This window comes from Marinomonas shanghaiensis, assembly GCF_003259175.1.
Lineage (GTDB): Bacteria > Pseudomonadota > Gammaproteobacteria > Pseudomonadales > Marinomonadaceae > Marinomonas > Marinomonas shanghaiensis.
This window is the reverse complement of the sequence record NZ_QGOK01000003.1, coordinates 461,371-576,713: the sequence shown is the minus strand read 5'-3', so window position 1 is coordinate 576,713 and position 115,343 is coordinate 461,371. Positions and strand designations below refer to the sequence as shown.

General features: G+C 43.3%; 113 protein-coding genes and 3 tRNA genes (2 of these 116 only partly in view). 34 read left to right on the top strand and 82 right to left on the bottom strand.

What is annotated here, in order from left to right; all coding sequences use genetic code 11:
• Both fnr and DKT73_RS03130 read left to right on the top strand, forming a co-directional pair.
• Nucleotides 1-94, top strand: the 3' end of a protein-coding gene (gene fnr / locus DKT73_RS03135) for a fumarate/nitrate reduction transcriptional regulator Fnr (protein WP_111637115.1). 671 nt of this gene lie to the left of the window's left edge; 94 of the gene's 765 nt are visible here — the last part of the coding sequence; the start codon falls outside the window, past its left edge; the stop codon is at nucleotides 92-94.
• A gap of 24 nt (nucleotides 95-118) precedes the next feature.
• Nucleotides 119-661: an adenine phosphoribosyltransferase gene (locus tag DKT73_RS03130; RefSeq protein ID WP_111637114.1), complete on the top strand. Its 543-nt coding sequence runs from the start codon at nucleotides 119-121 to the stop codon at nucleotides 659-661.
• Nucleotides 662-726: 65 nt separating this feature from the next.
• Here DKT73_RS03130 and DKT73_RS03125 read toward each other — a convergent pair whose 3' ends face one another.
• The 4 genes from DKT73_RS03125 to DKT73_RS03110 form a co-directional block, all read right to left on the bottom strand.
• The gene (locus tag DKT73_RS03125; protein ID WP_111637113.1) at nucleotides 727-1,299 is read right to left on the bottom strand and encodes a YfaZ family outer membrane protein; all 573 of its coding nucleotides are present in this window, start codon (nucleotides 1,297-1,299) and stop codon (nucleotides 727-729) included.
• 10 nt (nucleotides 1,300-1,309) lie between these two features.
• Nucleotides 1,310-2,149: a tRNA 2-thiocytidine(32) synthetase TtcA gene (gene ttcA / locus DKT73_RS03120; RefSeq protein WP_111637112.1), complete on the bottom strand. Its 840-nt coding sequence runs from the start codon at nucleotides 2,147-2,149 to the stop codon at nucleotides 1,310-1,312.
• Nucleotides 2,150-2,263: 114 nt separating this feature from the next.
• Nucleotides 2,264-2,776, bottom strand: a complete 513-nt coding sequence (locus tag DKT73_RS03115) for a SprT family zinc-dependent metalloprotease (RefSeq protein WP_232827764.1) — start codon at nucleotides 2,774-2,776, stop codon at nucleotides 2,264-2,266.
• A gap of 14 nt (nucleotides 2,777-2,790) precedes the next feature.
• A complete protein-coding gene (locus tag DKT73_RS03110) occupies nucleotides 2,791-4,638 on the bottom strand; it encodes a RecQ family ATP-dependent DNA helicase (protein WP_232827763.1) in 1,848 nt (615 codons plus the stop codon).
• A 15-nt stretch (nucleotides 4,639-4,653) separates the two neighbouring features.
• Here DKT73_RS03110 and DKT73_RS03105 point away from each other — a divergent pair, with 15 nt between their 5' ends.
• Nucleotides 4,654-5,298, top strand: a complete 645-nt coding sequence (locus DKT73_RS03105) for a UPF0149 family protein (protein WP_111637110.1) — start codon at nucleotides 4,654-4,656, stop codon at nucleotides 5,296-5,298.
• A 22-nt stretch (nucleotides 5,299-5,320) separates the two neighbouring features.
• Here DKT73_RS03105 and DKT73_RS03100 read toward each other — a convergent pair whose 3' ends face one another.
• From DKT73_RS03100 to DKT73_RS03070, 7 genes are read right to left on the bottom strand one after another with little or no spacing between them, the layout of a single operon-like run.
• On the bottom strand, nucleotides 5,321-6,472 hold the full coding sequence (locus DKT73_RS03100) for a SpoIIE family protein phosphatase (protein WP_111637109.1): 1,152 nt from the start codon (nucleotides 6,470-6,472) through the stop codon (nucleotides 5,321-5,323).
• Between the two features lie 11 nt (nucleotides 6,473-6,483).
• On the bottom strand, nucleotides 6,484-6,786 hold the full coding sequence (locus DKT73_RS03095; protein WP_111637108.1) for an STAS domain-containing protein: 303 nt from the start codon (nucleotides 6,784-6,786) through the stop codon (nucleotides 6,484-6,486).
• A 27-nt stretch (nucleotides 6,787-6,813) separates the two neighbouring features.
• Nucleotides 6,814-7,119: a BolA family protein gene (locus DKT73_RS03090; RefSeq protein ID WP_111637107.1), complete on the bottom strand. Its 306-nt coding sequence runs from the start codon at nucleotides 7,117-7,119 to the stop codon at nucleotides 6,814-6,816.
• A gap of 11 nt (nucleotides 7,120-7,130) precedes the next feature.
• Nucleotides 7,131-10,547, bottom strand: coding sequence for an SbcC/MukB-like Walker B domain-containing protein (locus DKT73_RS03085; protein ID WP_111637106.1), 3,417 nt, complete (start codon nucleotides 10,545-10,547; stop codon nucleotides 7,131-7,133).
• Between the two features lie 9 nt (nucleotides 10,548-10,556).
• Complete coding sequence (locus DKT73_RS03080) at nucleotides 10,557-11,204, bottom strand: DUF4194 domain-containing protein (protein WP_111637105.1); 648 nt, start codon at nucleotides 11,202-11,204, stop codon at nucleotides 10,557-10,559.
• A complete protein-coding gene (locus DKT73_RS03075) occupies nucleotides 11,204-12,595 on the bottom strand; it encodes a Wadjet anti-phage system protein JetA family protein (RefSeq protein ID WP_111637104.1) in 1,392 nt (463 codons plus the stop codon). The genes DKT73_RS03080 and DKT73_RS03075 overlap by 1 nt, the downstream gene beginning before the upstream one ends.
• Before the next feature lie 39 nt (nucleotides 12,596-12,634).
• Nucleotides 12,635-13,012, bottom strand: a complete 378-nt coding sequence (locus DKT73_RS03070) for a sirohydrochlorin chelatase (RefSeq protein ID WP_111637103.1) — start codon at nucleotides 13,010-13,012, stop codon at nucleotides 12,635-12,637.
• 197 nt (nucleotides 13,013-13,209) lie between these two features.
• Here DKT73_RS03070 and DKT73_RS03065 point away from each other — a divergent pair, with 197 nt between their 5' ends.
• Entirely contained in the window at nucleotides 13,210-14,094 is an 885-nt protein-coding gene (locus DKT73_RS03065) for a TIGR01777 family oxidoreductase (protein WP_111637102.1), read from the top strand.
• 33 nt (nucleotides 14,095-14,127) lie between these two features.
• Here DKT73_RS03065 and DKT73_RS03060 read toward each other — a convergent pair whose 3' ends face one another.
• From DKT73_RS03060 to DKT73_RS03035, 6 genes are all read right to left on the bottom strand, one after another.
• Complete coding sequence (locus tag DKT73_RS03060) at nucleotides 14,128-14,643, bottom strand: DNA topoisomerase family protein (RefSeq protein ID WP_111637101.1); 516 nt, start codon at nucleotides 14,641-14,643, stop codon at nucleotides 14,128-14,130.
• Between the two features lie 3 nt (nucleotides 14,644-14,646).
• Complete coding sequence (locus DKT73_RS03055) at nucleotides 14,647-15,015, bottom strand: hypothetical protein (protein ID WP_111637100.1); 369 nt, start codon at nucleotides 15,013-15,015, stop codon at nucleotides 14,647-14,649.
• Entirely contained in the window at nucleotides 15,012-15,752 is a 741-nt protein-coding gene (locus DKT73_RS03050) for an HAD family hydrolase (protein ID WP_111637099.1), read from the bottom strand. The genes DKT73_RS03055 and DKT73_RS03050 overlap by 4 nt, the downstream gene beginning before the upstream one ends.
• 1 nt (nucleotide 15,753) lies before the next feature.
• Nucleotides 15,754-16,746 (bottom strand): ferrochelatase, encoded by a 993-nt coding sequence (gene hemH / locus DKT73_RS03045; RefSeq protein WP_111637098.1) that lies wholly within the window; start codon nucleotides 16,744-16,746, stop codon nucleotides 15,754-15,756.
• A gap of 118 nt (nucleotides 16,747-16,864) precedes the next feature.
• The gene (locus DKT73_RS03040; protein ID WP_111637097.1) at nucleotides 16,865-17,680 is read right to left on the bottom strand and encodes a TSUP family transporter; all 816 of its coding nucleotides are present in this window, start codon (nucleotides 17,678-17,680) and stop codon (nucleotides 16,865-16,867) included.
• A gap of 92 nt (nucleotides 17,681-17,772) precedes the next feature.
• On the bottom strand, nucleotides 17,773-18,708 hold the full coding sequence (locus DKT73_RS03035; protein WP_111608226.1) for a chemotaxis protein CheV: 936 nt from the start codon (nucleotides 18,706-18,708) through the stop codon (nucleotides 17,773-17,775).
• A 112-nt stretch (nucleotides 18,709-18,820) separates the two neighbouring features.
• Here DKT73_RS03035 and DKT73_RS03030 point away from each other — a divergent pair, with 112 nt between their 5' ends.
• Both DKT73_RS03030 and DKT73_RS03025 read left to right on the top strand, forming a co-directional pair.
• On the top strand, nucleotides 18,821-20,005 hold the full coding sequence (locus tag DKT73_RS03030; RefSeq protein WP_111637096.1) for an EAL and HDOD domain-containing protein: 1,185 nt from the start codon (nucleotides 18,821-18,823) through the stop codon (nucleotides 20,003-20,005).
• Nucleotides 20,002-20,784, top strand: coding sequence for a TatD family hydrolase (locus tag DKT73_RS03025; protein ID WP_111637095.1), 783 nt, complete (start codon nucleotides 20,002-20,004; stop codon nucleotides 20,782-20,784). The genes DKT73_RS03030 and DKT73_RS03025 overlap by 4 nt, the downstream gene beginning before the upstream one ends.
• A gap of 25 nt (nucleotides 20,785-20,809) precedes the next feature.
• Here the strand turns inward: DKT73_RS03025 and DKT73_RS03020 are convergent, their stop codons facing one another.
• The 3 genes from DKT73_RS03020 to DKT73_RS03010 form a co-directional block, all read right to left on the bottom strand.
• Nucleotides 20,810-23,161: a DNA polymerase II gene (locus tag DKT73_RS03020; protein WP_111637094.1), complete on the bottom strand. Its 2,352-nt coding sequence runs from the start codon at nucleotides 23,159-23,161 to the stop codon at nucleotides 20,810-20,812.
• 81 nt (nucleotides 23,162-23,242) lie between these two features.
• The gene (locus DKT73_RS03015; RefSeq protein ID WP_111637093.1) at nucleotides 23,243-25,702 is read right to left on the bottom strand and encodes an ABC transporter permease; all 2,460 of its coding nucleotides are present in this window, start codon (nucleotides 25,700-25,702) and stop codon (nucleotides 23,243-23,245) included.
• On the bottom strand, nucleotides 25,699-26,382 hold the full coding sequence (locus tag DKT73_RS03010; RefSeq protein ID WP_111637092.1) for an ABC transporter ATP-binding protein: 684 nt from the start codon (nucleotides 26,380-26,382) through the stop codon (nucleotides 25,699-25,701). Before DKT73_RS03010 ends, DKT73_RS03015 begins: the two co-directional genes overlap by 4 nt.
• A 25-nt stretch (nucleotides 26,383-26,407) precedes the next feature.
• Here DKT73_RS03010 and DKT73_RS03005 point away from each other — a divergent pair, with 25 nt between their 5' ends.
• From DKT73_RS03005 to DKT73_RS02995, 3 genes are read left to right on the top strand one after another with little or no spacing between them, the layout of a single operon-like run.
• Nucleotides 26,408-27,046, top strand: a complete 639-nt coding sequence (locus tag DKT73_RS03005; RefSeq protein ID WP_111637091.1) for an arylesterase — start codon at nucleotides 26,408-26,410, stop codon at nucleotides 27,044-27,046.
• Nucleotides 27,043-27,987, top strand: a complete 945-nt coding sequence (locus DKT73_RS03000; protein WP_111637090.1) for a D-2-hydroxyacid dehydrogenase — start codon at nucleotides 27,043-27,045, stop codon at nucleotides 27,985-27,987. Before DKT73_RS03005 ends, DKT73_RS03000 begins: the two co-directional genes overlap by 4 nt.
• Nucleotides 27,984-28,766 carry a pseudouridine synthase gene (locus DKT73_RS02995; protein WP_111637089.1) on the top strand — a complete coding sequence of 261 codons (783 nt, stop codon included), beginning with the start codon at nucleotides 27,984-27,986 and terminating at the stop codon, nucleotides 28,764-28,766. The genes DKT73_RS03000 and DKT73_RS02995 overlap by 4 nt, the downstream gene beginning before the upstream one ends.
• Here DKT73_RS02995 and DKT73_RS02990 read toward each other — a convergent pair.
• A complete protein-coding gene (locus DKT73_RS02990) occupies nucleotides 28,729-29,286 on the bottom strand; it encodes a GNAT family N-acetyltransferase (RefSeq protein ID WP_111637088.1) in 558 nt (185 codons plus the stop codon). The two genes, DKT73_RS02995 and DKT73_RS02990, sit on opposite strands and share 38 nt — an antisense overlap.
• Before the next feature lie 136 nt (nucleotides 29,287-29,422).
• Here DKT73_RS02990 and yciH point away from each other — a divergent pair, with 136 nt between their 5' ends.
• The 5 genes from yciH to DKT73_RS02965 all read left to right on the top strand — a co-directional run bounded on the left by yciH (nucleotide 29,423) and on the right by DKT73_RS02965 (nucleotide 33,536).
• Nucleotides 29,423-29,767, top strand: a complete 345-nt coding sequence (yciH, locus tag DKT73_RS02985; protein WP_111637087.1) for a stress response translation initiation inhibitor YciH — start codon at nucleotides 29,423-29,425, stop codon at nucleotides 29,765-29,767.
• Between the two features lie 146 nt (nucleotides 29,768-29,913).
• Nucleotides 29,914-30,942 carry a GGDEF domain-containing protein gene (locus tag DKT73_RS02980; protein WP_111637086.1) on the top strand — a complete coding sequence of 343 codons (1,029 nt, stop codon included), beginning with the start codon at nucleotides 29,914-29,916 and terminating at the stop codon, nucleotides 30,940-30,942.
• A gap of 26 nt (nucleotides 30,943-30,968) precedes the next feature.
• On the top strand, nucleotides 30,969-31,379 hold the full coding sequence (locus tag DKT73_RS02975) for an acyl-CoA thioesterase (protein ID WP_111637085.1): 411 nt from the start codon (nucleotides 30,969-30,971) through the stop codon (nucleotides 31,377-31,379).
• A gap of 13 nt (nucleotides 31,380-31,392) precedes the next feature.
• The gene (locus tag DKT73_RS02970; RefSeq protein WP_111637084.1) at nucleotides 31,393-33,255 is read left to right on the top strand and encodes an alkaline phosphatase D family protein; all 1,863 of its coding nucleotides are present in this window, start codon (nucleotides 31,393-31,395) and stop codon (nucleotides 33,253-33,255) included.
• 50 nt (nucleotides 33,256-33,305) lie between these two features.
• Complete coding sequence (locus DKT73_RS02965) at nucleotides 33,306-33,536, top strand: hypothetical protein (protein ID WP_198666522.1); 231 nt, start codon at nucleotides 33,306-33,308, stop codon at nucleotides 33,534-33,536.
• Between the two features lie 137 nt (nucleotides 33,537-33,673).
• Here the strand turns inward: DKT73_RS02965 and zapE are convergent, their stop codons facing one another.
• From zapE to DKT73_RS02950, 3 genes are all read right to left on the bottom strand, one after another.
• Nucleotides 33,674-35,140 (bottom strand): cell division protein ZapE, encoded by a 1,467-nt coding sequence (gene zapE, locus DKT73_RS02960; protein ID WP_198666521.1) that lies wholly within the window; start codon nucleotides 35,138-35,140, stop codon nucleotides 33,674-33,676.
• A gap of 333 nt (nucleotides 35,141-35,473) precedes the next feature.
• Nucleotides 35,474-35,561 (bottom strand) — tRNA-Ser (locus tag DKT73_RS02955).
• Between the two features lie 91 nt (nucleotides 35,562-35,652).
• Nucleotides 35,653-36,219, bottom strand: a complete 567-nt coding sequence (locus DKT73_RS02950; protein ID WP_111637083.1) for a nitroreductase family protein — start codon at nucleotides 36,217-36,219, stop codon at nucleotides 35,653-35,655.
• Nucleotides 36,220-36,330: 111 nt separating this feature from the next.
• Here DKT73_RS02950 and DKT73_RS02945 point away from each other — a divergent pair, with 111 nt between their 5' ends.
• The gene (locus DKT73_RS02945; RefSeq protein WP_111637082.1) at nucleotides 36,331-37,839 is read left to right on the top strand and encodes a coiled-coil domain-containing protein; all 1,509 of its coding nucleotides are present in this window, start codon (nucleotides 36,331-36,333) and stop codon (nucleotides 37,837-37,839) included.
• A 17-nt stretch (nucleotides 37,840-37,856) separates the two neighbouring features.
• Here the strand turns inward: DKT73_RS02945 and nadA are convergent, their stop codons facing one another.
• From nadA to DKT73_RS02875, 14 genes are all read right to left on the bottom strand, one after another.
• A complete protein-coding gene (gene nadA / locus DKT73_RS02940) occupies nucleotides 37,857-38,906 on the bottom strand; it encodes a quinolinate synthase NadA (protein WP_111637081.1) in 1,050 nt (349 codons plus the stop codon).
• Between the two features lie 40 nt (nucleotides 38,907-38,946).
• Nucleotides 38,947-39,022 (bottom strand) — tRNA-Lys (locus DKT73_RS02935).
• A gap of 27 nt (nucleotides 39,023-39,049) precedes the next feature.
• Nucleotides 39,050-39,125, bottom strand: a tRNA-Lys gene (locus tag DKT73_RS02930).
• A 41-nt stretch (nucleotides 39,126-39,166) separates the two neighbouring features.
• A complete protein-coding gene (gene ybgF / locus DKT73_RS02925; RefSeq protein WP_111637080.1) occupies nucleotides 39,167-39,952 on the bottom strand; it encodes a tol-pal system protein YbgF in 786 nt (261 codons plus the stop codon).
• The gene (gene pal, locus DKT73_RS02920) at nucleotides 39,952-40,497 is read right to left on the bottom strand and encodes a peptidoglycan-associated lipoprotein Pal (RefSeq protein ID WP_111637079.1); all 546 of its coding nucleotides are present in this window, start codon (nucleotides 40,495-40,497) and stop codon (nucleotides 39,952-39,954) included. The genes ybgF and pal overlap by 1 nt, the downstream gene beginning before the upstream one ends.
• A gap of 19 nt (nucleotides 40,498-40,516) precedes the next feature.
• The gene (gene tolB, locus DKT73_RS02915; RefSeq protein WP_111637078.1) at nucleotides 40,517-41,815 is read right to left on the bottom strand and encodes a Tol-Pal system beta propeller repeat protein TolB; all 1,299 of its coding nucleotides are present in this window, start codon (nucleotides 41,813-41,815) and stop codon (nucleotides 40,517-40,519) included.
• Nucleotides 41,815-42,801: a cell envelope integrity protein TolA gene (gene tolA / locus DKT73_RS02910; protein ID WP_111637077.1), complete on the bottom strand. Its 987-nt coding sequence runs from the start codon at nucleotides 42,799-42,801 to the stop codon at nucleotides 41,815-41,817. Before tolA ends, tolB begins: the two co-directional genes overlap by 1 nt.
• Nucleotides 42,801-43,229 carry a protein TolR gene (gene tolR, locus DKT73_RS02905; RefSeq protein WP_111637076.1) on the bottom strand — a complete coding sequence of 143 codons (429 nt, stop codon included), beginning with the start codon at nucleotides 43,227-43,229 and terminating at the stop codon, nucleotides 42,801-42,803. Before tolR ends, tolA begins: the two co-directional genes overlap by 1 nt.
• Nucleotides 43,229-43,909: a protein TolQ gene (tolQ, locus tag DKT73_RS02900; protein ID WP_111637075.1), complete on the bottom strand. Its 681-nt coding sequence runs from the start codon at nucleotides 43,907-43,909 to the stop codon at nucleotides 43,229-43,231. Before tolQ ends, tolR begins: the two co-directional genes overlap by 1 nt.
• Before the next feature lie 9 nt (nucleotides 43,910-43,918).
• Nucleotides 43,919-44,932, bottom strand: coding sequence for a Holliday junction branch migration DNA helicase RuvB (gene ruvB / locus DKT73_RS02895; protein WP_111637074.1), 1,014 nt, complete (start codon nucleotides 44,930-44,932; stop codon nucleotides 43,919-43,921).
• 2 nt (nucleotides 44,933-44,934) lie between these two features.
• Nucleotides 44,935-45,537 carry a Holliday junction branch migration protein RuvA gene (ruvA, locus tag DKT73_RS02890; RefSeq protein WP_111637073.1) on the bottom strand — a complete coding sequence of 201 codons (603 nt, stop codon included), beginning with the start codon at nucleotides 45,535-45,537 and terminating at the stop codon, nucleotides 44,935-44,937.
• Complete coding sequence (gene ruvC / locus DKT73_RS02885; protein ID WP_232827762.1) at nucleotides 45,534-46,091, bottom strand: crossover junction endodeoxyribonuclease RuvC; 558 nt, start codon at nucleotides 46,089-46,091, stop codon at nucleotides 45,534-45,536. The genes ruvA and ruvC overlap by 4 nt, the downstream gene beginning before the upstream one ends.
• A gap of 160 nt (nucleotides 46,092-46,251) precedes the next feature.
• The gene (gene aspS / locus DKT73_RS02880; protein WP_111637071.1) at nucleotides 46,252-48,024 is read right to left on the bottom strand and encodes an aspartate--tRNA ligase; all 1,773 of its coding nucleotides are present in this window, start codon (nucleotides 48,022-48,024) and stop codon (nucleotides 46,252-46,254) included.
• Nucleotides 48,025-48,212: 188 nt separating this feature from the next.
• Nucleotides 48,213-48,704, bottom strand: coding sequence for a transcription elongation factor (locus DKT73_RS02875; RefSeq protein ID WP_111637070.1), 492 nt, complete (start codon nucleotides 48,702-48,704; stop codon nucleotides 48,213-48,215).
• Between the two features lie 203 nt (nucleotides 48,705-48,907).
• Here DKT73_RS02875 and DKT73_RS02870 point away from each other — a divergent pair, with 203 nt between their 5' ends.
• Nucleotides 48,908-49,351 carry a MarR family winged helix-turn-helix transcriptional regulator gene (locus DKT73_RS02870; RefSeq protein WP_111637069.1) on the top strand — a complete coding sequence of 148 codons (444 nt, stop codon included), beginning with the start codon at nucleotides 48,908-48,910 and terminating at the stop codon, nucleotides 49,349-49,351.
• A gap of 10 nt (nucleotides 49,352-49,361) precedes the next feature.
• Nucleotides 49,362-50,105: a siderophore-interacting protein gene (locus DKT73_RS02865; RefSeq protein ID WP_111637068.1), complete on the top strand. Its 744-nt coding sequence runs from the start codon at nucleotides 49,362-49,364 to the stop codon at nucleotides 50,103-50,105.
• 56 nt (nucleotides 50,106-50,161) lie between these two features.
• Here DKT73_RS02865 and cysN read toward each other — a convergent pair whose 3' ends face one another.
• The 3 genes from cysN to DKT73_RS02850 form a co-directional block, all read right to left on the bottom strand.
• On the bottom strand, nucleotides 50,162-51,775 hold the full coding sequence (gene cysN, locus DKT73_RS02860; protein WP_111637067.1) for a sulfate adenylyltransferase subunit CysN: 1,614 nt from the start codon (nucleotides 51,773-51,775) through the stop codon (nucleotides 50,162-50,164).
• A gap of 18 nt (nucleotides 51,776-51,793) precedes the next feature.
• Nucleotides 51,794-52,699, bottom strand: coding sequence for a sulfate adenylyltransferase subunit CysD (cysD, locus tag DKT73_RS02855; protein ID WP_111637066.1), 906 nt, complete (start codon nucleotides 52,697-52,699; stop codon nucleotides 51,794-51,796).
• Between the two features lie 227 nt (nucleotides 52,700-52,926).
• Nucleotides 52,927-53,826, bottom strand: a complete 900-nt coding sequence (locus DKT73_RS02850) for a hypothetical protein (RefSeq protein WP_111637065.1) — start codon at nucleotides 53,824-53,826, stop codon at nucleotides 52,927-52,929.
• 157 nt (nucleotides 53,827-53,983) lie between these two features.
• Here DKT73_RS02850 and DKT73_RS02845 point away from each other — a divergent pair, with 157 nt between their 5' ends.
• A complete protein-coding gene (locus DKT73_RS02845) occupies nucleotides 53,984-54,568 on the top strand; it encodes a superoxide dismutase (RefSeq protein ID WP_111637064.1) in 585 nt (194 codons plus the stop codon).
• Between the two features lie 75 nt (nucleotides 54,569-54,643).
• Here DKT73_RS02845 and DKT73_RS02840 read toward each other — a convergent pair whose 3' ends face one another.
• Together DKT73_RS02840 and DKT73_RS02835 are read right to left on the bottom strand one after the other, a co-directional pair.
• Nucleotides 54,644-55,087: a tellurite resistance TerB family protein gene (locus DKT73_RS02840; RefSeq protein WP_111637063.1), complete on the bottom strand. Its 444-nt coding sequence runs from the start codon at nucleotides 55,085-55,087 to the stop codon at nucleotides 54,644-54,646.
• Nucleotides 55,087-55,554, bottom strand: a complete 468-nt coding sequence (locus tag DKT73_RS02835; RefSeq protein ID WP_111637062.1) for a DUF6942 family protein — start codon at nucleotides 55,552-55,554, stop codon at nucleotides 55,087-55,089. Before DKT73_RS02835 ends, DKT73_RS02840 begins: the two co-directional genes overlap by 1 nt.
• A gap of 231 nt (nucleotides 55,555-55,785) precedes the next feature.
• Here DKT73_RS02835 and DKT73_RS02830 point away from each other — a divergent pair, with 231 nt between their 5' ends.
• The 4 genes from DKT73_RS02830 to DKT73_RS02815 all read left to right on the top strand — a co-directional run bounded on the left by DKT73_RS02830 (nucleotide 55,786) and on the right by DKT73_RS02815 (nucleotide 59,007).
• A complete protein-coding gene (locus DKT73_RS02830) occupies nucleotides 55,786-56,184 on the top strand; it encodes a YeeE/YedE family protein (protein ID WP_111637061.1) in 399 nt (132 codons plus the stop codon).
• A 10-nt stretch (nucleotides 56,185-56,194) separates the two neighbouring features.
• Nucleotides 56,195-56,614 (top strand): DUF6691 family protein, encoded by a 420-nt coding sequence (locus DKT73_RS02825; RefSeq protein WP_111637060.1) that lies wholly within the window; start codon nucleotides 56,195-56,197, stop codon nucleotides 56,612-56,614.
• 267 nt (nucleotides 56,615-56,881) lie between these two features.
• Complete coding sequence (locus DKT73_RS02820; protein ID WP_111637059.1) at nucleotides 56,882-58,048, top strand: type III PLP-dependent enzyme; 1,167 nt, start codon at nucleotides 56,882-56,884, stop codon at nucleotides 58,046-58,048.
• 95 nt (nucleotides 58,049-58,143) lie between these two features.
• On the top strand, nucleotides 58,144-59,007 hold the full coding sequence (locus DKT73_RS02815) for an MOSC domain-containing protein (RefSeq protein ID WP_111637058.1): 864 nt from the start codon (nucleotides 58,144-58,146) through the stop codon (nucleotides 59,005-59,007).
• A gap of 101 nt (nucleotides 59,008-59,108) precedes the next feature.
• Here DKT73_RS02815 and DKT73_RS02810 read toward each other — a convergent pair whose 3' ends face one another.
• Complete coding sequence (locus DKT73_RS02810) at nucleotides 59,109-60,695, bottom strand: ABC-F family ATPase (RefSeq protein WP_111637057.1); 1,587 nt, start codon at nucleotides 60,693-60,695, stop codon at nucleotides 59,109-59,111.
• Between the two features lie 308 nt (nucleotides 60,696-61,003).
• Here DKT73_RS02810 and DKT73_RS02805 point away from each other — a divergent pair, with 308 nt between their 5' ends.
• Nucleotides 61,004-61,498 carry a cyclic nucleotide-binding domain-containing protein gene (locus tag DKT73_RS02805; RefSeq protein WP_111637180.1) on the top strand — a complete coding sequence of 165 codons (495 nt, stop codon included), beginning with the start codon at nucleotides 61,004-61,006 and terminating at the stop codon, nucleotides 61,496-61,498.
• A gap of 46 nt (nucleotides 61,499-61,544) precedes the next feature.
• On the opposite strand, the gene DKT73_RS02800 is transcribed toward DKT73_RS02805, so the two are convergent.
• The 10 genes from DKT73_RS02800 to DKT73_RS02755 form a co-directional block, all read right to left on the bottom strand.
• Complete coding sequence (locus DKT73_RS02800) at nucleotides 61,545-61,898, bottom strand: RidA family protein (protein WP_111637056.1); 354 nt, start codon at nucleotides 61,896-61,898, stop codon at nucleotides 61,545-61,547.
• Between the two features lie 96 nt (nucleotides 61,899-61,994).
• Entirely contained in the window at nucleotides 61,995-62,603 is a 609-nt protein-coding gene (gene cobO / locus DKT73_RS02795) for a cob(I)yrinic acid a,c-diamide adenosyltransferase (protein WP_111637055.1), read from the bottom strand.
• 81 nt (nucleotides 62,604-62,684) lie between these two features.
• On the bottom strand, nucleotides 62,685-66,419 hold the full coding sequence (gene metH / locus DKT73_RS02790; protein WP_111637054.1) for a methionine synthase: 3,735 nt from the start codon (nucleotides 66,417-66,419) through the stop codon (nucleotides 62,685-62,687).
• 155 nt (nucleotides 66,420-66,574) lie between these two features.
• Nucleotides 66,575-68,146, bottom strand: coding sequence for a coiled-coil domain-containing protein (locus DKT73_RS02785; protein ID WP_111637053.1), 1,572 nt, complete (start codon nucleotides 68,144-68,146; stop codon nucleotides 66,575-66,577).
• Between the two features lie 199 nt (nucleotides 68,147-68,345).
• Complete coding sequence (gene pepN / locus DKT73_RS02780; protein WP_111637052.1) at nucleotides 68,346-70,979, bottom strand: aminopeptidase N; 2,634 nt, start codon at nucleotides 70,977-70,979, stop codon at nucleotides 68,346-68,348.
• A gap of 10 nt (nucleotides 70,980-70,989) precedes the next feature.
• Nucleotides 70,990-71,814 carry a DUF2797 domain-containing protein gene (locus DKT73_RS02775; RefSeq protein WP_111637051.1) on the bottom strand — a complete coding sequence of 275 codons (825 nt, stop codon included), beginning with the start codon at nucleotides 71,812-71,814 and terminating at the stop codon, nucleotides 70,990-70,992.
• Complete coding sequence (locus DKT73_RS02770; protein ID WP_111637050.1) at nucleotides 71,814-72,095, bottom strand: YeaC family protein; 282 nt, start codon at nucleotides 72,093-72,095, stop codon at nucleotides 71,814-71,816. The genes DKT73_RS02775 and DKT73_RS02770 overlap by 1 nt, the downstream gene beginning before the upstream one ends.
• Before the next feature lie 53 nt (nucleotides 72,096-72,148).
• Nucleotides 72,149-73,018, bottom strand: a complete 870-nt coding sequence (locus DKT73_RS02765; RefSeq protein ID WP_111637049.1) for a rhomboid family intramembrane serine protease — start codon at nucleotides 73,016-73,018, stop codon at nucleotides 72,149-72,151.
• Between the two features lie 62 nt (nucleotides 73,019-73,080).
• Nucleotides 73,081-73,962: an NAD(+) kinase gene (locus DKT73_RS02760; RefSeq protein ID WP_111637048.1), complete on the bottom strand. Its 882-nt coding sequence runs from the start codon at nucleotides 73,960-73,962 to the stop codon at nucleotides 73,081-73,083.
• Nucleotides 73,963-74,093: 131 nt separating this feature from the next.
• A complete protein-coding gene (locus DKT73_RS02755; RefSeq protein ID WP_111637047.1) occupies nucleotides 74,094-75,032 on the bottom strand; it encodes a 1-aminocyclopropane-1-carboxylate deaminase/D-cysteine desulfhydrase in 939 nt (312 codons plus the stop codon).
• 156 nt (nucleotides 75,033-75,188) lie between these two features.
• Here DKT73_RS02755 and ydiJ point away from each other — a divergent pair, with 156 nt between their 5' ends.
• The 3 genes from ydiJ to DKT73_RS02740 all read left to right on the top strand — a co-directional run bounded on the left by ydiJ (nucleotide 75,189) and on the right by DKT73_RS02740 (nucleotide 80,275).
• Entirely contained in the window at nucleotides 75,189-78,266 is a 3,078-nt protein-coding gene (gene ydiJ / locus DKT73_RS02750) for a D-2-hydroxyglutarate dehydrogenase YdiJ (protein WP_111637046.1), read from the top strand.
• Nucleotides 78,267-78,345: 79 nt separating this feature from the next.
• Nucleotides 78,346-79,086, top strand: coding sequence for a spermidine synthase (locus tag DKT73_RS02745; protein ID WP_111637045.1), 741 nt, complete (start codon nucleotides 78,346-78,348; stop codon nucleotides 79,084-79,086).
• A 145-nt stretch (nucleotides 79,087-79,231) separates the two neighbouring features.
• Complete coding sequence (locus DKT73_RS02740; RefSeq protein ID WP_111637044.1) at nucleotides 79,232-80,275, top strand: Fe(3+) ABC transporter substrate-binding protein; 1,044 nt, start codon at nucleotides 79,232-79,234, stop codon at nucleotides 80,273-80,275.
• Nucleotides 80,276-80,360: 85 nt separating this feature from the next.
• Here the strand turns inward: DKT73_RS02740 and DKT73_RS02735 are convergent, their stop codons facing one another.
• The 5 genes from DKT73_RS02735 to DKT73_RS02715 all read right to left on the bottom strand — a co-directional run bounded on the left by DKT73_RS02735 (nucleotide 80,361) and on the right by DKT73_RS02715 (nucleotide 87,622).
• Nucleotides 80,361-81,455 carry an alpha-hydroxy acid oxidase gene (locus DKT73_RS02735; protein WP_111637043.1) on the bottom strand — a complete coding sequence of 365 codons (1,095 nt, stop codon included), beginning with the start codon at nucleotides 81,453-81,455 and terminating at the stop codon, nucleotides 80,361-80,363.
• Complete coding sequence (locus tag DKT73_RS02730; RefSeq protein ID WP_111637179.1) at nucleotides 81,456-82,139, bottom strand: Fe2+-dependent dioxygenase; 684 nt, start codon at nucleotides 82,137-82,139, stop codon at nucleotides 81,456-81,458.
• 82 nt (nucleotides 82,140-82,221) lie between these two features.
• Nucleotides 82,222-84,435 (bottom strand): TonB-dependent receptor, encoded by a 2,214-nt coding sequence (locus DKT73_RS02725; RefSeq protein WP_111637042.1) that lies wholly within the window; start codon nucleotides 84,433-84,435, stop codon nucleotides 82,222-82,224.
• Nucleotides 84,436-84,706: 271 nt separating this feature from the next.
• Nucleotides 84,707-86,350, bottom strand: coding sequence for a phosphoglucomutase (alpha-D-glucose-1,6-bisphosphate-dependent) (gene pgm, locus DKT73_RS02720; RefSeq protein WP_111637041.1), 1,644 nt, complete (start codon nucleotides 86,348-86,350; stop codon nucleotides 84,707-84,709).
• Between the two features lie 147 nt (nucleotides 86,351-86,497).
• On the bottom strand, nucleotides 86,498-87,622 hold the full coding sequence (locus DKT73_RS02715; RefSeq protein ID WP_111637040.1) for a beta-ketoacyl-ACP synthase III: 1,125 nt from the start codon (nucleotides 87,620-87,622) through the stop codon (nucleotides 86,498-86,500).
• A gap of 248 nt (nucleotides 87,623-87,870) precedes the next feature.
• Here DKT73_RS02715 and DKT73_RS02710 point away from each other — a divergent pair, with 248 nt between their 5' ends.
• Nucleotides 87,871-89,016 carry a patatin-like phospholipase family protein gene (locus DKT73_RS02710; protein WP_111637039.1) on the top strand — a complete coding sequence of 382 codons (1,146 nt, stop codon included), beginning with the start codon at nucleotides 87,871-87,873 and terminating at the stop codon, nucleotides 89,014-89,016.
• Here the strand turns inward: DKT73_RS02710 and murI are convergent.
• Genes murI through DKT73_RS02670 form a run of 8 tightly spaced genes read right to left on the bottom strand, consistent with a single transcriptional unit; the run spans nucleotide 89,013 to nucleotide 95,637 of the window.
• Entirely contained in the window at nucleotides 89,013-89,822 is an 810-nt protein-coding gene (gene murI, locus DKT73_RS02705; protein WP_111637038.1) for a glutamate racemase, read from the bottom strand. The genes DKT73_RS02710 and murI overlap by 4 nt on opposite strands.
• Nucleotides 89,819-90,916, bottom strand: coding sequence for a UDP-N-acetylmuramate dehydrogenase (gene murB, locus DKT73_RS02700; protein WP_111637037.1), 1,098 nt, complete (start codon nucleotides 90,914-90,916; stop codon nucleotides 89,819-89,821). The genes murI and murB overlap by 4 nt, the downstream gene beginning before the upstream one ends.
• A gap of 8 nt (nucleotides 90,917-90,924) precedes the next feature.
• Nucleotides 90,925-91,404, bottom strand: coding sequence for a low molecular weight protein-tyrosine-phosphatase (locus DKT73_RS02695; protein WP_111637036.1), 480 nt, complete (start codon nucleotides 91,402-91,404; stop codon nucleotides 90,925-90,927).
• Nucleotides 91,401-91,598 carry a Trm112 family protein gene (locus DKT73_RS02690; RefSeq protein ID WP_111637035.1) on the bottom strand — a complete coding sequence of 66 codons (198 nt, stop codon included), beginning with the start codon at nucleotides 91,596-91,598 and terminating at the stop codon, nucleotides 91,401-91,403. Before DKT73_RS02690 ends, DKT73_RS02695 begins: the two co-directional genes overlap by 4 nt.
• Complete coding sequence (lpxK, locus tag DKT73_RS02685; RefSeq protein WP_111637034.1) at nucleotides 91,591-92,628, bottom strand: tetraacyldisaccharide 4'-kinase; 1,038 nt, start codon at nucleotides 92,626-92,628, stop codon at nucleotides 91,591-91,593. The genes DKT73_RS02690 and lpxK overlap by 8 nt, the downstream gene beginning before the upstream one ends.
• Entirely contained in the window at nucleotides 92,625-93,047 is a 423-nt protein-coding gene (locus DKT73_RS02680; protein ID WP_111637033.1) for an ExbD/TolR family protein, read from the bottom strand. Before DKT73_RS02680 ends, lpxK begins: the two co-directional genes overlap by 4 nt.
• Nucleotides 93,044-93,670 carry a MotA/TolQ/ExbB proton channel family protein gene (locus tag DKT73_RS02675; protein ID WP_111637032.1) on the bottom strand — a complete coding sequence of 209 codons (627 nt, stop codon included), beginning with the start codon at nucleotides 93,668-93,670 and terminating at the stop codon, nucleotides 93,044-93,046. The genes DKT73_RS02680 and DKT73_RS02675 overlap by 4 nt, the downstream gene beginning before the upstream one ends.
• Nucleotides 93,671-93,684: 14 nt before the next feature.
• Nucleotides 93,685-95,637: a ComEC/Rec2 family competence protein gene (locus tag DKT73_RS02670; RefSeq protein WP_157959142.1), complete on the bottom strand. Its 1,953-nt coding sequence runs from the start codon at nucleotides 95,635-95,637 to the stop codon at nucleotides 93,685-93,687.
• A 44-nt stretch (nucleotides 95,638-95,681) separates the two neighbouring features.
• On the opposite strand from DKT73_RS02670, the gene DKT73_RS02665 reads away from it, so the two are divergent.
• On the top strand, nucleotides 95,682-96,203 hold the full coding sequence (locus tag DKT73_RS02665; protein WP_111637030.1) for a DUF2062 domain-containing protein: 522 nt from the start codon (nucleotides 95,682-95,684) through the stop codon (nucleotides 96,201-96,203).
• A 56-nt stretch (nucleotides 96,204-96,259) separates the two neighbouring features.
• Here the strand turns inward: DKT73_RS02665 and DKT73_RS02660 are convergent, their stop codons facing one another.
• The 5 genes from DKT73_RS02660 to dapA form a co-directional block, all read right to left on the bottom strand.
• Complete coding sequence (locus DKT73_RS02660; protein WP_111637029.1) at nucleotides 96,260-96,958, bottom strand: ABC transporter ATP-binding protein; 699 nt, start codon at nucleotides 96,956-96,958, stop codon at nucleotides 96,260-96,262.
• Nucleotides 96,951-98,195 (bottom strand): lipoprotein-releasing ABC transporter permease subunit, encoded by a 1,245-nt coding sequence (locus tag DKT73_RS02655; protein WP_111637028.1) that lies wholly within the window; start codon nucleotides 98,193-98,195, stop codon nucleotides 96,951-96,953. Before DKT73_RS02655 ends, DKT73_RS02660 begins: the two co-directional genes overlap by 8 nt.
• 66 nt (nucleotides 98,196-98,261) lie before the next feature.
• Complete coding sequence (purC, locus tag DKT73_RS02650) at nucleotides 98,262-98,978, bottom strand: phosphoribosylaminoimidazolesuccinocarboxamide synthase (protein WP_111637027.1); 717 nt, start codon at nucleotides 98,976-98,978, stop codon at nucleotides 98,262-98,264.
• 38 nt (nucleotides 98,979-99,016) lie between these two features.
• The gene (locus tag DKT73_RS02645) at nucleotides 99,017-100,090 is read right to left on the bottom strand and encodes a hypothetical protein (protein WP_111637026.1); all 1,074 of its coding nucleotides are present in this window, start codon (nucleotides 100,088-100,090) and stop codon (nucleotides 99,017-99,019) included.
• A complete protein-coding gene (gene dapA, locus DKT73_RS02640; protein ID WP_111637025.1) occupies nucleotides 100,087-100,968 on the bottom strand; it encodes a 4-hydroxy-tetrahydrodipicolinate synthase in 882 nt (293 codons plus the stop codon). The genes DKT73_RS02645 and dapA overlap by 4 nt, the downstream gene beginning before the upstream one ends.
• A 182-nt stretch (nucleotides 100,969-101,150) precedes the next feature.
• On the opposite strand from dapA, the gene bcp reads away from it, so the two are divergent.
• On the top strand, nucleotides 101,151-101,600 hold the full coding sequence (gene bcp, locus DKT73_RS02635; protein ID WP_111637024.1) for a thioredoxin-dependent thiol peroxidase: 450 nt from the start codon (nucleotides 101,151-101,153) through the stop codon (nucleotides 101,598-101,600).
• An 83-nt stretch (nucleotides 101,601-101,683) separates the two neighbouring features.
• Here bcp and DKT73_RS02630 read toward each other — a convergent pair whose 3' ends face one another.
• Nucleotides 101,684-102,664, bottom strand: a complete 981-nt coding sequence (locus DKT73_RS02630; protein ID WP_111637023.1) for an aldo/keto reductase — start codon at nucleotides 102,662-102,664, stop codon at nucleotides 101,684-101,686.
• Between the two features lie 105 nt (nucleotides 102,665-102,769).
• On the opposite strand from DKT73_RS02630, the gene DKT73_RS02625 reads away from it, so the two are divergent.
• Nucleotides 102,770-103,666, top strand: coding sequence for a LysR family transcriptional regulator (locus DKT73_RS02625; RefSeq protein WP_198666520.1), 897 nt, complete (start codon nucleotides 102,770-102,772; stop codon nucleotides 103,664-103,666).
• A 45-nt stretch (nucleotides 103,667-103,711) separates the two neighbouring features.
• Nucleotides 103,712-104,596, top strand: coding sequence for an AEC family transporter (locus DKT73_RS02620; RefSeq protein ID WP_111637021.1), 885 nt, complete (start codon nucleotides 103,712-103,714; stop codon nucleotides 104,594-104,596).
• Between the two features lie 2 nt (nucleotides 104,597-104,598).
• Here the strand turns inward: DKT73_RS02620 and DKT73_RS02615 are convergent, their stop codons facing one another.
• A complete protein-coding gene (locus DKT73_RS02615) occupies nucleotides 104,599-105,492 on the bottom strand; it encodes a choline sulfate utilization transcriptional regulator (protein ID WP_111637020.1) in 894 nt (297 codons plus the stop codon).
• 141 nt (nucleotides 105,493-105,633) lie between these two features.
• On the opposite strand from DKT73_RS02615, the gene betC reads away from it, so the two are divergent.
• Both betC and choX read left to right on the top strand, forming a co-directional pair.
• Nucleotides 105,634-107,157 carry a choline-sulfatase gene (betC, locus tag DKT73_RS02610; protein ID WP_111637019.1) on the top strand — a complete coding sequence of 508 codons (1,524 nt, stop codon included), beginning with the start codon at nucleotides 105,634-105,636 and terminating at the stop codon, nucleotides 107,155-107,157.
• 40 nt (nucleotides 107,158-107,197) lie between these two features.
• Entirely contained in the window at nucleotides 107,198-108,142 is a 945-nt protein-coding gene (gene choX, locus DKT73_RS02605) for a choline ABC transporter substrate-binding protein (RefSeq protein ID WP_111637018.1), read from the top strand.
• 75 nt (nucleotides 108,143-108,217) lie between these two features.
• On the opposite strand, the gene queF is transcribed toward choX, so the two are convergent.
• From queF to DKT73_RS02590, 3 genes are read right to left on the bottom strand one after another with little or no spacing between them, the layout of a single operon-like run.
• Nucleotides 108,218-109,033: an NADPH-dependent 7-cyano-7-deazaguanine reductase QueF gene (gene queF, locus DKT73_RS02600; RefSeq protein ID WP_111637017.1), complete on the bottom strand. Its 816-nt coding sequence runs from the start codon at nucleotides 109,031-109,033 to the stop codon at nucleotides 108,218-108,220.
• Nucleotides 109,034-109,044: 11 nt separating this feature from the next.
• Nucleotides 109,045-109,818, bottom strand: a complete 774-nt coding sequence (locus tag DKT73_RS02595) for an ABC transporter permease (protein WP_111637016.1) — start codon at nucleotides 109,816-109,818, stop codon at nucleotides 109,045-109,047.
• A gap of 4 nt (nucleotides 109,819-109,822) precedes the next feature.
• The gene (locus tag DKT73_RS02590) at nucleotides 109,823-110,737 is read right to left on the bottom strand and encodes an ABC transporter ATP-binding protein (protein WP_111637015.1); all 915 of its coding nucleotides are present in this window, start codon (nucleotides 110,735-110,737) and stop codon (nucleotides 109,823-109,825) included.
• Between the two features lie 64 nt (nucleotides 110,738-110,801).
• On the opposite strand from DKT73_RS02590, the gene DKT73_RS02585 reads away from it, so the two are divergent.
• Complete coding sequence (locus DKT73_RS02585; RefSeq protein WP_111637014.1) at nucleotides 110,802-111,209, top strand: PA2817 family protein; 408 nt, start codon at nucleotides 110,802-110,804, stop codon at nucleotides 111,207-111,209.
• 41 nt (nucleotides 111,210-111,250) lie between these two features.
• Here DKT73_RS02585 and fabF read toward each other — a convergent pair whose 3' ends face one another.
• From fabF to DKT73_RS02560, 5 genes are all read right to left on the bottom strand, one after another.
• Nucleotides 111,251-112,492 (bottom strand): beta-ketoacyl-ACP synthase II, encoded by a 1,242-nt coding sequence (gene fabF, locus DKT73_RS02580; RefSeq protein ID WP_111637013.1) that lies wholly within the window; start codon nucleotides 112,490-112,492, stop codon nucleotides 111,251-111,253.
• Between the two features lie 103 nt (nucleotides 112,493-112,595).
• The gene (gene acpP, locus DKT73_RS02575) at nucleotides 112,596-112,829 is read right to left on the bottom strand and encodes an acyl carrier protein (RefSeq protein ID WP_012069834.1); all 234 of its coding nucleotides are present in this window, start codon (nucleotides 112,827-112,829) and stop codon (nucleotides 112,596-112,598) included.
• A 131-nt stretch (nucleotides 112,830-112,960) separates the two neighbouring features.
• Nucleotides 112,961-113,695 (bottom strand): 3-oxoacyl-ACP reductase FabG, encoded by a 735-nt coding sequence (fabG, locus tag DKT73_RS02570; protein ID WP_111637012.1) that lies wholly within the window; start codon nucleotides 113,693-113,695, stop codon nucleotides 112,961-112,963.
• A 59-nt stretch (nucleotides 113,696-113,754) separates the two neighbouring features.
• Complete coding sequence (fabD, locus tag DKT73_RS02565) at nucleotides 113,755-114,678, bottom strand: ACP S-malonyltransferase (protein WP_111637011.1); 924 nt, start codon at nucleotides 114,676-114,678, stop codon at nucleotides 113,755-113,757.
• Nucleotides 114,679-115,343, bottom strand: the 3' portion of a protein-coding gene (locus tag DKT73_RS02560; protein ID WP_111637010.1) for a fatty acid synthesis protein. 292 nt of this gene lie beyond the right edge of the window; 665 of the gene's 957 nt are visible here — the last part of the coding sequence; the start codon falls outside the window, past its right edge; the stop codon is at nucleotides 114,679-114,681.

Here is a 115,343-nt window from a genome sequence, read left to right as displayed (position 1 = left end):
TGTGGATGGCAAAGAAATTGAGATAATTGACTTCCCTGAAATACAAAAACTCGTTGGGGTTGCGAGTGATTGTGGTAAAATCGCTAACATTTGATTGATATAATGAGGCGTTACCAACATGCTCTATGACGATTTTTACGTTAAGTCACTAATACAAACCGTTGAAGACTGGCCAAAAAAAGGCATCAGCTTTCGAGATATCACGCCTATTTTCAGTGATCCTAAAGGGATGAGAATGGTCGTCGATGCCTATGTTCATCGATATATCTCTACGGATATCTCACACATTGCTTGTATTGACGCGAGAGGCTTTTTAATTGCGGCTGTCTTAGCTTATGAGCTACAGAAACCCCTCATTTTGGTGCGCAAAAAAGGCAAGCTGCCTGGAAAAACTATTTCGCAAAAATACGCGCTAGAATATGGTGAAGCAGAATTGGAGATCCAAGAAGGCGCCGTTAGTGAAGGTGATGAAGTCTTACTATTTGATGACCTAATTGCAACGGGTGGAACCTTATTCGCAGCGATTGAACTTTTAACAAAACAAGGGGCAAATATCAAAGAGGTGGCGGCCATTATCGATTTGCCAGACCTTGGTGGCAGTCAGAAGCTAAGAGACAGTGATATTCCTGTTTTTAGCCTTTGTGCCTATAATGGCGACTGAGTTGAGTTAAACTCACAAATAAAAAAGGTGGCCTCGGCCACCTTTTTTATTTGCCTGAAGCACAATTAGAAATCTACGGTTGCGCCAACAGAAAGACCTTTATCAAGTTCTTTGCGGCTATTATCTTCGTATACAGTTACCGTTTTGCCATAACGCACATAGGCTCTGGCATTACGCATCGTCATGTATTCTGCACGAAACTCATAAGTATACATGTGATCCAGGTTAGATAGCGCAAGTACCTCTGGAGTATAGTAAACAGAGCCATAAATGCTAACACGGTTTGCCTCTGGCAATGTGTAGCGGTACCAGCCACCTAACGCTAAGGCAAGAGAAAGATCATCATTACCTGTATCACTGTCTAAATTGGCATCGATTGCATAAAAACGAATCCCCAAACCCGCCTGAAGTGGGCCGCTCGTATCTGAATCTTCAACGGTTACACCAATATGTGCTGTCGAAGTATTTTGATCATCGTTGTGTGTAATACCACCATTCACACCGAAAGCGCCCATATTTAGATCAATATCACCCTTCACTGTGTCATTATTTAAGCTGACCCCTGCTGAGGACGCATTAACGATAGATGACCCTAAAATGCCGGCGGTTAGTAATAGTGCTTTTTGTGTAAGATTCATTTCTATTATCCTATAATGAAATAATATTTAATCGGTCGAAGGCCGCTGGCGACTGCTTCAACCCTTTAAAGTCAAACAATTCAGTATCTGCTAAGTGAGATGGAACTACATTTTGTAAAGCAGAGAACATCGTCTCGATTCTTCCCGGAAACTCTTTTTCCCATTTTTGTAACATATCTTTGACCACTTGTCTTTGAAGATTCTCTTGAGAACCGCAAAGATTACAAGGAATAATGGGGTATTCCTTCATAAGAGCAAATGCCTCTATGTCAGACTCTTTGCAATAAGCGAGAGGACGAATCACGATATGCTTCCCATCATCGCTCAACAGCTTCGGAGGCATAGATTTTAATTTACCACCAAAAAACATGTTTAAAAATAATGTTTCTAGAATATCGTCTCTATGATGACCCAATGCTATCTTAGTCGCGCCAATTTCTTCCGCGAAACCATATAAAGAGCCACGACGTAAACGAGAACACAAACCACAAGTTGTCTTGCCCTCTGGGACAATCTCTTTCACTATGCTATAGGTATCGCGCTCTAAGATATGGAAGTCTACCCCCTGCTCTTCCAAATAGGCAGGCAAAATATGCTCAGGAAAACCAGGTTGTTTTTGATCCAAATTAACAGCAATAATGCTGAACTTTATTGGTGCGCTAGCCTGCAGATTTCGTAAAATCTCAAGCATAGTGTACGAGTCTTTCCCTCCTGACAAACACACCATGACCTTATCGCCATCCTCAATCATATTGAAGTCCGATATGGCTTGGCCCGTTAATCTGCGAAGGCGTTTTTGGAGTTTATTAAGCTCCAATTTTTCTTTAGGTCGATTCGATAAATCCATCATATATACGCTGTAAGTAAAACGCGCTTATCTTACTATAAGGATGATGTTATCGCATCAAAAATGGATGATTTAAGGTCAATTGCATGAAGAATGCTTCTTTATACGTTGAGCAAGTTACGCTGTGCCAATCGTTTTCTTGGTCACAAATTGCAATGAAGAACGACACTTTTTACAAATGTACTCGGTGCCTCTTTGTGCTCTGGTATGTCGTTGCTTACTAAAATCATGCTTTTGACAGGCACAACGGTACTCATAGCTATTTTTTTGTGGTGGTACATCAAACGTATGGGTGCGGCTTGGTCGAATACCATATACCTTAAACATAACCGCTTGCCATTCTTTACCATGGGGTTTTACGCTATTGCCGTATATTTGGTACACCACAATGTGCGCCACTTCATGAGGAACGACCTGGCTGAGAAACGCAGTAGGATCCTGCTGGTACATAAAAAGATTAAAACGCAGTTCGTTTTTTTGTAAATGCGCGGTGCCAGCAGCTTTGCCTTTTTGCTTAAAATTACAGCTTGATCGCTTGAATTTAGCGCCAAAAAAAGTATCCGCGGTCGTAAAACATTGGTTTACCCGATCAAAAACATAGGCAAGTGCGTCAGCCTCATAATCTGGCATTGCTTTTCTTGAGTTCAAGGGCATAGAGTATGGGCCTTCTCAGAGTATGTATCATGAAGCACTTGCATTAAAGAGCCTGCAAAAGTCGCGACACTTTCTTTTGACAACCCTGTTAAACGGCTCAACGAAGCAACAGAGGCAGGTTTATGCAGACAAATCAATCTAAGCTGAGTGTCACTTAATGTAATACTGGCATTGGAGTATTTCCAAGCTAAAATTTTATGCCAATTGGCACTGTCTAACGCCAATTCCTCTTCTGACAAAGTAGGATAATAATATTCTGTCGGAATGATAATTTGTGTCTTACCTTGCAGTACCGCTCGTGCTTTTTCATTAATATACAAGGTAAAAACACTCGCCGTTCCGACGGAAATATACTCGTATGCCAGCAGGTAACGAATGACGGACTTCCACTGAGCCTCATTGAGCTCTTTACCTTTGCCAAATAAAGATGAGGATTCCCCTTTGATAGCCGCAACCGCTTTCGTTTTCTTACCCAGTAGAATTTGAATAAGCGAGGAAAATGGCTGCAGACCTTTTGTATGATAAATTAAAGACAAAAGTTTTTGGCTCGCCGTTGTCATGTTCTGCTCTGAACGATTCGAAAGGCATCGGTCACAATACTGACAAGCAGGAATTTCTTCATCAAAATGAGACAGTAAATTTTGTCGACGACACCCCCTGTTCTCTAGAATGCGAAACAAACTGCCTAAATGCTGCATCTCCTTTTCCGCGGCCAAGGGATGAAATGCCGCCATCTGCTGGGCTTGCAACATATCCTGCAAACCATAAAGCAATAATGATTTGGCGGGTTTCCCATCTCGTCCGGCTCTTCCAACTTCTTGAAAATAAGATTCTGGACTACTTGGCAGATCTAAATGAACCACAAATCTAACATGAGAAATATCGATCCCCATACCATAAGCGGTTGTAGCAACCATAATCGTGCCATGCTGCTTGATAAAAATGGCATGATTCTTTTGTTTCTCTTCTTCTGGCATAGCGGCATGATAGCTTAAACTTGGCAGCCCCAAGCTACGTAGCCAACCTGATAGCTCGTCGGTTTTTTTTCGTGAACGACAATAAATAATGCCAGATTCCCCAGGTACTTCATGGTGTAAAAAATACAGTATCTGCTGCTTTGCTTTACGTTTCTGAGCAATTTGCAACTTGATATTGGCGCGATCAAAGCTATTTTTCATTACCAAGCAATTTGTAAGCTGCAGAGATGATTGGATAGTTACGACCGTCTTTTGATCAACGGTGCCAGTCAATGCAATGATTGGGACATTCGGAAAAAAGGCTTTTAACTGACCAAGTTGGCTGTATTCCGGTCGAAAAAAATGCCCCCATTGTGAAATACAATGCGCTTCATCAATAGCAAACAACGAAATTTCAATGCTGTGCAAAAAGCCTATAACGGAGGATTGAACCAGTTTCTCCGGTGATAGATACAACAAATCAATATGCTTGTGACGTAACGCCCAAACAAGATCATCTTGCTCACCTGGGTTTAAAGTAGAGTTCAAGAACTTGGCTCGTATGCCCCTTGCGTTTAACTCCTCGACTTGTTGAGACATAAGCGATAACAAAGGGCTGACAATCACGGCAACACCTTGCCTGATCAGTCCTGCGGCTTGGTAAACTAACGATTTACCACCACCGGTTGGTGCCGCTAGCAAAACGTCTTGTCCTGAGCATAGGGCATCGATCGCCTGTTCCTGCAACGGGCGATACTCACTGTAACCTAAACGAAGAAGAGTTTGTGTCTTTAAATTCATTGTATAATTATCTCTTAACGCCACGCTTTGTGCATCGATTTTTCCTCTTCTTTTCGCTAGAATCAAAGCCTTAATTTGCATTAGGGAAATATCTACATGGCACACCAACCTCTTGATGATCTTGAATTAGAGACGTTAGAAGATTTTTTGGAGTCAGATCAAGTTCATGAGGAATGTCAGAACTTTGTTATGGCACATGGCTTTTTAACAGCATTGTCTATTTGTCCCGTTTTGACAGCCGAGGAAAAGTGGCTACCCGTTATTTTCGAAGAGCCCCCAACATTTGACAATGAGAAACAAGAAAAGCAGATACACCAGTATCTTTCTCGTCTTCTCATTGATATCCAAATTGAACTGGAATCAGAAGAAGGCTTTATGGTTCCCTGCGAGCTGGAAATGGGGTCCTCGCCAGAAGAATTAAGTGAGTTGCAAGAGTGGGCGACAGGATTCATGGAAGGCGTATTCATGACCGAAAGCCACTGGTTTGAGTCTGAAAAAGAAGAAGTTGTCGCTGAGCTTTTGTTGCCCATTATGGTGGCTTCTGATTTGTTTGATGATGAAGAAGTTGTTCAAATTCGACAAAGTGAAAAACTAACAAATTCCTGTATTGCTCAAATACCAGAAGTTGTTACTGACTTATTTTTAGTGTTACGAACCGAACCTGAGAAACGCCCGTTTCCAAAGGCTCAACCGAAAACACAAGGCAATAAAAATAAGAAAAAAGGCGGCAAAAAAGCTTAAGCGTTTTCCTGCTTACAGTGTTTTATTGTAAGCAGGCACTTCTCAATGCAACAAGAGTAATGTCATCAAGCTGAACCGATTCCCCCCGATACTCAGACAGTTTATTCTCAGTTAACTGCTGGGCCAATAATAAATCTTCCTCCGCGTAATAATGTGCAATAAGCTCCTTTACTTTACTGTCTCCAAGCATTTCATTTTGATCGTTTTTAAGCTCTAAGACACCATCAGACACAATAATGAGTGTGTCGCCAAAATGTAATCGATTGAACTGCAAATCCGCATCAAACTCTCTTGTAGGAAGAATGCCAAGCGGCATATGGTTTGAGCACAAATAATCAAAGCTACCATCTAAACGACGAATGAAAGCATTTGGCATTCCTCCGCCCCAATAAGCAAGCTCACCCGTTTGCGTTATTAAAATTAGATAACCGGCACAAAACATATAATCCGGTAAAATACCGAATAATATTCTATTAATTTTAATGGCCAATTGATCGATATCGAGCAAATCATCAACCGCATCAAAAAAAGCTTGCATGACGGGTAATGCGCCAATCGAAGCAGGCAACCCATGACCAGTAAAATCTCCGACAAACACAAGACGAGCCCCGTCTGAGCGTGTTTTAACTAAGGCCAGATCCCCATTAAAACTGGCCGCAGACAACCTCGTAATAGCCACCTGTCCAGAGTTTTTTTCGCTACGTGTTTGTATATGATCGAGAACATGATGAGCCATTTCATGCTCTCGTTCTATCATGGTTTGGTAATATGTTAAGGCTTTGTTTTTTCGGTACATCTCTTTCATCAATTCAACGTGTCTCATATGAGTTTTCAGTCGAATATTAAAGAGCACTTCATTAAAAGGCTTAGGAATGAAATCATCTGCCCCTGCTTTAAAGCATTTATCCATTACCGAGTCCGTGGTGTGAGACGCGAGGAAAATCATCGGAACAAAACGGTTACCTGATAATATTTTAAGTTGCTTAACCAAATCAAAACCACTACCGCCTTTGATAATCACATCCAGTGTGACCATGTCTGGCACATATTCGATAAAAGCTGTGATAGCCTCGTCATAACTTGCCACAGTTTTTACCATGACATGTTCTTTTTCAGCACACAAAGAAATGATTTCGCGATAAACGGGCTCACTGTCTACGCATAATAATTTCATTCATCAGACCTTTATTGAATATCAAAACGTTTATCAAAACGAGAAATCATTAAAATGTTTTTAATGAAAGCATTCGCTCCTTTGAGCTGTATGCTGCTGTCCTGTTCGATAGCATTTCGCATGCTTAACAGCATACCTAGCGCGGCACTGTCTAAGTATTCAACCGTGCTCATATCGATTACATACAGCGCGTAGAACTTTGTAAGATTCGAATAGGCAGCGCGAAAATCGTTAAATAATGAAAAATCAAAACTGCCGACAATCGCGATGGTTACTGTATTAGTGTTATCATTAACTGAAACTGAAATACTCATTGGTTAACCGAACTAGGGCTGTTCGCCCTATTCGCCTCCGTGGCATTTTGGCGATAAAGGAGCAAACGCATTGCGCTCACGCCACTCTTTAAGTGAATATAGGTGCATGGCAAGAGCGTGAATTTTAGTCATCTCGTCTTGTAAAATACCATAAACAAGCTGATGGCGTTGAACCAATCTCTTACCTTCAAATACATCACTGACAAGAACTAATTTAAAGTGTGATTCGCTGCCCGCAGGAACATTATGCATATGACTCTCGTTTTCGAGTGACATATGTTCAACATCCAAATTTTCACTGATGCGGGCTTCTATTTGATTTTGCACTAGCATAGAGTTACCTATCATACTGGAACGGTTAGATTTTCAGATTGGCCATTCAGTAAAACTTGTCCTTTTTCTTTTGGGTAGGCGACATCAATAGAGACAGCACCACCTTCACGCCAAACACTGATAATAGTGTCCATGTTAGCTGCCATGACCGCGCGCTTATCATCTGGCGCAGCCGCAATAACTTGAAGACCGATGTCTTTCATAAACCCCATACAAGTGGATGTTTTTACCATGTCTATTTTGTTAAAAGCTTCATCAAACATGGCCAAAGAAAAGCCGCCAACGATTTCGCCTTCCATTGTTTCATGCAAACGATAGGTAGTCGATAATGCTGCAGCAATCGCCAAATAGAATGGGATTTGGTGCTCACCACCAGAACCGGTTTGAATACGCTGACTCAAGGTGGTTTTCTTATTCCCCTCTGCGTCTAAAATGTCCACTTCAAAATTATAGAACTTACGATAATCCGCAAGATCTTGTTGTTTCTCATCGTCAGAAATCAGTTCCTGAATGGAAGCAATAGCACGAACATGATCTGGGTCGTTGCTTAAATGAGGATCGAACAAGCCGCCTACATTAGCCTGATCTTGAGCACTAAAGCGTTCAACTAGATCCAAAATATCTTTCATATCACCATTAGGATAATAGCGGAACTGATAAATTTCTTGGTTAAATGGACGGCGCTTTAAGCTATGGTTAAGCTCACGAATAATGTGCGCTACTTGATCAAGAGAGTCTTTCAATTTAGACACATAGTCTGAACGGAACGTTTCTTCGGCTTCTTTACGAGCCAATTCCGCACGTTTGGCGTATTTTGCCAACTCTGTTTCACTCAAAATATCAATTTGATAAGACACATAATGCTCAAACTCTTCAAATTTTGACTCCAAGTAATCCAATTGCACGTCGTTGTCTAAATTCGCATGGTGATATTTGCCATAATGGTCCGCAACTTCCTTACGAACCTTTTGATCAAAGCTGCGCGCTTTTTCACTGGCTTTCTCCGCGCGACTTATTGCTTCTTTATAGATTGCGGCACCATTCACCATGCTACTTTCGAGTAAGGCATAACGCTCGCTAGCAAATTCTGCATCGTACTTCGGGTTTGACGTTAAACGATTTCGCTCTTCATCTAGTGCCGCTAATGCAGAACTTAACTGGCTCTTTTGCGTACTTAGAGCACCAAACTGCTCGGCAATTTGCTGGCGTTCTCTGTCAAGCTTCTTACGTTCTAATTCCACATTGGCAATGCGTGATTTGAGCGCCTCGATACGTTCTTGAAGATCAGTGTCATCGTGCTTTTGTAACTGCACAATTTCTGCTTCTACCGACTCTAACTCTTGTGCTAAACGTGTGACAGCATGACTTGCGTTCCCAACACTCTCGGCATCAAACTGATTGTTTGCCATCACTCGACCAAGCAAAGAATCCGCTTGCTCTAAACGTTGGTCGGCTTTGAGAAAATTCATTAGTTCACTGCTTAAGCTAGCGAGTTGTTTTTCACGGGACTCACGCATACCTTCCGTATTAATACCAACCATCATATGTGGTACAAAACGAATGGTTGAGATGGTTCCCGCTAGCTTCAACATACCATCGGCCGTCATAGCACTGTCTTCACGCAGTAATTCGCGTTCCGTTTCCACCGGTTTAATACCGCCTAAACGACGATTTAGATAAGCCTGAGCATGATCATTGTTACAACGAATAAAGCGTAATGCTGAGTTATTGTCACCTCGATTCAACCAGAGTCGAGTTTGAGTCGTATCAACAACACGACACCCCATTAATTGACGTCGATGGGCACGGAATATTCGAATCGATTCTTCAGCATCTTCGGGTTCTACAATCAAGGCCTCGCGCTGGGCTCCAAGATATCCCTCAATAGCATCTTGCCATTTTCTATCGGTCACTTCTGCTAAATGACTGAGTGGCGTGGCGGTAATGTTAGCGTCTTTTAATAAAGCCATTAAACGTTTTGTATTTTGAGACAGTGGACTGACACCACCTTTCAAAGAAGAAACGTCGGATTCAAGCTGTTTGCATTCGTCTTTTAAGTTGAGAATAGTACGGTTTAATTCAGAGCGTTGAGCAAATACCTGAGTCTTCTCTCTGTCTAATACCTCATTAAGTGCAACAAGCTTTTGAGTTAATGGCTTTAAGTTGCCTTCTACGCGTCCGTCTTCTGTAATTAAGCCCGTAAAAAGCGAAAACTCTTTCACCAAAGCATTGGTTTCTTTTGATAGCAAATCTTCAAAAGAATTCAGCGCCGAAAGCAGCAAGGTTAATTGACGCACTTGCAGGATGGCTTTTTGATCTTGCTGGCCTTGCAGAGTCAGTAGCTTCTTACTTTGCTCCAACTGTTGTAATTTCAAACCAACATCAGAATGTTCATACTGCTGCTCAAAACGCAGTAACTGTGCTTGTAGTTGCTTTAATAGACTGCCTTGCGTGGCAAGTTCTTCTTCAATCTCTTCTTCGCGTTCTTTTTGGAGCTCATACTGATCTTGAATATCATCCTGTTTACTACCAAGTTCATCAAAACGCGCTTCTGTGGCTATCCATTGGTAATTGATAGCACTTTGTTCTTGTTGATGCTTTTTTTCACAGTCTTGCTGGATCAGTTTTAGGTCATCAATACGCTTAGAGACTTCGAGTGTTTTTGCTTCTAAATGACGATATTCGTTCAAAGACTTCTGATATGCACCTACCTGTAAAGGCGCTTCAGCGAGAACAAAATCTTGCACGAAGCGAGTTGGAGAGGCAATAGGCACAAACTTCAATGCATTTTTGAAGTTTTTAAGAAAACTGTCCAACGTAATAAGATGATCTGGACTTGGGCTCAGCTCTTCAAGATAGCGATTAATGTATTGCGTTGCCGATGCGCTGCCAGACTTGATGTAAGGATCTAGGCAAACCTTTTTCATCGTCTCGCGCACTTCAATCCAAGGTTTCGCCTTGTAGCTTTTTCCTTCCATGGCGTCGATAAAATCGGATTTTCTCGCGCCAAAATTAGACAGCACAAAACGACCCAGCACGTCCTCTTCTGGAGAGGCCAAAGATGCGCTTAATGCAAGGCCAACAGTAGACTCTTTACCAGTGATGCTATCTTCAAAAACCAACGCAAGGTAACTGGTTGCATCTTGTCTTGGCTGGGTGCCAAACACTTTTGCATTGGCTTGCCCCGAATCTATCATTCCCAATATATAAGAGCGAATACTACGACCGCTGGCTTTACCATCGTTTGCACTGGCGTTGTAATTTAAGTGGCGCTTACTGGCCCCTGTTAATACGGTTTGAATTGCATCAAGCAGAGACGACTTGCCAGAACCCGTTGGTCCGATAATGGCGGTATTGCCACGAATACTAATTTCTTCTGCACCAAGTAGGTACCAATTTACTAATACGATGCGATTTAACTTTTTCATATTTTGGCCCTAGTCTTGAGTGGTTTCTTGCGTTGTTTCTGTGTCAGCATCTGAGTCGGCAACATCATCTTCATCTGGATCGGTGCCGTTGAATGACTCTAATTGTCTTAGGTAAGCCTCAGTGACAATTAGCCTAACGACTGGCGTAATATTGATCATTTGGTTCTTGCTGTCTTCTTCATAAGACTTACCACGGATAACGATCCCATGACGACTAAACAAGGCCAAGATGTCTTTGAAACGGGTTTCATTAGGTATCTCACGTTTAACCAATTGTACAAAACGATCTAAAATGGCGTGTGTATTAGTGGCCACAAAACCATTGTCGACTTCAAAATTTTCAATTTTTTCTTCGTAAATCTGACGAAGGACCAGCAGAAACAGTGTTTCGTCTGTTTTCAAACGCACAAAAGCTTCTTTTTGAATGGGCAGTACACCGGCGAGGCGTTCATTCTCGTTTATGTAGAGCTTCATACCTAGGGCATCGAATAAATTATCGAAATAATCCTGATAAGACTCTAAAAGCAAATAATGCTTACGTTGACCGTGTTTGTAGGCGCTAGCAAATTGATTGGCTATCACAAAATTTGCTGTCTGTTGAAATTCTTGAGCATCTTTGCCGGACTCTTCAACGACTTTTTTCAATTCTCTAAGCATTACGCTTTGCTCCTACGTACAACAGTAAATTCCCGGCATTCAACAAAATCATGCACATCTACATATTGATTGGTAAATTGTACTTCAAATAAGTCTTCTATTTTTTTAGCGCTAACCCCGAGCGACCCAACGTAGCGCAAATGGTCGAAGCAAACAAAATCCTCCACAGATTCAATCGTAAAATCGAGAATATGTTTACTATTGCCCGCGGCGATTTGCTTATCCAAATAGCTTTGCATTTTGGGAATAGTGACCTGCCGAGCTTCATGAAAACGGCGTTGCTGATCGCGCATTTTAATCGCGTCCGCAGACACTTCTGACGGTGTCATTACTCGTGGCGGTGGTGGCTCTCTGCGTCTTGTCGGCTGCGCCGCAGAGGACATACCAACAAAACGAGCATCAATCACTTCTTTTAAAATAGGCAACTTTTCGTATTTCGCTATATCGGTAATAATGCCAGCCACTTTGTTTGCCATGCCAGGTCTAGAGCTGTCCATATAACGAGCTGTATCGGCAGCACGTTTTTCCAACCGATAACGATATTCATCGATACGCTCTAAGCGTTGCTCAATGTTACTAAAGGTTTGAATAATGTCTCGACAGTCTTTTTCTACCATGGCTTGAGCTTCCGCCATGGTGATCAACTGTTGATCGACATAACACTGTGCAACCTGCCCCATTGTTTCAGGGTTGCCTAAAAATTCTTGAGTAAGTTCAAGGATCTGACGTCTAAATCGAAATGGATTATTGCTGGTCTTGATGGTTTTGTAATCGGCGATCAATATGCCTTCAACGAACAAATCAAAAAAACCAGCCACGATTGCCTTTGGATCTCGACTCGCAAACAACTCTCGCTGCAGACTGCGTATCCCCAGCAATATTTGATTCAAATGCGCAGAAAAATCTCTTGATGCTTCCGCTGACTGACGCAATGTTACACCGCGTTCTTTTGGGTGCTTAGCGACCGACTCTAGATTGCTTAAAATACTTAAAACGGTCGCCCCATAGTTGCGTTTACCATGACGACTGATCTCGACCAAAGAACGCAGTAACATAGAGATCTGCGGTGTCATTAGTACGCTGACACGATACAATTCTTGCTCTTCTACCAACCAACCTGTATTGACTAAGCGGTGATAAATTCTCAGAGCGTAATCGTGAATGGTTTTAGGAGAATCAAAAGACTCCTTTTGTTCATCATGCCAAGCGAGGGTATCAAGTTTATGGAGCGTATCTTCAATCGACTCGATAATCGTCGATTTATCTTTTATCGGGTCTTCAGCATGATCATAAAAAACCTCAGCAAGATCATTCAATACCGCTTCAATCAACGCTCTATTTGAACCGCTTAATGCCTGAAATATTTCATCAGGCAAGTGTCTAAACAGCATGCAGTCGACTCCATAACTGATCAAATACGAATAGCATATTTAGACCTTACCTAAATGATTGGCAATAACAGTTTGCATGGCGTTTTTCACTAACGCATCGTCGCCAATGGGTGGCAATAATTCTATTTGCAAATCATCAGACTGCAGTGATGCGATTTGCGCTGGTACATCTTGTCTAAGATGACGTCCAACGGCTAAAAATAAAGGCAACACAGCAATGTGGCGAACTTCTTTACCCAGCGCCCCTATCACATCTTCTAGCGAAGGTGCAGTAAGCTCCATGTAAGCTAAACTAATGTTGTTTTCGCCATACGCGTGAGCAACTTGCTGATAAAGTGATTCGAAGGGCTGTTTCCAAAGTGGGTCTGGGCTTCCATGTGCAAGAAGTATGATGTGATCGTATTCTTTGCGTAGCATTTTGATACCTAATGTTTCTCGATTCCCCCATTTTAGCTATCCTATCCCAGAAAAAGAAGCCGCATATTTAAAAACCTTAAAATCTTCTAGAGAAATCGAATAAAAAACGTCTCCTGATACGAATTTGAGAAGTTATTGATCCTATTTCATTTTTTTTGCGTACACTTAAAACTATTGCAATCCATAGGATAAGGTACATGAAGATTTTATTATCTGGTGCATCAGGGTTTGTTGGTCAACACTTAACCAAAGCGCTTCTAAAAAACGACCATCAGCTATTTGCTCTCGTGAAGTCGACCTCAGATCCTCGATTAGATCCAAGAATCGTCCAGCTCACCCTGCCATTATTAGCAACACTAGAAGAGCAAATGGATGTTTTTATCAATTTGGCAGGGGAAAACATTGCGGCTCGACCTTGGACAACGAAACGCAAAGAGGCGCTCTTTCAAAGTCGTGTCACCTTAACTAGGCAGGTTCGCCTCTCATTAAAGTTTCCAGTAAAACACCTTGTATCCATGTCGGCTGTTGGGTTTTATGGTGTGACTCGGCACGGTACCTTTACAGAAGAAACACCGCCAAAACAAGGCTTTGCGCATGAGCTTTGCCAAGCTTGGGAAGACGCAGCAAATGAATTTGCTGAAGATGGCACACGTGTGGCTATCTTTCGGTTAGGAGTAGTGTTGGGGCCTGGTGGCGCTTTAGAAAAAATGCGCATGCCTTTTCTGTGCGGCCTTGGAGGCCCCATTGCTGGCGGTCAGCAATGGTTTCCTTGGATACACATAGCCGATGTCACTAATGCCATTATTGAAGCTACCAAGGATACGTCCTATACAGGTGTGTATAATTTGGTTGCCCCTCAATTTATTACCCAAAAACGCTTTTCTCAGGCTTATGCCATGTCACTGAATCGACCTGCTATTTTACCGACACCAAGATGGGCATTAACGCTCATTTTTGGCGAAATGGCTTCGTTATTAACGGAGGGTGCTAAGATCGCCCCACAAAAATTAGAAAAGCGTGATTTTAAGTTTCAATTTCATAATATTGATGATGCCCTATCAGACATAGCAAAGCGGGATTAGGCAAACCTAGAGACGGTTAGCCACAAGTTTGGGTTAACGTTTCTTTTTTAAGACTGGTAAACCTTTATCGTCATTAAGCGTATTGGTGCATGTTGGGTAAGTGATGCATCCCCAAAAATACCCGTTTTTACTTTTTTTTCTAACAAGGTAATGGCCGCATGCTCGGCAAGGGTATTTTTTCGTGCTTGAGGGAGTGCCATTGTCATCTTCTACGGTGACTTTACATTCTGGGTAATTGGAGCACCCCCAAAAAACATTGTCTTTAAAACTTTTTTTTCTCAGTGGTGACTGACATGCAGGACAAAAGTAGCGTTTTGCCCTGACGGGCTTACCATTTTCATTGTTGGCGGTGTAATCGCAGCGTGGATAGGACTCGCAGCCCCAGAACTCACCATTAGCACCTGTTTTGAGTACTAATAAGCTCTCACATTTTGGGCAGCGATAACGAACTTTAGCCGCCTTAATATGCGCATCATCACCCTGCTCTAGGAATTCTTTCTCCCAGTTACTTGAAGAACCCCTTACAAATTTGCTGTCATCTTCTTGCACACGCTACTCTTTGCTTTCACAAGCGATACTGCCTTCTTTGCAGTCTTCTTGCCCTACTAAACTTCTGATCTTTGAGGCTCCTTTTCTCGCACTGTCAGCGGTCGCTTCTCCTACTTCTTGCATCTTATCCCATACTATCACGCCGGTCTCTTTCGCATCTTTAGACGCCTTAGCGCCAACCTCAGACGCTTTATCACCAAACTCAGACGCTTTTTTAGCAGTGGCATCAGCCATTTCTGATGTCGTGGTTTTTGTTCTTTCCCATAAGCTTTGTGCGCTGCCCTTAGCTTTATCAAAAGCACTGTCTTCAGCGGCATGCACAGCACAAGTGAGAAGCATAAAAGAGTAAATAGCCGTTTTTGTGCGTTTCATCCTATCGCCCTTCTGCCTTCAAAAGATGGATCTCTTAACCAATCTAAAAGTTGACTTATATCGCCCAGTGTATGTAAGTTCTGGTAGCCTATCAATATTTCATCGTTAACCAACTCATGATCCCACGTACTGTGGTATGGCACATGGAGCGCTTTGGCTCCGAGATCTAGCACAGGCAAAATATCAGATTTCAAAGAATTCCCAATCATTAAAAACTGCTCGACTGGTATTTTGTGGCGCTGAAGTATCTGTTGATAAGCGGCCGAGGTCTTATCACTGACTATTTCAATGGCATCAAAATAATCGGCAATACCTGAGCGGGCCAATTTGCTTTCTTGATCAAGTAAATCCCCCTTAGTAATGACCAGTAAACGATATTGCCCTTTTAATTGCTCTAAAACGCTCTTTATGTCGGGTAACAACTCAACCGGCGACGCCAACATACATTTTGCTAGCTGAATAATCTCATGTATTTCATTCCCAGTGATTCGACCCTCTGTTAGTTCAATTGCGGTTTCGATCATGGATAACGTAAAGCCTTTGATGCCATAGCCAAAGTGCTCTAAATTTTTTATCTGGACTTCCCCAAGATGAGAACGAATATAGGACTCATCATGGTACGCCAACAGTAGGTTGATAAATTCATCCTGAGCATGAATAAAAATATCTTCGTTGCGCCAAAGTGTATCGTCAGCGTCAAAGGCGATGGTTTTAATCTGCGAGCTATTTAAGATCATCTTATGTCCATTGCTTAGTATTTTTTTCAATTAAACTGACATAGAGGTCAACTTGGTCAGGTGAATCATTCAAAGCAGGAATGTAGTCAAACGCCAACCCACCGTTATGTTTAAATTCATCACCCAACTCTAATGTGACCTCCTCAAGTGTTTCAATGCAATCTATTGAAAAAGCAGGACTAATCACATTTATTTTCTTGATTCCCATAGAAGGCAAAGCCTTCAATGTGACATCGGCATAGGGCTGCAGCCATTCTTCACGACCAAATCTAGACTGATAAACGTGCGTCCACTCATGATCTCCAAGTTCCAATTCTTCAGCAACCAGTCGACTGGTCGTTTCACAGCGGCGAGCATAGGGATCACCGTTCGTCACATAGCGCTTAGGAATGCCGTGATACGAGAAAACAAGATGACGCCGTTCTCCTTGTTTATCCCATTGCGTGCGTATGGAGTTACAGAGTGCTTTGATATAAAGAGGGTGGTCTGCGTAATCGTGCAACAATTGCAACGACGGCCAATGTGGACAGCGCTTTAACGATTTCATTACTCTATCGTATGCAGCCGCTGTGGTTGTGGCCGAAAATTGAGGATACATAGGAATAACAATGATGTTTTTGACCCCCTGCTCTCGTAATTTGTTTGCAGCACTTTCTACACTAGGATTACCGTACGTCATCGCCAGCTCAACGGGCACTGAATGCCCTGTTCTCTCCAGCAATGCGAGTTTTACATTTTCTTTTAGTCGTTGGCTGAGCACAAGAAGAGGTGAACCTTCGTCCATCCACACTTGCTGATAAACCTTGGCGACCTTGGGCGGTCGAAACGTTAACACAATCAAGTTAAGAATCGGCTTCCAAAGCAAGGGGTTTAAATCGACAACACGAGAATCGGACAAAAATTCTCTTAGATAACGGCGAACCTCTGCTGTCTGCGGCGCATCCGGCGTGCCTAAGTTCATCATCAATACACCATAGTCGCTCGCGTTTTTCATGTCATACCTTTTTGTTTGAAAACTTACCGTATTATATGCCATTTGGAGGGGAAGAATAATGAAAAAAACAAGCCATTTTAGCGGCTGTGTTTTTCAAGTTTTAAATGGAAAAATACCATTAGGCTGATGCCGATATAAACCAGAGCCTAATGACTGAACAGGCCATAAAAATAATAAAGCTCACCCATAAAACATTTTTGTCTAACCGATTGCCTTGATGGCGGCAAAGCCAATAAAAGAAACCGTGACTGCACGCCAGCACAAGCACAGAAGGCAAATGAACCGCACCAGCAAAGCCCGATAAAGGCATCACACTCATAGCTTGCGCGGGATAAATAAAACCCACCATTCCAGCAATAGAAGCAAAGACCACCAACCCTTCTATGGTTCCTTGCTGATGATTTGGCGCTGTGTTTTTTGGTACACACAGAGTCCTGGCAAGCACACCTCCCGCATTCCCAGCCAACAGAGATAAAACACCGATAAACAAGCCTGCAGGCAAACGCCCTACTTTATCTAACACGAATAGTGTTGTTTTTCCTCGACGCATTTCAACCACAACGTTGACCACAGCTAAAAAAGCAACGACCGAAAAGGCAATATTAAAGATCAGCAAGTTTGTTATCGAAAGAAGTTGAGCGCCAATAACGCCACCCATTGCAATACCAGGGGCGTAACGAATTAGGCATAAGGAGTCAACGTCTTGTCGCCTCATTGCTTGGATCCACGAATATAAATGAGTGGGCATAAAAGCGGCTATACAAGTAGCGACGATAGGCAATACATACAGCGAAAGCGAAAGACCAAAAACAGGCAAGAAAAAGCAGATAGTAGGAATAGCGATCAGTGTGGGGGATACATGAATCGTCGAAGAAGTAGCACCCGTTGCTGCGCCAATGACGATTAACAATAAAATGAGCTCAATTGTCAGCATAACAAACACGATATCCGATAAGAAATAAGAATAAAAAAACAGGCATCAGCCTGCTTTTTATCCGAACAATGACAATGCTTTCTTACAAGCAGTTATTCTCTCTCAACCACGCTTCGAATTCTTTCTTGAATCAGGGAGGCTAGTTTATCTGGTTGAAATTTAGACAAAAAGTCATCGCAGCCCACTTTCTGCACCATGGCTTTATTGAAACTACCACTTAGAGATGTATGCAAAACGATATACAGATCTTTTAATCTTGGGTCCTCGCGAACTTCGCGAGTCAGACGGTAACCATCCATCTCGGGCATTTCAGCATCGGTTATCATCATGAGTAACTTCTCAGGAACAATTTCCCCGTCCGCCGCCCATTTTTTTAGTTTCTCAAGTCCACGTTTACCATCTGTTGCTTCATGAACGGTTATTCCCATGAAGTCTAGTGTCGATCGACATTGTGCTAAACCAACAGAAGAATCATCCACCACTAACACCTCTAGCCCCTTAGCCAAGGTGAGCAGGTCTTTGTCAATGATATGGTCGCTCACTCTACTGTCATAAGGAGAAATCTCAGCCAAAACTTTTTCTACGTCAATAATTTCGACAATACGGTCATTCACTCGAGTAATAGCAGTCAAGTAATGTTGACGCCCCGTTCCATCAGGTGGTGGCAGAATTTCATTCCAATTCATGTTGATGATGCGATCAACCTCACCCACCATAAAGCCCTGTACCGTATTATTGTATTCGGTCACAATTAGGTTACATGGTTGAGTTCGATCAATAGGACGCATACCGATCGATTCAGATAAATCAATTACAGGTACGGTTCTGCCGCGAAAATGCGTGACGCCAGCTACAGATGGATGTCTATGAGGCATTAAGTTCAATTTAGGTAACATGACGACCTCTTGAACTTTAAACACGTTTATTGCAAACATTTGCATTCCACCAAGACGGAACATCAGTAGTTCCAAACGGTTTTCACCAACCAACTTGGTTCTTTGGTCTACAGCGTCTAACATGCTTGCCATATATTACTCCAAACATTTTTAAATTAAGGCATTAATCCATTATAACCATGATATTCTATAAGGCTAAATCTTACTGTATTTTTTTGTGTCACTCTTCTTGCAAGGACCCTTAATGAAGAACACTGATATACTTTTTTGCCGTAAAGCTTTGGTAGACCAATTTTCAGACACCTCAGCGTATTATCTATTGCATCCAAGTAATGAAACAGAAAAGCCACAGACCTCTTTTTTAAGCTCCTTATTTGTCGATGTCAACCTTATCGAAATAACACAGCAAAAAACTATTTTTTTGCACAGCAATTTAGACGAATTAAGCGTTTTACCTTTGCAATCTCACATCAATATGGTGGTTTTTTTAGAGTCGAAGATGCTAACGGATCATCATCTCGATGAGCTCTGCGAACTGCGCCTGCAAGGTTATCAACTGGGCATTATCGATCCTCAGCCAGACATGCTATCCATCGACTTGTTCAACGTTTTTTCCTATGTCATGTTGAGTCTAGACCAAATCAACCTTGAAACAACAATAGCCCGAATTGAACACCCTTTTTTATCTTCCAAAACAATTTGGGTTGATGCGATACAAAGCGCGGATCAGTTTGATCGACTTCGAGAAGTGGCACCTGATGGGCTTTTTAGTGGTCATTTCATTCACAAAGTGACCGCGGTGAAAGGTAAGCGAATTCTAGCCCATAAAATGATTCTAATTGACCTGCTGGCGGCCCTGAACAACAGTGAATCCTCGCCGAGGGTCTTAGCCACCTACATCGAGCGAGACCCGACATTGACCTATCGTGTGATAAAGCTTACACAGTCTGTGCTGTACCGGAGTCAATTCAACGTCACCAACGCGCAACGTGCGATTGAAATTATCGGAATCAGGGACTTAATAAAATGGGTGGGGGTCGCTATGCTTAGCAGCGTGTCCGGAAAGCCAGATTGTTTGTTTTCTATGGCAGTATCTCGCGCGTGTTTTTGTCAAAATCTTTCTGCAGCGCTGTTTCCAAAACTAGAAGGGGCGTTTCTGGTTGGACTTTTTTCGTATCTCCCAAGCTTCCTTGATGAAGAAATGGCGGTGCTATTAAAAGACTTACCATTAGACCAACACATCAAATCAGCCTTACTGGAATACAAAGGAAATTTAGGTGGCGTCTTAAAAATTGTTGAAGAATATGAAGCCGGACGTTGGGAAAAAATCCCATTTGAACGTCTTGCTACCAAAGACATATCTCAACAGGCACTGAAAGATTTGTATATTGAAAGCTTAAGTAATGCCAAACAGATAGGTAATTTATGATAGATATTGGCGTCAACCTTAACCACAAAATGTTTCTTGATGATGTAGACGCAACATTGGCAGACATGCAAGACGCGGGTGTAAAAGGCATGATTTGTATTGCATCAGATTTCCATGAAAGCAAGCAAATTCAAGCATTAAGTCAAGTTCATTCTACTATATGGAATACCATTGGCTGTCATCCACACCAGGCAAAAACATGGCATATCGATAGCAAAAAAGATTTTTCATCCTTGATTAAAAACGCGAGGCCCGTGGCGATTGGTGAAACGGGTCTTGATTTTAATCGCAACTATTCCACGCCAGACGAACAACGATATGCATTTAACGAGCAGATCGAATTGGCCTATGAACACCAGCTACCATTGTACCTTCATGAACGCGATGCGCACGAAGAGATGATTGCCACTCTGAATTTACACCCAGAATTAGCACAAAAATCCGTCATACACTGCTTTACAGGAAACCGCTTTGAGTTGGAGAATTATTTATCCTTGGGGCTGTATATAGGCATAACAGGTTGGATATGTGACGAGCGTCGCGGTGCTGACTTACAACGTTCCATTCTTGATATACCATTGAATAGATTGTTATTAGAAACTGATGCTCCCTACCTTGTGCCGAGAAATATCCGCCCTCGCCCGAAAAAAAATCACCCCAAATATTTGCCTTGGGTAGCACAGGAGGTGGCAAGACTAAAAGGTATTTCTCTAGAAGAAGTAATTGAAGCCTCCACATTCAATACCAAGACGGTGTTTGGTGACAACCTTCAAACTTGAGTGCTTGACGCGCCCGAAGAAGCTTTTAAAGCAACGAAAATTGTTGTGAAAGCAAACTGGCCATGTTGGTTTTAAAAAACGGCAACAGACTGTCTGCAATGGGCTCTATTTGTTTTTCAATATAATGCTCGTAATCAAGATCCACTAAATCAGCAGGACTTTCATAAGGTACAACGCCTGTACGTTGATAAACATAATATACTCGCTTTCGACCTTTGTTGTATTCTAAGGGCAAACCTTGTTCCGCTCTTTTTTGATCTATGATAGCCGCAGCTCTCACATGAGGTGGCTTGTTTTTAGTATAGGAAGCCAGTGGGCGACTCAGTTGCTTGCTGTAAACCAATTGCTCATCGTATTCCCCCGACCGCAGTTTATTAAGGGTTTCTTGAATGAACACGATCGGATTTTCATCATTAAAAATTTTTTCAAACAAGGTACGTTGAAATTGTCTTGCCAATGGCGTCCAATCCGTTCGAGCCGCTTCCAAGCCTTTAAAAACCAGTTCACCAGACGATTTTCCTGCGTAACGCTTTTTACTGCCCTCCTCTTGACCTCGAATCGTGGGCATAAAAAAACGCTCATAAACACGCTCAAATTCCAACTCCAGATAGGAATCTAACTGTGCATAATCTCGACACCATTGAGACAAACAGGCATTAATCTGTGTGCACAATTGCTTTCCTTGTAGATACGGATCATCCGCAGCGTCATTAAGCGTCACAAACAAAGAATCCGTATCACCATAAATAACGTTGGCACCACGCTCTTCCATCCACGCTTGTGTTTTCGCTAGCAGCTCATGACCCCGCATGGTAATCGAGCTTGCTAACTCCGCATGGTAAAATCGGCAGACATTTGACCCAAGCACACCATAAAATGAATTCATGATAATTTTGATCGCGTAACTTAAAATCTGATTGCCAGACCGCTTGGCGGCCTCCCTTTCTTGAGCAAGCTCACCCACTAATGTCGGTAAAATAGCGTATTGACGATGAAAATTTGCGCCCAAATACCCAGGTACAAGTGGTGATTGAGCGTTTGATTGAGGCTCGACAGACACTGGGAAGTGTTTCGCCAAAATACGCGCCAAGGGGTCCACGTGAAAGGTACGAATAATACTGGGATACAAACTCTTAAAATCAAAGACCAACACATTCTTGTAAAGCCCAGGGATGGAAGACATAACAAAACCACCAGGACTGGCAACAAAGTCATCGTTAGTCCAAGCTGGAGCAACCCACCCCGCCGCATGCAATCTAGGTAAGTACAAATTTTCAAATGCAGCAACGGAGCCACCTGTCTGTTCAAGTGGGATCCCTGTTAAATCAATGCGGGTTTGTTGCAGCTCAATGAGTTTTAATTTTTCAAAGATCCGTAAGACAAGGTCGCAGTCTTGCAAGTTGTAAGCAACAAATGCGTCTAAATCTTCTTTATGAAGTCGCTCAATTTCTTGCCAACGCTCAGCGCCATGAAGCAACTTAGCATCATTAAGAATCTCTTTGCTCACATGATTCAAACTATAAGACTCAAAATGATAGCCACCGACTTTTAGCAAGGTAATGCCATCTAAGGCAACGCGACCTGGGATAGTGGCAAAATATTTTCCCTGATTGTCAGAAGACCGAATACGCCAATTGTCACCATTCACACCAAATGCAGGACGAATACCTAAAGCTTGGCAGCGTTGATCGATAAATTGCAAATCAAAACCAATCAAGTTCCAACCGATAAAAATGTCTGGAGAGTGTTTTTTAACGTAACGAATAAAAGCCAGCAATAAACTTTTTTCATCAGGAAAACGCTGAATCAATGAAGAAGACGATACTTGATCGGTAACAACAAAGGCCACCCGCTGATCCACCGACGTAATACCAATAGACAACAAAGTATTACTTGAGACAGAGGTTTCAATATCCAGCGACCAGACTTTCCAATCTGGTTGCCAATCACTCGGAATTAAACGAGCTTGGCGAAAGACCTGACCTCCCGGATCAGGAATACCAATAAAACGCACCGCACCACGAATATTACGTTCCATCAAATAGCGGTTGTGTGCTTTGATGTCTTCTTCAAAAACTAAAAATCCTTTTTGTTTAATAAAACTCAGCATTTGCTGATGAAGCATCAGACTTTGACTTTGCACCAGAACAACGGCTTCATTATCAAAAGATCGATAATGTGATTCAACACACTGAACCCCTGCCACATCCTGTGGCAGGCTTGCTATTGGTGCATTGGTAAAGAACGTACTGAGTTGTCTATCAGGAATGACCTTGACGGTGCCATCGGGTGTTTTTATAAAAAGGCTCATTTCAATATGGCCGCTTACATCCCGTGTATCACGACTTACAATATAGCCCGTTTTTTCTACAAACATTCGAACAGCCCAAGTTATGAAAAAGCACCCGCAGTGGCTTTGTAGAATACTAATGCATAGGCATCCTACAAAGCCCTTTTATTATAACCCGCGCAACAAAAGCATGGGAGGCACTTTTAACACAGTCCTGCTGGCAAAAATGCCAATAGTCGCAATCACACACACGCCAATCACAGGACCTAACAACCATAATAATGGATGGAAACTGGCTTGTGAATTAAATACAAAGACTTGTAGACCAAACAGACAAGCCTCAGCGCCCAGGGCGGCGATGAGGCCTGCAAAGAAGCCAAGCGCACCAAATTCCACTAACAGTGCTTGTCGTACTAACGCACTTTTTGCGCCTAAAACCCGCAATAGCGCCCCTTCTTCTAACCTTTCTTCTAATGTTGAACGCACACTGGCTAAAAGAACCAAAGCGCCCGCACTTAAAATACACAATAAGACAAGTTGAATGGCTTTAGACAGCTGACCTATGATGCTCTGAATTTGTTTCAAAATATCACCAACGTTCAAAATTGACACTGTCGGAAATTGTGACATTGCCTTATAAAAAGGCTGTGCAGCCGATTCATCAATAAACAAGCTACTGACGAAGTTTGCTGGGTAATCTTCTAGGGCACTTTTGGGTAACATCAGGTAAAAATTAGGCTGCATAGAACCCCAATCAACCGTTCGTATCGAGGTGATCGGTAAGGTGATCATATTGCCGCCAATATTAATAGTAAGCTCATCACCCAATGACAAATTGGCTTCTACGGCCGCTTTTTGTTCAACGGAAAGCCCATTGGCCGAAAAGTCTCCCGCCACCAGTTCATTGCCTTTTCCAATGCTGTCAGACCATGTGAGGTTCAACTCTCGTTCGTACAGCTCAGGCTCACCTCTTTCCTCTGGATAAAGCGCTTGCACAGATTCACCATTGGCTGCAACGACCCGGCCACGTACCATTGGGTACCAATCTGAACGGGGTACATTGAGTGTGTCAGTAGCCTCATTGATGGTTTCAATCTGCTCAGCTTGAACATTAAAAAGGTAGTGATTTGGCGCGTCTTCTGGAAGCTGCTGCTGCCAATCGGCAATCAAATTGGATTTCACACCAATCAAAATCAACGTCAGCATAATAATGAGAGTGAATACCAGCAGCTGGAATAAATTAGGAACCAATCGACGATACAAGGAAGCCAAACCAATCTGCCAGCCACTTGTAGCGCCTGAAGTGAGTGAGCGGCCTAACTTAAAGGCCATCCAACCAATACCGGCAACAAAAAGCGCAATTGCTGATATTGCCGCTGTCATGATGCTTGGTAATAAAAACCCATTGGTGTACACGCACATTAAGCCGTACATACCAATAAAACCAACCACGTATATAAACAAGGTGTTTAGCTCAATTTTCGCGTTTGGCTGTAACACCGACAAGGGAGAAATCTTTATTAAATGGGACATAAGAGGTAAACAGAATACCAACATAGAGATGGCACCAGTCGCTGCCCCTAACCATAAACGAGAAACAGATGGTTCTGGTAAAGCCGTTGACATTAAACCTGACAAAATAGAAGCAATGAGTTCTTGTATTGCCCACCCTATTCCTAAACCAATCAAGGCACCGGCTAAGAAAAGCGTAAAAAGCTGCTGAAAAAACACCTTCCCTAATAGCTTAGGCGTGGCGCCAAGCGTTTTCAAAATGGCAACCTGCATTAAATGACGCTTCACAAATCGAGCCGAGGCAAGAGCCATGGCAACACCAGACATAATGACGGCTAAGGTGCCGGCCAACAGCAAAAAAGATTCCGCTCGACCAATAGTATCGCCAATACGTTCGCCCCGTTGTGTTGGGGTTTGCCAGCGTTGACCTTCGTTCAATTGTGGCGTTATCCAGCGTTCATAATCGCCAAGAGCGGAACGCTCGCCTGCTAACAGCAGTGAATAGCGCACTCGACTACCAGGAATGATAACGTTTGTGGCTGCCAAGTCTGCCATATTCATCACCGCACGAGGAGAGATCGCAAAAGCCGACGTGCTAGAACCTGGATCCCGTACTAAATATTTTGTGACGGTAAAAGACGCATCCCCGACCTCTACTTGATTGCCAATTTTGACATTTAACAGACTTGCCAAACGTGAGGATACCCAAATCTCACCCGACTTAGGTGACTCAGTAGATGATTGCCCGGTACCAAACAAAGTGTCATCTACCAGGTAAGCCCCTTTCAGTGGATAGCCGTCTGTGACAGCGCTTAACTGAGAAAGCTGCAATGAATTATCGGCAAACATCATGGTCGTAAAAGAGGTTCGCTCTGCATATTGCAGTGATAAAGCATCGGCCTGTGTTTTCCACTCAAGCGGGAGCGGATCATCCGAACGAACCAATCGATCTGCCGCCAATAAATTGGCCGACTCTTGCTCAAACGACAATTGCAATCGGTCAACAAACAAACCAATAGATGTGACTGTGCTCACCGAAATAACCAATGCAAGTAGTAACGTGAGCAAATCGCCACTACGAAGGTCTCTTAGCATTAGGCGAAAAGTAAAACTCATAGGGATTTTTCCGTTAGTTGGCCAGCAGACATAACTAATTGACGATCGCACATTTTAGCGAGTTCATTGTCATGGGTTACCATGACCAAGGTGGTGCCTTGTGACTGATTGAGGTCAAACAACAGCTTAATGATAAGCTTGCCGTTTTCTTCATCTAAATTTCCTGTGGGTTCATCGGCAAAAAGTATTTTTGGATTGGAGGCAAAAGCGCGAGCAATAGCAACACGCTGCTGCTCCCCTCCTGAAAGCTGATTAGGGTAATGAGTGAGGCGGTGTGATAATCCAACTTTATCCAATAAAACCTCGGCTTTTTTACGCGCATCCTTGTCACCTTTAAGTTCGGCTGGCAACATAACATTTTCGATGGCTTGCAGGCTCGGCAACAGATGAAAAGACTGAAACACAAAGCCCACGTACTGACCACGAATCAATGCTCTCTTTTCTTCGGATTGCCCAGAAAATTCCTGATCATATAGAAGAACTTCGCCTGAGGTATTAACATCCAAACCTGCGAGCAAACCTAATAACGTTGACTTGCCTGAGCCGGATGATCCAACAATCGCAACAGACTCGCTTTCCTTAATTTCCATATTAATTCCTTTCAATATGGTTAAATCCCCTGTATTTGACGTCACGGTGTGAGTTAAATTAGATACTTTGATCGCAGTACTGCTAGCCATAATTATTCACTCTAAAAGGGTTCATATGTTTTTTAAAAGACAAATCAGACAACTGTTTATCATCACAGCTCTACTGTTTATGCATTCATTTGCGTCGGCTTCTACTTTGCTCATTATGGGTGACAGCCTCAGCGCAGCGTATAACTTACGACAACAAGATGGCTGGGTTAGTTTACTTGAAAATCAACTTTCTCAATCTCACCCTGAAATAAAGGTCGTCAATGCCAGTGTCAGTGGAGAGACAACTCAAGGTGGTTTGTCTCGGTTTGATGCGCTTTTAGCAAACCATAAACCGAACTGGGTTGTCTTAGAGCTTGGTGCTAATGATGCTTTACGTGGCTATCCACTGAATCAGACCACATTAAATTTGGAAAAAATGGTTGAGCAAGCTCATAACGCTGGCGCCCTAGTTTTATTGGTCGGTAATCAAATCCCACAAAATTATGGTAAGCGCTACACCGAAATGTTTTTCAATCTATACAAAGACATCGCGACTAAATATGAACTTGCCTACGTCCCTTTTATGCTCAAAGACGTTGCGCTCAACAAGGCATTAATGCAAAGCGATGGTTTACATCCCAATAAAGAAGGTCAACCTATTGTACTGCAAAACATTCTGCCTTACTTACAACCACTGTTAGACAAAAATAAGGAAAATAAATGAAAGCGGTATTCTTAGACAGAGGTTCTTTTCCACGCTATATACACATTCACCTACCGGCGACTGTCAAAGAGCTGGTTGAATACGAAAACACGGCTTTAGATGACGTGATGGAGCGAATAGCAGACGCAGACATTGTCCTCACCAATAAAGTGGTACTTAACCGTAATGCCCTTCAAAAAGCAGTAAATCTACGTCTCGTACAAGTTATGGCGACAGGGACAAACAATGTTGACTTAGAAAGTTGCGCAGAACTTAACATCACGGTTCAAAACGTGTCCGACTACTCCACTATCAGCGTGCCGGAGCATACTTTTGCGATGTTATTGGCGCTAAGAAGAAATTTGGTATCCTATTTGGATGATGTCAAAGCAGGAAAATGGGCCAATTCCGAGTATTTTTGTTTTCTCGATTACCCTATTAGGGATTTATCTGGTTCAACCATGACGATTGTTGGTGGTGGCACCTTAGGGAAAAAAGTGGCCAGCATTGCCCTCGCATTTGGCATGAAAGTGCTGTTTGCAGAACGCAAAGGAGCAACAAGCATCAGAGAAGGATACATAGCCTTTGAGGATGCGTTGCAGTTGGCTGATGTTATCAGTGTAAATTGTCCACTCACAGCAGAAAGTAAAAACCTAATTGGAAGTGCGGAATTTTCTTTAATGAAATCAGGGTGTTTATTACTAAACATCAGTCGTGGCGGCATTGTCGACGAGAATGCATTACAGCAGGCCTTAGAGCACGGCCAGATTTCAGGAGCGGCATTCGACGTTGCCACACAAGAGCCAATGCCAATCAACCATCCCCTTCAGGCTCTTACAAAATACCCTAATTTTTTACTCACACCTCATATTGCTTGGGCCAGCAATGAGGCCATGCAAACGTTGGTGAATATGGCCATGGAAAAAATAGCGTCTTTTGTTGAAGAATTGGAGCACAAATGAGCCTGAGCGATGTTGCTATTAACAGTGTATTCACGCACTCAATCGTCGAGGAAGAGCCTCTGAGTATCTTGTTTCAAGATGCACATATAGTCGCTGTTAACAAACCTTCTGGCTTACTTGTGCACCGTACTAATTTAGCCAAAGAAGAAGAGGATGCCGTTGTTCAAAGGCTGAGAGATCAAACTGGCAAATGGGTGTTCCCAGTTCATCGTTTGGACCGAGGCACATCCGGTGTATTAGTGATGGCTTTTACACCTGAAATGGCAAGACGGCTTTCAGCACAGTTTTCAACCTCAAGTACTCAAAAAACTTATCATTGCTTGGTGAGAGGGTTTTGCGACCAGATGGGCGTTATTGACTATCCCTTGGCAAAGCTTAATGAACAGAAAGGCCGCTCACGCTTTAAAATAGAAGGCACGGAAAAAGACGCCGAGACGCATTTTACAAGACTGAAGTGCTATGAACTTCCTATTCCGGTTAGCCGTTATGATGCCATGCGTTTAAGCTGGATAGAGGTAACCCCCAAACAAGGACGTAAACACCAGATTCGTCGACATTTTAAACACCTTTTGCACCCCCTCGTCGGCGATTCTTGTTATGGCTGTCGTCATATCAACAAAGTAACCAAAGAAATTTGGCCTGAGGATTTTAGACTAATGCTCCATGCATCCAGCCTTCAGTTCTCTCATCCAATGACAGACCAGGTCATAACACTCAAGGCTGAATTGAGCAATGAAATCGTCAATGTGCTGAATAGACTCTCGCCTTATCAAATATAGGTAAACAAGGCATGGCTTCACCAGGCACCCAACGAAAAATCAGGCCGTCATACACCTTTGATGCAAGGTTTATGGCGTTCATCTGGATTTCATGAAATTCGAACCCGCAAGCCATGAGAACATTTATTGATGCTTTATTGTGGTTAGCCACCTGCGCATACACCTCTTTTATTCCGTAAGTATCTAAAATTAGTAATACGTGTTTTAGAGTATATTGCGCAACACCACGATTACTAAAGTGTTTGGCAACCCGATAGGAAATTTCCACACTGCGTTTTTTTCTGTCTAGCATTTGTACAGTAAATCGGCCGATTAACACATCATTCGGCAAACACACCAAGTATTGAACAGTAGTATTTAACTGACCTCGGAGTAATTGTTTAAAGTAATGTTCTGTCTGTCGACGCAGAACTTGATAAGGTATGAAACGGGCAAACCAAGCACGATTGCGAAACTCAAAGAGTAAAATGCTTCGTAGATCGGCTTCTGTCGCTTGACGAATGGTAAGTATTTTTTTCATAACTTCATAAACACCTTATAATTGGCGCTTTCATTAGCTTAGCCTAGTTATCAATAAAATGTTGAATAATGCATTTTTATCTGAATTGAACTGATAAAATAGCGGATCTAAACAGCTTAGAGAGAACTCAAAATCCATGAAAAACCACAGTTTAGTTTACTCAACCGACCAAGGACGCTTGTGTCCTGACTGCGAACACCCTATCGCTGAATGTCAGTGCAAAAATCAAAGCGTCATTGGCAATGGAAAAGTGTTAATTGCCTTAGAAACAAAAGGCCGCAAAGGCAAAGGTGTCACGGTTATCACAGGGCTTCCTTTGACAGAGGACGCGTTAAAAACGCTGGGTAAAAAATTAAAGACACTATGTGGTACCGGTGGTGCCGTAAAAGAGGGTCAGATCGAGATTCAAGGTGACAATCGTCAAAAAGTGAAAGCGTTGCTTGAAAAAGAAGGATTTTCGAGTAAATTAACCGGAGGTTAATGGATATTATTTAGCATTAGAATTACTATGTTTTCTTGTGTATACAGCACTAATTTACCATTAGAAGTTATAAAATCGAAGCCGTGATGTTACCGAGCTTTCAACATACAATACCACCAACGAAATGGGACGTCTTTGGGTGATAAATGACAGCAGAGATTCCAATGTTCCAACACAACACAAAGCAAGCTCACCAGCTAATGCGCTCCGCCATTCCGCTTATGGTAAAGTTAAATATTCCACCAACGCCATACAACTACGGAATCTGGTATGAATATGCCTCAAATAAAACGCCGAAACTGAATCAGGTTGTAGATCGTGCACTGCGTCGATTTGGCAGCTTACCGGCCTTTGTCTCGAGAGAGTTGTTTCACGAGTTTTTATTGCCAGAAGAGTTTCAGCAAGCGAGCAAGCAAGGCATTGCGTTAAAAGACCTAGCAGTGAATTTAGAAACAGACACAGCCGTTGTTTCCCGTGAACTTAAAAAATTTAACCACACAGTTCAGCAGTCCAAAAAAGTGCTTAAAAACGCGAGTGATCCCGCCCAGATCGAACGTCTTGCATTTTTGTTAGAGCAAGGCACTTTTCAAGCAAATCAAGCCATTGAACAGTTTGAGCGTTCATTATCAGCGGCACAGGAAGAACTCGCTTCGTTAAGGTCTGAGCTTTCTAATGTAAAGAAAAGCACTGAATTGGACGCCATGACATTATTAGCTAATGAGAAAGGCTTTGAGCGCTCGCTTTTTTCTTTGGTGCCTCATGCTGAAGATGATTTGACCTTGTTACTCATTGATATTGATGACCTGCATGGCATTAATCAAGAGTATGGCAATAAAGTGGGTACATCCTTAATTAAATACATTGCAAAACTCTTATCAGGGCATTTGCCTGAACACAGTTTTCTTGCACGCCTAAATGGTGGTCGCTTCGCAGTATTACTGAGCGAAACAGAATTAAGTGTGGCGTCTAAGTTGGCTGAATCGTTACGCCAGGAAGTGGCCACACAAAAAATACGCTATAGAAATACTAAGACGCTACTACGTCCAGTGTCCGTGTCGATTGGTGTTGCCACATTATTTGGCGATGAAAGTCCGACAGAGCTGGTCGAACGGGCTCAGCATTATTTATTGTATGCAAAACGCTCTGGTAAGAATTGCATTGCTCATCATGAATAAAATAAGACGCTATGTAAGGCAACAAAATGACGGATAAAGCGAACAAATCTGGTCTTGCTCAATTTGAAGTGCGAGATTATGAATGTGATATGCAAGGGATTGTAAACAATGCTGTGTATCAAAATTACCTAGAACATGCGAGACATCAGTTCCTCAAAGAAAAAGGCTTAGATTTTGCTGAAATTACAAAACATGGCATTCATCTCGTATTGATAAAAGCAGAACTTGAGTACAAGCGTTCGTTGCGAAGTGGCGACACGTTTTACATTCAAACTCGTGTTAAAAGAGAATCAAAATTAAAACTCGCCTTTCATCAACACTTATTCAGAGCTCAGGATGATCAGCTGATGCTTAACGCAAAAATGATCGTAACATCCACGACGACAGATGGTCGCCCCGTGGTGTTTAAGCAAGCCGATCTTTTACTCACTCAATAACACAAGGAAAAGCATGCAGGTATTAGCGGGTCCAATACTACGGAGAATGACACCAGAAAGACTGACCTTTTGGTTAATGACGACCGAACCCGCTAGCGTCTCCCTTGCATTAGTGGAAAATCAACAAACCCTACTGGATTTATCTGAAGCGCAAGCAGTCGATTTTCATACTCAGGTCAAAGCAGGTGAAAATTTATTTATCCATTTATTGGATGTTAGCCTCAAAAACACCCTACCCACTCAAAGCATCATTCACTACGATCTTCGCCTAAATGGATTAGATTGGACTCATTGGGCAAAGGATTTTGTTTATCCAGATCACCCGCTGCCTTTTTTCATTTTACAGCCTAGGGTAAACAGTTTGCTGCATGGCTCCTGTCGTAAGCCGCATCATCCGAGCAAAGATGGCTTATTGAGAGTTGATGAGCTGCTAGAAAAAACCGCACCGACTGAATGGCCCAGCCTACTCATGATGAGTGGCGATCAAATCTACTCTGACGATGTCGCCGCCCCCATGTTATGGGCAATACATCAGCTTATTCCCAAGCTTAACATGCCGAATGAAACGCTACCTTGCGTACAAATAGATAACTCTCAAACACTGCATCAAGATACTTCTTACTATTATGCAAGAGAAACACTTCTGCCTGCCAACGACGCTAACCGCAGTATGTTAGCCCAAGTATTTGGTGGCGTTCGCAAGCCGGTGTTTACAACCGATACCGCTCATAACCACCTAATTTCTTTAGCAGAAGTGTTATCTATGTACGCGTTGGTATGGTCTCCAACAGGCTGGGAAACCTTGCTTGAAGCGGATGGCTGGACTATACCCTCCGGCCTTACTGATGAACAGAAAAGCGACTTTTTAAAACGACAAGCCACCCTGCAAACGTTTGTTGAGGGGTTACCTAAAATTCGCCGCGCCCTTGCCCATCTTCCTGTCGCCATGATTTTTGATGATCATGACATTACCGATGACTGGAATTTAACGGCTGCTTGGGAAGAAACCGCCTATAACCACCCTTTTTCTGCGCGTATTATTGGCAATGCTTTACTCGGATATTTGCTGTGTCAAGGATGGGGAAATTGTCCAGAACGCTTTTCGACGCAACTGATAAGCGATGCGCAGGATGTTCTAAACCACCCTGGGACCGACAAACACGACCATTTGGTTCAAGCCCTCTTTCGCTTTTCAAAATGGAACTTCACTTGGCAGACCACGCCACCATTAGTCGTACTGGATACACGCACCCAGCGTTGGCGCTCTGAAAAGTCTTTAGAGAGCCCTTCTGGTCTTATGGATTGGGAAGCATTAACCGATCTGCAACAACAGCTAAAAGGCCTAGAAGCGGTCATTATGGTGTCACCGGCCCCCATTTTTGGTGTAAAACTGATTGAAACAATTCAGCGAGTATTTACATGGTTTGGCAAACCCTTAATGGTTGATGCCGAAAACTGGATGGCTCACCCAGGCTCTGCCCACACCTTAATTAACATGTTTCGCCATAAAAAAACACCAAAGAATTTTGTGATTTTATCTGGCGATGTGCATTATTCCTTTGTCTACGACATTCAACTACGTGGTCCACAAAGAGGGCCAGACTTATGGCAAATTACCAGCAGTGGCATTAAAAACGAATTCCCCAAACGATTATTAGACTTTTTTGATCGCATGAATCGCTGGTTATACTCGCCTAAATCTCCCTTAAACTGGTTTACCAGACGGCGCCGCATGAAAGTCATTCCAAACAAACCAGAAACCGCAGACCACGGTGAAAGACTGCTCAACGCTGCCGGAATCAGTTTGGTGAAATTCAACACGGATGGCTCGCCTCAAGCCGTCGTGCAAATGTGCTCAGATGGCAGGGACATCTAATTCATCCTTTCAGAAGAAGATGCCACTTGGGAATAAAAGAGATTGACGCTGTGACACTTACAGCTGTTCTTAAGCGTATGGACTGCAAAGACTTAGCCCAACATGGCTTTCGCCCTACTTTCAGAGATTGGGCAGGTGAAACCACCAGTTTCCCCAGAAAAATAATTGAACATGCCCTTGCGCACAAGCTTAAAGATCAGGCAGAAGCAGCTTATCAAAGGGGGAATTTACTACAGAAAAGAAGACTGCTGATGGATGATTGGTATCTGAATACCCTTTAAACGAGGCATAGCAAATCCACTTTGGTTTGGGAAGCTGCGATTAAGAGCTCACAGCGCACCAAAATTTTTTTCATTTGAGCGAAAAAACATGAAGTTTTACTCATTTTAGTGTTTTTTTGCAAGGTAAAGACCTTTCGTCATTGCCGTCCCCATTCCTTTCCACCCATTTCTTCCAACCGAGATGTGGCTCGTCGAAAGGAAAAGGCGAGATCATTTGCGGCCGAGAATTGTGCTAGTGACACACCAGTTCGACCCGTCGCTGACCACTCGAAATATTTTCCCTCTTTGGTGCGGATCATGGTGGTCGCAAACGAGCTCGAGTTTCCCCCCTTCTCATTGACAATCAATTCTTCATCTCCGTCACTGCTTTCGACTTGCGCTTCAAAATCAACAAACAATTCGTCGAGCGGGACTTGTGCCGCCAGCACCAAGCGGGTGTGAGATTCATAACACGCGTCAATAAGGGTCACGAATCGTCGCGCTTCGTTGAGGTAATTGACGTCCAGTTGGGGGACGCGGTCCATGATGAGGACCGGAAATCGGCGGCAGAGGGAAATATAATCGGCCGCCCCGAGCGGTTGGTAGCACAACTCGGAAAAGTCAAACCATGCGCACCGGTCATTCAATCGAGCAACCTGGACTGTGCGACCAAAGAGGACGGGAATGATCTCTGCCTCAGTTCCGGATGCAGTGTCACCAAATATTTCTTCCAACTGCGCCTGAATGTTGTTATTGCTATTATTATCACCATGTACATCCTCGTTTGACCAAAAATAGGATTGACCACACGCTCGTTTTTCGAGTCGATAATCCTTACGAGAATTCTCCATGGAAATAATGTCGCACGTGTGTTTCAACATGTCGATGAATGGCAAAAAGAGGGATCGGTTAATGCCTCCTTTATACAAGGCATCGGGAGATCTATTCGAGGTGGCCACCACCACGACATTCCAATCCAATAATAGTGAAAACAGTCGCTTCAAAATCATGGCATCGGCAATGTCTGTCACTTGAAATTCATCGAAACAGAGGAGTTGGGCTTCTTGTGCCAATTGTTGCGCAATAATGGGAATGGCATCGCCTCGTGGGTGCTTCTGTTTGTAGACAAAGATTCGATGGTGGACGTCTAGCATGAATTCATGAAAGTGGACGCGGCGTTTGGTAATCTTTGCGTGTTTGTGGCTATCATTATTACCGCAAGAATCATCATCAGGAGCAGTAACCGACGAATAAAAGAGATCCATTAGAAAGCTCTTGCCGACCCCGACCGGTCCATAAATGTACATGCCTCGCGGTGGTGGACCAAAAAACAACAAATGGAACTTCTTTCGAAAAAAGGACTGGGCGGATGCCAGGGATCGCGCCAGTAACAGTAACAGTGGACTGCTGCTTGCACCGCTGCTCTCTGTCGGATCGTCGGTGCCTACGGGTACTGGTGGGAGCAAGGCAAGAGACTCGTGCAGGGCATCTAATTTTGCCGCCAGAGCGACTTGCGCTTCATCTCGTCGCACTTCACCCGCGTCCACCTTCAGTTCATAAGCCGCTGCCACAGGGCCTGTCGAGAAGCACCGCCGAGCGATGCGGTGTTGTGCTATTTTCATCATCTTCATCACCCTCGTCTTCATCATGGAGGTGATGAGTTTATCAATATGATGGTATTGTACTCTAGATTTTTGTATGGGTATCAAATGGTTTTTTATTAGAGACTCAAGTTTTGGCGTTCAACTTGAATGCAAAGTTCAGCATAACTAACTGAATAATATAAATAGCCTTATTATGGTAAAATGCTTGTTATCTAGACAAAACACGAAACCACTTTTCCATTAGAGCAAAACCAAAAAAACCAGCTAGACGCTAGTCTAACTGGTTTTCTATTGATGTACTTTTTATGTACAATTTCTAGAAGAGCTCTGAAAGCCTTTATTCTAGAGGGGTAATGGCGGTGAGCAAGAGATTCGAACTCTTGATGCCTTTCGACATACACGCTTTCCAGGCGTGCTCCTTCGGCCACTCGGACAGCTCACCAAAACTTTATACGCAGTGCGTAATTTGTGCGCGTATAATAATTACGAAGACCGAAGATTGCAACCCATTTATTAAAAATAAACCTTAAAAATTAATCTCTTACCCACGTAAGATGGTTGGCAAGCTCTACTTCTGGAATAAACGCAGGCTTCTCACTCGGTGTACCAACATAAATTAGGCCAACAATCTGATCATTGTCTTTTAGAGAGAGCAGTTCTTTCGTTTTTTGAGTAAAGCAAGCCGGACCACTTCGCCACATACCGCCATAACCTAGGGCATTCAGCCCCAATAACACTTGCTGCGCAGCAGCTGAAACCGCCATCACTTGTTCTATTGCTGGCACTTTAGGGTGGTCTTGAATACTGGCATAAATCAGAAGCACAGCAGGGGCACGATACGCCTTTTTAACAAAGCTCTCTTTTTTACTATCCGGCATTGATTCCACTTCAGATAAAGCATGATGCCAGTAAATTTGCCCTAGTTTCGAACGCCCTTCTCCTTCGAAGACACAAAATCGCCAAGGTTTAAGATTGCCGTGATCTGCCGCACGGCTTGCCGCACTCAAAATCAGTTCCCACTCACTCTCCGTAGGCGCCGGAGCATTAAGAGCGGGCTGCGAAACACGGTTGCGCATAAAGTTAATAAATTCTTTATTCATAAAATATTTTATTCCGTTAACATGAGGCAAAGCGTATATTAAAAATGTGATTTGCCGTTGCGTAATGATAATGAATATCACAATCGTCAGTTTAAGGTCTAGGAGTTTTTTATGCAAAAGTGGCTTATGTGGGTCCTGATAGAATTAAGTACTATTTTGGCCTTAGGGAGCCTTCTTTTCTTGTGGCTATCACACACTTTAAGCAAAAAAACACAGCAGCAAGACAATAAATCGCCTAACAATACAAGCGATCTTGCTTCAACCGATGAGTCTACCGCCTACAAACGCCTAGCGCACTATCTCAATACTCAAATTCAATTTGCTGCGAACGCTATTTCACCAGGTAAAATCAGCGCCCACGAGACAAACAAACTCAAAATATGGGGAACCATATTAAAAGCAGAGAGAGCCATTTTATTAAATCAAGCGAGCGACAGACCAAAAGTGATCTTAAACCGCTTTTTGTCGAGTTTACTCTATGCGTTGTCCGCTTCAAAATTGCAGACAGCCAACCCAGATGAGCTGCAACAGAACCTAAAAGAGATGGAAAGTGAGTTTTTTCAAACCGCAGAGCTCCTGATTACAAAAGAGTCTCTTACAAAACGACAAATCCTCTTAAACGAAGATCTACGCAAAAATATAGACAGAGCTAAAAAACGCATTAAGCAGCTGAACATCAAACATGAAGAGAAAAGGCGTTTAGAAACAGAAATTAGCGAACTGAAAGTAAAAATAAAGCACTTAGAGCACCGCAAAAGTGAAGAGACAAGCATTTCATCTGACTTTAACTTAGAAATCCCCATCGCTCAAAAAATAGAACGAAAAATTCGTGATGCGTCTTTTAAGCAAATATCGAGTTTGAATAACCTCTCCAACCGTCAAAAAATGGTCATAGAGCAACTCAAATCTGAAATAGAAAAAGCTCATAAAAATGACAACATAAGCAATTCTTTAGAAGCGCAAAAAGTCGCCATTGCCAAATTAGAGCGCATCTCAGAAGAGTCTCAAATGCTCATTTTGCAGCTTGAAACCGAGCTACAAAACTCTAATTTGTCTATTATTTCATTAAAAGAAGACATTAGTGCGAAAGACGCAAAACTTGCTGAAATAGAGCGCCAGCTCGCAAACAGTAACAAAACAGCGATAGGCAACCTTCAAGCCCTCAATGCAAATAAAAAAGAAACGCTTGTTTCCCTTCGAGACGAACTCAATAGCGCGCTGGAAAGCAGATCTACGGACAGCCTTATTGAACAAGATAAAGACACAAAAATGCTTGAGCGACTTCTGCAAGAGTCAGAAACTTGTGTCACTTTACTCGCGCAAGAATTGGATATTGCAGAAGACACTAACGAGCAACTCAAGCAAAAAATACAATCATTTGCTTTGAGCAATAACACGGCCACATCACGCTTGTCTAAACCACTTTTTGAACAAAGAGAGAAAAACAGACAGCTCGTATTAATCACGACGGAATTGAAAAACAAAGTATTAGAGATGGCAACGAGTAAAGATTATCAGGCTCTTAGAGTGAGTTACAACAAAAAGAGCCTAGAGTGCGATCGCCTGCAGTTGGCATTTTCTGATCTAGAAATGAAGTACTTAGGGACGCTAAACGAATAGCCATCCCTATTAATTGTTTAACGCTGGACTTGAAAATTTAACATACGCTGCAATGGGATCAACGCTTTCACTCTGGTTTCTTCTGGCACATGTATCTCACCAGAGCTGTCTCTAAGAGAGTTACGCAACATCTCTAGGCTATTGAGCGCCATCCAGGGACAGTGCGCGCAACTACGACAATTTGCCCCAGAGCCTGCTGTAGGAGCCTCTATGAAACGCTTGTTGGGTGAAGCCTGTTTCATTTTGTAAAAGATCCCCCTATCAGTTGCAACAATAAAGGTGTCGTTTGTCATGCCCTTAGAGGCATTAAGTAACTGCGACGTCGAACCAACAACATCCGCTACTTCTACAACCGGTTCAGGCGATTCTGGGTGAACAAGAACAGCCGCATCTGGATAGATGGCTTTTAGATCCAAAATGCCTTTTGCCTTGAACTCTTCATGCACGATGCAAGCACCGTCCCACAAAATCATGTCAGCACCTGTTTCTCGTTGAATGTAACCACCCAAATGCTGATCTGGCGCCCAAATAATTTTTTCACCTTGTTCCACAAGATAATTAACCACATCTAATGCAATACTCGATGTAACAACCCAATCGGCACGAGCCTTTACAGCTGCTGACGTATTTGCATACACAACAACCTTACGATCAGGGTATTGATCACAGAAAGCAGAAAACTCGTCGATGGGACAACCAATATCTAATGAACAGGTTGCTTCCAATGTGGGCATTAGGATAGTTTTTTCTGGGCTCAATATCTTGGCTGTTTCACCCATAAACTTAACGCCTGCCACAACCAATGTTTTGGCTTCATGGTTTGCCCCGAAACGCGCCATTTCTAGAGAGTCAGCAATTATTCCGCCAGTCTCTTCCGCTAATTCTTGAATGGCATCTTCAGTATAATAATGGGCAACTAAAACCGCATTCTTCTGCTTAAGCAAAGACTTGATCTCAGTTCGGATTTGATCATCATCGATAGATTTTGTTTCAAGCGTTTTTTCGGCTTCAGATAGATATCTTTGGACAGTATCACGAAGCGCAGCTTTATCGAAAAGTGTAGACATATCATTACCCCTAAGAAACTGGGAGCGGAATGAGTGTTTTTGGTGGGTCGTACTGGATTCGAACCAGTGACCAATTGATTAAAAGTCAACTGCTCTACCAACTGAGCTAACGACCCAAAAACCACAAAAGGAATAAAACATGTTGGTGGGTCGTACTGGATTCGAACCAGTGACCAATTGATTAAAAGTCAACTGCTCTACCAACTGAGCTAACGACCCAACGGGTTGCGTATAATACAGAGCCCGCTGAGGAATGCAAGCTATTTAATTTTACTTAAATAACCAGCCGCTAGTTGAGCAGCCTTAGAATCAGGGAAGCGCTTTATAACATCCTGTAAATAAAACCTAGCCTTTTCAGTATCGCCTATCTGATCACTAACAGTGCCCAGCTTGTACAATGAGTCTTGTTCTTTGCTATGACCTGGAAAATTTTGAATCACAGTAGAAAAAGCCTCTAATGCTTCTCTGGATTTTCCTTGAACTAATTTCACTTCACCTAGCCAATAATAACCATTTCCGGTTAAAGAGTTGTTAGGAAAAGCATTCACAAAACTAGCAAAAGCGGTCTCAGCCTGATCGAATTGTCTCTCACGAATCAAGTTGTACGCATTGTTGTAGGCTTGTTGAGCTTCTTCAGTTGGTGGCTGAAGGCTAACAGGCGCTAAAGGAGGAGTAACAAGTGTATTAATGGGAGTGTTTTCTATTGCATCGGGAATCTGTTCGATCTGCGCTATCGGAGGAGCTACTGTATTTCTTTGTTCGCTTGCAGAAGCAGACATCAGTATTGATATACGCTTATCAAGATCGATATAACGATCCCTTTGACTCTCTTTCATTAGCCTTAATTCATGCCCCTGCTCTTCCACTTTTCCACGAAGGCTCTGAACCTCCTGCTGCAATGTTTCCAATTGAAAGAGTAAGTCTGCAGCGGCGTTAGCCGAAAGGCCACCACCGCTACTAGCTTGCGGAATTTCAGCCATTACAAATGGTGCTGTGAAACACAGCACCATTGCAAAAGAGTGAATTTTCACATCTTTATAGAACATTATTCGTAACGTACTTCAACTCGACGGTTTAACTGCCAAGCATTGCTATCATGACCGAAGGCAACAGGAACTTCTTCACCAAAACTTACTGTCTCGATTTGAGAAGCAGCAACGCCTTGGATAGTCAAATAACGGCTAATTGCTTTAGCACGACGCTCACCAAGAGCCATGTTGTATTCACGAGTGCCACGCTCATCAGCATGACCTTCTAGAACAACACGTGCATCTGGATTAGACACAAGGTATGCCGCATGTTTAGCCAAAGCTTCGCGAGATTCTGGACGTACGATTGACTTATCAAAGTCAAAGTAGAATACAGTCTCTACACCAGCCAAAGAATCCATGCCTGTATCTTTGTCTTCAACAATAACGCTAGTCATAGCGCTATCTTGACCAGCACCGTATGCTGAATCAGTGTTTGCTGCTGAATTTGCATCTTCAGCAACAGTTGAAGAATCAGTATCAGTTGCTGTTGTGCTACAACCCGCGATCCAAGCTGCAGACAATCCAATTACAGCAAACTTACCTAGTTTGTTTACACTCATTATTCACTCCTCAATGTCTTTATTTGAAATACGGAGACCAAGATGGCTCTCGTACATCACCCTCTGCTGATGGTATCCTATATTTAACTAGGCCATCAACGGATACTACGGCTAAGATACCCTTTCCTTGATAGGTTGTGGCATACATCACCATGCTACCATTCGGTGCAATGCTAGGCGATTCGTCTAAGTAAGTCTCAGTAAGGGTTTGAACTCGGCCCGTTTTCATATCCTGAAGAGCAATATGATAATTACCATCATTCTTTTGAACGGTGACAAGGAAGCGACCATCTGGTGTCATTCTTGCTCTTGTATTTAACTCACCTTCAAACGTAACCCTTTCTACTTGCTTACTATTTACATCTAATCGATATATTTGCGGATTACCGCCCCGATCAGACGTAAAAATTATTCCTTTGCCATCTGGTTCCCAGCTTGGCTCTGTATCAATGGCATAATGATTTGTCATACGCTCTAATTTTTGAGTCGCGATGTCCAGAGTATAAATTTCTGGGTTATCATCTTTAGACAAAACCAAAGCCAATTTTTTTCCATCTGGAGACCATGATGGCGCTCCATTAAGTCCTCTAAATTGCGCTATCTGTTGACGTCTTCCTGTTGCCAATTCCTGAGTATAAATATTAGGACGGCGATTTCTAAACATCACATACGCAATACTTCTACCATCCATACTCCATGATGGCGATAAAATAGGCTCTTTAGATTCTACGATGACCTGCGGTCTATGACCATCGGCATCCGCTACCTGCAACTTAAACAAAGGTGATTTCCTATCTCCTTCAGCAGTAACATATAATATTCTAGTACTAAATGCGCCTCTTGACCCTGTCAATAATTCGTAAACTTTGTCACTAATGTAGTGAGCTGCGTCTCTTAAATTTCTCGCGCTAACGTCAATGGAGTTGTGTCTTTCCACTGGCTTTTCACTTAATACGTTCAACAATTCAAAGCCAATTCTGTACTGACTATTTGGTAGTTTCTGAACAGTACCAATTACAACATAATCACTTTTCAGTAGACGCCAATCACGGTAAAAAACATCTTCTTGTTTGGTTGGCATACTTAACATATTAGCTCGTGGTACTGGTTTAAACAAACCGCTACGGGCCAAATCATCTTCAACAATTTGCGCTACGTCTTCAGGCAGCGCATCCATACCAGTGTAACCGAAAGGCACAATAGCGATTGGTAACAACTGATCAGCACCACTGGTTATCTCAATAACTAACTGGGCTCTAGCTGAACTTACAAATACTAAACAAGTGAATAGTATACTCAACCATTTTTTAAACATCATTAGTTTCTCAAATCCTGCGGGTTAAAAATTAAATCTACCTGACGGAAATTTCGTTCAAAAACATAAGAGTCTACCTTGGCAAGCTCTTCTATTCGCCTTACTTTGTAAACGGCATCAACTGCCCTTTGATCAAACAAGGCATCACCACTACTTCTTGTCACTTGAGCATTCATCACTTCACCAGTAGGCAAAAAATTAATGCGCAATTGTGTCACCATGTTATTTCGTGCGCTAGGAGGTCGAATCCAAGCCGCCGTTACTCTGTTATTAATCAGGCTACTAATGGATTGAACCATTTGTGCCTCTTCTGCAGCTCGCTCTTTCGCCTCTTCTGCAGCTGCTTTGGCCGCCGCAGCTTCCGCTTTTTTCTGCTCTGCTAAGCGAGACGCTTCTTCTTGACGTTTGCGCTCTTGTTCAGCCAAACGATCTGCTTCAGCTTGTTTTTTTCGATCTTCTTCCGCTATGCGATCTGCTTCAGCCTTACGAGCCAACTCTTTACGTTTCTTATCATCAGCTTCTTTCTCAGCTAAACGCTTCTTTTCAGCTTCTTGAGCGACGCGTTTTGCTTCAGTTTCTTGAGCGACACGTTTCTGCTCGGCTTCTTGAGCGACACGTTTTTGCTCATCTTCTCTTTTTCTCTGAGCGTCTTCTTTTTCTTTAGCCTCTTTCGCTTGGGCAAGCTGTCTTTGCTTGTCTTCCAATGCTTTTCTCTCAGCTTCTTTTTTGCGGTTTTGCTCGGCTTCTTTTCGCTTCTCTTCCGCAACAGCAGCCTGCTTTTGTGCCGCTTTCTGTTCTGATTCACGCTGACCTATGATTGTTTGCGACACATCTACGACGGTAGCATTAACAATAGGAGGCTTTTTAGGTTTTGGCGGCTCATTATCGCCAAAATCAATAACCACCAAACCAGCTACAACAATACTAGCGTGCAAACCTACAGCCAGTACTGTTGGAATACTATAACTATCACTGCGCAGCCATTTCATTAATTTGTTTCCGGCTCTGTCACTAAACCAACATTTGGAACACCAGCCCCTTGCAAAGCCACCATCAAACCAATCACATCACCATATGGTACATTCTTATCGCCTCGTACCAAAACGGACATTTTTGGGTTCTGGCTTAAAACTTTGCGTACTTTATCTTGTAATTCTAATAAAGCAATAGATTCTTGCTTACCACCCACATCTAAATAGAATTGTCCCTTAGAATCGACAGAAGCAATGATGATATCGTTCTCATTATCCTGTATTGGCGTCGCATTTGCGCTAGGCAATTCCACATCAACACCTTGCGTTAACATTGGTGCAGTGATCATAAAAATAACCAACAATACAAGCATAACATCGATATACGGAACAACGTTTATCTCCGCCATTGGGCGACGCTTATTTTTTCTCCGTGAACGAGCCACTATGCAGCGCCTCCCTCTCTAACATGCAATTTACGATGCAATATACTAGTAAATTCATCAGCAAAGTTTTCGTAGCTCGAACCTAGCGATTCTGCAGTGGAAGAAAAACGGTTATAAGCAATAACGGCAGGTATAGCCGCTGCCAAGCCTATGGCGGTCGCAATAAGCGCCTCGGCGATACCTGGAGCCACCGTAGCCAAGGTAGCTTGCTGAACCTCTGCAAGCCCAATAAATGAGTGCATAATCCCCCAAACCGTACCAAACAACCCGACGTAAGGGCTTGTAGAGCCAACGGTTGCCAAGAAAGGAAGATGCTGATCTAGCTTTTCTTCTTCGCGATACAAGGCGACTCGCATTGCTCGTTGGACACCGTCCATAACCGCTTCTGGGTCCACATTGTGACTTTGTCTCAAACGGGTGAACTCTTTTATGCCAGCCGTAAAAATATTTTCCATCCCTTCAACTTTTCGACCTTCCTGAGTAAGTTTGCGATAAAGCTGGCTCAGATCAATACCAGACCAAAAATTCTCTTCAAATGTTGCACGAACTTTCTTAGCTTCTTTCAGCACGCTAATTCTTTGAAATATTACAATCCATGAAAAGATGGAAGCAGCTAATAATGTCAACATAACAAGTTGAACAACGATACTAGCGCTGGCGATAAGTCCCCAAATTGACATTATTAACCTCTATTTAAAATCCGTAGGTAGTTGGTAATTAAAATGCTCATAAGCACGCTTCGTAACTTGACGACCTCTCGGTGTCCTAATTATGAAGCCTTGCTGAATCAAAAACGGCTCTATAACATCTTCTATTGTATCTTTATCTTCACCTAATGCTGCTGAAACACTGTCTAGGCCAACAGGCCTTCCGTCAAACTTTTCTATCATAGTCAACAACATGCGCCTATCTAGATGATCGAAACCCTGACTATCTACACTTAACATATCCAAAGCTCTTTGAGCAACCTTTTGACCAACAAGCTGCTCCCCACTTACCTGAGCAACGTCCCGAACACGACGTAAAAGACGATTTGCTATCCTCGGCGTCCCTCTTGATCTTCTAGCCACTTCAAAGCAACCAGAGTGATCAAGCTCCATACCCATTTTACCTGCCGATCTGGCAACAATCGTTGTCAAAGACTCCACATCATAAAACTCTAGGCGCTGAACAATACCAAATCTGTCTCTCAGAGGAGACGTTAATAACCCAGCTCTTGTTGTTGCTCCGACAAGTGTAAACGGCGGGAGTTCAATTTTAATTGATCTTGCCGCAGGCCCCTCACCTATCATTATATCCAGCTGATAGTCCTCCATCGCCGGATACAGCACTTCTTCAATTGCTGGACTCAATCTGTGTATCTCATCGATAAATAAGATATCACCTTCATTTAAATTAGTTAAAAGAGCCGCTAGATCTCCCGCCCTTTCCAACACAGGTCCCGATGTCGTTCTTACTTCCGCACCCATCTCATTACCAATTATATGTGCGAGCGTTGTTTTCCCTAGACCTGGAGGACCAAAAATAAGGGTATGATCAAGCGGTTCATGACGCTGCCTAGCCGCTTCGATAAAAATTTCCATTTGCTCACGAACAACAGGCTGCCCAATATACTCAGCAAGCGCTTGAGGACGTATTGCCCTGTCAACTTGCCGATCATTGCCTTTTAGCTCGGCCGAAATGAGACGATCATGCTCAATCATATTTATTGCCTTAACATGCTTTTCAAGGCCGCTTTAATCACATCTTCACTGTTAGCTGCATCGACTGGAACACCCGCAATTGCTTTCGCCGCCTCTTGAGGCTTATAACCAAGAGAAATAAGAGCGGCTTCGGCTTCTTGCCTCGGATCTGCTTGCACCTGACGCAGCACGGCCGGCGCTGAGAACAAATCAGTTTTCGCTGCTTGACCAAGCTTATCACGCAACTCAATAATCAGTCGTTCCGCCGTCTTTTTACCAACACCGGGGATACGTGTTAATGCAGACACATCCGAATCTTGCACATTACCAATCAACTCTTCCGCCGACATACTGGATAAAACCGCTAAAGCCATCTTTGGCCCAATACCATTCACTTTAATAAGCACGCGAAATAACGCGCGCTCATTTTTATCAATAAAACCATACAGTGTATGGGAGTCTTCCTTAACCAGTAAATGGGTAAACAAGGTAACTGTCCCACCAACTGGAGGCAAATCATAAATAGTCGTCATTGGTGAACTGATTTCATAACCAATTCCACCCACATCAACCAGCAACTCAGGCGGTGACTTTTCCACCAAAGTACCCACGATTCGTCCAATCACAATGACTTCCTTACATCTTGTTCTGTCCAGCGTTTAGACGAGCGCCCCGCTCGTTTTCCAACACCGTATTCTAAACCGCCTGAGGTACGAGTATTCGCATGACATAAGGCAATCGCCAGTGCGTCTGCCGCATCAGCTTGAGGCTTAGAAGATAAGTTTAACAAAAGCTGCACCATAGACTGAACCTGAGTCTTATCAGCATTACCATTACCAACAACAGATTGCTTAACGCGCCGTGCAGCATACTCATGCACGACTAGCTCCTGCAAAGACGCTGCGACAATCGCAACACCTCTTGCTTGACCTAGCTTTAAGGCAGAGTTGGCGTTTTTTGCTAAAAACACCTCTTCAATGGCAAATTCATCAGGCTTGTATTCTTCCATCAAAGCAGAAACATACTTAAAAATATGTTTTAGCCTTACCGACAACGCTTCGTCAGGCAACTTAATACAGCCACTGTTTACGTATCGAGTTTTGCCGTTTACAACGTCGATAATACCGAAACCTGTTATTCGGGAACCCGGATCAATCGCTAAAATTCTGGTCATGATCATAAATTCTTACGCCCTGCATAGTTACTGTATATTTCAACAGCCCTTTACAAAGTATGCAATGCCAAAACACAAAAAAGACCGCTTATTAGCGGTCTTTTACATTTTACTTGCAAATCTTTAACATAACTCACTGTTTTAAGGTGAATTTAATGGCAAAAAACTAAGATTCAGCGATCGGCTTTCTGACGCGAATGTTTAATTCCTTTAATTGCTTCTCACTTACTTCGCCTGGCGCCTGAGTCAACAAACAGGTCGCACTTTGCGTTTTAGGGAAAGCAATCACATCACGAATCGAACTAGAGCCTGTCATTAGCATCACAAGACGATCCAGACCAAACGCCAAACCACCATGTGGTGGCGCACCGAACTTCAGCGCATCTAGCAAGAAACCAAATTTTTCTTCTTGCTCATCTTTGCTGATATTCAGTAACTCAAACACAGTCTCTTGCATTGATGCTTGATGTATACGAATAGAACCACCACCCAGTTCCGTACCGTTCAACACCATATCATAAGCCTGCGAAAGCGCAGTCAACGGGCTTGCCTTCAGATCTTCTGGAGAACAAGAAGGCGCAGTAAATGGATGATGGATTGCGGTGATGCCGCCATCGCTTGTTTCTTCAAACATCGGGAAGTCCACAACCCACAAAGGCGCCCATTTGCAAGTATAAAGATTCAAATCTTCACCAAGCTTGCAACGAAGTGCACCAAGTGCTTCATTGACGATTTTCGTAGAGTCAGCACCAAAGAAGATTAAATCGCCATCTTGAGCATCAAGACGCTCAAGCAATGTCGCGCGCACTTCAACAGGTAAAAACTTAACGATTGGAGACTGCAAACCTTCTTCCAGATTAGATTTGTCATTCACCTTAATGTAAGCCAAACCTTTGGCACCGTAAATGCTAACAAATTTAGTGTAGTCGTCAATTTGCTTACGAGTCAGCGCATTACCACCAGGCACTTTAAGCGCTGCAACACGACCTTTTGGATCAGTTGCTGGACCGGAAAAGACTTTAAAGTCCACCTCTGCCATCAAATCAGACACTGTAACAATGGTCAACGGAATACGAAGATCCGGTTTATCACTGCCATAGGTTTCCATTGCTTCAGAATAAGGCATACGAGGGAAAACACCCAAATCAACATTCATTAGCTCTTTAAATAAGCTAACGATCATTTTTTCAGTCATCGCCATGATGTCTTGTTCACTCATGAACGATGTTTCAATGTCCACTTGGGTGAATTCTGGCTGGCGATCTGCACGAAGATCTTCGTCACGGAAGCATTTTGCAATTTGATAATAACGATCAAAACCAGAAACCATCAGCAGCTGTTTGAAAAGCTGAGGCGACTGAGGAAGCGCAAAAAAACTGCCTTGCTGAGTACGACTAGGGACCAAATAATCACGCGCACCTTCCGGTGTTGCACGAGTCAAAATAGGCGTTTCAATGTCAAGGAAACCATTACCATCCAAATAGCGACGCAACACAGAGGTCACTTTTGAGCGAAAACGCATTTTTTGTTGAATTTCAGGGCGACGCAAATCGATAAAGCGATTTTTCAAGCGAACATCTTCCCCTACAGATTGATGCTCGTCTAGTTGAAACGGTGGGGTTTTGGCCACATTCAGGATTTCAAGCTCGGTACCCAGCACTTCAATCTCACCCGTGCGCATATTTGGGTTGGTTGTCCCTTCAGGACGAGCACGCACCAGGCCTTTTAGCTTTACCACAAATTCGTTACGAACACTGTCAGCCAATGCAAAGCTTTCAGCGCGATCTGGGTCAAAAACAACTTGCGTGATACCTTCACGATCGCGAACGTCTAGAAAGATAACGCCACCGTGGTCACGACGACGATGAACCCAACCGCATAGGGTGATTTCTTGTGAAATATTAGAAGCATTTAACTCGCCGCAATAATGGCTGCGCATAATTTCTTTCCTATTACTTTCTCAGTAAGAGAGTGATTTTTTCTTAGAACGTTTTCCATTCGATCAGTAATGTAAACTGAATTTTAAGCTCTGAATAGAATACAGAATATTTTAAGGCAAAGCATTATATGCGAACCGAGTCCGACTCTCTAGGGTCTGAACCAAATTTGTCCAATACATTAGACGCATTATGCAATGGTGGTTATTTCATAAGCGATTTGCCTACCGTTTTGAGACAAATCAACCTCATCACCCAGCGTTTTTCCCATTAATATTTTACCAACAGGTGTTGAGGCGGTGACTAGATAAACCGTTTCTCCTTTAATTTCTACACTCAGCCCGCCTGCGCAGGGCGAAATAAAGAAATATTTTTTCATATCGCTGGATGACTCCAGCTCAGTCAAGATCACCATACTCCACAACTCAACTGCACTGTCTTTTGAAAAAGTAACCAGGGGTGTTTTACTAAACAACAACCAATCTTTTTCACATTCTAGTACTCGCTGAGATTGACCATGAGCCAAATAAGAGGCCTCTAACCCAAAGGTGTCGTATTTATTTTCAGCAACACTTTCTTCATTTGTTGCTGCTTCATGCGCCTGTTTCGCCGCCCATTTTGCGGTTTCATAACGACGCAACAATGCTTCCGTGATGGCGGTATACACGTCTTGTTTAACCATTCAAGCCTTATCCTCTTTTTTTCATTGACGCATTGTAGCGCTTCAGACCAATAAAAAAAGCCAACTGTTCAGTCTGTTAAAAAATCACCAGAAAAGATCAAAAAAAATGATCTTTTTAAATCCCACAAACCTTAAGTTGACAATATCAACTTAAGGTTATACATTGATAATCATTCTCAAATATTCAAGAATTTATTACCCTTATGAAAGAAAAGATTGCAGAATCACTTCACAAGCTCATGCACAACTACCGACAACACATCCGTGAGGCAGCCGCAAAATCAGCGATTTCAATTCCGGTTACTCACATTCGATCTCTCAAGTGCATTCGCAAAATACGTCACTGCAGCGCCAAAGACATAGCAGATAAGCTTTCTTTGGATAAATCTCAAATCACGCGAGTATTAAAAGAATTGGTTAACTTGGGGTATGTTGTAAAAGTTCGCGATCCAAACAACCATCGCAGCCAACTCCTAAGCCTTACCGAATCAGGCGACGCCCTGCTCGATAAACTGATGATGCTCGACCAGTCTGCCGTCGAAAAAATGACGCATAACTTAACAGAGCAGCAAATCGTAGATTTCATTAATTTAGCAGAAATGATGACCAACAATGCCCACCCGTCACCTTGCAGTAAGCAAGCCTAAGGAGCCACTTATGAATAGACCGCAACCCAGAGAACTCATCGTTATTAAAAAGTCATTTGTCACGACAAACATGCTACGAATAACGCTTGGAGGCAAGAATATACACACCCTACCCGCCAACCAAGAAAGCGGCTATGTTAAGCTCATTTTTCCAAGCGAAAACCAAAAACCCATTGTTCGAACTTATACTATTCGTCACCAGCGTGCCGACGAAATAGACATTGATTTCGTATTGCATGAGGACAGTGGCCCAGCGTCATCCTGGGCAAAGCAAGCACAACCCAACGATAGCATCCTTGTCGGAGGGCCTGGCCCTAAAAAACTCATAGAAGAAGCCGCCGATTGGCACATCTTTGTGGGGGACATGACAGCGCTACCAGCGATCAGTGTCAACTTAGCAACACTGCCTCAAAATTCAAAAGGCTATGCTATTCTTGAAGTCATTTCTGAAAGCGATATTCAACCGTTAAAGCATCCAAACGGCATTGAATTACAATGGATCATTAACCCCCATCCTGGAGAAAAAGCCAATTTGCTCTTAGAACAGGTTAAAGCTCTCCCTTGGATGGAAGGACAGGTATCTGTCTGGGCAGCTTGTGAATTTAGCAGCATGAAGATGTTGCGTGCCTTTTTTAAACAAGACGCCAAGGTTGAGAAGGAATACTTGTATCTTTCCAGCTATTGGAAGTTAGGCAGCAACGAAGACCAACATAAAGAAGTGAAGCGAATTGACTTAGAAGAAATGGAGCAATAAATATTTCACTCTGAGACAAAAAAGCCAGCTTATTTAAGCTGGCTTTTTCTATCCATTTATAGCTGGACGCTTTCAATAATCAAATCAACCACGGCATCAAGTGAAGATTCGGTAAAATGAGAGTCAGCTATTGTTGAGTCGGCAACCAAGAAAGTCACCCCTGTTTGACGAACCAGTGCAGCCTCTTGCTCTGATGCATCCGCCTTAACCAAAGCGACTACACCTTGACGCAACAATAATCGCTCAAGCGCATCACTCTGCTCTAATACAATCGCAGGCAAAGCAATAACAGCAGGCTTTTGCCCAAGTCGAGCCGCTCGATCTTCTGCACTCACCAGCATGTCTTGATCAATCTCAGCGACGGCCTCTTCCACCATGCCAGCACCAACTGTCACGTTTGTCAGACGATCAATTATCACCAACGCACCAGTGAAGCGACTGTCTGTGTATTCATCAAACGCCACTGGCGCATCGAATTGCAGTACTGCATCCGCAATTCCATTCAGCTCAAGGGAATCTATATGACTGACTTCAAGCGTGTTAACATCAACTCGATGGTTAAAATGATGAACCTTACCTGGCACTGTTTGTGTGCCTATTTTAAAGTCATATAACTTACCAGGCACTAAAGGCTGATCAGCCATCCAGACAATAGATGAGCGCAAAGTAGTCGCAATAAGGGGTTCTTGACCAATGTGTGACAACATGTCCCCACGACTGATATCAATTTCATCCTCAAGGGTGATCGTGATAGCCTGACCTGCTTTCGCCGATTCTAAATCCCCATCGAACGTCACAATTCTTTCAACGGTCGAGGTTTTACCAGATGGCAAAGCAACCACTTTATCGCCAGGTTTTACAACACCCGCCGCGATGGTTCCAGAAAAACCACGAAAATCTAGATTAGGACGATTAACGTATTGAACCGGAAAACGGAAAGAATCACGCTTAACATCACGATTAATTTGCACCGTCTCCAAAATCGACATCAACGGACCACCTTGGTACCAAGGTGTGCTTTCAGATGCATTGACGACGTTATCGCCACGTAGTGCTGACATGGGGACAAAATGAATATCGTTAGGCTTGCGATCACCCAGTTGATCAACAAATTTCAAATAATCATTTTTTATTTGATTGAATTTTTCTTCTGAAAACGCAACCAAATCCATTTTATTAATGGCAACCACAACGTGCTTGATACCTAACAAAGACGCAATGTAGCTATGACGGCGTGTTTGAGTTTGAACGCCATAACGTGCATCAATCAAAATAATAGCAAGGTCGCAAGTGGAAGCCCCTGTTGCCATGTTGCGCGTGTATTGCTCGTGACCAGGTGTATCAGCGATGATAAATTTACGCTTTTCAGTCGAAAAATAGCGATAGGCAACATCAATAGTGATGCCCTGTTCACGCTCTGCTTGAAGACCATCAACCAATAACGCCAAATCGACTTCTTCGCCTTGTGTGCCTGATTTTTTACTGTCACGTTTGACGGCATCTAGATGATCTTCATAGATCAACTTAGAATCATGAAGCAAACGACCAATTAACGTACTTTTGCCGTCATCAACATTACCGCAAGTAAGAAGGCGCAATAGGTCTTTTTCTTCATGTTGTTTCAAATAACCAAGTATGTCTTGGCTGATCAATTCTGACTGGTGAGACATTCTTTCTTTACTCCAAACTTAGAAATAGCCTTGTTTCTTCTTCTCTTCCATTGATCCGGAGGAATCATGGTCAATCATGCGCCCTTGGCGCTCTGAGCTTTTTGTCAGCAACATTTCCTGAATGATTTCAGGCAAAGACGCCGCCTCTGATTCAACCGCCCCCGTTAAGGGATAACAACCTAGCGTACGGAAACGAACAGACTTCATCTCTGGAACTTCGCCATTTAAAGGCATACGTTCATCGTCAACCATGATCAAGGTGCCGTCACGTTCAACCACAGGGCGTTTTGCCGAAAAGTACAGAGGAACAATGGGAATGCTTTCCAAGTAAATATATTGCCAAATATCAAGCTCAGTCCAATTGGACAATGGAAAAACTCGAATACTCTCGCCTTTATTCACTTTGCCGTTGTAAATATTCCACAGTTCAGGACGCTGATTTTTGGGGTCCCAACGATGTTGTTTATCACGAAAAGAGTAAACGCGCTCTTTAGCGCGCGATTTTTCTTCATCGCGACGAGCACCACCGAAGGCCGCATCAAATCCATATTTATTCAACGCCTGCTTTAACGCTTGCGTCTTCATAATATCGGTATGCTTCGAGCTACCGTGAGTAAATGGGCCGACACCTTGCTCTATGCCTTCCTGATTCTGATGAACGATAAGTTCAAGCCCGAGCTTAGTGACCATTTCATCACGAAAGCGGATCATTTCTTTAAATTTCCAGCCGGTATCCACATGCATTAAAGGAAACGGTGGTTTACCTGGATAAAATGCCTTCATGGCAAGATGCAGCATCACGGCCGAGTCTTTACCAATCGAATACAGCATTACTGGATTATCAAATTCAGCCGCCACTTCACGTATAATATGAATACTTTCGGCTTCTAGCTGTTTTAAGTGAGTAAGTCTTGCCTCTGTCATAATTTCCCATCTCTGTTGTCAGGCTTCAGCATTTTTCGAACTATAACATGCCTTTAGGTTATAAAAACCACCTCATATAGACTTTAGTGGCATATGCATATTAAAAAAGCTTTATAAGTAAAACCTCTAAACAAAGCCAAACCATGAACAAAGCCACACGACAAGGTGAGAAAACGCAAAAACAAAAAAGGGCCGATAAAATCGGCCCTTGAAAATACATTACATCGCTACTGACTGCTCAGTTGCTGCTCTAACATAAGCTGATTAATTTGCTTACGCAGACGGAGAATTTCCGCATTCACCTGTGTTCTAAATGCATCACTTGAATTAATCGCTTCTTGGTGTTTAGTCAGCGTTTGCTGAATACTTACCATGTCCGAGACACTGGTATCGGCTGTTTGCTTGTCAAGCGCCTCTACTTTTTTCTGCAGCGTCGTTAAATCTTGTAGGATTTGATCTAAACTCAGCGACTGCGCTTGATTCTGCCCCACTTGAGCAGTGATAAGCTTAGCTTGGCTGTCTTGCTTTGTTGCCAACGCCTTCATTGTCTCATCAATCGCGGCAACAGAAGGAACGAGTTTATTATAACCCGCTTCAATGTCATTAAATGCATTGGACTGTACTGCAATAAGCTTAGACTGAGTCGACATATCATCACGCACTGTTGCAAGCTTTTTCTGTAAATCATCAATGGCCGCGGTGTTATTTGCAATTGCTGGACGGTTAGTATCATAAGCAACACCCCACAATTTGCGAATTTCGGTGTCATGATTTTTTAATGTTTGCTCTAATGTCTCGCCTTGTTTATTAGCCGACACGTCGGCAGCAAGCAATTGATGATCAAGGTTCTGAATTTCGCTTTTAGCACCATAGAGCTCATTTTTAAGCTGCGTGTTTTGTTGCCACAGCCAGTAACCAGCTGCGCCTGATACTAAGAGCAAAAGTATTAATAAAAAATATATACCTGCAAGGCTCTGCTTTTTATGCACCACAATAGGCGCATGAGCAGGTCTTGAAGGGGTTGGCGTTGAAGAACCTTTGGGTATACCAGAACCGGGTCTTCGCTCACTGACTTCATCTTGATCCAGAGTCAGGCTGGGGATCTCAACATCATCGTCTCTTCGCATGGATATCTTATATAGTCGCTATTAACAGGAATTATGGAAAATTGTTCTAGAACAAACCTAAATAATATTATCTTAAGTTGTTCGGTGCTACTATATAAGCACCATTAACTGCTTGATAACAAGCATTTTTCGTTAATAAAAAGCAAGGAGAATTGAAATGGCTTTTGAATTACCCGCTCTTCCTTATGCTAAAGACGCACTAGAGCCTCATATGTCTGTAGAGACACTTGAGTATCACCACGGCAAACATCACAACACTTATGTGGTTAAGCTAAATGGTTTGCTTCCTGGATCCGAGTATGAAAACAAAACGCTTGAAGAGATCATTGTCTCTGCTCCTGCGGGCCCTGTTTTCAATAACGCAGCGCAAATCTGGAACCATACCTTTTTCTGGAACAGCCTAAGCCCAAATGGCGGTGGTGAACCTACTGGTGCGCTTGCTGAAGCAATCAATGCAAAATGGGGCTCTTTCGAAAAGTTCCAAGCAGCATTTGATGACAAGGCAGTTAACAACTTTGGTTCTAGCTGGACTTGGTTGGTTAAAAACGCAGACGGTTCTCTAGATATCGTGAATACAAGTAATGCGGCAACGCCAATCACCAACGGTCAAACGGCTATTATCACCGTCGATCTTTGGGAACACGCTTACTACATTGATTACCGCAATGTGCGTCCTGATTACCTAAAAGGTTTTTGGGCACTTGCTAACTGGGAATTTGCGGCAGCAAACTTCGCAGCTTAAGCCTATTTTCTGATTAGAAAATAGTGCTAGACCAGTCAAAAAACGCGGCTTATTGCCGCGTTTTTTTTATCTCTGCTAAGCGCTCTTCAGCTCATTTTGTACAAACAATTTCGCCTGAATGAACTCAGAATGAGGCATAAACAACAATTCGCTTATTCTCCTGATCCGATGATCTTCATGAGCATCGAGATTGCCATCCGCTAAAGCGACGTACCACAACCCCTTTAGCAATGACATTTTTTGCTCGAGTGTCGCCGTTTCATTAATGACTTTGGTGAACTGATAAAGATCATTTGCTTGCTCCACACCAGCACGTGCCTCTTCAAAAAGTATGTCAACGTCATCCCCCAGTTCACTGACATCACGCAACAGTCGTTTTACTTGTGTCTCTTCTTCGTCTGTGACGTGATGATCTGCGAGCATGACCTCCATTAATAAAGCGGCCACCGCTTTTTGATAGGATATTTGCTCTCCTTGCTCAACCGGAAGGCTAAAAAGATTCTTTAAAACTTTAAACATTATCTCTCCAAAATACGCTCACGCAGAGCCTCAATAAGGACATTCGGAAATTGCCGATAATCTAGATAAGGGCACCAAACGTAAGGAAGATGAACAAAAGCTTGATGCGAATCACCAATTGTTTGGGCACAATCCGCAACGGGCCAAACATCTCTAAAGGTATTTCCAACAATAAAAACAAGACCCTTGTAGTCGTCAAGCTGGTCAACTGAAAAAGCAACTCCAACTCTGTCAAAGAGTTGCACGTCTCGAAATATCTTCCAAGAATCATAACGAGGCGCAATGAGTTTCGACATGATGGTGAGTATTTTACGCCAATGATTACCATTTAGTTCAATTAAAACCGATGCGCTTGGCCTTGTTAAGAAAGAAAGTCCCACATCAACTGGCAAAATGGGCACATTTGGTAATAGAAACACGCAATCAGCTTCTTTTTTACAAGCCCCCAACCACAAATCAACCATCATGCACTCCCGTCTTTTCATTAAGAATACAGCGCATACTGACTAATATCTGCCATGCAATAGGTAAAAATGGTGCAATTTAAGCTTGAGCAACGACTGTTGGAACCGTCATAACGACCAACAATCTTTCCATAGGGTACTACAATAAAAATTATTCATATTTTAATGCAATATATTAGACATTGCTTATGAATATAAATTAGAATATTCTAATATTAATATAAGGATCAAACTATGGACACCATCTTTAACCCACTAGTGGGTGGCTTACTAATAGGCATGGCGACGGTCATTTATCTCCTAAGCCTTGGTAAAGTGATTGGCATTAGCGGCATATTATCCCAGCTACTTTTTAGCAAAGAGCGATTGTTGCCATTTTTATTCATTGCCGGACTGATAATAGGTGGCAGCGCCTACGGCGTACTAACCGAGCAAACGGTCGCTTTTCCCGAAACAAGAAGCCCTCTTCTTTTAATCGTTTCTGGACTGTTGGTTGGATACGGCACTCGATTAGGAAGTGGGTGTACGAGTGGCCATGGCGTTTGTGGGATATCTCGACTTTCACCTCGATCTTTGGTTGCCACTTTGATTTTTATGACCACCGCCATCATCACCGTCAGCATTCTGAACTAGGAGTTCAATCATGTTCGCTTTTATCACTTTTTTCTGCGGCTTATTATTTGGTTTAGGATTAGCTTTTTCTGAAATGACCAATCCTGCTGTGGTATTGGGTTTTTTAGATCTCTTTGGAAACTGGAACCCATCACTCATCATCGTCATGGTCAGTGCCATTGCAGTGGGCATGATTGGCTACTTCATTAAAGGCAAACGACTAACGCCGCTCTTTGCCAATAAGTGGCAAGTGCCTTCTTTAAGGCAAATTGACAGGAAATTGGTCATAGGTTCTGCTTTATTTGGTATTGGTTGGGGAATAAGTGGTTACTGCCCAGGCCCAGGACTAACCGCGCTGGTTAACAATCCAAATGAAGGAATTTATTTCATTATTGCGTTAATAATCGGCAGTGGCGCACACCATATACAAACGCGTATAGTGAAAATGTAAAGAAAATATTGCTGAAATAAAAAGGAGACCGCTATGGTCGCTTTTTTTTGCCTTAAAATATGAAAAAATACTTGACCAGAGACGCCTTGCGTCTTAAATTTCGCCCGCGTCATTGCTGAACATAATCCGCACCGCTTCAACTGCTGCGCTAGTCGCTTAAGGCCATAGAGCCGGATAAGTAACAGCCATAAGTAGGACGTGATAGAGTAAAGGCGTTTACTTATTTTAATCGGTTTATGTTTTGCATAACTAAGGAGCTTCCAGCCCATGACTATTGATGTCAACTCATTCTATACGCCAGAGCGTTTTGCCCGTTTTAAAGCGTTTGCAGAAACCAAAGACACCCCTTTTGTTGTTATCGACACAGAAATCATCGATGAAGCCTATACAGAATTAACAAAAGGTTTCCCGGTAGCGGACATTTTTTATGCTATTAAAGCAAATCCAGCACCAGAAATTCTGACTCTTCTACGCGATCGTGGCTCAAACTTTGATGTGGCATCAAGATATGAGTTAGACAAGCTGTTTGCTATTGGGGGTATTTCCCCTGATCAAGTCAGCTACGGTAACACCATTAAAAAAGCCAAAGACGTTCGCTATTTTTATGAAAAAGGCGTTCGCATGTACGCGACTGACTCTGAAGCCGATTTGCGCAACATTGCCAAAGCCGCTCCTGGCTCACGTGTATATGTTCGCATTTTAACTGAAGGTACCGTGACAGCAGATTGGCCTCTTTCACGCAAATTCGGCTGCCGTCCAGACATGGCGATGGACCTACTGGTTCTTGCTAAAGAATTAGGCTTGATTCCGTATGGTATTTCTTTCCATGTTGGCTCTCAGCAGCGTGATATCGGTGCATGGGATGCTGCGATTGCAAGCGTCAAAGTTATCTTTGAACGTCTCAAAGAAGAAGACGACATTGAATTGCAAATGATCAATATGGGCGGTGGATTCCCAGCCAACTATATTGCGCGTACTAATGACCTTGCGACCTACGCTGAAGAAATCACACGCTTCCTAGAAGAAGACTTTGGTACAAACCTACCTCGCATCATTCTTGAGCCAGGTCGTTCTTTGATATCAAATGCCGGCGTTCTAGTGAGTGAAGTGGTGTTGATTTCTCGCAAGTCACACACAGCGCTAAATCGCTGGGTCTTCACTGACGTTGGCAAATTCTCTGGTTTGATTGAAACCCTAGATGAATCCATCAAGTACCCTATCCATGTTGATAAGGGTGGTGAGCTTGAAGAAGTAATCATTGCTGGCCCAACGTGTGACAGCGCTGACATCATGTACGAAAACTACAAATATGGCCTTCCTCTGAATTTGGCCATCGGTGATCGTATGTACTGGCTTTCCACTGGCGCCTATACAACAACTTACAGTGCTGTAGAATTTAATGGCTTCCCGCCTTTGGCTTCTTACTACTTGTAACAATATTGGCTAGAAATTAAGCCTATAAAAAAAGCCTCAGAATGAAAATTTCTGGGGCTTTTTTATTGGCATCAAGATCTCGCTAAGCAATAATAATGCATCACTTACAAAAGGATTTTTTCTTGTATTCCGTCAGCGAACTTACTATTTATCCAATTAAATCCATTCAAGGGATTGCACTTCAATCTAGTCTAGTAAATGAGACTGGTTTATGGGGAGATCGACGCTACACCCTTGTGACGCCAGAAGGTGAACTCATCACAGGGCGAACACATCCACAGCTGACCTTGGTAACGGCCAAAAAACTGACGGACTCTACATGGCTGCTGTCCCACCCAAATATGCCCACATCCCTGACTTTAGATTTGACTCATTTTTCTCAAGATTACGCAACAATAACCGTTTGGGAAAATACGGTAAACGCACAGCGGACGCTAGAGGAAGCCGATAAATGGTTCAGCCAAGTGACTGAGGAAACCACTCATTTGATGTATTTTGGTGAGCAGTCAAAACGTTTTACCAAACGCCGCCCTGAGGTTTCAATGGGCTTTGCCGATGGATACCCCTTTCTATTAACGACTGAGGCTTCACTTTCAGAGCTAAACAGAACCTGCCCACAAAGAATTCAGATGGCACAATTTCGGCCTAATATTGTGATTCAGGGCAACTCACCATTTGAAGAAGACAGTTGGAAACGCATTCGCATTGGCAGTGTGGAATTTGAAAACATCAAACCCTGCGTACGTTGTATTTTTACGACACTGAATCCTCAGACAGCTGAAAGAATTCCGAAAGGAGAACCGTTAAAGACATTGGGAAAATTTCGCCTTCTCGACGGAAAAGGCATCACATTCGGCGCGAATCTTATCGCACTTAATACTGGTACCATTCACATTGGCGATGAGGTTGAGATACTAGAGTACCAAGAAGCGCAAAAGTACCAAGACAGACGCAAGTAAACCGCATATTGCTTGATATCACATACTTGGCTCAAAACAAAAAGGAAGACTAAATACAGCCTTCCTTTTTTTATTACCACGCTATAACAAAGAGCCTGTATTTACGCTTCTTGCTTAGCCAGATACTCGTCGTATGTGCCATGGAAGTCCACGATACCAGCGCTGGTTACTTCGACAATGCGTGTTGCCAATGACGAAACAAACTCACGGTCATGACTGACGAAAATCAAAGTGCCTAGATAATTCTCAAGCGCTAAGTTCAAAGACTCAATAGATTCCATGTCCATGTGGTTGGTTGGTTCATCCATCACAAGCACGTTCGGTTTTTGCAACATCAGTTTGCCGAACAACATACGGCCTTGCTCACCACCAGACAACACTTTAACGGACTTTTTAATGTCGTTTTGCGAGAACAAAAGACGCCCTAAAGTACCGCGAATAACCTGTTCGTCGTCACCCTCTTGAGCCCATTGTGACATCCACTCCATCAAATCCACATCTTTCTCAAATTCGTGATGATGGTCTTGGGCATAATAACCAATATTAGCATTTTCAGACCATTTCACATGGCCTTTCGTTAGCTCAGTATCGCCCACCAAACATTTTAGCAACGTGGTTTTACCGATACCATTTGGCCCGATAACCGCGATACGCTCACCCACCTCAACCATCATGTTTAAGCCACTAAACAATTCTTCGTCGTAAGATTTGGCAACATTCTCAATTTGTACCGCCATACGATGTAGCTTTTTCTCTTGCTCGAAGCGAATAAATGGGCTTTGGCGACTAGAAGGCTTGACCTCTTCCAACTGAATTTTATCAATTTGCTTTGCACGAGAGGTCGCTTGTTTTGATTTTGATGCGTTCGCAGAAAAGCGACTTACGAAGGATTTTAGCTCATTAATTTGCGCTTTTTTCTTCGCATTATCAGACAGTAGACGCTCACGAGCTTGTGTCGCGGCAGTCATATACTCATCATAGTTACCAGAGAACAAACGCAACTCACCATAATCTAAGTCCGCCATGTTTGTGCAGACTGAGTTCAGGAAGTGACGATCGTGGGAAATGATAATCATGGTGCAATTACGCTCTACCAAAACCCCTTCCAACCAGCGAATGGTATTAATATCCAAGTTGTTCGTCGGCTCATCCAGTAGAAGGATTTCAGGGTCAGAAAACAAAGCTTGCGCCAATAACACTCGTAATTTTAGGCCAGGAGCCACTTCACTCATAAGCCCATAATGCTGCTCGATTGGAATACCAACCCCTAGCAACAACTCACCGGCACGAGCGTCAGCCGTGTAACCATCCATCTCGGCGAACTCTGCTTCTAAATCCCCTGCGCGCAAGCCATCGGCTTCCGTCATTTCTGGGTTCGCGTAAATAGCGTCTTTTTCTGACTTAATAGCCCAAAGCTCTGTGTGCCCCATGATCACAGTATCAATAACAGAATATTGTTCGTAAGCAAATTGATCTTGCTTCAATTTACCAAGGCGTTCATTAGGATCTTTCGAAACGTTTCCAGAGCTTGGTTCCAAGTCACCACCAAGAATTTTCATGAAAGTGGATTTACCACAACCATTCGCACCGATAAGGCCGTAACGTTTGCCTTCTCCAAATTTCACAGAGACGTTTTCAAAAAGAGGTTTTGCACCAAATTGCATGGTGATGTTAGCCGTCGTTAACAAAGTATTCTTCCGTTTATCATGAGGTAAATTAGAGCACGCCAGTCTTAAGTCAATAAAACTGCCAGAGCGTAGATGACATGGCTCATTATCGCACAGTTTGACAATACTCTTTAAGAGCGAAAACGCATATTACACAAAAAAGCTGGAACTTACTGTTACATTGAGCCTCATAAGTGTTACCAGAGAATACAAAATACACCTATCGTTATTCGCTAAATAGGCCTAAAACTATAATTATTGTGTAGGCTCTTTAGAAACGTATTTTGTAGCCGATGACATAAAAAGACCCAATAGTGGCGGAGGCAAAAGTGAAAACCGTCTTAAAAAAACAAGTAAGGTACGACATATCACCAACACATCTAAAAGAGGGTTCAATTTTTGGCGCCCTCTCTGATGGCGCCATTCAATTCTTATTAGAAAATGGCGTGCTGCACAACGTTAGCGAGGGGGATGAGATTTTTGCCTATGGTAGCAAAGGCAATAGCTTTCACGCTGTGCTGCATGGCAAGCTGGATTTTTACAAGCAACATGGCGAAAAGAAAACGCGTACTCGGACCATTACCTTCGGCGAGGCGATTGGCTTTGTTTCTATGATTGCGCTGCACGAACGTGTTGGTAGTCTTTATGCTTTAGAGGACTGCTTACTTCTGGAGATCTCCAGTCAATTGTTCAGTGATTTTCACGATCAGTATCCGTTTGATTTTGGTATTTTACTGATGAATTTATCTAGGGATATGGCACGAACCATTCGCGTATTAAGTAACGCACTGGTTGAAAACGATGTTGTCGTGAAAAGGAATTAGAATAGACTAACGAGTGCGTGATGAATCGTTAGTCTATTTAAGCGAATTAGGGTAACGCAGCAACCACCGATATTTCGACCAATAACTCAGGGCGAGCCAATCGAGCTTCGACACAAGCTCTAGCGGGAGCATGCCCTTCAGGAATCCAGGAATCCCAAACAGCGTTCATAGCAACAAAATCTTTCATGTCTCGAAGATAAATGGTTGCAGATAATATGTAAGATTTATCCGTACCAGCTTGCTCAAGCAAAACATCTACCTTATCCAGCATGGTTCGTGTCTGCTCGGTAATGTCCGTATTTGCATCCGCACCAACTTGGCCACACAAATACACGGTCTCATTGTGCTTAACAATCCGACTCATGCGTTGACCAACTTCCATGCGCTCAATGGTTGCCATAAAAACCTCTATTAGATTGAGAGTTAAAGATTATAATCTTGTTATTATTAGAATATTTTGCAAATCACTAGCCGACTAATATAAAACGACAAGGCATTAAAACTCCAGTCCTTTTTGCGCTTTTATTCCTCTTTTGAAGGCATGCTTTACTTCTTTGATCTCGCTGACCGTATCAGCCAGTTCGATTAAGGCATCAGAAGCCCCTCGACCAGTCACCACAAGGTGTTGATTATCCGGACGATTCATCAGGGCTTGAATGACCTTATCCTCAGGCAAATACTCATAATGCAATAAATAGGTCAATTCATCGAGTACCACTAAATCGATGCTAGAGTCGGTCAGCATCGCGGCAGCTTTTTCCCACGCTTGCTCAGAAGAAGCAATATCAGATTCACGATTTTGTGTTTCCCATGTGAATCCTGCTGGCATGATTTCCCACTGCACCTTGTCTTGCTGTTTGAAAAAATCGATTTCGCCTGTGTTCCATTCGCCTTTCAAAAACTGAACCACTCCCACTTTCATGCCATGACCTAAAGCCCGAGCCACCATTCCCAAGGCTGAACTCGATTTGCCTTTGCCATTGCCCGTCAAAAGAACAAAAGTCCCCTTGTCTTCTTGCGCTTTCGCAATGCGTTTGTCTACATGAGACTTAATGGCTTGCATGCGCTTTTTGTGCTGCTCTGGATCTTTGATTATTTTTGACATGTAAACACCCATTAAAAATAGAAAACCCAACCTGCGTTCATGACCGTCACAGATTGGGTTTTACAAACATGATTAAGAAAGTTAGATGCGATCGTCTTCTGGGTCGTAACCTAGATTAGGGGCCAACCATCGCTCGGCGTCATCTTTACTCATTCCTTTACGCTCTGCGTAATCATCCACTTGATCTGGCCCAATTTTACCCACACCAAAATAAGTGGCATCTGGGTGGGCAAAATACCAACCACTCACTGCAGCAGTTGGCAACATAGCAAAGCTCTCAGTAATTTCCATATCGATTCTTTCTTTCACACCTAACAGTGTCCAAAGCTTGGCTTTTTCAGTGTGATCAGGACAAGCCGGATAACCAGGAGCTGGACGAATACCTTGGTACTTTTCTTTTATCAGTTGCTCATTGGTTAGCGCTTCGTTTTGTGCATATCCCCAAAATTCTTTACGCACTTTTTCATGCAAATATTCCGCTGTTGCTTCGGCTAGACGGTCAGCCACCGCTTTGATCATAATGGAATTGTAATCATCGTGATCCGCTTCATATTTTGCTACAAGAGGGTCAATGCCAAAACCAGCGGCACAAGCAAAAGCCCCCATGTAATCCGCCACACCACTGTCTTTTGGTGCCACAAAGTCTGCCAAACTGTGGTTATATTTTCCTGGCGCAGTCAATTCATTTTGAATACGTAAGAAAGACAGACGTTCAACTACTTCGCTGCGGGATTCATCCGCATAGATTTCAATATCATCGTGATTGACCTGATTCGCAGGAAACAACCCAACAACCGCTCTCGCTTGCAAAGAATGGCTGGCAATCACTTCATCAAGCATTTTCAATGCATCGTTATACACTCGGGTCGCTTCCACACCAACGATTTCATCGGTCAATATACGTGGATAGGCACCCGCCAGCTCCCACGTTTGGAAGAATGGCGTCCAGTCAATGTAAGCTTTCACCTGATTTAGGTCGATGTCGTTCTCTGTCAAAACTGTAATACCGAGCTTCTTAGGCTGAACCACATTGCCATTGAATACGATCGGAGGTTTATTCTGACGCGCCTTATCCAAGGAGACTCGACGCCCAGCTTTGGCTCGATCTTTATAGCGAATGCGAGTTTTTTCGTAATCGGCTTTAATCTCGTCAACAAACTTCTGACGACGCTCTTTGTCTTTACTCAACAAAGCGCTGGCAACGCCCACACTTCGGGAAGCGTTAGTCACATGCACGACTTGATTACGCTTGTAGTTTTGTTCAATTTTAACGGCCGTGTGAGCTTTTGATGTGGTCGCACCACCTATCATCACTGGCAAATTAAACCCTTGGCGCTCCATTTCTTTCGCTACATGCACCATCTCATCCAGTGACGGTGTAATCAAGCCAGACAAACCAATCATGTCTGCACCCTCTTCTTTCGCCGTACGCAAGATTTTTTCGGCAGGCACCATGACGCCAAGGTCGATCACTTCAAAGTTATTACATTGCAAAACAACACCGACAATATTTTTACCTATATCATGTACGTCACCTTTTACCGTTGCCATGACAATCTTGCCATTACTAGACGATGCGGTATCCATGTTAAGACGTTTTTCTTCTTCAATAAAAGGCATTAGATAAGCAACGGCTTTTTTCATCACTCGCGCCGATTTCACCACCTGGGGCAAAAACATTTTACCAGAACCAAATAGGTCACCGACTATGCTCATACCATCCATCAAAGGCCCTTCGATAACCTCTAATGGACGAGCAAAAGCCTGACGCGCTTCTTCTGTGTCTTCGTCTATAAACTCAGTAATCCCTTTCACCAGAGCATGACTAAGACGATCTGACACTGATAACCCTCGCCATTCTTGGGTTTCTTTTTCAGCCACTTCGCCATTGCCCGCAAACTCACCTGCCATGGCCAGCAAATTATCCGTTGCATCTGGAGTACGGTTAAGCACCGCGTCTTCTACGGCATTACGTAACTTAGGCGGAATGTCTTCATACAGGGCAAGCTGGCCTGCGTTAACAATCCCCATCGTCATACCTTGCTTGATCGCGTGATACAAGAAAACAGCATGAATGGCTTCACGTACCGGGTTATTACCACGGAATGAGAAAGAAACGTTCGACACCCCTCCCGACACTTTGGCATAAGGCAATTCACGAGTGATATCGCCTGTGGCTTCGATAAAGTCCAAAGCGTAACGGTTATGTTCTTCAATCCCGGTCGCGATAGCAAAAATGTTAGGATCGAAAATAATGTCTTCTGGTGGAAAGCCTACTTCGTCCACTAAGATGTGATACGAACGACGGCAAATCTCAATTTTACGTGCGCGGGTGTCCGCTTGTCCGACTTCGTCAAATGCCATGACGATCACCGCAGCACCATATTTCATTAGCTTACGAGCTTGCTCACGGAACTTATCTTCGCCCTCTTTCATACTGATAGAGTTAACGACGCCTTTGCCTTGAATCCATTTCAAGCCAGCTTCGAGGATTTCCCATTTAGAGGAATCCAACATGATAGGCACCCGTGATATATCAGGTTCAGACGCAATAAGCTTAAGAAATCGTTCCATCGCTGCTTGCGAGTCCAGCATGCCTTCATCCATGTTGATGTCGATGATCTGTGCACCGTTTTCAACTTGTTGGCGAGCCACATCCAAAGCGGTATCAAAATCGCCCTCTTTAATAAGACGTTTAAACATCGCTGAGCCTGTTACGTTGGTTCGCTCTCCAACGTTAACAAACAAGCTATTGCCGTCAATGTTAAAAGGTTCAAGACCAGACAACCGGCAGGCTTTTTCAATTTCAGGAATAATGCGAGGCGTCGCATTGGCAAAGGCTTTAGCAAAGGTGGCAATGTGCTCTGGTGACGTTCCGCAACAACCACCAATGATGTTCAAAAAGCCAGAGTCCACCCAACCTTGAATCTCCTCTAACATTTCTTCTGGCGACTCATCGTACTCACCAAATGCATTAGGTAAACCGGCATTAGGGTGAGCTGAAACGTGTGTGTCGGCAATACGTGAGAGCTCTTCAATGTATTGACGTAATTCTTTTGGCCCCAGAGCACAGTTTAAACCCACTGAAATAGGCTTAGCGTGAGAAATCGAATTCCAGAACGCCTCGGTTGTTTGACCGGATAAGGTACGACCAGAAGCATCCGTAATGGTGCCTGAAATCATGATTGGATAACGAACACCATTTTTTTCAAAATAATCCAATACTGCGTAAATAGCGGCTTTGGCATTCAGTGTATCAAAAATAGTTTCGATCAAGATGATGTCCACACCACCTTTAATCAAACCATCTACAGCAGTGGTATAGGCCGCAACCAGCTCATCAAAATGCACGTTGCGAAAACCTGGATCGTTGACATCCGGTGAAATAGTACAGGTGCGGCTCGTTGGCCCGACTGCACCCGCCACAAAACGTGGTTTACTGGGATTTTGTTGCGTAAATTCATCTGCGGCTTCGCGAGCCAAACGAGCCGATTCAAAATTTAATTCATAGCTTAAGTCTTCCATGTGGTAATCCAGCATGGAAATATGGTTAGCATTGAACGTGTTGGTTTCGATAATATCGGCACCAGCCGCAAGATAGCTAGAATAAATGTCTTTAATAATCTTTGGTTGAGTCAAAGAAAGTAGATCGTTGTTGCCTTTTAAATCGCTGTTCCAATCCGCAAAACGTTCGCCGCGATAATCTTGTTCTTCTAATTTATAGCCTTGAATCATGGTGCCCATGGCGCCATCTAGAATCAAAACATTTTCAGCTAATCGTTTCTCAATAATAGAATACGAATCGGACTTTACCACGCTCACCACCTCAAAAAAGAATATGCGAAGGTACTATACCGAAAAGTCATGCTTTTCGCGTTGAAAAAAAGTAATGCGGAATTGAATGATACGAGGGAGAGAATGGTAGAGCCGATATTACATATCGACTCTACCATCACCTAGAGACAAAAGACTTAAGAATTCAGCTCTTGGTTGTTTTTTGCTTTATTGATACGACCAATCAGGAAGCCGCCTAGCAAGGCAAGTAAAACAGCCCCCACCCAATAACCGTACTTTTCAAACCAGTTAGTATTGATCAAAGATAGAGTTTCATTACCTCGGTAAACCTGCTTCTGAATCGTCTGATCTTGGAAATTAATTTGCTGCGTCACAAATAAGTTCAATTGCGCATCAGGTTTTTCGTTCAAACCCGCCACACGCCAGCGCCATTGCAAACGACCATCTTGAACCACGGCCGTAGCTATCCGATCACTTACCATCTGAATATCGCTGTCTGTTACGAGTTCAGCTTGATAGCTCTGCCCTGATAGTGAAGGTTGAACTTCTGCCGACACCAAAATTTCAAAGTTATTGTGCAAAGAAACTTCGCTTGGCAATTGCCATTGAACATTTCGCAACGTTGAACTCATTTGCAACTGCAGAGCATCTATCGCAGCGGCAATTGAAATGCTGCCGTTCTCTTTAGCCTCTAGTGCTTGCTGCGTACTGACTAAACGAGCAGACAACGCCTCAAGCTCTGCTTGACTCGTAGCAAGCGCAGCACTAGCTGCATTCAATTGCTCTGTCAGTAACGCATTATTCTGTAAGGCTTGGGCCAATTTTTCATCCAGTGCCTTCCAACGAGCCGCATAATCAGCGCCTTCGTCTAGAGCGGATTCCAGCCTCAATACGTCATTTTTATACTCATCAATAAGCGCCTTTTGTGCCGCCATTTGCTTTCTTAAATCGGCAAGCTCTACGCGCATCTGAGCATTTTCACGCTCGTAGCTCGCGTTGTCATCTGTCATCAACGCCGCCTGCGCGTCTACTGATGGCAACGCCTCGACTGAGTCTTCACCGCTTAAAGCACGAATTTTATCCCACAAAACTTGATGCTGAGCTCTTGCATCTGATAACGCGCCTCCCAACATCAAGTTTTCTTTTTTCAACGCACTGAGTCTTTGTTGATTCAGTTGATTATCTGCTTCTAAATTCGCGTATTTCTTTTGTAATTCAGTGTTATCACTCAGTAACGCCAGATAACTTTGCTTAAAGTCATCTTGTGACGTCGGCATATTTTCTAAACTAGACACTTGATTCTTGAGCGACGTGTTCTCATTTTCCAACTGACTGATTCGGCGAACCAATAAATCATTATCCAATTTTAAGGCCGCATAACGAGACTCTAAAGACTGGCGTAATTTTTTCTGTTCCTCTAAAGCCAACAAATTTTCGGCATTGTTCGCTGACTTTTGCAAAGCCGCTATTCTGGCGTCTTTTTCATCTAGGGCTTTATTGAGCGCAAACAACTGTGTTTTGTTCACCGCCAACTGCTGCTGAAGCGAATCAATGAGAGAAAGCTTAGAGTCTAATACTCGTTCCAACTCAATCTCTTTTGGGCTAACGGCAGTGCTCTGTGATGGCAATTCGATCTGATTATTAGCAGATTCAACAATACCGTCGGTTTGCTGGCGTGACGTTGTGCTACAAGCAGACACCAGCAGGCCCAAAGTGATTGGAATCAAAATCGTCGTACGTGCTTTCATTTTTCACTCCTTAAATAAAATCAAGGTCGACAATAGGTTAACACTCTTATGCCAGATTTACGTACAGAATGCAAAGAACAGGTAAAGAACTTTGAATTAAGACCTAAAAAAACCCTTACAGTAAAAGCCATAAGGGTTTTTGATTGTTTTTCATACAAAATCAAAAACATTCAACGAAAGGCGACAAAGACTGATGCCATTAAGCCAAGCTTTTAGAAACAACCTCATAAACGTCTTTTGACAAATCTTCGGCCAAAATACGCTCAAGCTCTGCTTTCATTTTTACACTTAATTCAGGCTGCAATTTTTTCCATCGAGTCAAGGGTGTACAAAGTCTAGAAGCAATTTGTGGATTGCGCTTATTCAACACGATAATTTGATCAGCTAGGAACTGATAACCACTGCCATCCGCCTTGTGGAAACCTGAAACACTTTGACCAAAGCCGCCCAACACAGAACGCACTTTATTTGGATTTTTCAAGTCAAAGGCTGGGTGATCCATCAAACCTTTAACGGTCATCAATGCATTCTCTTGTTCTTGACTCGCGCTTAACATCAACCATTTATTCACAACCAAGGGTTCCGCTTTCCATTGCTCATAAAAAGCGGCCAATAGCTCAGCGGCCTTACTGTGTTGCGAATGAACAGCAATAGACAAGGCAGAAAATTGATCCGTCATATTATTTGCTGTTTGAAATTGCGTCATCAGTTCTTGCTGAGCAAGCTCACTCCCAGCTTCTACCCAATAGGATAACGCTATATTTTTGAGCGAACGGTGAGCAATGTCTTTTGCTGTCGCTTGATATTCACCGTGGATGGTATGTTCACGGTACACACGTTCAAAATCCGCAGATAATGCACTGGCTAACTGTGCTTTTAAGTATTGACGCGCTTGCTTGATTGCAGAAGGATACATTGGGTTAGCAAGTTCGGATAAATACGCTTGGCTTGGTAACGCTAAAATGAGAGCTACCATAGCAGGATCTAACGTCTTATCATTTAATAAGGTTTTAAAGCCATGAACCAATTGAGAATCAATCGATAAATCTTTTCCATCAATTGCTTGATTGATCAGAGTAGTCAGCTCATTAACTGCCAATTGTTGTGACGCACTCCAACGATTAAAACCATCAGAATCTGCAGACAACAACAGCAATAAATCTTTCGACGAGTAGTCATAACGTAATTTTACGGGCGCCGAAAAACCACGTAGCAGAGACGGCACCGGACGAGACGTCAAACCAGTGAAGACAAACTCTTGCTCATTGGCTTTCAAATGCAACACGTGGTCTTCTGCTGCGATATCGTTTATCTGCGCAGAAAGCGCGTTGCCCTGTTCGTCCAACAAACCAACCCGCACAGGAATATGCAGTGGCAATTTCGTTGGTTGCCCAGGGGTTGCTGGCGTATGCTGCGACATGGTTAAACGATATGTCCCCGTTGCCGCATCAAAGCGGTCAGTAACAGTAACGACAGGCGTTCCGGCTTGCGAATACCAACGTTTGAACTGAGATAAATCAACTCCGGAAGCATCCTGCATAGCCGCAACAAAATCATCGCACGTCACGGCTTGGCCATCATGACGGTCAAAATACAAATCGGAGCCCGCACGAAATTTGTCTGCGCCTAACAGCGTATGAATCATACGCACAATCTCTGCGCCTTTCTCATAAACGGTCAATGTGTAAAAATTTGAGATTTCAATAAAAGACGCGGGGCGAACAGGATGCGCCATTGGGCCGGCGTCTTCTGCAAACTGCGCTGTTTTTAGAAAAGAAACATCCTCTACCCGCTTCACTGTCTCAGAATGCATGTCTGCAGAGAAGGTTTGATCACGGAAAACCGTAAAACCTTCTTTTAGGCTGAGTTGAAACCAGTCTCGACATGTCACACGGTTACCAGACCAGTTATGAAAATATTCGTGAGCAACAATCGCTTCTACGCGTAAGTAGGTATCGTCCGTGGTGGTTTCCGGACTGGCTAACAAGCAAGATGAATTGAAAATATTCAGCCCTTTGTTTTCCATCGCGCCCATATTAAAGTCATCGACGGCAACGATCATAAAAATATCCAGATCGTATTCACGCCCATAGGTTTCTTCATCCCATCGCATGGAACGCTTTAGAGCCTCCATCGCGTAATCGACTTTGTCGATATTGTGAGACTCTGTGAATATTTGCAGTTTAATATCGCGCTTACTTTGCGTGGTAAATACATCATTTTTTACCGCCAAATTTCCTGCCACTAAGGCAAAAAGGTAAGCTGGCTTAGGAAATGGGTCGTGCCAAACCACAACCGTTTTTCCTTCGTCTGTTTTACCGCGTTCCACTTCATTGCCATTAGACAACATAACCGGATAGCGAGCTTCATCGGCAATAATAGTGGTAGTAAAAACAGACATCACATCAGGACGATCTAGATAATAGGTAATATGACGAAAACCTTCCGCCTCACACTGCGTACAGAACATGGAAGACGAGCGATATAAACCTTCAAGACGCGTGTTGTTTTGTGGTTCAATCAAGGTTTCGCAGGTCAGAACAAATTCATCTGCAGTCGCCGTAATAATCAGTTTGTCTTCACTAATACGGTATTCTTCTGGCGGCAATTCGTAATCGTCCATCGCAACACCAATCAATTTAACGTCTTCACCGCCGTCTAATATCAAAGGTGCTGTAGATTTACCAAATGCGGGATTACGACGCATGTGAAGACGCGACGTAACGATGGTTGTCGCTTCGTCTAAGTCGAATGTGAGTTCTGTTTTATCGATTAGAAAAGGAGGAACTTTATAGTCTTTTAAATAAATCGCCGATGGTTGACTTTCTTTCATGTGCTCGCTCCTAAAAATTCAATGTCGCTTGATAACCAGTGTATTTACGTATGTTTATCACACCAGTATCCAGCATCCAATATTGGCCTTTAATCCCCATTAAAGTCCCTTCAATGAGAGGCGTTTTTTCTGCGTTGAGACTGGTGATTTTGGTGGGATATTCTAAAACTGGGTATGCAAATTCATGGGTTTCGTTTTCATCGGATAAATCCGTAATGGATTGCAATCCAAACTCATGCTGCAAAGCATCTAAACCTTCATAAAGTCGATCAATGAGACGCTCTTGTTCCTGTTCAAGATCCATTTCGACCGATGACCCTTTGAGCATATTTCGCCAGTTGGTTTTATCCGCTACTTGAGTTTTGAATAAGGTTTCAACTAATCCAGACATTCGACGATTTTGCACTCTGAACAGCGCTCGTGCTTGCGTAGCGCCTTGATCTATCCATCGAGTCGGTAATTGATCACCACGAGTGATCCCCACTTTTAATGCTGAAGAATTCGCCAAGTACACATAGTGACTTTGCATACAATACTGTTCGGCCCATTCAGGCTCTCGGCATGTCCCTAAGTGGAAATGGCATTTCTCAGGGCTCATAATACAGGTATCACAAGCGGCCAATTTACGAAAACAATTAAAGCAAAAACCTTGGCTAAATGATTTCTTTGTAACCTTGCCACAATTTACACAATGAATGGTTCCATCAAGATGCAAAGCAACTTTTTTACCCAATAAATCGTTGATTAAAACGCGCTCATTGCCCAGTTCTAAATGATAATAAACTTGACCACTACGAACCTCAGTTGACATCTTTTTAAGATTGCCTTGCAACATTAGGCCTGCCCCTCAGGGCCATCGCCAATCCATTTGATGGTATCTTGCTCTTTAGCGGGGTCTTTTTTACCAATACTTTTGTGACCAGTGGTGTCAATGTACCCCACACGATCTTTCTCTTCTTTGTTACTGTAATCGTATGTGATAACCGCTTGTAAGCACAATTCTGTTTGCTCGGGGGTCAATTTCACGCCATTTGACCACTTTCCAAGCTCTACTGCTTGCTTTAGTCTGACATAAACTTCAGGCGACATATTGTCGATCATTTCTTTAAAATTCATTTTCTCTCCCTACCTTTAGGCAGGCTGCTATTAAATATAAAGTGAAATACACATCAATTATAACGGTGCTTGGTTGCTAACCAGTATACAAGACCTAATGCTAATCCAGACAGCAAGCCAATGCTGTGAGCGGTGTTAGCAATACTGCCAAGCCCTATCATTTCAGGGAATGGCGTATAACCTACCCCTAACCAAACCACAAAAAACACCATCAACTGTTTGCTAATAATGACTGGCCAACGCTTGTTGAGCAGAGGCAAGAGCCAAGCAAAACCAATCAAGCCATATACCACACCAGACAAACCGCCAAATAAAGGGTATTCACTTATCTGGTATTGCAAAACGTTACTTAGTATAGCAATGATGGCAACGCCGATACTCCAAACAATCGAGCCTAAAATGCGCTCTAATTTCCCACCAATATCCCATACCCATAAGGTGTTAAAAACAATGTGCAGCACACTAAAATGCAACAATGCTGGCGAGAAAAGTCGCCAATATTCGCCATCGGAAAGGACATTGGCTAACGTAGAGAAATAAATGCGGCCATCCATAATGTGAATTGAACTAATGGTAAAGTAACTGACGGCCTTGATGTCTGCACCGAGTTGAGTGATCACGGCCACCAGCAAGGTTAACAACAATAAGATTGTCGTCACTGGAGACCGTTTGAGCTGATTAGAAATTCCGCCCGTTGAACCCCTTCTCACTTCAGCCGCAGGTTGAGCCTGCTGCAACAGAGAAGGATCCTCTTTCCAAATATTGATTAATTGCTCAACAACAGGGAGCTGCCCTGGATCCAGTATCCACAACTCATCATAACCTTGTGCTGAAACAATCTGATGGGCCACTTTATGTTGCCACAAAGCTTTGGTTAACCCTGTAGGGTCTTCTGTCTCTTCAAACCGATAGACTAAATACATGGAGCCCCTAAAAAGGATATTTTCATTAAATAATAAAAACCTGCACAAAACCCAATTTGACTTTAAGGTCGATAACTGGATTGCCAGCCTAGCTTGTCACGGCACACGTTATAAAAATCGTGATTTTTAGGATGTATCAAACGTATACCACCGGTTTTCTTAGTAATGTGAATTTCATCACCTGGGGCCGCGGTAATATTGAGTTGACCATCGCAACTCACACTTGGATAGGTTAAGTTCGATTCACATACCACAATCCGAATTCGCGCATTCGCATCAATGACGATAGGTCGATTACTCAAAGTATGTGGGTGCATTGGTACCAAAACCAAAGCATCTAATTTTGGAAGCATAATGGGACCACCTGCAGACAGTGCATACGCCGTCGAACCGGTCGGCGTCGCGACAATGAGACCATCGGATTTTTGATTCATCACAAATTGATCGTCGATAAACAAGTCAAAACGAATCATTCGAGCGGACTTGCCAGGATGAAGAACCAAATCATTTAACGCAATGCCTTCACCGCTAGGGCGATTTTGACGTTTGATTTTTGCTTCTATCATAAAGCGCTTTTCTTCTAGGTATTCACCACGAAAAATAGGGTCTAACTCTTCTCGTAAGTTATGAGGTGAAATATCCGTTAAAAAACCCAATGTCCCTCGGTTGATGCCTAAAACGGGGATATCGTAATTGCATATTGCTCTGGCTGCTCCTAGGAAACTACCGTCCCCCCCGACTACCATCACCATATCGCAGTGATCGCCTAATTCTTTTAGAGCAGATGAGGCGACTTTCACACCCGGCATCATGGTCGCCAGCTGATCTTCAAGCACTGGCGCTATGTCTTTTTCTTGAAGATACTCCATCAGCTTCTTAACCGTATCAAGAATCTGAGGCTTGTCTAACCGAGCAATAATACCAACACGTCTAAAAAGACTCATGTGTCATTCTCTTCCCGTCTATCGATGCAAACAAATCAACCCACTCAGTGTTTATAACGGTTTTTATTTTTCATGTGGGTCTACATAAGTTGAGCAACTTTAACATGAAGACACCGACTATCGCCATCTCGTTAAGAATGCACATAGGGATTAGTCTGTTTTGAATAGCCTCGCCACCCCTGCAGTCCCCCTGTATGAATAAATAATGTACGACGATACGGCCATATACCGCTATCCATTGCTTTTATAATGGCGAACATGCTTTTGCAGGTATAAACGGGATCGAGAGGGCTATTAGGATTAGCCACTGCAAATGCCCGCATAAAATCAATTAATGCAGGACTGTGCTTTGCATACCCACCTTCGTGGCAATCGAAATGGAAGAACAGTTTTGCATCAAGCTGTTTTTGGCCCATCGACTCTGATGATAGCTCTTCAGCCAAACCTAAGATTACATCTCGTTGAGCGGGCTCACCCTTTAAAGCACTGAATACATGTAGATCAGGCGTGTTGAGATTAGACAGCAACCCTGCCGCTGTTGTCCCCGTTCCAGAGGAGACAACCCATGCATCATATCCATTATCAAGCGCACCGATGTCATTTGCCCAATCACGGCATCCCATTGCCCCAAGAACCCCACCACCGCCTTCTGGAATCCAATAAACATCACCGAAGTGATGGTTTATCTCCATGACCAATGGTGAATTCATAGCAAGACGATAATCCGAACGAGAAGAAGGCCATAATTCAACACCATCGTCGGCCATATCTTTTAAAGACGGAGTTAATTGAGGCTGTAATTCCCCACGAACAACTGCTACGGCTTTGAAGGGTAAAGGTTTGAGCGTTTTTCCAAAAGCATGGAGATGGTTTGAGAATGGCCCACCAAAAGTGGCAATCACCGAGGCGTTTTGTTGCTCAGCGGTTTTGAGATGATGTTGCAATTTATGCCATTTATTGCCTGGCGCGTTAGGATGCTCCAGATCACCGCGATACATGTCGATTTGATATTGATCACGAGAGGATTGCTGACAATATGCGGGTAAAATAATAGGCTGAATGAATGACACAAATGGATCCAGTTACATAAATAAATACGGCTTAATGATAACACGAGATATTTGGATGATTGAGTACAATTAAACACGTTTCTTAATCTACAAATTTCACTCTCAAGCCCGTTTCTTTGTTAAAATCTGCGCACTCATCATTTGTGGAGATGAAACATGATTCCAAAGCTTTCTGAAGTCTCGACTATTCAGGCCAAATACCTTTCTTTTATTGAACGCCTGAAAGCTTCAGGATTCTCAGGAGACACCCATCCTGATTACGCCAACCGTGTTGTACTTTCAACCGATAACTCTATTTATCAAGTGTTGCCTCAAGGGGTTCTATTCCCAAAGAATATTCAAGATATTCAACTGTTGGTTCAACTGTCGAATCAGGAAGAATTCAATGACATAGTACTAAGCCCCAGAGGCGGCGGCACTGGCACTAATGGTCAGTCATTAACAGATGGATTAGTCATTGATCTGTCCAAACACATGAATAAGATTTTAGAAATTAATGTCGAAGAAGGCTGGGCTCGAGTCGAAGCGGGGGTGGTAAAAGATCAACTTAACAAAGCCATTCACCCTCATGGTCTATTCTTTGCTCCAGAACTTTCCACCAGCAATCGAGCCACCATTGGTGGTATGGTTAATACCGATGCCAGCGGACAAGGTTCGGTAATGTACGGAAAAACACGCGATCACGTGCTTTCCCTCAAAACCGTCTTATTAGATGGCTATCTACTTGAATCAGCACCTATTGATGACAAAACGTTGGCAGAAATACAAGGTGGCAATGATTACGCTGCCCATGCTCATCGTGTAGTCGACAGCATTCAAAAAAATAAAGCCCAACAAATCAAAGAGACCTTTCCTGCCCTTAATCGGTGCTTGACTGGTTACGATTTGGCCCACATCCGTACCGAAGATGGGCGATTCAATATGAACTCGGTGCTCTGCGGCTCAGAAGGCACATTAGGGTTTATTGTTGAAATCAAAGTAAACCTCCTCCCCATTCCGACCTACGCAGCTTTAGTCAATATTCGCTACGATAGTTTTGAGGGCTCACTACGCCATGCCCGTAAGTTGCTCGATACCAAGCCAACGTCGATCGAAACAGTGGATTCGACCGTTCTCGGGCTTGCAAAAGGCGATATTATTTGGCATTCAGTTGCCGAGTTTTTTCCTGCAAACGCGGGAGAAGACACTCAAGGCATTAATCTTGTCGAATACACGGGCAACGATGAGAAAGAGGTTGCCGATAAAATCAAACTCCTCACGGATAAACTGGATGATTTGGCCAAACAAGGCAACAGCAGTGCTTTGGGCTATACCATAGCCATGGGGCATGACAGTGTTAATAAACTTTGGGCTATGCGTAAAAAATCCGTTGGCTTGTTAGGCAACGCCAAGGGAGAAAAGCGCCCCATTCCTTTCGTTGAAGATACCGCCGTGCCACCTGAGCACCTCGCCGACTTCATAATGGAATTTCGTGACGTATTAGACAGCTACAAAGTACAGTATGGTATGTTTGGACATGTGGATGCGGGCGTATTGCATGTTCGTCCCGCGCTTGATCTTAAAGAAAAATCGCAAGTGAAAAAGATCCGCGCCATCACGGACAAGGTGGTTGCTCTCACGCAAAAATACAATGGATTATTATGGGGTGAGCATGGTAAAGGCGTTCGCTCTGAATACGCACCTGAGTTTTTTGGGGAGCTTTATCCAAGCATTCAACAGGTAAAAGGCGCTTTCGACCCAAGAAATCAATTAAACCCTGGCAAGATAGCCACGCCCTTTGAGCTTGCTGCTAATTTATTAAAAATCGATGCTGTCCCGCTACGAGGTCAATTCGATCGTCAAATCCCCCTAAAAAACCGCGATCAGTTTCAGGAAGGTATGTATTGTAACGGCAATGGTGCCTGCTACAACTTTGACCCAAACGATGCTATGTGCCCTTCTTGGAAAGGCACAAGAGATCGTCGCCACTCGCCAAAAGGACGTGCTTCATTAATGCGAGAATGGCTGCGCGGAATGAGCCAACAAGGTGTAGATACGGTTCAAGCCAGCAAAAACGCGAAAGATCGTCGTTTTTTATTCAGCTTCTTACCAAGACTGAAAAACACCTTGGCAAAACGTCGTGGGGATTATGACTTTTCTAACGAGGTCCATGAATCCATGATGGGGTGTCTGGCTTGTAAATCTTGTGTAGGACAGTGCCCAATCAAAGTCGATGTTCCAGAATTTAGAGCAAAGTTCTTAGAGCTTTATTACAGCCGCTACTTGCGACCGGTCAAAGATTATCTGATTGGTTCATTAGAGTTTGTGATACCAATGATGGCGATCTTTCCGCAACCTTATAATTGGTTAGTTAGCCGCAGTTGGGTAAATCATTTCAGCAGCAAGTACATTGGTTTGTCAGACAACCCCAAACTGAGCAAGCTCAATCTAAAAAAAGAAATGTCGCGACGTGGCATTCGTCTGGCCACGCCACTCTCTATTGAATCCTTAAGTCCAAGAGACCGCTCTCGTGCTGTCATTGTCGTACAAGATGCGTTTACCAGCTATTTTGAAACCGAGCTGGTGCTGGACACCATGGAAACCCTAAGCCGACTCGGCTTCCAAGCGTACCTAGCCCCATACATGCCCAATGGCAAACCCTTGCATGTACATGGCTTCATGAAAGCATTTCATCGTACCGCGCGTAAAAACTTAGATATGCTCCAAAGCCTAGCCTTCTATGGTTTGCCTTTTATCGGCATTGATCCTTCTATGACGCTAACTTATCGGGCGGAATACGCTAAAGCGTTTGGTGATACTCGGCAAATCCCAAACATCCAGTTAATGCAGGAGTGGCTAATGAAAAAAAGCGACCACCTGATCAAACAACCCTTGGTGTGCGATAACACGACTTATCACCTAATGACACACTGCACCGAAAAAACCAATGCGGCAGCGTCCATTCAAGATTGGCAAAAAATTTACCGCATTTTAGGACTTGAGCTAAATGTGGAAAATGTAGGTTGTTGTGGTATGGCGGGGACCTATGGTCATGAAACCACTCACAAAGAAACCTCGAAAACCATTTACGATTTATCCTGGAAAGAAAAAGTAACCGACCCTGGCTTACTCGGAAAACTCGTGGCAACGGGTTACTCTTGCAGAAGCCAAGCAAAACGCTTTGACGATGTTGAAATACCACATCCTGTGCAAGCGCTTTTAAAACACCTAAGAGACGCAACGGTGAGCAAATAGTCAAAATTAATGACCTTCTAAGGCTCGGGTTTCCGAGCCTTATTGTTTATAACGCGATTTTCATTTTAAAAGGGACCACATGAGTCACCAACACTTACTGCATGACAGCGCCGACGAGCTTGGCCCTATTCGTATTTTTGACGATGGCCAGTACCGCATACTGTCATTTGCTGAAGGTGATGAGCAAAGCCGTATTCGTCTTTCTACGCCACATATTTTACAGCATGAATATACCCAAGCGATGATGTTGCCACTCTTATTCTGCGAACCCAAACGCGTCTGTATATTGGGGCTGGGGGGTGGAACCTTACTGAATGCGCTTTATCATACCGTGCCCGCGATTCACATTACTGCGGTTGAGTTGCGCCAAGAAGTCATGGATGCGGCCGAGATGTATTTTAAACTCCCCAGAGGCAAACGCATTAACCTAGAAGTGGCTAACGCCATTGATTACATAGCGGATGGCCTGCCAAAAAAAGTCGATGTATTAATGACCGATCTCTATAACACCGAAGGAATGGATCGTGCCGTCCTCCAAACAAGCTTCATTGAGAATTGTGCGAAGAACATCAAAGAAGATGGCTGGTTAGCGTTAAATTGCTGGATCGATCAAAAAAACAACCACGAGTTAACCGCCATCATCAAGCAACATTTTAATGACGTTCGAGCACTGGATACTGGCAGCGGCAACTGGGTTATTATTGCAGGCAAAAGAGTCGACAGCAGTAACGCAAAAGAGCTCAAAGTCGTCGCACAAAGACTCAGCGATAAAATGGGCTTTCAGTTGACTAAATGGTTATCTAGGTTATCGGAAATTTAGAAGGTATTGAGATACTCAGGACTAAGAACAAATATCACAATTAAGAATAGAAATAATTTTTATTTAGAATTAGAATTCGATTAATACGAATTATCTATAAATTTATGACAACTACTTTCTATTTAGACAATTGACGGCTATTAGTATGAAACCAAAAACTTTCTCTCTTCGCTTATTGACCTCATCATTAGCTGCATTGTTCTTTACCTCTTCGCCTATCGTTTTTGCCAGCGGTGAAATAAATATCTATTCGGCTCGTAAAGAAGCATTGATAACGCCTGCACTCGATGCCTATTCGAAAAAATATCGGGTAAATGTCAATCTAGTAACGGGTGACGCTGATATATTATTAAATCGCCTAAAAGCAGAAGGTGACGCCAGTCCTGCAGATATTTTTATTACAGTCGATGCTGGGCGACTGTTTCGAGCCAAGGAAGCAGGCGTGCTCCAAAGCATTGAAACAGATACCTTAAATGACGTTATACCAACTAACTTAAAAGATCCCGACGGCTATTGGTATGGCTTATCACAGCGTGCACGTATTATTTTTTACAACCCCAAAAAAGTATCTGAATCTGAGCTGTCTACTTATGAAGATTTAGCCGATCCAAAATGGAAAGGACGCCTGTGCACTCGCTCTTCTTCTAATATCTACAATCAATCATTAGTGGCCTCTATGATTGCTGCCAACGGACAAGCAAAAACCTTAGAATGGATTAAAGGGTTTGTGAATAATCTATCTCGTCCTCCTTTTGGCGGTGATACTGATTTACTTAATGCCGTTTCAGTTGGCGTATGTGATGTAACCTTAGCCAACACTTATTACTATGGCCGACTTGGTCAAAGTGATGACCCTAAAGAGCGTGAAATTTATAATAAAGTCGCCTTATTTTGGCCTAACCAAGGTGAAAAAGAACGTGGCGCCCATATCAATGTTAGCGGTATAGGAATAACCGCCTCCGCTACAAATCTACGCAACGCGAGACGTTTGATTGACTTCCTTACCAATGAAGAAAGCCAAACTTGGTATGCTCAAGCCAATACAGAATACCCTGTTGTTGAGGGAATTGCGCCGCCTAAAAGTTTGCAACCATTTGGGGAGTTCAAAGCAGATTCACTGCCATTAAGCGTTTTAGGTGAGAATAACAGATTGGCGGTAGAACTCATGAATAAAGGGGGTTGGAAGTAAAACCCCCTCTTCTATCGGAAAATGCCAGCTCTCTTATTAAGATTAAGGTAGCTGGCATTTTGATCATAGTAAGATTGCCCTTAAATTAACGAGACTTATAGAGACAATCAGGACCAATCTCATCAATGGTTGCCGTCCCAGCCAACGCCATGGCAACCTCTAGCTCTTCTCGAAGAATACGCAGCATATGCGCCACACCCGCGGCTCCAGCCACTGCCAAAGCATAAATCTGAGGTCGACCGATTAAGACCGCGTTCGCACCGAGTGCTATCGCCTTAAACACATCAGTACCACGCTGAATCCCCCCATCCATCAAGATGGTAAAATCGTCTCCCACTGACTGACGAATAAGAGGTAACACCTCCATTGCGCTAGGCACACAATCCAATGTTCGACCGCCATGGTTGGAAGCAACAATGCCTTTGGCACCAATAGACTTAGCCTTAATGGCATCAGCTGGATGCAAAATTCCTTTTATTAAAACAGGTAAGGTGGTTTGCTTGATCAACCAGGCAATGTCCTCCCAAGTTGGCGCTTCGCTCATCATCCCCTGAAAAACAATACTCTGATCTGGCGTGAAAGTACTGGAAGGCAAAGGTGGGCGATTAACAAGATTCACCGTTGTAACATTATCCGGCAAAGCAAATTTGGCTCTTTGTGCTCGGTTACGAATACCATGAATGGCAGAATCAACGGTAACCACTAAAGCCGTATAGCCTGCCACCTCGGCTCGCTGAATAAGCTCTAAATTGAAGCTACGATCCAACTGCCAATACAGCTGAAACCATCTAGGACTGGTTAGCTTCTCTGCAATATGCTCTAAAGTATGGCTAGCCAGCGTACTCACCATCATGCCCACTTCCAAAGCGCTTGCGGCTTGCGCCGTGGCGATTTCCCCTTCTTCATGAGCAATGCGCTGAAATGCAACCGGTGCCAACATAATAGGAGAACGCCAAGACTCACCAAGTATTGAAGTCGCAGTTGTACCATGAGTAACATCATTTAGAACTCTAGGCCAAAGCTGAATAGCATCGAGCGCCGTACGATTTTGCTTAAGAGTGAACTCATCACCACCTCCACCATAAATATATTCATAAATACTATGAGGCAATACTTCTTTGGCAAGATGCTCATAATCAGCAACACACAAGGCATCAGAAGGAATAATAGATGTCGTCATTTAGGTATCTACATGCAGTCGAATTAAACGGTGATACAAGGCACTTAGATTCACCACTTGAGGATTATCCAAACCATGCTGAGCACCTAATATTTGAATGTTTTGATCAAGGTCGAATAGAATTTCACGTTGTTCATGATCTCGAACCATGCTTTCAATCCACAAAAAGCTGGCGAGCCGCTGACCTTTTGTGACAGGCAACACCTGATGCAAACTAGTAGAAGGATATAACACCATATCACCTGCTTTTAATTTTACTTGATGCTCACCATACGTATCTCTAATACAAAGCTCGCCGCCAACGTAATCATCAGCATCGTTCAAAAAAACAGTCGCCGATAAATCTGTCCTTAAACGAATCGGTGTACCAGGAATAATTCGAATAGCATTATCTACATGCCAGCCATAATGACCGCCATTTTGATAACGATTAAACATAGGAGAGGAAATTTTTAATGGCAAGGCGGCAGAAACAAACCTAGTATTTTCAGACAGCGCTTGCAATATATGGTCGCCTAATTGTTGAGCCAACTTACTATCTGGATTCAATTGCAGGTTTTTTTTTACGGAAAGAGATTGTTCACCAGCGCTACTGACACCACTTTCCCAATCAGCAGAACTCAAATGCAGCCGATACTGCTGGAGTTCATGCTCGGACAAAACATTTGGAATAGTGATTAACATATTTCCTCGCATCAGAAACAAATTAACGCAATCAGGAATACTCCTGATTGCGTTAGGGATAGATTGTAATAATGAATTATGATTAAAACTTGTACTTCGCTGTCACACTAGCAGAACGGCCATCGCCAAGATATGCAATACTACCGCCACGGTAAATCGCCGTATAGTATTCTTTATCTGTTAAGTTTTGTACGTTAGCTTGAATATCAAAGTTCTTACTTACCTCATATAACGCAAAAGCATCATAAACAACATACGATGGCGTTCTAACAACAGTATCAGGATCTGAGCCTGCATCAGGCTGACCACCTAACATTTCGCTTGAATATGTTGCGATAGCACCAAAAGCAAATTTAGGTGTAAATTGATATTTGAGCTGGCCGTTAAAGCTACGTTCTGCAAAATTTGCTTTAGGTCGGCCTACATTGTCTTCATCAAAAGATTTAAGTGTTTTAGATTTCATTAATGCAAGCCCAACCTGACCACTCAAGTTATCTGTCAAATTACCAGACAAACCTAATTCCACGCCATGGACTCGGTTTTTCCCTGTGTTAAGAGAACCACCCGATGCATAAGAGTCATTCCCACCCTCAATGACCTTGTCTTTAGTAATCTGAAATGCTGCTGCTGTAAGCAATAACTTGTGATCCATTAAGTTCCATTTTGTTCCTAGCTCCAAATTTGTAGACTGCTCTGGCTCAGCATTTTTATAATTACCATCAGAATCTAAACAAATGCCACCATAGCCACATTGACTAACCGCATCGACTTCTCCACCATTTATATTAGATGATGTCGACCATGATCCATACACATTACCGTGTTCCCATGGAGAGAAAACAGCACCTAGATGGCCATTAAGGAAGCCATCATTGAACTCAACATTTGTCGTCCCCGTATTACCACGAAACAATACGTCAGCATCATAGTTAAAATAATCATAACGGACACCACCATGTATCTCCCAATTATCGGATAATGTAATGGTATCCATAAGGTAAGCAGACAATGTCTGCAGTTTTAAACTATTAGCTGCATCATTTCTAGTAACAGAGCCCTTCCATAAATTATTATTTGCATTATAAGGATCAAGTGTAAAAGAGTTCGTTTGATTTATTGTATAGCTACCCGTATCTGTTTTTTCATTTGCATACTCGACACCAGTAACAACACTATTTTTCTTACCAAATAGTTCTGCATCCCAGATAAAGTTTGTTTGGTTACCAATATACTCATTCTCTTGCCAGCCAGAAAAACTTCTTATTCCTGTGCCTCTTGCCATAGAAACAACATATTCGTTTACCGTTTCACCGTAACGAGTTTTATTTTCCATACGCAAGTCATCAGAAAGATAAGCATTTATCTTTACTGTGGCTATATCCGCTTCACTATTTTTAAAATCTAAACCATCTTGTCCTACATAGTCATACTTATTAAAACTCCCTGTTGATCGATCAAGAGCATGACCAACATCTTCCCTATCATCTGCTCGGAAGTAGTAATAGTCAGCATTAATAGCAACATCAGCATTTGGTTCATAAACACCCGATAACAAAAAGCCTTCATGCTGAGTACCTGCAGGAGCACGATTAGGAACATCAGCTTCAGAGTAAAGCGCATTGAAACGCACTGCTACTTCCTCATTAACTGCCTTGTTTGTATCAAGTGTATAACGTTGCTTATTATCTGTACCGAGAGTACCGCTTATGATGGAAAAATCTTCATCGTAAGATGGTTTTTTTGTAACAGAGTTAACTGCACCACCAGTTGTACCACGCCCACCAAATGTCGAGCTTGGACCTTTGGATATTTCTACTTGTTCAAGCGCAAAGGTTTCACGAGAGATGAGCCCAGGCTCACGCAAGCCATCAGTATAGACATCACTGCGCGCTTCATAACCACGAATGATGTATCGATCGCCAAACGAGTTACCACCCTCACCCGTTCCTAGTGTGATACCTGGCTGTGCACTCAAAATACTTTCTAGGTCTGTTTTACCAGACTCTTCAATTGCATCTTTTGTTAACACGGTAATCGTTTTTGGTGTTTCAGCAATATCACGAGTGTATTTGGAATCAGACATCCTCTTAGCTTTATAAGGTGCACCTTGCTCACTATAAGGGTTCGCATCACTCGCAAGCTCAGTGTCCTCTATCAACAAAGTATTTAGGTTTTCCTCTTCTGCTTTTACTTGGTTAGATAGCGAGGCAGATACAGCGAAAGCAATGCCAGTTAACACCAATGGATGGCGTTTGGCTTTCTTTTCTGACAAACGAATATTGAGGCTTTGATTCATGTTAAGTAGTTCCAAAAATAGACTAAATAATGTTTATGTAAATGATTTCGGTTATTGTTTACATTTCTATTGTTTAGTCAACTCATTTCTTACTAATTAGCACGAAATATGATTAGCCTTACTTACAGAGGCTTCAAACAGACTGAATAATTCACTCAAAATGGATAAAATTTTAGACTAGCCACTACTAGCACCTCAAAAAAAACGCCGCTTATCTTTTTATAAGAATAAGCGGCGTTTTCTTCTCTTTGAAACAGAGTAACGTGTTTGGTTAGCTACCAAGCACACTATTCACCAAAGCTTTTGCTTCATTTTCAAGCTCAGCAAGGTGGTCTTCTGATATAAAGCTCTCTAGATAAATTTTATAAACGTTTTCCGTACCAGAGGGTCTAGCAGCAAACCAACCATTCTCAGTAGACACTTTCAGTCCACCTATGGCAGCACCATTGCCAGGTGCATGCGTCAACACTGAAACAATGGCCTCACCCGCCAATTCGGTTTGGGTGACATTCTTTACATCTAACGCACCAAGTAATGCTTTTTGTGCAGTAGTGGCGGCAACATCAATACGCTTATAGAAGGGTTTACCATATTTGGCCACTTGTATTTCGTAAAGTGTTTGCGGGTCTTTCCCGGTAATTGCCAAAATTTCAGCAGCCAGCAAAGCCATAATGAAACCGTCTTTATCGGTGGTCCACACAGTCGCATCTTTACGAAGAAAGGATGCTCCAGCGCTTTCTTCTCCGCCAAAGGCCATAGCGCCATCAAACATACCATCGACATACCATTTGAAACCAACAGGGACTTCACAAAGTTGGCGTTCTAATCCATTTACCACACGATCAATCATGCCACTGGAAACAAGTGTTTTACCAAACTGAATGTCTTGAGGCCATTGCTTTCTGTGTTGCGATAAATATTCAATCGCCACCGCTAAATAGGCATTGGGATTCATCAGACCAAAACCCGCACACACAATTCCGTGGCGGTCATAATCTGGATCATTCCCTACCGCAATATCAAACTCATCTTTGAGTTTTAACAAGCCCTGCATGGAATAAGCCGAAGAGCAGTCCATCCTAATACGGCCGTCTTTATCGCGTGGCACAAAGCGAAAAGTTGGATCGACTTCTTTATTGACAACCGTGATATCCAATCCGTATTTTTTTGCAATGGGCTGCCAATAGTGAATGCCAGAGCCGCCCATCGGATCCACCCCTATACGAATTTTCTTGTTCGCGATGGCCTTCATGTCGATGACATTTTCAAGATCATCAACATAATGACTAATATAATCAAAAGGCTCTATCAAGCCACTGGCCTCCACGTCTTCTAACGAGAAACGCTTTACACCCTCTAAATTCGCTTCTAAAAGCGCATTCGCTCTCTTGGCGACCCAATCGGTAATGTCTTTATCGGCTGGGCCGCCTTTACTAGAATTGTACTTAATACCGCCGTCTTCTGGAGGATTATGAGACGGCGTAATAACAATGCCATCACTGATGTCAGACTGAGTCTTATTGTGTGTTAACACAGCATGAGAAATAACCGGTGTAGGGGTATAGCCGCCATTTAATTGAGTACGAACACGGACACCATTTGCAGTGAGCACACTCACCGTTGTTTGAAAAGCCGCTTCGGACAAAGCATGAGTGTCTTTGCCTAAGTATAAAGGTCCAAACACATTGTTAGCGTGTCGATATTCGGCAATCGCTTGTGCAATGGCGAGAATATGATATTCGTTAAAACTGGTTAATAAGGCACTTCCACGATGACCTGATGTACCGAAACTGACTCGCTCATCTGGATGAGTTGTCACTCGGGGCTTTTTCAAATAATAAGCCGACATAAGTTCAGGAAGATTGACCAGTAAATCGTGAGAAGCAAGCTGCCCTGCTTGAGGATGAATTGCCATATTTAAGATGCCCTATTATTGAGTCATGGAAACCAGTGCAATTAGTCTCTCTTATAATCACATCTGTTTCAATGACTTAACGAGGGTATTACTTAACTTAGACAATTTACCCCAACATTGAAAAGAATCTGCAATCCGGTGTGATCATCAGCGCTTACGAAGAATCAAGCTGCCGATTGAATAGCCAGCTCCAAACGAACAAATCACACCAATGTCGCCAACCACTAAATCCTCGTGATATTTTGCAAAAGCAATGATAGAACCTGCTGAGGCGGTGTTCGCGTATTCATCTAATACCACTGGCGCTTCTTCAAGCGTTGCATCACGCCCCAATAGACGCTTACTGATCAACAAATTCATATTGATATTCGCTTGATGCAACCACCAGCGCTTCAACTGAGACACCTGAATACCTTGACTCTTTAAATGGCTTTCAATGTGATCGGCCGCCATTGGACAAACCTCTTTGAACACTTTGCGCCCATTTTGATGAAACAACTTGTCTGCGCCATAAGGATCTTCGTCAGTAACACGAGTCGTATAGCCAAAATTAGAACGTATATTGTTCGAAAAGGAGGTAATGCACTTGGTGCTTAGTACATCAAAAGAATGAGCTGATTGACAGGTTTCACTGCTTTCCACCACAACGGCGGTCGCCACATCCCCAAAGATAAAATGCGAATCTCGGTCCATATAGTTAACTTGTGGGGAGGTTAGTTCAGGGTTAATAACCAACACGCCTTTTGCCGTTCCCGCTTTAACAGCATCCACGGCTCTTTGCAGACCAAATGTTGCCGCTGAACACGCCACCAACATATCAAAACCAAAACCGTCTATGCCTAATGCCGACTGCACTTCAATAGCAATGGCAGGGTATGATCGCTGCGTATAAGCACAAGAAACGATGACCATATCAATGTCAGCAGCTGTTTTATTAGCAGCCTCTAACGCTTTCTTGGCCGCCAAAATAGCCATTTCAGCTTGGTGAGAGAGTTGCTCATCATGACGAATATCCAGCACAGGACGCATCCGCTTAATGTCTAAAGCCCCCTCTTTCGCGTAAATATAACGACTTTTGATTCCAGACGCCTTTTCAATAAAGGCGGCACTCGATAACGGCTTTGCCTCAATTTCTGCGTTTTCAATTTGTTGAGCATGATCACTATTAAACTGCTCAGCCCACGCATTGTAGCTCGCGACAAGCTCTTCATTACTAATAGAATGTAGGGGTGTCCACAGACCAACCCCACTAATAACGGCGGAATGATTCATTTCGTATCCTTTTTCTTATTGTTAGCAAAAGTATAGAAGAGATTGTGAATGACATTTTGACGACAGTCTACAAATTGTAATATCAATCACAGCCTATTATGCAAAATACGGATAGTAGACTGAATTCACAACATGGCATTATCAACAAAATTCTCTCATACTGTTTACCAATGATTGATCTAATAGAAGAAACGCGTTTTTATGCGATACATAGAACGCTGCAATAAAACCATATTAAGCGGACTGTTATGACCAATAATAATGCATTAATTTTATCTGGTGGTGGTGCCCGTGCTGCCTATCAAGTCGGTGTACTCTCAGCCATGGGAAAGATGCTACCAAAGCATACTTCCCTGCCTTTCTCCATATTATGTGGCACGTCGGCTGGTGCGTTAAATGCAACCATGCTGGCGTCTTACGCGGACAATTTTTCCAAAGCGGTTTCCACCCTTGCATTCGTTTGGCGCCATTTAACACCCGATCAAGTTTATACCGTCGGGCGCTGGCCTGTGACAACCTCCCTTGCAAAAACACTGCTATCCCTGTTTCACCTACAGAACAGTGAAACCGCTACTGCCCTTATGGATAATACGCCATTAAAAGAGCTGCTGAGCAACCATCTAGACTTTTCTCGAATAAACACTGCCATAGACAAACAACAACTCAAAGCGCTTGCGATTACAGCGATGAGCTACAGCACTGGCGAGTCGACAACTTTCTTCCAAGGGCAGCCTGACATGCCAGGCTGGCAAGAAAAACGACGTAAAGGTGTCATCGCAACCTTAGGAGTGGATCACTTATTGGCGTCCAGTGCGATTCCTACCATTTTCCCTGCACACAAAATTCAAAATCACTATTATGGTGACGGCGCTATTCGTCAGAAGTCCGCCATTTATCCAGCCCTAAAACTGGGCGCGACTAAGTTATTTATCATTGGGGTAAGTGGTAATCGCAGTGCTAAAAAGTGGGCTGCACCAGAGGAAGACATTGAGTCAAGTGCGCCTAGTATGGTGCAAATACTAGGCCAACTATTAAACAGCGCCTTTATTGACAATCTAGAAGACGACATCAATCAGTTAGAGATAATGAACAGCCTTATTCGTGATTTACCCAAGGAAAAACAGGCTCTGCATCAAAACCTTCCGACGGAAACATTGATCATTTCGCCATCTGAAGAATTAAACACCATTGCGCATCACTACATCAAAACACTGCCCAAGAATGTTCGTATTTTGTTAAAAGCAGCAGGAGGATCAACATCAGAGAAAATTAGCTCTGCGGCGAGTTATTTGCTTTTCACACCGCAGTATTGTCGAGCCTTGATGGATTTAGGGTATCAGGATGCTATGTGGGAAAAAGATAAGATTATGGCTTTTTTTGAAAACCAGACTTAAATAGTAACGTGCCTTTTATCCGATATGGCGTCGCTTGCCACAATCCATGAGGAGAGCCGTTGCATGTTTTTAGTGCCCAAAGAACTGCACAGCTCGATCTGACCTTCTGGTTGAGAGGATACAGGATACAAAGCGTGCATTGCCTCCGGGTAAGACGCTTCTAAACGTCTAATAAGCTGAGCGGTAACCCCTTCACTTGGCTCAATAATTTCGCAGTCAGTACCTAAAGCCTGCACAAACAAATGCTTCACCAAGGGATAGTGAGTACAAGCCAAGACCAATGTGTCAATGTTATGCGCCAACATATCTTGGCTTAAATGCTTAATCGTTTGTTTGATTTTGTCTTCTGTTTCAGGCCAAGCGTCAATATCATAAGCCAAGGTATCACTCGACATAATCGACACCTGACTGTCTGACTTCCAAAGACCAATAAGTTGGTTTAAACGTGGGCTTTGTGCCGTTACTGGCGTTCCTAACACGGCGACTTTACGTTGCTTACTAATACGAAAAGCAGGTTTTACCGCTGGCTCAACTCCAATAATAGGCAAGGACGTACTCGCTCTTAACGCATCAATGGCCGCCACGGTCGCGGTGTTACAAGCCACTACGATCGCAGACACATTCTCATTTTCAAAAAAGCGGCCTATTTTTATCAACCTATCCTGCAATTGTGCGATGCTTTTACTACCGTAGGGGGCGAAAGCATCATCCGCCAAATAGACCAAATCCAAATAAGGGTGTTTTTTGTGTATAGCGTTTAAGATAGTGACGCCCCCAGCACCCGAATCAATCACCCCAATCTTCAATTCAGTGTCTCCAAATTCGTAGCGTGATCAAGATACATAAGCGAAGGTAATTGTACAGGTTCGCGCTCTAGATTGACGCCATATAAATCATAAACAGACTGTTTTATTTCTGCTTCCAACAGCAATAAAGAATCCGCTGTTTCGTCTTTATAATTGACTAATACCAACGCCTGCTTTTCGTAAACCCCAACCCCGTGAAATTGCTTGCCTTTCCAACCAGCTTGATCAATTAACCAACCTGCTGCCAACTTGAACCCATCCTCAAACCTGAATGAAACCAAGTTAGGAAAACGCGCCTTTAATACCTCATGCTGATCCTGACTGACGATCGGGTTTTTGAAAAAACTCCCCGCATTTGCCAACGTTTTAGGATCAGGCAACTTTTCACTGCGCACCTGACAAACCATATCGAAGACGTTTTTAAGACTCGGTTGTGCAGGCAATCGATCCGATAAGCCGCCATAAGTTAGCAACAAGCGTCCCTGTTTTTTCAGGGATATCTCAACAGCGGTGATGAGCAACGTAGAAAGCCATTTACCTTTAAAATGGCTGTCACGATAGGCCAAACCACAGTCTCGTGCGTTCACCCAGTAAACATCCCCTGACAATCTATTGATAACTTGGACACGGGCTAATACGTCTTTTATTTCGACGCCATAGGCGCCAATATTTTGAACAGGAGCGGCCCCGACTGTACCAGGAATAAGTGCCAGATTTTCAAGACCAAACCAGCCTTGATTGACTGTGAATTCGACAAGCTGATGCCAATTCTCACCAGCAGCAACGGTCAGGCTAATCAGATTACCACTATGCTCCCTGGCGTTTATGCCCGTCAAACGATTGACAATAACCAAACCCTTCACATCACCGGAGATGAGTAAATTACTGCCACCACCAATCATGGTAACCTCATGCTTGAAGCGACTGGCCCAAGCTAATAAGGCTTTCAACACATCAAGACTGTCTGCAATAGCAAAAAATTCGGCACGATACGCAAAGCGAAAAGTATTATAAGTGGCCAAAGAAATATTTTTTTGAATCGAGTCTTCAACATTTTGCGAAAAACAATCGCGGCTACTAAATCGCATATTCATTGGCTAACTTAATCTTCTTTTCTTAAATAAAGGTAATGAATAAAGGCCTCGGAGATTTGAGTTAGGTGCTTTCTCATCGCCACAAATCCATCTTCGCCGCCATAGTAAGGGTCTGCCACTTCGCCAAAAGACACACTTGGTTCAAACTCACCAAACAAAACGACCTTTGCCTTGCAGGCCGCAGGCTGAATTTTTTTAAGATTGGCCAAGTTTTCTCTGTCCATCGCAAGAATCCAATCAAACTCAGCAAAGTCTGCCTTAGTGACTTGTCTGGCTTGCTGTTGATCGATATGAATACCAACTTGCTTCAACACAGCAATAGATCGACTGTCTGGTGGATTGCCTACGTGATACGCTGCTGTGCCCGCAGAGTCCACTTCTAGACGCACGCCACCTTGCTTCAAGTTAAGGCTTTCTATAATGCCTTGGGCCGCTGGGGAACGACAGATGTTACCCAGACACACCATCAGCACTTTTTGTGATTTCATCTGGATGAACCTGACTCTAATCGTTCATCTGTCGTTAGGGTTCGCGCTTCTGTTTCCAATAACACAGGGATACCATCACGAATCGGATACGCCATCCCGCCCACTTTACTAATCAACTCACTACCGTCTTTGCTTAGCGTAAGTGCCGCTTTCGTCACAGGGCAAACAAGAATATCTAATAAGGTTTTATTCATGGCAATGATCCATTTTTATAAGGGTTAATTTTTCTAAAAAACGTTGTTGAAAATGATCTGGTAAAACTAAGGAGACAGGAAGATACCAAATATTGGCATTTGATAACGTCAATGACTGACATTTAACAGCGTCTTTTTCTGTCATGATGACCGCACCGTCCGTAGGAATATCCTCTGCTTTAAACACATGATGATCCGCAAACCAATGATGACTTGACAGTTCATTGCGCAAACCTAGTCGCCTCAAAGTATCTGCAAAACGTTCTGGGTTACCGATACCCGCTATCATATGCCATTTTGTATTGCTGACAAACGCCTCATGACAATCAATGTGCTGTGTACCATCCAATGACATCAGCCTAATAGGAACAAGAGGGGCAAGAGTAATATCAAGATTCAGTTTTGTCAGAGCCTCAGTGAGAGAAGCAGACACGCTCACAACAAAATCCACCTCTTGCAGACGGTTTATTGGCTCTCTTAAAGGGCCAACGGGCAGCAATTGACCATTCCCCACACCACGCTGAGCGTCCAACATCGCAATTTCAATATCTCGACCCAGTTGATAATGCTGCATACCGTCATCACTAATAATGATATTGACGTCTGTGGTTGCCAGCAGAAATTTGACCGCCTCATCCCTTTTAGGAAAAACCACCAGAGGACAGGCCGCACGTCGAGCTAGCATGACCGGCTCATCGCCCACATCTTGAGCCATACTGTTCATATAGACAGGTGTTGGCGTATCAACTTTCGCCCCATGACCACGTGAGACAATACCAGGACGATAGCCCTGCTTTTTTAACAGCTCACATAAAGCAACCACCATGGGCGACTTTCCTGTTCCGCCTACGCTGATATTCCCAACCACAATGACAGGCACAGGAGCTTTGTAACTGTTGCTCGCACCGGATAAAAAAGCCTCTCTTTTTTGAGAGACTATTTTTTTAACCATCGGCAGTAAGGGCTGAAATAGATGCGTCCAACCACAACGCCCATACCAAGAGCGTGTAAATAAAGACTCCCAACTCACTGTGTAGGCTCTTTTTGCGCAGTGTGTGCCAGCTTAGTGATGCCAAGGCTGGCTGCAGCATCGTACACTCTAAGAACCATATCGTAAGAGGCTTTTGCATCAGCCGTAATGATGAGCGGTCGTGTATAGTCCCCCTCACTGACTTCTTTTAATCCTTGTACTAATGTGCTGACTTTTTCATTAATAAGTGTTTGACCATTAATGACATATTGACCATCGGCGGTAATCACCAATTCGACATTTTTAGAGCGATCAGAACTGGGAGCATTCGATGTCGCTGTGGGTAGATCAATCGTCAACTCCGTACTTTGATTAAACGTCGTACTGACCATAAAGAAAATAAGCAATAAAAAAACGACATCAATCAATGGTGTTAAATTGATTTGCACGTCATCTATTTTCTGACGACGAAATTTCACTGGGCCACTCCTGCTTTATCTCGATCACCGTGCAAAGCATCAACCAATTTTGTCGACTGCTGTTCCATAGTGACAACAAGCTCATCAATACGGCGACTAAAAAAGCGATGGAAAATAAGCGCGGGGATGGCCACACCTAAACCCGCAGCCGTAGTCAGCAATGCTTCTGAAATACCGCCAGCCAATAACGCCGTATTACCCGCGCCGCTCTCCATTAAAACAGAAAAGACCTTAATCATGCCCACAACGGTTCCTAGCAAACCCAACAGAGGCGCAATGGCCGCAATGGTGCCCAACGTATTCATGAAACGCTCTAACTCATGAATAACATGACTCGCCGCCTCTTGAACACTTTCTTTCATAGCGTCACGGCCGTGCTTAGAATTCAAAAGTCCCGCCGCAAAAATAGACGCTAGACCTGTTTTCGCTTGCATGGAACGAATGTACTCGATGGTCATTCTGTCATCACGCAATCGTGCCATGACATCCGATAATAACCCCTTAGGAGCCACACCCGATTTACGTAGGGTCCAAAAACGCTCAAGAATAATAGCCAGCGCGAGAATGGAACACGCCAACAAGGGCCACATGAAAAAACCACCAGTTTGAATAAAAGCTAACACTTCGCTCTCCAATTTTAGATTTGCCTGTAATTTAACACACTCTCTAACTTTTCAACACGCTTGCAAGTGTCAGATTTTAAGAGAAAAAAATCATAAACACACAAAGAGTGCCGTAACGAAACAGAATCATTCTGAAAATAAAAAGCCAACGACTCGCCTGCTGGAACAACCAACCAATTAACCCCCAAAGCGTCCAATATAGTCTCAGTTTGTGGCATTTTTTCTTGCTTAAGAATGACCCACTTCACATCGTGATGCAGCAAGGCATGTGGTGTTAGTTCAGAAATCGACTTCGACGATAACAAATAACCTTCTTGAGCAACATTCAGGTAAGCACCAAACATCAATTTTTCTATATCGTTCCCCGCCCAAGCATCCACCAATAGCGTTGTCTCTTGATCCGCCAATGCTAACGAATTATTGTGATTGGTTATCACCAAATCGGCATCAAATCTATTAAAAAAGGCGGAGGGAAATAAAAGCAACCAAATGCTGGTGGCAATCAAAACACCACGCCTGAGAGGGCTTTGATAAACCCACAGCACCACCAATAATAACATCATCCATCTTGGCAAATTTGACGAAAACGTTTCAAATGGCAATAGTGGTAAATTAAAAACGACCCACTCGATGCCCAGCATAAGAAACACCAACCCTTCTTCCAACAAGGCATAACTATGGTTCGATCCCAGTAGCACGACCTCTACACAAGAAAGCATTCCCAGAGGAAACCATACGATCGCCGCGAACGGAATAAGAAGAACATTGACGAAAATGGACACGCTTGAAATGGCTTCTTGCCAGCCAAGTATTAGTACCATCGAGGCGGTACTTAACATAACTTGCACCATCATTAGTCGTGACAATTTTGTGGACGTCTGGCAAAAGCCTATTAACAAGTACACCATGCTAAATGACAGCCACAAACCAGGACTCAAAACCGCCCTAGGATCAAACATCAACACCAACCACAACGCAAATGTAATGATGCTATAAGATGATATTTTTAGAGCAAGCATGCGAGCACACAAATACACGCTCAACATAATCGAGGCCCTCACTACTGGCTCTCCCCAGTGTGTCACATAGGCATACGCAAACAATAATGGAATAACCACCACGGCATCACAGTGCCAGCGCGTCATACCAGACAAGAGAATAGTACGCGGCATAATCTGCCAAACCACTCGGCTTAACATGCGACCGATAATGAACATAAAACCCGTGTGCAAGCCAGATACAACAAACAAATGAGCCAGTCCAAGCGTGCGAATAATCCAAGTATCCCTTTCACTCCATAGATCATCCTGCCCTAATAATAAAGCTTTAGAATACCGCCAATGATCAAAATGCCTTAGACTGTCATCAAGCTTAAGCAATAACCGCTCTCTTAAAGAACGATCTTCTTGTCGAAGGCGATCAGAATCATTATTCATAAGCTTCACATTAAGCTGTGCTGACTGTCTTTTTACATACAGATTTCGTTGCCACCAGGGGCCCGTTTTATCCGCCAAGACAACGCCCGTCAGTACGCCCTTGTATAAGGCACCACTTGCACTTTGTAACGCGCTCTCGTCTGAGACTGGTCTATGCCCACCCTTAAAAACAGTTAGAACAAAATCATCTTGCGCATATCGGGAGCCATCTTCAGAAAAATACACGATTTGAACAAACTGTCGCTTTGAAAAAACGGTCTCATCAAACAATGGAGCGGATTCGAAAAATACACTTTTCTTTTCAAAATCAATCAATACCTCATCACCCGCGCTGATTGAAAATGCTGGTGCGGCGGCAAACTCACTAAAAACCACGGAAATAAAGGAGAGAAGTGTCAAAAACAAAACTATTAGACGCTTTGACCATATTAGGTAGAGACACACCAGAACGATATGCGTAGAATACAGCCACAAATAATGGCTCGGCACCAATATGGCGCCCATCAATATGGATAAACTACTTAGTAACACAAGACCTCCATGTCTCAAATTGCTAAACTATTTTTCACCTAATTATGCCAAAAAATTATCTTAAAAAATTCATACCAAACCCAGAAAAGCTGAAACAAAGTAAAGCCCTTGGTCTATTGGGCGCTCAAATTTACGAAGCTAATTTATGGCACTTAAATCGTAAATCTGTTGCACGGGCTTTTTTTAATGGCTTATTCTGGGCCTTTATTCCAATGCCTTTTCAGATGTTGGCCTCTGCTTTGCTCGCTATTCCTTTGCGCGCCAACATTCCCCTATCGATCGCGTTAGTTTGGATCACCAATCCACTGACAATGCCTTTTGTGTTTTATTTCAACTACAAACTGGGAACCCTTATCCTTGGTTCACCTGATAAGAAAGATTTTCAACTTTCTGTCGAATGGATTTGGGATAAGATGGAGCACATATGGCTGCCGCTTTATGTTGGCTCGACGGTTTCAGGTATCATTGTAGGCGCAATAAGCTACGCATTAATTACCGTATTGTGGCGCCTGCATGTTGTGAAGCGCTGGAAAGAAAGAGCACAACGAAACCAATCGCAAAAATAGTCTTTAAAGCCAAGCTCATTCTCAGCTTGGCTTTAAAGATTCTGTTAGAACCAAGATTACATGTTCGATTGTTTTAAGATCTGCAGTGTCCCTTTCGAAAGGCGATAAGCAGAATCCATCCAACTAAGCATTTTCTCGTCATGAGTTACGAGAAGAAATGCCATATTGTACGTCACTTTCAACTCATTAATTAAGTTTTGAATTTCAAGAGACGTCGTTTCGTCTAAGTTCCCTGTCGGCTCATCCATCAACACACAGGCTGGTCTATTGGCCAAAGCGCGGGCAATAGCCACCCTTTGCCTTTCACCACCAGAAAGCTGTGAGGGCCTGTGATTTAGTCGGTCTTTCAAGCCAACTTGCGTAAGCAATTCTTCACCACGCAACCTTGCTTCCTTTTTATTGATGCCCGCTATCCACATTGGCATCAACACGTTTTCGAGCGCTGTAAACTCCGCCAACAAATGATGGAATTGATAAACAAACCCCATTTCACGATTGCGCATTTTAGCGCGCTTTGCATCACTGATACTAGACCAAGAAACTTGAGCAAGCTTGACTTCACCTGTCGTCGCCAAGTCCAAACCTGCCAATAGGTTCAGCAAAGTGGTTTTACCCGATCCTGAAGCACCAACAATGGCACAGGCCTCGCCTTTATTCAAAGACAGATCAATGGATCGGAATACATCTACAATCTGCTTACCATCTTGGTATTGCTTAGAAAGTGCGTGACACTCTAGAACAATATTATTATTCATAACGCAATGCCTCTGCTGGTTCCACTTTGGAAGCTCGCCAAGCGGGATAAATGGTCGCCGCAACGGTCATAATAAAGGCGGATATGACAATCAGTCTGACATCTGCCCATTCTAATTGCGAAGGCAAGTAATTAATGAAATACACATCCGAATTCAAAAACTGGACGTTAAATAAAGTCTGCACTGTTGCAATCAGATCACTGACATTCAATGCCAAGGCAACCCCAGATATCACACCAATCAAAGTGCCAAGCATACCAATGAACATACCCTGAACAATAAACACCCACATCACTTGAGCAGACGTTAATCCCATGGTTCTTAGTATTGCTATGTCATTGCGCTTATCGGTTACCACCATGACCAATGTAGACACAATATTAAATGCCGCTACAGCCACAATAAGCAGAAGCAATAAACCGATCATGGTTTTTTCCATCTGGATGGCTTGGAACAAGTTGCCATGAGTACGAGTCCAATCACTCACTCTATTTTGACCGGGTATCTCACGTGCAATATCCCAAATGCGTACAGGCGCCACAAACAAATTATCAAATGATATTCTCAATGCCTCTGCATCATCGTCGTTATAACGTTTCAGCTTCGCAGCATCTTTAATATTGATGTAAGCCAAGCTGCTGTCTAGCTCTGCCCCAACCTCAAAAGTGCCCACTACCGTAAAGCGTTTTAAAACAGGAGCCACACCAGCAATAGAGACATTGGCTTTGGGCAATATTGCCGTCACTTTATCACCCACCTCTACGCCAAGCATTTTTGCTAACTGAGCCCCTAAAACGATACCGAAGCTGGTTTGATTAAGCGCATTTAGCGAGCCCGACGCCATGTTATCATCGATGATAGAGACCTTTTTCTCCATATCAGGGTTAATCCCATTCAGAATCGCCCCGTGAACACTTTCACCAGATTGAAACATCACTTGAGCTTGGATATGAGGGGCAACACCAACAACATTGGGCATCTGCTCAACAAGCTTTGCTGTAGCACGCCAGTCATCCAGAACCGGGGTACCCCACAAGGTTGCATGAGGCACCATCCCCAATATGCGCTGACGCAACTCTCTATCAAAGCCATTCATTACCGATAAAACGGTAATCAGGACCATAACCCCAAGTGCTAAGCCTGCAATGGAAGAGAAGCTAATAAAAGAAATAAAGTGGTTGGAACGTTTTGCCCGGGCGTAACGCAAGCCAATGGCAATAGGAAGGAAGTTAATCAATGTTTGTCCTTGCGCGGTAAAAATGGAGGCGCTTGTCCTCCATTTTGAACTAAGTTACCAATACGCTTATGCGTCGAAATCGATACCTATACGACGACCTACATCTTCGTAAGCTTCGATTACGCCACCCAAGCCTTGACGGAAACGATCTTTATCTAATTTTTCTTTGGTTTTGGCATCCCATAAACGGCAGCCGTCAGGAGAAAACTCATCCCCCAATACAACCTCGCCCTTATATAGTCCAAATTCTAATTTGTAATCAACTAGAATCATGCCGCCTTCTGCAAAAATCGCTTTTAATACATCATTTACCTTGAATGTAAGCTCTTTCGCTTTGGCTAAATCAGCAGCTTTCGCCCAACCAAATGATTCAACATGAGACTCGTTAATCATTGGGTCGCCTAACGCATCATTCTTTAAGAACAACTCAAATGTTGGCGGCGTAAGCGCAATGCCTTCTTCAACACCTAATCGACGACATAAGCTGCCGGCAGCAACATTTCGAACGACGCATTCAACCGGAATCATATCGAGGCACTTAACAAGTGACTCGGTATCACTTAGCAGTTTTTCAAAATGGGTTGGAATACCGGCTTCTTGTAATTTTGTCATGATGAACGCGTTGAACTTATTGTTCACCATGCCCTTACGGTCAAGCTGCTCTATTCTTTTACCGTCAAAGGCAGAAGTATCATCACGAAACACTAGAACCATCTTGTCAGGATCATCTGTACGAAATACAGATTTTGCCTTACCTGCATACAGCTCTTGTCGTTTTTCCATTGGAGGGTCTCCGGTTTTCTTTTTTGAGGGGTTAATCTTTAGTTTACAAAACGTTGTGCCAAATGAAACGACACGACCTCTGGGAAGGCCATCGATGACACATCAATCACCAAAAAGTCACCTGCTTTTTGATGCGTGATTTTATAAGTGTACTCTCGCTCTTCCCAGCTTACATCGTCTAAGTCGCGGCGGATTGTCTTAATGGATTCTAGTTTTTTCCCACTGCTCAGTGGAACGCTGAAATCAATGACATCACCGACTCTAGCAACATCTTCTGGTCGCACAGGAGCCAACTTATCTTCAGCGCCTGGAATGAGGTAAATATCCGCTGCTTTCAATTTTGCTTCAATGTCAGATTGAGACACATTGCTGCCCAAATGAATAGCATAGAGTCCCTGATGATCCACCCAAACAGGGAAAGAAGAAGCGTCATCACGGTTTGAAAGATAGGCAGAAGATTGGTTCAACTGACGACCAATCGCGCCCCATAAACGTACGGCAACAGAATAAGCATCGTTATCATTAACAGGACTCATCCAGTCACTTGGCTCAACATCCTGCTGTTCATTACGAAACTGAACACTCACCAAGGTTTTTTCGCCAGATTCGCTAAAGCGGAACGAGAAAGCGGTTTGCGCTGGATGCAAACGAGTAATATCACTCCATAATGATGCCCACCAACCCTGTGGATGAAAATCAAAAGGAATAGAAATAAGTTGATCTTGTGTTTGTGACGAAATAGGGTCACCAGCGCCATGCAGCGCGGTTAGGAAGTCTGCCACAATGCGCTTAGATTGCTCTATATTCGCAGGCACAAAAAATTCCAATGAATCATCTTGCTCGATCACACCCACATCAACCATAGGATAAAAAACAAATGGCGCCCTTGGCGTTGTAAAGGGTTTAGAGGGTTCTAAATTGGCAATTTTATCTTCATTCGGAATGACTAAAACATCTTTTGATTGTGCCGATCCCTCAGGTACAACCAATGTCGCAGCCGTTGGTGTGCCATCTTGATAATCATCAGAATGATCGGTCAAAAATAGACTGCAACCAGACAATAAAATAGCCAGTGAACTTGCGCTCATCAGCTGTAATGTGAACTTATTCATACTAATAAAACTCCAGCTTCTATCATGGCTTGTCGAACAGCTGCATGATGCGGCTCTGAAAGTGGGGTAAGTGGCAATCGAATTCCTTCTTCACACAGACCTAATTGGCTGCAAGCCCATTTAACAGGGATAGGATTGGATTCTAGAAACAAATTTTTATGAAGAGATGCTACCGTTGTGTCCACAGAGTGCGCTTGATCTGCTTTTCCTGCTAAGGCGAGTTCAGCGGCCTGAGCAACGGCTCTTGGGGCAACATTTGCGGTTACAGAAATATTACCTTTACCGCCCAATAGGATTAACGAAACCGCAGTCGCATCATCTCCCGAGTACACAGCAAAATGCTCTGGCAAAGCTTTAATCAAGGCTTCGCCACGCTCAAGGTTACCTGTAGCGTCCTTAATACCCACAATATTTTTAACAGAAGCAAGCCGGACAACAGTCTCATTTTGCATATCGCAGGCGGTACGACCTGGTACGTTATATAAAATTTGCGGAATATTCACCGCTTCAGCAATGGCTTTGAAATGTTGATACAAGCCTTCCTGAGTCGGTTTATTGTAGTACGGTGTAACAAGCAAACAGGCATCAGCGCCCGCTTCTTTGGCACGACGCGTAAGATCAATGGCTTCATGTGTTGCATTGGCACCTGTACCAGCAATAACAGGAACTCGACCATTGACAGTCTTCACAACCTGACGAATCACATTAGCATGTTCTTCTGGGGTCAGAGTCGACGATTCCCCCGTCGTCCCCACCGCTACGATACCGTGAGTACCCTCATTAATATGAAACTCTACAAGATCATCTAATTTTTTGGTATCTACAGCGCCATCTGGTGACATAGGTGTGATAAGCGCAACTAAACTACCTGTGATCATTTCGAGTCTCCGATAAAATTATAAGCGCGCCTATAGTAACGTCCAGACTCGGCTTTAACAATAATTGACGGACGTAAAGCCGGAGTAAATTAGCAAGAAAACGCATTCGGGGGGATTTTTCGTCTAGCTCTTGGTAAGCTATTCTTATTAAACATGTTTCGTTAATAATAGAGAGCACGCTTATGACAATCGAAATCGGACAAATTGCACCGGACTTTAGCGCCAAAGACCAAAATGGTGAGACAATCACATTGAGTCAGTTCAAAGGCAAAAAAGTAGTACTGTATTTTTATCCAAGAGATGCGACACCTGGCTGTACAGCCCAAGCTTGTGACTTGCGTGATAATTACCAAGCATTACTCGATCAAGGCTTTATTGTGCTTGGCATCAGCACCGACACTGAGAAAAAACACCAGAACTTTATTGCGAAGTACGATCTGCCTTTTCCACTGATTGCCGATACAGAAAAAACAGTGCATGAACTCTATGGCACTTGGCAACTTAAAAAATTCATGGGCAGAGAGTCGATGGGAACGGTCAGAACCACCTTTATTATTGATGAAAAGGGAATAATATCCGACATCATCAGCAAGGTAAAAACTAAGGCCCACGCAGAACAAATACTGAAATAATAGCGCTACTGCTTAAAGAAACAATTCAATGAAAGGTGCGAGTCAACTCGCACCTTTCATGTTTTGATGGTCTTTCTTATGCTCTAGATACCACCACGAATTTCCGCTCTCACGTCGTCACGATAAAAGTCCGCTAGTAACACATGCAAATCTTTACTCAATGGAGGCAGTGAGGATGCCGCCGCATTACGTACCACTTGTGAGGAACGGCTGGCTCCAGCAATAATACTAGACACTTGCGGTTGATCTAAAATCCAACGCAGTGAAACATCAAGAATATTTTGCCCTTCAGGTAATTTTGCCTTTAGTGCTTCCACCAATGCAACGCCCTTTTCAAACGGAATACCATTAAAGGTTTCCCCCACATGAAACGCCGCACCATCTTTATTATAAGAACGATGATCACGCTCATCAAACTGATGATTAAGTGACATTTTTCCAGACAACAGACCGCTTGCTAAGGGCAAACGTACAATGATACCAACATTATTTTCTTCCGCGATTGGAAACAGTGACGTCACCGCATCCTGTCGAAACACATTGAACAAGATCTGCAAACTCGCTATCTCAGGATGCTCACAACAAAATTTTGCTTCATCCAACATTTCAACACTGGCACCAAAATGCTTGATGACACCCTCTTTCTTAAGGTCTTCCATCCAAGCAAGAATATCCCCAGCAAAAAGCACCTCCCTAGGTACGCAGTGCAGTTGAGCCAAATCAATGCTTTCAACCCCCAATCGTTTCGCCGATTCTTGCAAACTCTTTTTCACCGACGCCTTACTGTAACCATTTGGGTATAACGCCGCATCTCGCCCCACTTTTGTGGCAATAATTGGCGACTCCGCTAAGCCTTTGCGCCACTCTCCAATTCGTTGTTCACTGATGCCACCCCCATATACATCGGCGGTATCAAAAAAACAAACTCCTTCTGCCACAGCGGTTTGCAGTATCTCTTGTGCTTCTTTGTCTTCAACTGGGCCAAAGTCATTTCCAAGCTGCCAACAGCCTAAACCAATCTCAGACACCGCAAACCCTGTTTTTCCTAATATTCTCTTATTCATATCACCCTCAAGATTATCTATTGACCAATGACACTACTATACGAGGCTTATTACTGTTTATAATTATCAATCCATTAAATGTATTGTTTATTAGGGCTTAACAATATGAGCGCCAACTTTCCAGAAGGCATACCCGAGTTTTTGGCTGTCGTAGAAACGCAAAGTTTTTCCAAGGCTGCCGAACAACGCAATCTATCGCGTGCACGAATATCGCAAATCATCAGTCGATTAGAAAAACACATGGGCGTGCAATTACTTTATCGCTCAACGCGCTCTCTTTCTCTCTCACCTGCAGGAGAAACCTTCTATCAACTTTCTAGACTGGGAATAGATCAGCTAGAACATGCGGTGCAAGCAGCCCAGCACGCACACTCCAGTATTAGCGGACAAATCCGCATCAACTCGGTAGGCGGCCTATTCGGTGAAGCCATACTTGCGCCAATTTTGATCCGTTTTATGGCGGAAAACCCGCAGATAGAAATAGACTTGAGTTTTTCCAGCACTCGGGAAGATTTGATCGAAGCACAGTATGATCTGGTGGTCAGAATGGGCAGCTTAGCCAATTCAAACTTAATCGGTAGAAAACTAACTCGCTATACAAATCATCTTGTCGCCAGCCCCGATTATCTTAAATCAATGCCCGCCCTCAATAGCCCAAAAGATTTACTGGAACATACATTGATTAACGGCTCAGTAAAAAGATGGTTATTTACACACACCACAACTCAAGAAAAGTATGAACTTCCTGTACAAGGAAAATTAACTTGCTCAAATGGCCATGTCGCAAAACTGGCTACACTCAACAGCGCTGGTATTTCTAGGCAACCCGCTTATTACGTTGAAAAAGAAATGGCATCGGGCTTACTCGTAAACCCGCTACCAAATTGGCAGTTATCATCATCTGATGTCACCTTACTTTACCCTAAATCAAGAAATATCAGTTTAAGAGTTACAGCATTGGTGAACTATTTGGTAGAAGCCTTTAACATGAACACCAACTGATCACATTTAAATGACTTCACATCACACCATTCAATAAGGTTTCTTATGCTATCGGCACTGGCAGGCGCGCTCACTCCCATTCTATTACTGATTTGTTTAGGTTTTTTTCTCGGCAAAAAAACCAACTACCTAGAAAACCCGTCACTGGGAGCCCTCGTTTCTAATTTGGGGTTACCTGCACTGTTACTCCACTCAGTGCTTTCAATGCAGATGAACATTTTTAGTATGCTAAAGCTGATTTCTGCCACAGCCATCGTATTGACGCTTATCGCGTTGCTTTCGTTCGTTTTCCTCAAACTACTCAAGCTTCCTGCGCGGTTTTATTTACCACCTTTAGTCAATCCAAATACGGGCAACTTGGGCATCCCTGTTGCGTATGCTTTATTTGGCGCAGAAGGTATGGCCATCGCAGTCGTCATTTCTTCCGTGGTACAAATCAGTCATTTTACTTTAGGTGTTGGGTTTATGTCTGGTGCCTACCACCCAAAGCAGCTCCTCAAAAATGGTCCCGTCATTGCGCTGATTATCGGTGGTATTTTATTAAGCGTGAAAGTCAGCTTGCCTGCACCTTTGATGAACACACTGAACATGCTCAGCCATATCACCTTACCCATCATGCTAATGCTGCTCGGTCAGTCCATCAGCGGCCTGACAATCAAAGAAAACAACAAAATCAGCCGAGCCGCACTGCTCTCCCTGTTTCGTCCACTCGTAGGGGCCTTGTGTGCCAGCATCGTGGTGATGTTTTTCCCACTTAGCCCGTTAGAAGGCTCCGTACTGATTGTCCTGAGTACCATGCCTGTCGCCGTCATAAGCTATATGTTGGCAACTAAATTTAAAGGGCCAGTAGATGAAATTGCGCTCATGATTTTGCTGTCTCTGCCCCTGTCATTAGGAGTAGTAAGCTTATTGTGGTGGCTTTATCTCTAAAGCTAAGACTTTAACCAATCAATAAAAGCAGAAACTGGCGCAGTGGGGGCGCGTTTTTTTGATACAACAATGTGATAACCATGATCCGATTGCACTGCAAAATCTGACAAGGCAATCAATACGCCACTTTGGATAAAATCATCCAAAAGTGGCGACCAACCGAGTCCAACGCCTTGCCCAGAAATGGCGGCTTGGACCAATAAAGTATAGTTATCAAACTCCATTACCGACTCTGAGGGCTGCCATTGAGAGCCATTGAGCTGAAACAACAAATCCCAATCCATCCATTTTTGCCCCATATCCGCGTTTAGCTTTAAAAGCGGTGCTTTTATCAAGTCTGTGAGAAGTGAAAAACCGCCGCAATCGGCATACAGTTTTGGACTGCATACAGGATAAACCCGCTCAGGTAATAGCTTTTCAGCGAAATAACCCTGATATTGCCCCTCACCAAACAATACCGCCACATCCGCTTCAATTGACGCCAAATCGACTTCAGATTGAGAGGTATGGATTCGAATATCAATATCTTTATGCAATCGTCGAAATTCAGGCAACCGAGGCATAAGCCAAAAAGCGGCAAAGGCGAAATCCGTTGCGACAGAAATACGTTGTGCCTTTGGTTTTTGTTTTATTTTTTGCAGCACATCACGCAAATCTCTCAGGCTCGACTGAGTCGTTTTTAGCAAAACATGCCCAGCATCCGTGAGCACAACACCGCGGTATACACGCACAAATAGCAGCACACCAAGAGAGGCCTCTAACGCTTGTATTTGCTGGCTTACTGCAGGTTGGGTTGTACCTAATTCACGCGCAGCAGCCGTAAAACTTAACAATCTTGCAGATGCCTCAAAAACGACAAGCGATTGCAGAGGCGGTAGATTCGAGTCCTGTAACATAAGCTCTACTTATCCTATACATAAAATTTCAGTCAGTTTACAGCAATGTTTTCATAGCGCAATCTAATGAACATACGGTGATTACTGGACATCTCACGTTCATTTGATCTTATCTTCACCTTTTATCCATCAGAGACAGTCATGGCAGAAAAACAACCAAACATTCTTTTCATTATGGCAGACCAACTTGCGGCTTCCGCTCTACCCATATATGGACATCCTGTGGTCAAAGCGCCAAACCTCAGCTTGCTGGCAGAACATGGCGTGGTATTCGATTCAGCTTACTGCAATAGCCCACTCTGTGCGCCATCCCGTTATGTCTTAATGACTGGGCAGTTACCAAGTAAAATTGGTGCATATGACAATGCAGCAGACCTTCCTGCCGATATCCCAACATTTGCACATTATCTACGGGCCCAAAACTACAAAACGGCCTTGTCGGGTAAAATGCACTTTTGCGGTCCAGATCAACTCCATGGATTTGAAGACCGCCTTACAACAGACATTTATCCAGCCGATTATGGTTGGTTTCCAAATTGGGATGATGTAAAAACACGTCCTACTTGGTACCACAACATGTCATCTGTCACTCAAGCTGGACCTTGTATACGCAGCAATCAATTAGATTTTGACGATGAAGTCGTCTTCCACGCACAACGCTACTTATACGACTATGTAAGGCGCGAACAAGATCGTCCCTTCTGCTTAACGGTATCCATGACACATCCCCACGACCCCTATGCCATTCCTCCTGAATACTGGAATAGATATGAGGACGATGAGATTGATCTACCTAAAATTACCATTAAAAAAGAAGACCAAGACCCACACTCAGCCCGCCTACAAGAGGTCTATGCCTATCACGAACAAGAGTTAAGCGATCAGCAAGTCCGCAATGCCAGACGTGCCTACTATGGGGCCATCAGCTATGTAGATGACAAGGTAGGCCTTTTACTTAAAACACTTAAAGAAACAGGGTTAGACGACAACACCATTATCGTCTTTTCAGGCGACCACGGTGACATGCTAGGTGAACGCAACCTTTGGTATAAAATGTCCTTCTTCGAAGGATCCGCCCGCGTCCCTATGATAGTACATGCTCCAACACGCTTTAGCGCAAAACGTGTTAAAGAGTCTGTCTCCACGATAGACTTATTGCCCACTTTCCTTGAAATGGCCACAAATAAAACAGACCATAATTACGCTATGCCAATACAAGGTAGAAGTCTCATGCCACACCTTCTAGGCAAAAACGGAGGGCACGATGAAGTAATCGGCGAATACTTTGGCGAAGGAGCGATTGCCCCTTTACTGATGATACGAAGAGGACAATACAAGTACGTTTATTGCCACATTGATCCAGAGCAGTTATTTGATCTAGAAAATGATCCTGACGAGTTGGTGAATCTGGCAACTCAATCAGACTACTCAAACTTACTCAAAGACTTTAAACAGGAAGCACTGGAACGCTGGAATTCTGACGCTATGACTCAAGACGTCTTAATCAGTCAGCGAAGACGCCGTTTAATTGTACAAGCCATGAACAAAGGAAAGAAAATCACATGGGATCACCAACCTATGTTTGATAGCAGCGAAATGTATATGAGAAACCACATTGATCTCGACGATTTGGAGAGCCGATCTCGCTTCCCTAAAGCCATTTAAACCAACTATAAAAAGCCACATCACAAATAGGAGCACACCCATGAAAGCCATTCCTTTTCCTAGAATAGGACTAAAAATAGCAGGCGTCGTAAGCATACTAATTGGCAGCAGTTTCGCCGTATCCGCGGCACCAGAACAATGCAAAAAAGTTACTTTCAGCGATCCCGGTTGGACAGACATAGGAGCCACAAATGGAATCGCTACCACCCTATTAAAAGCCATGGGATACGATACGCAAGTTTATCTACTCAGTGTACCTGTCGGATTTGAAGGTTTGAAAAACGCAGAAATCGACGCCTTTATGGGCAACTGGATGCCAGCTCAGTCTGCTTTTATTGATAAATACAAAGACAACATGGATGTAGTGCGTACTAACTTAGAAGGCGTCAAATTTACCCTAGCCGTACCCACCTATGTTTACAACGCAGGGGTCAAAGACTTTGCTGATTTACATAAGTTCAGCCAGGAATTCCGCCAACGAATCTATGGCATTGACGCAGGCGCGCCCGCCAACCAAAAGCTTCAAAACATGATAGACAGTAATGACTTTAATCTGCAAGACTGGAAAGTAGTGGAATCTGGCGAGCAAGCTATGCTTTCGCAAGTTTCAAGAAGCGTAAAGCGTGACAACTTTATTGTTTTCCTTGCCTGGGAACCTCATCCTATGAACGTAAACTTTGACTTAAAATACTTAACGGGGGGCGACCAATATTTTGGCCCAAATTATGGTGGGGCAACCATCAGAACCCTCACCCGTAAAGGCTATGCAGATGAATGCCCCAATGTTGGCAAACTGCTCAGTAACCTCGAGTTTAGCTTAACAATGGAGAATGAAATTATCGACTCTAAGGAAAAGCCAGATCAAGCTGCAGAAAATTGGATTAAAGCCAATCCTGACATACTAAATAAATGGCTAGAAGGCGTCACAACGTATGACGGAGCACCAGCTTTACCCGCGGTCAAACAACATCTTAATATTATGTAAATAAAGTACTCAAAAAAAAACCGCACCAGCATGAATGCTGTGCGGTTTTTTTTATACTAAAGCGCGTTTAAGAGACTACTGACGAGTTAAACGATCATTGCCCAAAACGAGTGGCACGTTAGAACGATATGGATTGATATCCAATCCGCCACGTCTAACATAGCGTGCATAAACGGTTAGACTCTCTGGCTTGCACTGACGCATGATATCAATAAAAATACGCTCAACGCATTGCTCATGAAAATCCGTATGTTCACGAAATGAAATAACATACCTCAACAAGCTTTCATGGTGAATCTTAGGGCCTTTATAATCTATAAAAACCGATCCCCAGTCAGGCTGGTTGGTCACAGGGCAATTTGATTTTAAAAGATGGCTAACCAACCGCTCTTCAACCACACCCATTGATTGATCCGTCTCTAATAAATCGGCATTCGGGTGATATTCGCAGACGTCAACATCCAGTTCATCAATGCAATAATCAGGGGTTAGTACAACCAAAGACGCCATTGAATCTACATCGCGAATAATCACGGTTACCTCAGCGCCAGCTGCGGCAGATAAATCCTTCTCCAAAAGCGTCTGCACAACCTCAGCAGACTCATAACGCATTTGATTCAATGAGTTCAAATACAATTTAAACGATTTGGATTCAATGATGTTAGGAGAATCACAAGGCAAGCGAAATTCAGCCAAAGCAACAATCGGCTTGCCTTTTGTATTTAACCAAGATAATTCATAAGCATTCCAAACGTCCTCTCCATAAAATGGCAGACGCTCAGACTCAATGCCCATTTCAGTCCATTTATCCACTCTTGCAATGGGGTAAAGCAACCCTGCATCGTATTCAGAAACATACTCTGTTTGCTGACCTAAGGGTAAAAAGCCCATATAACACTACCTCAACTTCTAATACCTTTGCCCTGATTGAGCAAACGCAGACCAAACCCAAATAACACCACAATAAAGACACAAACAATCACCAGTGCCCAATAGACATTGATATCGGAGACACCCAAAATCCCATAACGAAAAGCATTCACCATGTAAAGGACAGGATTCAACAGCGACACAGACTGCCAGAAATCAGGCAACAAATCGATAGAATAAAATACCCCACCAAGATAGGTCAAAGGCGTTAAAATAAACGTCGGCACGATGGAAACATCATCAAAATTTCGCGCGTAGATCGCATTAACAAAACCACCCAGAGAGAACATGACTGCAGTCAAACACACTACCAACACCGTCAAAAACAAGCTTTCCAGTGCCAAATGCGTAAAGAAAAGCGACAGCACCGTCACAATCAATCCAACGCACAAACCACGAGCCACACCACCAAGCGTATACCCCATCAAAATCACCCAGTTAGGCGTTGGAGAAACTAATAGTTCTTGCACGCTGTGCTGAAATTTCGCCGAGAAAAAAGACGACGAGACGTTTGAGTAGGAGTTCGTGATAACAGACATCATGATCAAGCCCGGCACGATATACTGCATATAACTGAAGCCCCCCATTTCACCAATTCGATCACCTATTAGATTACCAAAAATGGCAAAATATAAAGTCATCGTAATCGCGGGTGGCAGCAATGTCTGTGGCCAGATACGAGTAAACCGACGAATCTCTCTTACTAAAATCGTATAAAATGCGACCCAAATTTCCGAATTTTTCATCTGTCTAGCCTTTAATTAATTTAACGAACAGCTCTTCAAGTCGATTGGACTTATTACGCATGCTGACAACATTAATGGAAATATCATCCAATGCTTTAAAAATAGCGTTAATCGATTGACCTTTGATAACCTCAACCTCTAATGAGCTGGCGTCTTTACTGACCTGCACGCTAAAACCTGGTAAAGACCATCCCGCAGGCAGACTGGCATCCAAATCTAAAATGAAAGTTTCTTGATTTAATGTTTTTAATAAGGCTTTGATGCTGGTGTTTTCAACAATCTCTCCCGCATTAATAATCGCAATATTACGACACAACTGCTCGGCCTCTTCCAGATAATGCGTCGTTAAAATGATTGTCGTACCTTGTTCATTCAGTTTTTTAATAAACTCCCACATGGAACGGCGTAACTCAATATCAACACCCGCGGTAGGCTCATCCAAAATAAGCACTTCAGGCTCATGAATCAGTGCTCTGGCAATCATCAAACGACGCTTCATACCACCGGATAGCATGCGAGACTGATCGTTTCTTTTCTCCCACAAGTCCAACTGTTTTAAATATTTTTCCGCCCGCTCTTCGGCAACCGAACGACTGATACCGTAAAAGCCAGCCTGAGTCACCACAACATTAAATACAGTTTCGAACACATTAAAATTAAATTCTTGTGGTACAACCCCTAAATATTTTTTGGCTAACGCAAAGTTATCATCAATATCGGTCCCAAAAATCGACACACTCCCTGATGTTTTATTTACCAAAGAGCAAAGAATACCGATGGTTGTAGACTTACCAGCCCCATTTGGGCCTAATAGTGCAAAGAAATCTCCCTTTTCAACTTTCAAATCGATACCTTTTAAGGCCTCAAAACCACTCGCATAGCGTTTTTTAAGGTCACTAATTTCGATTGCATATGTCATAATTGAAGTTCTCGTACGGCCATGCCGACTAAAATAGTTACTTACTTGAATAGGCTTTTATTACGTGGAATCTCGCACACAATACATACTTGACGCTTTTGCTGATTTACGTCAGCGCATTGCAGAACACGCCCCCTTTGATCAACAAGAGTTGGCAGAAGAAGAAGTAGACTTCTTAACGTCGTGGGACGAATTGACAACGAACATAAAGAATGGCTCTCACGACTACAGCTTTGATGCCCAAGAAGTATTATCACGCTTCATACGATGCTACGCAAATCTAGTCCCACTGATAAAACGGGAACTATTGTGGTTTGTCGGCGGAGAATGCCTGCACTTTTTAGGTGATGAGGAAATTGCGCTTTATCAACAGCTGGAAGAGCACCTTTATGAGTTAGACCGTCAAAACAAACACTATGATATTGCAAAAGAAATTGATGCATTACGCAGCACACCAACACAAATTCATTAATCACACTATGGTGAGCGGGTTATCATCCGCTCACCAAGTATTCAAGATATCTTCTTAAATACCAGCGTCCCATTCGTTCCACCAAAACCAAATGAGTTATTCAAAACAACGTCTATTTTACGTTTTTGGGGTGTACCTGGAACATAATTTAGATCGCAGCCCTCACCAGGCTCTTCTAAATTAATCGTAGGTGGCGCTACTTGATCACGAATTGCTAATATCGAAAAAATCGATTCAACCGCACCAGATGCTCCTAAAAGATGCCCTATCATAGACTTGGTAGAACTGATTGCAACATCAGAAGCATCTTCTCCCATCACGGCCTTAACGGCTTGAGTCTCAGCAAGATCACCTGCAGGAGTAGAGGTACCATGAGCGTTTATATAATCAATGTCTAATGCTTCTAGCTTGGCATCTTTTAATGCTGCTCGCATCGCTGAGGCGGCACCCTCACCACCCTCTGGCGGCGCTGTCATATGATAAGCGTCATCGCTCATGCCAAAACCCGCCAATTCAGCGTATATTTTAGCACCACGTGCGACAGCGTGTTCATACTCTTCTAATACCAAAATACCGGCACCGTCTCCCATGACAAAACCATCACGATTTTTGTCCCATGGACGACTTGCGGTTTTATAGTCATCATTACGTGTAGAAAGGGCTCTCGCCGCACCAAACCCACCAATACCGAGTGGTGTAATGGCCATTTCCGCCCCACCGGCAATCATGACGTCAGCGTCGCCGTACGCAATCATACGACCTGCCATACCGATATTATGCGTGCCTGTTGTGCATGCAGTAACAATCGAAATATTAGGGCCTTTAAAACCAAAACGAATCGCAACATGACCTGAAATCATATTAATAATCGCGCCTGGAACAAAAAAAGGAGAGATACGCTTAGGGCCTGATTCATTCAATAGCTCTAGGTTTTTTTCAATCATTGGCAAACCACCAATACCTGAACCTATTGCACAACCGACTCGACTTAAATTCGCCGTATCAGAATTAAGGTTCGCGTCATCCAATGCCTGCACGGCGGCCGCGATACCATATTGAATAAAAAGATCCATCTTGCGGGCTTCTTTTACGCTCATATATTGAGTCGCGTCAAAGCCATTTACCTGAGCCGCAAAACGAGTGGAAAATTGGCTAGCGTCAAAAGAAGTGATCTCCGATACACCACTCTTACCCTCCAATATGTTATCCCACGTATCTTTCACATTATTGCCAAGGGGTGTCACCATTCCCATTCCTGTGACTACAACCCGACGACGAGACATAAGATTTCTCCAGCAATTCGCCCTCAACTCTAAGGGCTATTAATAAGAAAAGCCGCTGTAACGAATACAAGCGGCTTTTCGGAAAACTCAGTTCACCAATATATTACAAGTTAGCGTTGATGTAGTCGTTCGCTGCTTGTACGGTAGTGATTTTTTCAGCTTCTTCATCAGGAATTTCAGTATCAAATTCCTCTTCAAGAGCCATTACAAGCTCAACTGTATCTAGGGAATCTGCACCTAGGTCATCAACAAAAGATGCTGAAGCAACAACATCTTCTTCTTTAACGCCTAGTTGTTCACAAACGATTTTTTTAACGCGTTCTTCAATGCTACTCATTAGAAGTTCCTACTCTACTCATTAACAGCTCAGTGTGAGCATATTATAAAATTCGATCACCTAAAAGGCGTGATTCTCGACATGAACCGGAGATGTATTTTCGTTGAATTAAACACAAAATTCAACTCAAATTACGACATATACATGCCGCCATTGACATGTAATGTTTCTCCAGTGATGTAAGCAGCGCCATTTGACGCCAAAAACGCGACTGCAGCCGCAATTTCTTCTGGTTGACCAAGACGTGATGAAGGCACTTTTTCGACCAATTTAGCCTTATGCTCTTCAGGTAACACCTTAGTCATGTCTGTTTCAATGAATCCCGGAGCAACACAATTTACAGTGATACCACGAGACGCAATCTCTGCTGCCAAAGAACGACTAAAACCTTCTAGCCCTGCTTTTGCGGCAGAATAATTTGTTTGTCCGCCATTGCCCATAGAGCCAACAACAGAACTAATACTGATGACACGACCGAACTTTGCCTTAGTCATGCCACGTAAGCAAGCCTTTGTCACACGAAAAACAGATGTGAGGTTCGTATTAACGACTTGATCCCACTCATCTTCTTTCATTCGCATCATCAGATTGTCACGTGTAATACCCGCATTATTGACTAAAATGGTTGGGGCGCCAAATTCTGCTGTGATTTCTTTTACAACTGCGTCAACCGATTCGCTGGATGATACATCCAGTACCCAACCTTTACCATTAGCACCTAGGTACTCACTAATGCTTTGCGCACCAGACTCGCTCGTTGCTGTGCCAATAACAGTTGCGCCTTGCTCAACCAAAGCAACAGCAATCGCTTTACCAATGCCACGAGTAGCGCCCGTTACTAGAGCAATTTTTCCTTCAAGACCCATGCTTGTCTCCAACAATATATTTCGAACTAAATACTTTTCGAACAAATAACGACATACTATTAAGCAGACAAAGCCGCTTCAAAGCCAGCCAAATCCCCCAGAGAAGAAGTCTCCAAGCCTTTCACTATACGTTTATTCAAACCGCTAAGCACCTTACCAGGCCCACACTCTACTGTAGAAGTAACACCAAGCTCAGCCAACAACATAACCGATTGCGTCCACAATACAGGCTCACTCAATTGCGAAACCAAATTGGCTTTAATTACAGCAGGATCGGACACCGCCTGAGCCGTCACATTCTGCACCAGAGTACAAGATGGCGAATGAAATACGATAGTCTCAAGCTTTTCTGCAAGTTTCTTGCCTGCAGGAATCATCAATTCACAATGAGAAGGAACACTAACAGGCAACGGCAAAGCACGTTTAGCGCCTGCTTCTTTTGCATTCGCCATGGCCGCCTCTACAGCAGCAACATGACCCGCAATAACCACTTGACCTGGCGAATTAAAGTTAACCGCACTGACGATTCCCGGAGCCGCATCACATGCCGCTACCACTTTATCATCATCAAGCCCAATAATGGCAGCCATTGCACCCTCACCTTGAGGCACGGCTTGTTGCATATATTCGCCGCGCAATTTAACAAGTTCTACTGCATCCGTAAATGCCAGCACACCCGCGCACACTAAGGCAGAATATTCACCAAGACTGTGACCTGCAACATAAGCAGGTTTTTCGCCACCCTGTTGCTCCCATAAACGCCATAAAGCAACACTGGCAGTCAAAAGCGCAGGTTGTGTTTTATCAGTTTGGCTTAACTTGTCAGCATCGTTTTGCACAAGATCCCACAAATCATAGCCAAGCACATCGGATGCCTGTGCGAACGTCTGTTCTATGACATCGTGTTTTTCTGCCAAATCCGCCAACATTCCCAATTGTTGAGAACCTTGCCCCGGAAAAACAAAAGCTAATTTACTGCTCATTTAATCTCCTGACTCTAAAGCTTCGTTACAAAGACGCGTTTCAATCGCTGAATACAAATTTGCTCGCGCAATATCAATACCATACTCAATCGCACCAACCATAGCCGGCAAATCAGAACGACCATGACCTTTTACCAAATTGCCGCGCACACCCACAAGGCAAGCACCATGCCTACGCTCAGTTTGGTAAAAAGTCTCAAACAGTGAAGACACCCCCTCTGCCTGCTTAAATTTATTCATCATAAACGAAAGCAAACCTTCAGACGCCTTTAATACGGCATTCCCAACCATGCCATCACATACGATGACATTTTTTTCCCCGTCAAATAACTCCGTTCCTTCAGCATAGCCAAGATAAGTCGGCCACACCTTACTCGCCAACAACCTATCTGTCTCGCGAATAACGGCACTTCCCTTAGAGCTTTCGACCCCAACGTTTAACAGACCAACCTTCGGGGTTTCGTTACTCAATGCCTCAATATAGGCCGCCCCCAGCTCAGCAAAACCAACCAACATCGAAGGCGGACAATGAACATTAGCACCCAAATCCACCAAACATCTCAATGGATTAGAATACAGCTCTCTGATTAACGCCGGATAGAGCTTGGGCCGCAACACACCCAATAGATGACGGGCAAGAGCCACCATAGCCCCCGTATTTCCCA

Coding starts and splice junctions, on each gene's coding strand:
- DKT73_RS02760 (WP_111637048.1), bottom strand. CDS start 73,962: ATGAGTCTTTTTAGACGTGTTGGTATTATTGCTCGGTTAGACAAGCCT.
- DKT73_RS02945 (WP_111637082.1), top strand. CDS start 36,331: ATGCAAAAGTGGCTTATGTGGGTCCTGATAGAATTAAGTACTATTTTG.
- DKT73_RS02800 (WP_111637056.1), bottom strand. CDS start 61,898: ATGGCAACCATTGAGCGCATGGAAGTTGGTCAACGCATGAGTCGGATT.
- zapE (WP_198666521.1), bottom strand. CDS start 35,140: ATGATGAAAATAGCACAACACCGCATCGCTCGGCGGTGCTTCTCGACA.
- DKT73_RS02770 (WP_111637050.1), bottom strand. CDS start 72,095: ATGAATTTTAAAGAAATGATCGACAATATGTCGCCTGAAGTTTATGTC.
- DKT73_RS02590 (WP_111637015.1), bottom strand. CDS start 110,737: ATGACATATGCAATCGAAATTAGTGACCTTAAAAAACGCTATGCGAGT.
- tolQ (WP_111637075.1), bottom strand. CDS start 43,909: ATGTCAATTTGGGGACTTATCGCCAGCGCTAGTATCGTTGTTCAACTT.
- betC (WP_111637019.1), top strand. CDS start 105,634: ATGGCAGAAAAACAACCAAACATTCTTTTCATTATGGCAGACCAACTT.
- murB (WP_111637037.1), bottom strand. CDS start 90,916: ATGAATATGCGATTTAGTAGCCGCGATTGTTTTTCGCAAAATGTTGAA.
- DKT73_RS02740 (WP_111637044.1), top strand. CDS start 79,232: ATGAAACCAAAAACTTTCTCTCTTCGCTTATTGACCTCATCATTAGCT.
- fabG (WP_111637012.1), bottom strand. CDS start 113,695: ATGGGTCTTGAAGGAAAAATTGCTCTAGTAACGGGCGCTACTCGTGGC.
- fabF (WP_111637013.1), bottom strand. CDS start 112,492: ATGTCTCGTCGTCGGGTTGTAGTCACAGGAATGGGAATGGTGACACCC.
- DKT73_RS03090 (WP_111637107.1), bottom strand. CDS start 7,119: ATGCTAGTGCAAAATCAAATAGAAGCCCGCATCAGTGAAAATTTGGAT.
- DKT73_RS02825 (WP_111637060.1), top strand. CDS start 56,195: ATGTTCGCTTTTATCACTTTTTTCTGCGGCTTATTATTTGGTTTAGGA.
- DKT73_RS02835 (WP_111637062.1), bottom strand. CDS start 55,554: ATGATGGTTGATTTGTGGTTGGGGGCTTGTAAAAAAGAAGCTGATTGC.
- DKT73_RS03065 (WP_111637102.1), top strand. CDS start 13,210: ATGAAGATTTTATTATCTGGTGCATCAGGGTTTGTTGGTCAACACTTA.
- DKT73_RS02765 (WP_111637049.1), bottom strand. CDS start 73,018: ATGTATTTAGTCTATCGGTTTGAAGAGACAGAAGACCCTACAGGGTTA.
- DKT73_RS03005 (WP_111637091.1), top strand. CDS start 26,408: ATGTTTTTTAAAAGACAAATCAGACAACTGTTTATCATCACAGCTCTA.
- DKT73_RS02725 (WP_111637042.1), bottom strand. CDS start 84,435: ATGAATCAAAGCCTCAATATTCGTTTGTCAGAAAAGAAAGCCAAACGC.
- DKT73_RS02615 (WP_111637020.1), bottom strand. CDS start 105,492: ATGTTACAGGACTCGAATCTACCGCCTCTGCAATCGCTTGTCGTTTTT.
- DKT73_RS03055 (WP_111637100.1), bottom strand. CDS start 15,015: ATGAAACGCACAAAAACGGCTATTTACTCTTTTATGCTTCTCACTTGT.
- DKT73_RS02730 (WP_111637179.1), bottom strand. CDS start 82,139: ATGTTAATCACTATTCCAAATGTTTTGTCCGAGCATGAACTCCAGCAG.
- DKT73_RS03030 (WP_111637096.1), top strand. CDS start 18,821: ATGAAGAACACTGATATACTTTTTTGCCGTAAAGCTTTGGTAGACCAA.
- DKT73_RS02975 (WP_111637085.1), top strand. CDS start 30,969: ATGACGGATAAAGCGAACAAATCTGGTCTTGCTCAATTTGAAGTGCGA.
- cysN (WP_111637067.1), bottom strand. CDS start 51,775: ATGTCTCACCAGTCAGAATTGATCAGCCAAGACATACTTGGTTATTTG.
- DKT73_RS03125 (WP_111637113.1), bottom strand. CDS start 1,299: ATGAATCTTACACAAAAAGCACTATTACTAACCGCCGGCATTTTAGGG.
- DKT73_RS03040 (WP_111637097.1), bottom strand. CDS start 17,680: ATGCTGACAATTGAGCTCATTTTATTGTTAATCGTCATTGGCGCAGCA.
- DKT73_RS02620 (WP_111637021.1), top strand. CDS start 103,712: ATGCTATCGGCACTGGCAGGCGCGCTCACTCCCATTCTATTACTGATT.
- DKT73_RS03020 (WP_111637094.1), bottom strand. CDS start 23,161: ATGTTTGTAGAAAAAACGGGCTATATTGTAAGTCGTGATACACGGGAT.
- pepN (WP_111637052.1), bottom strand. CDS start 70,979: ATGAAAGAAAGTCAACCATCGGCGATTTATTTAAAAGACTATAAAGTT.
- DKT73_RS02970 (WP_111637084.1), top strand. CDS start 31,393: ATGCAGGTATTAGCGGGTCCAATACTACGGAGAATGACACCAGAAAGA.
- DKT73_RS02815 (WP_111637058.1), top strand. CDS start 58,144: ATGCATCACTTACAAAAGGATTTTTTCTTGTATTCCGTCAGCGAACTT.
- fabD (WP_111637011.1), bottom strand. CDS start 114,678: ATGAGCAGTAAATTAGCTTTTGTTTTTCCGGGGCAAGGTTCTCAACAA.
- DKT73_RS03130 (WP_111637114.1), top strand. CDS start 119: ATGCTCTATGACGATTTTTACGTTAAGTCACTAATACAAACCGTTGAA.
- DKT73_RS02990 (WP_111637088.1), bottom strand. CDS start 29,286: ATGAAAAAAATACTTACCATTCGTCAAGCGACAGAAGCCGATCTACGA.
- dapA (WP_111637025.1), bottom strand. CDS start 100,968: ATGATCACAGGTAGTTTAGTTGCGCTTATCACACCTATGTCACCAGAT.
- DKT73_RS02980 (WP_111637086.1), top strand. CDS start 29,914: ATGACAGCAGAGATTCCAATGTTCCAACACAACACAAAGCAAGCTCAC.
- DKT73_RS02775 (WP_111637051.1), bottom strand. CDS start 71,814: ATGTTGCAAGGCAATCTTAAAAAGATGTCAACTGAGGTTCGTAGTGGT.
- ybgF (WP_111637080.1), bottom strand. CDS start 39,952: ATGTTCTATAAAGATGTGAAAATTCACTCTTTTGCAATGGTGCTGTGT.
- DKT73_RS02995 (WP_111637089.1), top strand. CDS start 27,984: ATGAGCCTGAGCGATGTTGCTATTAACAGTGTATTCACGCACTCAATC.
- DKT73_RS02785 (WP_111637053.1), bottom strand. CDS start 68,146: ATGAAAGCACGTACGACGATTTTGATTCCAATCACTTTGGGCCTGCTG.
- DKT73_RS02820 (WP_111637059.1), top strand. CDS start 56,882: ATGACTATTGATGTCAACTCATTCTATACGCCAGAGCGTTTTGCCCGT.
- DKT73_RS02625 (WP_198666520.1), top strand. CDS start 102,770: ATGAGCGCCAACTTTCCAGAAGGCATACCCGAGTTTTTGGCTGTCGTA.
- DKT73_RS02665 (WP_111637030.1), top strand. CDS start 95,682: ATGCCAAAAAATTATCTTAAAAAATTCATACCAAACCCAGAAAAGCTG.
- DKT73_RS02710 (WP_111637039.1), top strand. CDS start 87,871: ATGACCAATAATAATGCATTAATTTTATCTGGTGGTGGTGCCCGTGCT.
- ttcA (WP_111637112.1), bottom strand. CDS start 2,149: ATGATGGATTTATCGAATCGACCTAAAGAAAAATTGGAGCTTAATAAA.
- DKT73_RS02845 (WP_111637064.1), top strand. CDS start 53,984: ATGGCTTTTGAATTACCCGCTCTTCCTTATGCTAAAGACGCACTAGAG.
- yciH (WP_111637087.1), top strand. CDS start 29,423: ATGAAAAACCACAGTTTAGTTTACTCAACCGACCAAGGACGCTTGTGT.
- queF (WP_111637017.1), bottom strand. CDS start 109,033: ATGGGCTTTTTACCCTTAGGTCAGCAAACAGAGTATGTTTCTGAATAC.
- DKT73_RS03015 (WP_111637093.1), bottom strand. CDS start 25,702: ATGAGTTTTACTTTTCGCCTAATGCTAAGAGACCTTCGTAGTGGCGAT.
- DKT73_RS03100 (WP_111637109.1), bottom strand. CDS start 6,472: ATGAAATTATTATGCGTAGACAGTGAGCCCGTTTATCGCGAAATCATT.
- DKT73_RS02695 (WP_111637036.1), bottom strand. CDS start 91,404: ATGAAATCACAAAAAGTGCTGATGGTGTGTCTGGGTAACATCTGTCGT.
- purC (WP_111637027.1), bottom strand. CDS start 98,978: ATGGAAAAACGACAAGAGCTGTATGCAGGTAAGGCAAAATCTGTATTT.
- DKT73_RS02660 (WP_111637029.1), bottom strand. CDS start 96,958: ATGAATAATAATATTGTTCTAGAGTGTCACGCACTTTCTAAGCAATAC.
- tolA (WP_111637077.1), bottom strand. CDS start 42,801: ATGAAATGGCTGCGCAGTGATAGTTATAGTATTCCAACAGTACTGGCT.
- DKT73_RS02735 (WP_111637043.1), bottom strand. CDS start 81,455: ATGACGACATCTATTATTCCTTCTGATGCCTTGTGTGTTGCTGATTAT.
- acpP (WP_012069834.1), bottom strand. CDS start 112,829: ATGAGTAGCATTGAAGAACGCGTTAAAAAAATCGTTTGTGAACAACTA.
- DKT73_RS03095 (WP_111637108.1), bottom strand. CDS start 6,786: ATGAGTATTTCAGTTTCAGTTAATGATAACACTAATACAGTAACCATC.
- DKT73_RS02870 (WP_111637069.1), top strand. CDS start 48,908: ATGAAAGAAAAGATTGCAGAATCACTTCACAAGCTCATGCACAACTAC.
- DKT73_RS02745 (WP_111637045.1), top strand. CDS start 78,346: ATGAGTCACCAACACTTACTGCATGACAGCGCCGACGAGCTTGGCCCT.
- DKT73_RS02630 (WP_111637023.1), bottom strand. CDS start 102,664: ATGAATAAGAGAATATTAGGAAAAACAGGGTTTGCGGTGTCTGAGATT.
- DKT73_RS03080 (WP_111637105.1), bottom strand. CDS start 11,204: ATGCTTAGAGAATTGAAAAAAGTCGTTGAAGAGTCCGGCAAAGATGCT.
- bcp (WP_111637024.1), top strand. CDS start 101,151: ATGACAATCGAAATCGGACAAATTGCACCGGACTTTAGCGCCAAAGAC.
- pgm (WP_111637041.1), bottom strand. CDS start 86,350: ATGGCAATTCATCCTCAAGCAGGGCAGCTTGCTTCTCACGATTTACTG.
- DKT73_RS02645 (WP_111637026.1), bottom strand. CDS start 100,090: ATGAATAAGTTCACATTACAGCTGATGAGCGCAAGTTCACTGGCTATT.
- ydiJ (WP_111637046.1), top strand. CDS start 75,189: ATGATTCCAAAGCTTTCTGAAGTCTCGACTATTCAGGCCAAATACCTT.
- DKT73_RS02830 (WP_111637061.1), top strand. CDS start 55,786: ATGGACACCATCTTTAACCCACTAGTGGGTGGCTTACTAATAGGCATG.
- DKT73_RS03110 (WP_232827763.1), bottom strand. CDS start 4,638: ATGCAAATTAAGGCTTTGATTCTAGCGAAAAGAAGAGGAAAAATCGAT.
- aspS (WP_111637071.1), bottom strand. CDS start 48,024: ATGCGCAGCCATTATTGCGGCGAGTTAAATGCTTCTAATATTTCACAA.
- DKT73_RS03115 (WP_232827764.1), bottom strand. CDS start 2,776: ATGCCAGATTATGAGGCTGACGCACTTGCCTATGTTTTTGATCGGGTA.
- DKT73_RS02875 (WP_111637070.1), bottom strand. CDS start 48,704: ATGGTTAAACAAGACGTGTATACCGCCATCACGGAAGCATTGTTGCGT.
- DKT73_RS02690 (WP_111637035.1), bottom strand. CDS start 91,598: ATGAATAAAACCTTATTAGATATTCTTGTTTGCCCTGTGACGAAAGCG.
- DKT73_RS02595 (WP_111637016.1), bottom strand. CDS start 109,818: ATGAAAAATTCGGAAATTTGGGTCGCATTTTATACGATTTTAGTAAGA.
- DKT73_RS03035 (WP_111608226.1), bottom strand. CDS start 18,708: ATGGCAAGCATGTTAGACGCTGTAGACCAAAGAACCAAGTTGGTTGGT.
- DKT73_RS03050 (WP_111637099.1), bottom strand. CDS start 15,752: ATGATCTTAAATAGCTCGCAGATTAAAACCATCGCCTTTGACGCTGAC.
- ruvB (WP_111637074.1), bottom strand. CDS start 44,932: ATGATTGAGCATGATCGTCTCATTTCGGCCGAGCTAAAAGGCAATGAT.
- DKT73_RS03010 (WP_111637092.1), bottom strand. CDS start 26,382: ATGGCTAGCAGTACTGCGATCAAAGTATCTAATTTAACTCACACCGTG.
- DKT73_RS02850 (WP_111637065.1), bottom strand. CDS start 53,826: ATGCGAAGAGACGATGATGTTGAGATCCCCAGCCTGACTCTGGATCAA.
- DKT73_RS02715 (WP_111637040.1), bottom strand. CDS start 87,622: ATGAATCATTCCGCCGTTATTAGTGGGGTTGGTCTGTGGACACCCCTA.
- DKT73_RS03075 (WP_111637104.1), bottom strand. CDS start 12,595: ATGCTGTTTAGACACTTGCCTGATGAAATATTTCAGGCATTAAGCGGT.
- tolB (WP_111637078.1), bottom strand. CDS start 41,815: ATGATGTTTAAAAAATGGTTGAGTATACTATTCACTTGTTTAGTATTT.
- hemH (WP_111637098.1), bottom strand. CDS start 16,746: ATGAAAAACGCGAGCGACTATGGTGTATTGATGATGAACTTAGGCACG.
- cysD (WP_111637066.1), bottom strand. CDS start 52,699: ATGACAGAGGCAAGACTTACTCACTTAAAACAGCTAGAAGCCGAAAGT.
- DKT73_RS03070 (WP_111637103.1), bottom strand. CDS start 13,012: ATGCTACGCAAAGAATACGATCACATCATACTTCTTGCACATGGAAGC.
- nadA (WP_111637081.1), bottom strand. CDS start 38,906: ATGTCTACACTTTTCGATAAAGCTGCGCTTCGTGATACTGTCCAAAGA.
- DKT73_RS03000 (WP_111637090.1), top strand. CDS start 27,043: ATGAAAGCGGTATTCTTAGACAGAGGTTCTTTTCCACGCTATATACAC.
- choX (WP_111637018.1), top strand. CDS start 107,198: ATGAAAGCCATTCCTTTTCCTAGAATAGGACTAAAAATAGCAGGCGTC.
- DKT73_RS03085 (WP_111637106.1), bottom strand. CDS start 10,547: ATGAAAAAGTTAAATCGCATCGTATTAGTAAATTGGTACCTACTTGGT.
- ruvC (WP_232827762.1), bottom strand. CDS start 46,091: ATGATCATGACCAGAATTTTAGCGATTGATCCGGGTTCCCGAATAACA.
- DKT73_RS02840 (WP_111637063.1), bottom strand. CDS start 55,087: ATGTTTAAAGTTTTAAAGAATCTTTTTAGCCTTCCGGTTGAGCAAGGA.
- cobO (WP_111637055.1), bottom strand. CDS start 62,603: ATGTCAAAAATAATCAAAGATCCAGAGCAGCACAAAAAGCGCATGCAA.
- DKT73_RS03105 (WP_111637110.1), top strand. CDS start 4,654: ATGGCACACCAACCTCTTGATGATCTTGAATTAGAGACGTTAGAAGAT.
- DKT73_RS02950 (WP_111637083.1), bottom strand. CDS start 36,219: ATGAATAAAGAATTTATTAACTTTATGCGCAACCGTGTTTCGCAGCCC.
- DKT73_RS02865 (WP_111637068.1), top strand. CDS start 49,362: ATGAATAGACCGCAACCCAGAGAACTCATCGTTATTAAAAAGTCATTT.
- DKT73_RS03025 (WP_111637095.1), top strand. CDS start 20,002: ATGATAGATATTGGCGTCAACCTTAACCACAAAATGTTTCTTGATGAT.
- pal (WP_111637079.1), bottom strand. CDS start 40,497: ATGAGTGTAAACAAACTAGGTAAGTTTGCTGTAATTGGATTGTCTGCA.